Source organism: Buchnera aphidicola (Nipponaphis monzeni) (genome assembly GCF_006741185.1).
In the GTDB taxonomy this organism is placed as follows: Bacteria; Pseudomonadota; Gammaproteobacteria; order Enterobacterales; family Enterobacteriaceae; genus Buchnera_H; species Buchnera_H aphidicola_T.
Genome location: NZ_AP019379.1, coordinates 403,701 through 519,043, shown reverse-complemented (window position 1 = coordinate 519,043; position 115,343 = coordinate 403,701). Strand labels below are relative to the sequence as shown.

At 22.5% G+C, this 115,343-nt stretch carries 94 protein-coding genes, 8 tRNA genes and 2 rRNA genes (2 of these 104 cut by a window edge); 53 read left to right on the top strand and 51 right to left on the bottom strand.

Going from position 1 to position 115,343, the window contains the following annotated elements; genetic code table 11:
- The 24 genes from rplB to rplQ form a co-directional block, all read left to right on the top strand.
- Positions 1 to 504 carry the 3' portion of a 50S ribosomal protein L2 gene (rplB, locus tag BUCNMO_RS02100; RefSeq protein ID WP_158345163.1) on the top strand. 318 nt of this gene lie to the left of the window's left edge, so only the last 504 of its 822 coding nucleotides appear in the window; its start codon lies beyond the left edge, outside the window; its stop codon occupies positions 502 to 504.
- Positions 505 to 524: 20 nt separating this feature from the next.
- A complete protein-coding gene (gene rpsS / locus BUCNMO_RS02095; RefSeq protein ID WP_158345161.1) occupies positions 525 to 803 on the top strand; it encodes a 30S ribosomal protein S19 in 279 nt (92 codons plus the stop codon).
- Between the two features lie 54 nt (positions 804 to 857).
- A complete protein-coding gene (rplV, locus tag BUCNMO_RS02090) occupies positions 858 to 1,190 on the top strand; it encodes a 50S ribosomal protein L22 (protein ID WP_158345159.1) in 333 nt (110 codons plus the stop codon).
- 19 nt (positions 1,191 to 1,209) lie between these two features.
- Positions 1,210 to 1,920 (top strand): 30S ribosomal protein S3, encoded by a 711-nt coding sequence (gene rpsC / locus BUCNMO_RS02085; protein ID WP_158345157.1) that lies wholly within the window; start codon positions 1,210 to 1,212, stop codon positions 1,918 to 1,920.
- Positions 1,921 to 1,926: 6 nt separating this feature from the next.
- Positions 1,927 to 2,340, top strand: coding sequence for a 50S ribosomal protein L16 (rplP, locus tag BUCNMO_RS02080; RefSeq protein WP_158345155.1), 414 nt, complete (start codon positions 1,927 to 1,929; stop codon positions 2,338 to 2,340).
- A 12-nt stretch (positions 2,341 to 2,352) separates the two neighbouring features.
- Positions 2,353 to 2,553 carry a 50S ribosomal protein L29 gene (gene rpmC, locus BUCNMO_RS02075; protein WP_158345153.1) on the top strand — a complete coding sequence of 67 codons (201 nt, stop codon included), beginning with the start codon at positions 2,353 to 2,355 and terminating at the stop codon, positions 2,551 to 2,553.
- A complete protein-coding gene (rpsQ, locus tag BUCNMO_RS02070; RefSeq protein WP_158345151.1) occupies positions 2,547 to 2,807 on the top strand; it encodes a 30S ribosomal protein S17 in 261 nt (86 codons plus the stop codon). The genes rpmC and rpsQ overlap by 7 nt, the downstream gene beginning before the upstream one ends.
- A 36-nt stretch (positions 2,808 to 2,843) precedes the next feature.
- Positions 2,844 to 3,212 carry a 50S ribosomal protein L14 gene (gene rplN / locus BUCNMO_RS02065; protein WP_158345149.1) on the top strand — a complete coding sequence of 123 codons (369 nt, stop codon included), beginning with the start codon at positions 2,844 to 2,846 and terminating at the stop codon, positions 3,210 to 3,212.
- A 13-nt stretch (positions 3,213 to 3,225) separates the two neighbouring features.
- Positions 3,226 to 3,537 (top strand): 50S ribosomal protein L24, encoded by a 312-nt coding sequence (gene rplX / locus BUCNMO_RS02060; RefSeq protein WP_158345147.1) that lies wholly within the window; start codon positions 3,226 to 3,228, stop codon positions 3,535 to 3,537.
- 34 nt (positions 3,538 to 3,571) lie between these two features.
- Positions 3,572 to 4,123, top strand: coding sequence for a 50S ribosomal protein L5 (gene rplE / locus BUCNMO_RS02055; RefSeq protein WP_158345145.1), 552 nt, complete (start codon positions 3,572 to 3,574; stop codon positions 4,121 to 4,123).
- Positions 4,124 to 4,127: 4 nt separating this feature from the next.
- Complete coding sequence (rpsN, locus tag BUCNMO_RS02050; RefSeq protein WP_158345144.1) at positions 4,128 to 4,433, top strand: 30S ribosomal protein S14; 306 nt, start codon at positions 4,128 to 4,130, stop codon at positions 4,431 to 4,433.
- Positions 4,434 to 4,488: 55 nt separating this feature from the next.
- Positions 4,489 to 4,881 (top strand): 30S ribosomal protein S8, encoded by a 393-nt coding sequence (gene rpsH, locus BUCNMO_RS02045; protein ID WP_158345142.1) that lies wholly within the window; start codon positions 4,489 to 4,491, stop codon positions 4,879 to 4,881.
- 16 nt (positions 4,882 to 4,897) lie between these two features.
- Positions 4,898 to 5,434 (top strand): 50S ribosomal protein L6, encoded by a 537-nt coding sequence (gene rplF, locus BUCNMO_RS02040; RefSeq protein WP_158345140.1) that lies wholly within the window; start codon positions 4,898 to 4,900, stop codon positions 5,432 to 5,434.
- A complete protein-coding gene (rplR, locus tag BUCNMO_RS02035) occupies positions 5,434 to 5,802 on the top strand; it encodes a 50S ribosomal protein L18 (protein ID WP_232037636.1) in 369 nt (122 codons plus the stop codon). Before rplF ends, rplR begins: the two co-directional genes overlap by 1 nt.
- 19 nt (positions 5,803 to 5,821) lie before the next feature.
- Positions 5,822 to 6,340 carry a 30S ribosomal protein S5 gene (rpsE, locus tag BUCNMO_RS02030; RefSeq protein ID WP_158345136.1) on the top strand — a complete coding sequence of 173 codons (519 nt, stop codon included), beginning with the start codon at positions 5,822 to 5,824 and terminating at the stop codon, positions 6,338 to 6,340.
- Positions 6,333 to 6,521 carry a 50S ribosomal protein L30 gene (gene rpmD / locus BUCNMO_RS02025; protein ID WP_158345133.1) on the top strand — a complete coding sequence of 63 codons (189 nt, stop codon included), beginning with the start codon at positions 6,333 to 6,335 and terminating at the stop codon, positions 6,519 to 6,521. Before rpsE ends, rpmD begins: the two co-directional genes overlap by 8 nt.
- Positions 6,521 to 6,955 (top strand): 50S ribosomal protein L15, encoded by a 435-nt coding sequence (gene rplO / locus BUCNMO_RS02020; protein ID WP_158345131.1) that lies wholly within the window; start codon positions 6,521 to 6,523, stop codon positions 6,953 to 6,955. Before rpmD ends, rplO begins: the two co-directional genes overlap by 1 nt.
- A gap of 9 nt (positions 6,956 to 6,964) precedes the next feature.
- The gene (gene secY / locus BUCNMO_RS02015) at positions 6,965 to 8,296 is read left to right on the top strand and encodes a preprotein translocase subunit SecY (RefSeq protein WP_158345129.1); all 1,332 of its coding nucleotides are present in this window, start codon (positions 6,965 to 6,967) and stop codon (positions 8,294 to 8,296) included.
- A 42-nt stretch (positions 8,297 to 8,338) separates the two neighbouring features.
- On the top strand, positions 8,339 to 8,455 hold the full coding sequence (gene rpmJ, locus BUCNMO_RS02010; RefSeq protein WP_158345127.1) for a 50S ribosomal protein L36: 117 nt from the start codon (positions 8,339 to 8,341) through the stop codon (positions 8,453 to 8,455).
- A 133-nt stretch (positions 8,456 to 8,588) separates the two neighbouring features.
- Positions 8,589 to 8,945, top strand: coding sequence for a 30S ribosomal protein S13 (gene rpsM, locus BUCNMO_RS02005; protein WP_158345125.1), 357 nt, complete (start codon positions 8,589 to 8,591; stop codon positions 8,943 to 8,945).
- 18 nt (positions 8,946 to 8,963) lie between these two features.
- On the top strand, positions 8,964 to 9,356 hold the full coding sequence (rpsK, locus tag BUCNMO_RS02000; RefSeq protein ID WP_158345123.1) for a 30S ribosomal protein S11: 393 nt from the start codon (positions 8,964 to 8,966) through the stop codon (positions 9,354 to 9,356).
- Between the two features lie 36 nt (positions 9,357 to 9,392).
- A complete protein-coding gene (gene rpsD, locus BUCNMO_RS01995; protein ID WP_158345121.1) occupies positions 9,393 to 10,013 on the top strand; it encodes a 30S ribosomal protein S4 in 621 nt (206 codons plus the stop codon).
- Between the two features lie 24 nt (positions 10,014 to 10,037).
- A complete protein-coding gene (locus BUCNMO_RS01990) occupies positions 10,038 to 11,027 on the top strand; it encodes a DNA-directed RNA polymerase subunit alpha (protein ID WP_158345286.1) in 990 nt (329 codons plus the stop codon).
- Between the two features lie 79 nt (positions 11,028 to 11,106).
- Positions 11,107 to 11,481 (top strand): 50S ribosomal protein L17, encoded by a 375-nt coding sequence (gene rplQ, locus BUCNMO_RS01985; protein ID WP_158345119.1) that lies wholly within the window; start codon positions 11,107 to 11,109, stop codon positions 11,479 to 11,481.
- Between the two features lie 154 nt (positions 11,482 to 11,635).
- On the opposite strand, the gene fmt is transcribed toward rplQ, so the two are convergent.
- Positions 11,636 to 12,592 carry a methionyl-tRNA formyltransferase gene (fmt, locus tag BUCNMO_RS01980; protein ID WP_158345117.1) on the bottom strand — a complete coding sequence of 319 codons (957 nt, stop codon included), beginning with the start codon at positions 12,590 to 12,592 and terminating at the stop codon, positions 11,636 to 11,638.
- Positions 12,593 to 12,620: 28 nt separating this feature from the next.
- Entirely contained in the window at positions 12,621 to 13,070 is a 450-nt protein-coding gene (def, locus tag BUCNMO_RS01975) for a peptide deformylase (RefSeq protein WP_158345115.1), read from the bottom strand.
- Between the two features lie 1,042 nt (positions 13,071 to 14,112).
- Here def and aroE point away from each other — a divergent pair.
- From aroE to cspE, 5 genes are all read left to right on the top strand, one after another.
- Positions 14,113 to 14,925 carry a shikimate dehydrogenase gene (gene aroE, locus BUCNMO_RS01970; protein ID WP_158345113.1) on the top strand — a complete coding sequence of 271 codons (813 nt, stop codon included), beginning with the start codon at positions 14,113 to 14,115 and terminating at the stop codon, positions 14,923 to 14,925.
- A 223-nt stretch (positions 14,926 to 15,148) separates the two neighbouring features.
- Positions 15,149 to 15,221, top strand: a tRNA-Glu gene (locus BUCNMO_RS01965).
- Positions 15,222 to 15,355: 134 nt separating this feature from the next.
- Positions 15,356 to 18,306 (top strand): 23S ribosomal RNA (locus BUCNMO_RS01960).
- Positions 18,307 to 18,397: 91 nt separating this feature from the next.
- Positions 18,398 to 18,513 (top strand): 5S ribosomal RNA (rrf, locus tag BUCNMO_RS01955).
- A 146-nt stretch (positions 18,514 to 18,659) separates the two neighbouring features.
- Positions 18,660 to 18,869 (top strand): transcription antiterminator/RNA stability regulator CspE, encoded by a 210-nt coding sequence (cspE, locus tag BUCNMO_RS01950; RefSeq protein WP_158345111.1) that lies wholly within the window; start codon positions 18,660 to 18,662, stop codon positions 18,867 to 18,869.
- 108 nt (positions 18,870 to 18,977) lie between these two features.
- Here cspE and ybeD read toward each other — a convergent pair whose 3' ends face one another.
- Positions 18,978 to 19,241, bottom strand: a complete 264-nt coding sequence (gene ybeD / locus BUCNMO_RS01945; protein WP_158345109.1) for a DUF493 family protein YbeD — start codon at positions 19,239 to 19,241, stop codon at positions 18,978 to 18,980.
- Between the two features lie 258 nt (positions 19,242 to 19,499).
- Between ybeD and cysS the strand changes: the two genes are divergently transcribed.
- On the top strand, positions 19,500 to 20,918 hold the full coding sequence (gene cysS / locus BUCNMO_RS01940; protein WP_158345107.1) for a cysteine--tRNA ligase: 1,419 nt from the start codon (positions 19,500 to 19,502) through the stop codon (positions 20,916 to 20,918).
- A 61-nt stretch (positions 20,919 to 20,979) separates the two neighbouring features.
- On the opposite strand, the gene folD is transcribed toward cysS, so the two are convergent.
- A complete protein-coding gene (folD, locus tag BUCNMO_RS01935; protein ID WP_158345285.1) occupies positions 20,980 to 21,837 on the bottom strand; it encodes a bifunctional methylenetetrahydrofolate dehydrogenase/methenyltetrahydrofolate cyclohydrolase FolD in 858 nt (285 codons plus the stop codon).
- 157 nt (positions 21,838 to 21,994) lie between these two features.
- Here folD and BUCNMO_RS01930 point away from each other — a divergent pair.
- Positions 21,995 to 22,068 (top strand) — tRNA-Arg (locus BUCNMO_RS01930).
- 24 nt (positions 22,069 to 22,092) lie between these two features.
- On the opposite strand, the gene BUCNMO_RS01925 is transcribed toward BUCNMO_RS01930, so the two are convergent.
- The 7 genes from BUCNMO_RS01925 to clpP form a co-directional block, all read right to left on the bottom strand.
- Positions 22,093 to 22,746: a nucleoside monophosphate kinase gene (locus BUCNMO_RS01925; RefSeq protein WP_158345105.1), complete on the bottom strand. Its 654-nt coding sequence runs from the start codon at positions 22,744 to 22,746 to the stop codon at positions 22,093 to 22,095.
- A 129-nt stretch (positions 22,747 to 22,875) separates the two neighbouring features.
- Positions 22,876 to 24,744 (bottom strand): molecular chaperone HtpG, encoded by a 1,869-nt coding sequence (htpG, locus tag BUCNMO_RS01920; RefSeq protein WP_158345103.1) that lies wholly within the window; start codon positions 24,742 to 24,744, stop codon positions 22,876 to 22,878.
- A gap of 103 nt (positions 24,745 to 24,847) precedes the next feature.
- Entirely contained in the window at positions 24,848 to 25,183 is a 336-nt protein-coding gene (locus tag BUCNMO_RS01915; RefSeq protein ID WP_158345101.1) for a YbaB/EbfC family nucleoid-associated protein, read from the bottom strand.
- Between the two features lie 493 nt (positions 25,184 to 25,676).
- Positions 25,677 to 26,774, bottom strand: coding sequence for a DNA polymerase III subunit gamma/tau (gene dnaX, locus BUCNMO_RS01910; protein ID WP_158345099.1), 1,098 nt, complete (start codon positions 26,772 to 26,774; stop codon positions 25,677 to 25,679).
- A 2,549-nt stretch (positions 26,775 to 29,323) separates the two neighbouring features.
- A complete protein-coding gene (gene lon, locus BUCNMO_RS01905) occupies positions 29,324 to 31,663 on the bottom strand; it encodes an endopeptidase La (protein ID WP_158345097.1) in 2,340 nt (779 codons plus the stop codon).
- A 218-nt stretch (positions 31,664 to 31,881) separates the two neighbouring features.
- Complete coding sequence (gene clpX / locus BUCNMO_RS01900; RefSeq protein WP_419095305.1) at positions 31,882 to 33,129, bottom strand: ATP-dependent Clp protease ATP-binding subunit ClpX; 1,248 nt, start codon at positions 33,127 to 33,129, stop codon at positions 31,882 to 31,884.
- Between the two features lie 69 nt (positions 33,130 to 33,198).
- Complete coding sequence (clpP, locus tag BUCNMO_RS01895) at positions 33,199 to 33,813, bottom strand: ATP-dependent Clp endopeptidase proteolytic subunit ClpP (RefSeq protein WP_158345094.1); 615 nt, start codon at positions 33,811 to 33,813, stop codon at positions 33,199 to 33,201.
- A gap of 2,543 nt (positions 33,814 to 36,356) precedes the next feature.
- Here clpP and cyoA point away from each other — a divergent pair.
- From cyoA to BUCNMO_RS01870, 5 genes are read left to right on the top strand one after another with little or no spacing between them, the layout of a single operon-like run.
- Positions 36,357 to 37,208: a ubiquinol oxidase subunit II gene (cyoA, locus tag BUCNMO_RS01890; protein WP_232037627.1), complete on the top strand. Its 852-nt coding sequence runs from the start codon at positions 36,357 to 36,359 to the stop codon at positions 37,206 to 37,208.
- Positions 37,209 to 37,268: 60 nt separating this feature from the next.
- Positions 37,269 to 39,239 carry a cytochrome o ubiquinol oxidase subunit I gene (cyoB, locus tag BUCNMO_RS01885; RefSeq protein WP_158345092.1) on the top strand — a complete coding sequence of 657 codons (1,971 nt, stop codon included), beginning with the start codon at positions 37,269 to 37,271 and terminating at the stop codon, positions 39,237 to 39,239.
- A 15-nt stretch (positions 39,240 to 39,254) separates the two neighbouring features.
- Complete coding sequence (locus BUCNMO_RS01880; RefSeq protein WP_158345090.1) at positions 39,255 to 39,860, top strand: cytochrome c oxidase subunit 3; 606 nt, start codon at positions 39,255 to 39,257, stop codon at positions 39,858 to 39,860.
- Positions 39,857 to 40,186: a cytochrome C oxidase subunit IV family protein gene (locus tag BUCNMO_RS01875; protein WP_158345088.1), complete on the top strand. Its 330-nt coding sequence runs from the start codon at positions 39,857 to 39,859 to the stop codon at positions 40,184 to 40,186. The genes BUCNMO_RS01880 and BUCNMO_RS01875 overlap by 4 nt, the downstream gene beginning before the upstream one ends.
- 23 nt (positions 40,187 to 40,209) lie before the next feature.
- Positions 40,210 to 41,067 (top strand): protoheme IX farnesyltransferase, encoded by an 858-nt coding sequence (locus tag BUCNMO_RS01870; RefSeq protein WP_158345086.1) that lies wholly within the window; start codon positions 40,210 to 40,212, stop codon positions 41,065 to 41,067.
- A gap of 66 nt (positions 41,068 to 41,133) precedes the next feature.
- On the opposite strand, the gene BUCNMO_RS01865 is transcribed toward BUCNMO_RS01870, so the two are convergent.
- Entirely contained in the window at positions 41,134 to 41,457 is a 324-nt protein-coding gene (locus tag BUCNMO_RS01865) for a TusE/DsrC/DsvC family sulfur relay protein (protein ID WP_158345084.1), read from the bottom strand.
- Positions 41,458 to 41,633: 176 nt separating this feature from the next.
- Here BUCNMO_RS01865 and BUCNMO_RS01860 point away from each other — a divergent pair, with 176 nt between their 5' ends.
- The gene (locus tag BUCNMO_RS01860) at positions 41,634 to 42,824 is read left to right on the top strand and encodes an MFS transporter (RefSeq protein WP_158345082.1); all 1,191 of its coding nucleotides are present in this window, start codon (positions 41,634 to 41,636) and stop codon (positions 42,822 to 42,824) included.
- 514 nt (positions 42,825 to 43,338) lie between these two features.
- Here the strand turns inward: BUCNMO_RS01860 and nusB are convergent.
- The 3 genes from nusB to ribE all read right to left on the bottom strand — a co-directional run bounded on the left by nusB (position 43,339) and on the right by ribE (position 46,042).
- Positions 43,339 to 43,755 (bottom strand): transcription antitermination factor NusB, encoded by a 417-nt coding sequence (nusB, locus tag BUCNMO_RS01855; RefSeq protein ID WP_158345080.1) that lies wholly within the window; start codon positions 43,753 to 43,755, stop codon positions 43,339 to 43,341.
- A gap of 109 nt (positions 43,756 to 43,864) precedes the next feature.
- Positions 43,865 to 44,962, bottom strand: coding sequence for a bifunctional diaminohydroxyphosphoribosylaminopyrimidine deaminase/5-amino-6-(5-phosphoribosylamino)uracil reductase RibD (gene ribD / locus BUCNMO_RS01850; RefSeq protein WP_232037626.1), 1,098 nt, complete (start codon positions 44,960 to 44,962; stop codon positions 43,865 to 43,867).
- Positions 44,963 to 45,574: 612 nt separating this feature from the next.
- A complete protein-coding gene (gene ribE / locus BUCNMO_RS01845) occupies positions 45,575 to 46,042 on the bottom strand; it encodes a 6,7-dimethyl-8-ribityllumazine synthase (protein WP_158345076.1) in 468 nt (155 codons plus the stop codon).
- A gap of 1,429 nt (positions 46,043 to 47,471) precedes the next feature.
- On the opposite strand from ribE, the gene BUCNMO_RS01840 reads away from it, so the two are divergent.
- Positions 47,472 to 47,548, top strand: a tRNA-Met gene (locus BUCNMO_RS01840).
- Positions 47,549 to 47,685: 137 nt separating this feature from the next.
- Complete coding sequence (argA, locus tag BUCNMO_RS01835) at positions 47,686 to 49,014, top strand: amino-acid N-acetyltransferase (RefSeq protein ID WP_158345074.1); 1,329 nt, start codon at positions 47,686 to 47,688, stop codon at positions 49,012 to 49,014.
- 99 nt (positions 49,015 to 49,113) lie between these two features.
- Here argA and recD read toward each other — a convergent pair whose 3' ends face one another.
- The 8 genes from recD to BUCNMO_RS01795 all read right to left on the bottom strand — a co-directional run bounded on the left by recD (position 49,114) and on the right by BUCNMO_RS01795 (position 62,324).
- Positions 49,114 to 50,931: an exodeoxyribonuclease V subunit alpha gene (recD, locus tag BUCNMO_RS01830; protein ID WP_158345073.1), complete on the bottom strand. Its 1,818-nt coding sequence runs from the start codon at positions 50,929 to 50,931 to the stop codon at positions 49,114 to 49,116.
- 14 nt (positions 50,932 to 50,945) lie between these two features.
- The gene (recB, locus tag BUCNMO_RS01825; protein WP_158345071.1) at positions 50,946 to 54,455 is read right to left on the bottom strand and encodes an exodeoxyribonuclease V subunit beta; all 3,510 of its coding nucleotides are present in this window, start codon (positions 54,453 to 54,455) and stop codon (positions 50,946 to 50,948) included.
- A gap of 47 nt (positions 54,456 to 54,502) precedes the next feature.
- A complete protein-coding gene (locus tag BUCNMO_RS02470) occupies positions 54,503 to 55,984 on the bottom strand; it encodes an exodeoxyribonuclease V subunit gamma (protein ID WP_158345069.1) in 1,482 nt (493 codons plus the stop codon).
- Between the two features lie 20 nt (positions 55,985 to 56,004).
- A complete protein-coding gene (locus BUCNMO_RS01815; protein ID WP_158345067.1) occupies positions 56,005 to 57,774 on the bottom strand; it encodes an exodeoxyribonuclease V subunit gamma in 1,770 nt (589 codons plus the stop codon).
- Between the two features lie 133 nt (positions 57,775 to 57,907).
- Positions 57,908 to 58,774: a small-conductance mechanosensitive channel MscS gene (gene mscS, locus BUCNMO_RS01810; RefSeq protein WP_158345065.1), complete on the bottom strand. Its 867-nt coding sequence runs from the start codon at positions 58,772 to 58,774 to the stop codon at positions 57,908 to 57,910.
- 183 nt (positions 58,775 to 58,957) lie between these two features.
- Positions 58,958 to 60,052 carry a class II fructose-bisphosphate aldolase gene (gene fbaA / locus BUCNMO_RS01805; RefSeq protein WP_158345063.1) on the bottom strand — a complete coding sequence of 365 codons (1,095 nt, stop codon included), beginning with the start codon at positions 60,050 to 60,052 and terminating at the stop codon, positions 58,958 to 58,960.
- A gap of 96 nt (positions 60,053 to 60,148) precedes the next feature.
- The gene (locus tag BUCNMO_RS01800) at positions 60,149 to 61,309 is read right to left on the bottom strand and encodes a phosphoglycerate kinase (protein ID WP_158345061.1); all 1,161 of its coding nucleotides are present in this window, start codon (positions 61,307 to 61,309) and stop codon (positions 60,149 to 60,151) included.
- Positions 61,310 to 61,736: 427 nt separating this feature from the next.
- Positions 61,737 to 62,324 (bottom strand): YhgN family NAAT transporter, encoded by a 588-nt coding sequence (locus BUCNMO_RS01795; RefSeq protein WP_158345059.1) that lies wholly within the window; start codon positions 62,322 to 62,324, stop codon positions 61,737 to 61,739.
- A gap of 727 nt (positions 62,325 to 63,051) precedes the next feature.
- Between BUCNMO_RS01795 and asd the strand changes: the two genes are divergently transcribed.
- A complete protein-coding gene (asd, locus tag BUCNMO_RS01790; protein ID WP_158345057.1) occupies positions 63,052 to 64,161 on the top strand; it encodes an aspartate-semialdehyde dehydrogenase in 1,110 nt (369 codons plus the stop codon).
- 31 nt (positions 64,162 to 64,192) lie between these two features.
- Here the strand turns inward: asd and tusA are convergent, their stop codons facing one another.
- The 10 genes from tusA to prfB all read right to left on the bottom strand — a co-directional run bounded on the left by tusA (position 64,193) and on the right by prfB (position 77,446).
- Positions 64,193 to 64,423, bottom strand: a complete 231-nt coding sequence (gene tusA / locus BUCNMO_RS01785; protein ID WP_158345055.1) for a sulfurtransferase TusA — start codon at positions 64,421 to 64,423, stop codon at positions 64,193 to 64,195.
- A 463-nt stretch (positions 64,424 to 64,886) separates the two neighbouring features.
- Entirely contained in the window at positions 64,887 to 65,879 is a 993-nt protein-coding gene (gene holA / locus BUCNMO_RS01780) for a DNA polymerase III subunit delta (protein WP_158345053.1), read from the bottom strand.
- Positions 65,880 to 65,981: 102 nt separating this feature from the next.
- Positions 65,982 to 68,579 carry a leucine--tRNA ligase gene (leuS, locus tag BUCNMO_RS01775; RefSeq protein ID WP_158345051.1) on the bottom strand — a complete coding sequence of 866 codons (2,598 nt, stop codon included), beginning with the start codon at positions 68,577 to 68,579 and terminating at the stop codon, positions 65,982 to 65,984.
- A 247-nt stretch (positions 68,580 to 68,826) separates the two neighbouring features.
- The gene (gene corC, locus BUCNMO_RS01770; protein ID WP_158345049.1) at positions 68,827 to 69,645 is read right to left on the bottom strand and encodes a CNNM family magnesium/cobalt transport protein CorC; all 819 of its coding nucleotides are present in this window, start codon (positions 69,643 to 69,645) and stop codon (positions 68,827 to 68,829) included.
- 107 nt (positions 69,646 to 69,752) lie between these two features.
- Positions 69,753 to 70,202, bottom strand: coding sequence for an rRNA maturation RNase YbeY (ybeY, locus tag BUCNMO_RS01765; protein ID WP_158345047.1), 450 nt, complete (start codon positions 70,200 to 70,202; stop codon positions 69,753 to 69,755).
- Between the two features lie 264 nt (positions 70,203 to 70,466).
- Positions 70,467 to 71,792: a tRNA (N6-isopentenyl adenosine(37)-C2)-methylthiotransferase MiaB gene (gene miaB, locus BUCNMO_RS01760; protein WP_158345045.1), complete on the bottom strand. Its 1,326-nt coding sequence runs from the start codon at positions 71,790 to 71,792 to the stop codon at positions 70,467 to 70,469.
- A gap of 548 nt (positions 71,793 to 72,340) precedes the next feature.
- Positions 72,341 to 73,189, bottom strand: coding sequence for a prolipoprotein diacylglyceryl transferase (gene lgt / locus BUCNMO_RS01755; RefSeq protein ID WP_158345044.1), 849 nt, complete (start codon positions 73,187 to 73,189; stop codon positions 72,341 to 72,343).
- A 196-nt stretch (positions 73,190 to 73,385) separates the two neighbouring features.
- Complete coding sequence (gene lysA / locus BUCNMO_RS01750) at positions 73,386 to 74,639, bottom strand: diaminopimelate decarboxylase (RefSeq protein ID WP_158345042.1); 1,254 nt, start codon at positions 74,637 to 74,639, stop codon at positions 73,386 to 73,388.
- A gap of 176 nt (positions 74,640 to 74,815) precedes the next feature.
- Complete coding sequence (gene lysS, locus BUCNMO_RS01745) at positions 74,816 to 76,342, bottom strand: lysine--tRNA ligase (protein ID WP_158345040.1); 1,527 nt, start codon at positions 76,340 to 76,342, stop codon at positions 74,816 to 74,818.
- Between the two features lie 8 nt (positions 76,343 to 76,350).
- Positions 76,351 to 77,446 (bottom strand): peptide chain release factor 2 gene (gene prfB, locus BUCNMO_RS01740; protein WP_158345038.1). Its coding sequence is split into 2 segments (ribosomal slippage): positions 76,351 to 77,379 and positions 77,381 to 77,446, totalling 1,095 coding nucleotides; the frame shifts between segments, so codons are not numbered across the junction.
- A gap of 534 nt (positions 77,447 to 77,980) precedes the next feature.
- Between prfB and ygfZ the strand changes: the two genes are divergently transcribed.
- Both ygfZ and gmk read left to right on the top strand, forming a co-directional pair.
- On the top strand, positions 77,981 to 78,958 hold the full coding sequence (gene ygfZ / locus BUCNMO_RS01735) for a tRNA-modifying protein YgfZ (RefSeq protein WP_158345036.1): 978 nt from the start codon (positions 77,981 to 77,983) through the stop codon (positions 78,956 to 78,958).
- A gap of 228 nt (positions 78,959 to 79,186) precedes the next feature.
- Positions 79,187 to 79,825: a guanylate kinase gene (gene gmk / locus BUCNMO_RS01730; RefSeq protein ID WP_158345283.1), complete on the top strand. Its 639-nt coding sequence runs from the start codon at positions 79,187 to 79,189 to the stop codon at positions 79,823 to 79,825.
- Positions 79,826 to 79,897: 72 nt separating this feature from the next.
- Here the strand turns inward: gmk and typA are convergent, their stop codons facing one another.
- On the bottom strand, positions 79,898 to 81,721 hold the full coding sequence (typA, locus tag BUCNMO_RS01725; protein WP_158345034.1) for a translational GTPase TypA: 1,824 nt from the start codon (positions 81,719 to 81,721) through the stop codon (positions 79,898 to 79,900).
- Positions 81,722 to 82,158: 437 nt separating this feature from the next.
- On the opposite strand from typA, the gene yihA reads away from it, so the two are divergent.
- On the top strand, positions 82,159 to 82,755 hold the full coding sequence (gene yihA / locus BUCNMO_RS01720) for a ribosome biogenesis GTP-binding protein YihA/YsxC (RefSeq protein WP_158345032.1): 597 nt from the start codon (positions 82,159 to 82,161) through the stop codon (positions 82,753 to 82,755).
- 47 nt (positions 82,756 to 82,802) lie between these two features.
- On the opposite strand, the gene polA is transcribed toward yihA, so the two are convergent.
- The 4 genes from polA to BUCNMO_RS01700 all read right to left on the bottom strand — a co-directional run bounded on the left by polA (position 82,803) and on the right by BUCNMO_RS01700 (position 92,704).
- Positions 82,803 to 85,529, bottom strand: a complete 2,727-nt coding sequence (gene polA / locus BUCNMO_RS01715; RefSeq protein WP_158345030.1) for a DNA polymerase I — start codon at positions 85,527 to 85,529, stop codon at positions 82,803 to 82,805.
- Positions 85,530 to 85,701: 172 nt separating this feature from the next.
- Entirely contained in the window at positions 85,702 to 86,307 is a 606-nt protein-coding gene (locus BUCNMO_RS01710) for a DsbA family protein (protein ID WP_160118324.1), read from the bottom strand.
- A gap of 2,519 nt (positions 86,308 to 88,826) precedes the next feature.
- Complete coding sequence (eno, locus tag BUCNMO_RS01705; protein ID WP_158345026.1) at positions 88,827 to 90,134, bottom strand: phosphopyruvate hydratase; 1,308 nt, start codon at positions 90,132 to 90,134, stop codon at positions 88,827 to 88,829.
- An 884-nt stretch (positions 90,135 to 91,018) separates the two neighbouring features.
- Positions 91,019 to 92,704 carry a glutamine--tRNA ligase/YqeY domain fusion protein gene (locus BUCNMO_RS01700; protein ID WP_158345024.1) on the bottom strand — a complete coding sequence of 562 codons (1,686 nt, stop codon included), beginning with the start codon at positions 92,702 to 92,704 and terminating at the stop codon, positions 91,019 to 91,021.
- A gap of 287 nt (positions 92,705 to 92,991) precedes the next feature.
- Between BUCNMO_RS01700 and BUCNMO_RS01695 the strand changes: the two genes are divergently transcribed.
- From BUCNMO_RS01695 to metK, 5 genes are all read left to right on the top strand, one after another.
- Positions 92,992 to 93,065 (top strand) — tRNA-Met (locus BUCNMO_RS01695).
- Positions 93,066 to 93,110: 45 nt separating this feature from the next.
- A tRNA-Leu gene (locus tag BUCNMO_RS01690) sits at positions 93,111 to 93,192 on the top strand.
- A 207-nt stretch (positions 93,193 to 93,399) separates the two neighbouring features.
- Positions 93,400 to 93,470: transfer RNA gene (locus BUCNMO_RS01685), tRNA-Gln, on the top strand.
- 184 nt (positions 93,471 to 93,654) lie between these two features.
- Positions 93,655 to 94,317 carry a ribose-5-phosphate isomerase RpiA gene (gene rpiA, locus BUCNMO_RS01680; protein ID WP_158345022.1) on the top strand — a complete coding sequence of 221 codons (663 nt, stop codon included), beginning with the start codon at positions 93,655 to 93,657 and terminating at the stop codon, positions 94,315 to 94,317.
- 1,631 nt (positions 94,318 to 95,948) lie between these two features.
- A complete protein-coding gene (metK, locus tag BUCNMO_RS01675) occupies positions 95,949 to 97,106 on the top strand; it encodes a methionine adenosyltransferase (RefSeq protein ID WP_158345020.1) in 1,158 nt (385 codons plus the stop codon).
- A gap of 169 nt (positions 97,107 to 97,275) precedes the next feature.
- On the opposite strand, the gene gshA is transcribed toward metK, so the two are convergent.
- The 5 genes from gshA to alaS all read right to left on the bottom strand — a co-directional run bounded on the left by gshA (position 97,276) and on the right by alaS (position 102,662).
- Complete coding sequence (gshA, locus tag BUCNMO_RS01670) at positions 97,276 to 98,799, bottom strand: glutamate--cysteine ligase (RefSeq protein WP_158345018.1); 1,524 nt, start codon at positions 98,797 to 98,799, stop codon at positions 97,276 to 97,278.
- A gap of 259 nt (positions 98,800 to 99,058) precedes the next feature.
- Positions 99,059 to 99,132: transfer RNA gene (locus tag BUCNMO_RS01665), tRNA-Arg, on the bottom strand.
- Positions 99,133 to 99,160: 28 nt separating this feature from the next.
- A tRNA-Ser gene (locus tag BUCNMO_RS01660) sits at positions 99,161 to 99,247 on the bottom strand.
- Between the two features lie 449 nt (positions 99,248 to 99,696).
- On the bottom strand, positions 99,697 to 99,879 hold the full coding sequence (csrA, locus tag BUCNMO_RS01655; RefSeq protein WP_158345282.1) for a carbon storage regulator CsrA: 183 nt from the start codon (positions 99,877 to 99,879) through the stop codon (positions 99,697 to 99,699).
- A 140-nt stretch (positions 99,880 to 100,019) separates the two neighbouring features.
- Entirely contained in the window at positions 100,020 to 102,662 is a 2,643-nt protein-coding gene (gene alaS / locus BUCNMO_RS01650) for an alanine--tRNA ligase (RefSeq protein ID WP_160118323.1), read from the bottom strand.
- 902 nt (positions 102,663 to 103,564) lie between these two features.
- Between alaS and rluD the strand changes: the two genes are divergently transcribed.
- Both rluD and fis read left to right on the top strand, forming a co-directional pair.
- Positions 103,565 to 104,482, top strand: a complete 918-nt coding sequence (gene rluD, locus BUCNMO_RS01645) for a 23S rRNA pseudouridine(1911/1915/1917) synthase RluD (protein WP_232037625.1) — start codon at positions 103,565 to 103,567, stop codon at positions 104,480 to 104,482.
- Positions 104,483 to 104,954: 472 nt separating this feature from the next.
- On the top strand, positions 104,955 to 105,251 hold the full coding sequence (gene fis / locus BUCNMO_RS01640; protein WP_158345013.1) for a DNA-binding transcriptional regulator Fis: 297 nt from the start codon (positions 104,955 to 104,957) through the stop codon (positions 105,249 to 105,251).
- Positions 105,252 to 105,485: 234 nt separating this feature from the next.
- Here fis and aroQ read toward each other — a convergent pair whose 3' ends face one another.
- Positions 105,486 to 105,941, bottom strand: a complete 456-nt coding sequence (gene aroQ, locus BUCNMO_RS01635) for a type II 3-dehydroquinate dehydratase (protein ID WP_158345012.1) — start codon at positions 105,939 to 105,941, stop codon at positions 105,486 to 105,488.
- A gap of 265 nt (positions 105,942 to 106,206) precedes the next feature.
- On the opposite strand from aroQ, the gene tldD reads away from it, so the two are divergent.
- Positions 106,207 to 107,655 carry a metalloprotease TldD gene (gene tldD / locus BUCNMO_RS01630; RefSeq protein WP_158345010.1) on the top strand — a complete coding sequence of 483 codons (1,449 nt, stop codon included), beginning with the start codon at positions 106,207 to 106,209 and terminating at the stop codon, positions 107,653 to 107,655.
- A 137-nt stretch (positions 107,656 to 107,792) separates the two neighbouring features.
- On the opposite strand, the gene rplS is transcribed toward tldD, so the two are convergent.
- The 6 genes from rplS to BUCNMO_RS01600 all read right to left on the bottom strand — a co-directional run bounded on the left by rplS (position 107,793) and on the right by BUCNMO_RS01600 (position 113,046).
- Positions 107,793 to 108,149 carry a 50S ribosomal protein L19 gene (gene rplS, locus BUCNMO_RS01625; protein WP_158345008.1) on the bottom strand — a complete coding sequence of 119 codons (357 nt, stop codon included), beginning with the start codon at positions 108,147 to 108,149 and terminating at the stop codon, positions 107,793 to 107,795.
- Positions 108,150 to 108,195: 46 nt separating this feature from the next.
- Positions 108,196 to 108,972, bottom strand: coding sequence for a tRNA (guanosine(37)-N1)-methyltransferase TrmD (gene trmD, locus BUCNMO_RS01620; protein ID WP_269472450.1), 777 nt, complete (start codon positions 108,970 to 108,972; stop codon positions 108,196 to 108,198).
- On the bottom strand, positions 108,969 to 109,523 hold the full coding sequence (gene rimM, locus BUCNMO_RS01615) for a ribosome maturation factor RimM (RefSeq protein ID WP_158345006.1): 555 nt from the start codon (positions 109,521 to 109,523) through the stop codon (positions 108,969 to 108,971). Before rimM ends, trmD begins: the two co-directional genes overlap by 4 nt.
- Complete coding sequence (rpsP, locus tag BUCNMO_RS01610; RefSeq protein WP_158345004.1) at positions 109,504 to 109,776, bottom strand: 30S ribosomal protein S16; 273 nt, start codon at positions 109,774 to 109,776, stop codon at positions 109,504 to 109,506. The genes rimM and rpsP overlap by 20 nt, the downstream gene beginning before the upstream one ends.
- Positions 109,777 to 109,910: 134 nt before the next feature.
- Positions 109,911 to 111,230, bottom strand: a complete 1,320-nt coding sequence (ffh, locus tag BUCNMO_RS01605) for a signal recognition particle protein (protein WP_158345002.1) — start codon at positions 111,228 to 111,230, stop codon at positions 109,911 to 109,913.
- 652 nt (positions 111,231 to 111,882) lie between these two features.
- Positions 111,883 to 113,046, bottom strand: coding sequence for a prephenate dehydratase domain-containing protein (locus BUCNMO_RS01600; RefSeq protein WP_158345001.1), 1,164 nt, complete (start codon positions 113,044 to 113,046; stop codon positions 111,883 to 111,885).
- A 419-nt stretch (positions 113,047 to 113,465) separates the two neighbouring features.
- Here BUCNMO_RS01600 and rplM point away from each other — a divergent pair, with 419 nt between their 5' ends.
- Together rplM and rpsI are read left to right on the top strand one after the other, a co-directional pair.
- Positions 113,466 to 113,894: a 50S ribosomal protein L13 gene (gene rplM / locus BUCNMO_RS01595; RefSeq protein ID WP_158344999.1), complete on the top strand. Its 429-nt coding sequence runs from the start codon at positions 113,466 to 113,468 to the stop codon at positions 113,892 to 113,894.
- Between the two features lie 20 nt (positions 113,895 to 113,914).
- Entirely contained in the window at positions 113,915 to 114,307 is a 393-nt protein-coding gene (gene rpsI / locus BUCNMO_RS01590; RefSeq protein WP_158344997.1) for a 30S ribosomal protein S9, read from the top strand.
- A gap of 149 nt (positions 114,308 to 114,456) precedes the next feature.
- Here rpsI and cgtA read toward each other — a convergent pair whose 3' ends face one another.
- Positions 114,457 to 115,343: the 3' portion of an Obg family GTPase CgtA gene (gene cgtA, locus BUCNMO_RS01585; RefSeq protein ID WP_158344995.1), read on the bottom strand. It continues 121 nt past the right edge of the window; the window shows 887 of its 1,008 coding nt (coding positions 122-1,008); its start codon lies beyond the right edge, outside the window; it ends in the stop codon at positions 114,457 to 114,459.

The following is a 115,343-nucleotide window of genomic DNA, read 5'->3' as shown; positions in this document are numbered from 1 at the left end:
CCTAAAGGGATAAATGTAGGAGATAACTTATCTTCAGGAGTTAAATCAGAAATAAAAATAGGTAATGCTATGCCTATGAATAATATACCTATAGGAACTATTATTCATAACGTTGAAATGAAACCAGGAAAAGGTGGACAACTTGCTCGTTCAGCTGGAAGTTACGCGCATCTTTTAGCAAAAGATAATAGTTACGTAACGCTTAGATTACGTTCAGGAGAAACTCGAAGAGTATTATCAAATTGTAGGGCTACTATAGGAGAAGTAGGGAATTCTGAATATATGTTAAAAGTTTTAGGAAAAGCAGGTGCTGCTCGATGGATAGGTATCAGACCTACTGTTAGAGGGACAGCTATGAATCCTGTCGATCATCCTCATGGAGGCGGGGAGGGAAGAAATTTTGGAAAACACCCTGTAACTCCTTGGGGGGTACAAACCAAAGGTAAAAAAACTAGAAAAAATAAAAGAACAAGTAAGTTTATTATACGTCAACGTACTAAATAATTATTAAAAGAGGATCATTTATGCCACGTTCTCTTAAAAAAGGACCTTTTATAGATTTAAGTTTGTTAAACAAAGTGAAAAAAACAATAAAATTAAAAAGTAAGAAACCTTTAAAAACTTGGTCTAGACGTTCAACTATTTTTCCTAATATGATAGGTATAACAATATCTGTTCATAATGGTCGTCAACATATACCTATATTTATTACTGAAGAAATGGTAGGTCATAAATTAGGAGAATTTGCTATTACTAGGACATATAGAGGTCATTCTACTGATAAAAAAATTAAGCAACGTTAGTCTTTAATTAATTAAAATATATAGTAAATTTTGAATTATAACAGGTGGTTATAAATGGAATCTTTTGCTCAATATAAAAAAGCACGTTCTTCTGCTCAAAAAGTTCGATTAGTAGCTAATTTAATTAGAGGTAAAAAAATATCCGTTGCTCAAGATATTTTAAATTTTAGTAATAAAAAAGCATCTATGTTAATAAAAAAAGTGTTAGATTCTGCTATTTCAAATGCTGAGCATAATAAAAATATGGATTTAAGTACTTTAAAAATTACTAAGATTTTTGTAGATGAAGGTCCAAGTATGAAAAGAACAATGCCAAGAGCTAAAGGACGTGCGGATCGTATTTTAAAAAGAAGTAGTCATATTACTGTTATTGTTTCTGATTCTTAAAATTTGGAGATTACTTAATATGGGTCAAAAAGTTCATCCTAACGGCATGCGTTTAGGTATTGTTAAAAATTGGAATTCTATATGGTTTGCTAATAAAAAAGATTTTGCTAGTAATTTATTTAGTGATTTTCAAGTTCGTAAGTTTTTAATGAAAAAATTGTTAAAGGCTTCAGTATCTAAAATATTAATTGAAAGACCAGCTAAGAGCATTAAGGTAACTATTTATACTGCTCGCCCTGGAATAGTTATTGGTAAAAAAGGGGAAGATGTAGAAAAATTGCGAATGTCTATTTTTAAGATTACTGGAGTTCCTACTCAAGTTAATATTTCTGAAGTAAAAAAGCCAGAATTAGATGCTAAATTAGTAGCTAATAATATTAGTTCTCAACTAGAAAGAAGAGTAATGTTTCGTAGAGCTATGAAAAGAGCTGTACAAAATTCTATGCGTCAAGGAGCTAAAGGTATTAAAGTAGAAGTTAGTGGTCGTTTAGGAGGTGCTGAAATAGCACGTAAAGAATGGTATCGTGAAGGAAGAGTTCCATTACATACATTAAGAGCTAATATTGAATATAATGTTTCAGAAGCAAAAACTACTTATGGAATTATAGGAGTTAAAGTTTGGATTTTTAAAGGAGAAATATTAGGAGGTATGAAATCGATAATAACGTTAGAAAAGAAAGTAGTACATGCAAAAAAACAATATCGAAGAATGCGAAAATATAAGGAATAACCATTAATGTTACAGCCGAAACGTACAAAATTTCGTAAAATGCATAAAGGTCGTAATAGAGGTCTTTCTATCGATAGTCATATTGTTTTTGGGTCTTTTGGACTAAGGGCTATTAATAGAGGTAGATTAACAGCTCGTCAAATTGAATCAGCGAGAAGAACGATTACTCGGGCAGTAAAACGACAGGGAAAAATGTGGATACGAATTTTTCCAGATAAACCAATTACACAAAAACCTCTAGAAGTACGTATGGGTAAAGGTAAAGGAAATGTTGAATATTGGGTAGCTTTAATACAACCTGGAAAAATGTTATTTGAAATTGATGGTATTTCAGAACAAGAATCTAAATTTGCTTTTAAACTAGCATCATCAAAGCTTCCTATAAAAACTATTTTTGTTACAAAAAACAGTATTAGATAAAAAGGATTATTAATGAAATTAAATTATTTAAGAAAAAAGAAAAATCAACAACTTAAAATTGAATTATTAGGATTATTAAAGGAACAGTTTAATCTTCGCATTAAAAAAGTTTCTGGAAAACTTAATCAATCCCATTTATTAAATTTGGTAAGAAAAAATATTGCAAGGATTAAAACAATATTAAAAGAAAGTGAGATTTTAAAAAAATGTTAAAAAAAATTAAAATATTAAAGGGTTGCGTCAGTAGTAACAAAATGGACAAGTCAGCGGTAGTATGTGTAGAAAGATTAGTTAAACATAAATTTTATGGTAAGTTTGTTAAACGTACAACTAAATTACATGTTCATGATCAAGATAATAAATGTAACATAGGAGATATCGTAGAAATATCAGAATGTAAACCAATTTCTAAGACTAAATCGTGGATATTATTAAAAATTGTTAAAAAAAATTTAGAATTATTATAATAATATTTTTTTATTTTTGAATGAGGTAACAATTATATGATTCAAGAACAAACAATTTTACATGTAGCTGACAATTCTGGTGCACGCTTAGCCATGTGCATTAAAGTTTTAGGAGGATCAAAGCGGCGTTATGCAAGAATTGGAGATGTTATTAAAATTACTGTTAAAGAAGCTATACCTAGAAGTAAAGTTAAAAAAGGTGATGTTTTAAAAGCAGTAATAGTTCGCACTAAAAAAGGAGTTCGTCGTAGTGATGGTTCGTTAATTAGGTTTGATACTAATTCTTGCGTTATTATTAATAATAATGGAATTCCTGTAGGTAGTCGAATTTTTGGTCCAGTAACTCGAGAACTTAGAACAGATAAATTTATGAAAATTATTTCTTTAGCACCAGAAGTACTTTAACGAGGAAAATATTATGGCTCGTAAAATACGAAAAAATGATTCAGTTGTAGTTATCACAGGGAAATATAAAGGAGAGATAGGTATTGTACAAAACGTTGTATCTGTAGATAAAATCATAGTAAAAAATATTAATGTGGTAAAAAAACATCAGAAATCTATACCAGATAAAAATCAACCTGGAGGAATTATAACAAAAGAATTACCAATACATGTATCTAATGTAAAAATATTAAATAAAAAAACTAATAAACCTGATCGAATAAAGTTTAATTTTTTAGATGGGAAAAAGGTTAGGTTTTATAAATCTAATAATCAAGTAGTATAATATAGTATTATTAAACGAGGATATATTAATTATAATGATTAATTTATATGATTACTATAACAGTACAGTGATTAATCAATTGAAAAAAAAATTTAATTATACTTCTGTAATGCAAGTACCTAATTTTAATAAAATTACTTTAAATATGGGTGTAGGTGCTGCCGTTAGTGATAAAAAAAGTTTACAACATGCAGTTTCAGATTTAACATTAATTTCTGGTCAAAAACCATATGTGACTAAAGTTAAAAAATCTATTGCTAGTTTTAAAATTAGGAAAAATTATCCTATAGGTTGTAAAGTTACTTTAAGAGGAAGAAGAAAATGGGATTTTTTAAAGAAATTAATTGTTATTGTGATCCCTAGAATACGAGATTTTAGGGGTTTTTCTAAAAAATCTTTTGATGGATTTGGAAATTATAGTATTGGCGTACGTGAACAAATTATTTTTCCAGAGATAAATTATGATACGGTGGATCGTATTCGTGGTTTAGATATAACAATCACAACTACTGCAAATTCTGATAAAGAGGCTTTAGCGTTACTTGCAGCTTTTAATTTTCCTTTTCGTAAAAATACACGAGGATAGTACAATGGCAAAAGAATCTATCAAGGCTAGAGAATTAAAGCGTAACATTTTAGTTAAAAAATTTTCTGAAAAACGGAAGAATTTAAAATTAATTATATCTGATATGAAAAGTTCAGAAAAACAAAGATGGGAAGCGGTTTTAAAGTTGCAAACTTTTCCTCGCGATTCAAGTCCTTCTCGTCAAAGAAATAGATGTTTACAGACAGGTCGTCCTCATGCTTTTTTAAGAAAATTTGGATTAAGTAGGATGAAGTTAAGGGAGTCAGCTATGAGAGGTGAAATACCTGGATTAAAAAAATCAAGTTGGTAACATAATTAATTATTGACAATAATAAATGTATAATTGTTTTATTGAGGTTTTAAACATGAGTATGCAAGACCCTATTAGTGATATGTTAACTCGTATTAGAAATAGTCAAATTTCTAATAAAATTATGGTAACTATGCCTTCTTCTAGGTTTAAAATAGCTATTAGTCGTGTCTTAAAAGAAGAAGGGTATATTTTAAATTATAAAATATGTGGTAAGTTAAAACTACAATTAATATTGTATTTAAAATATTTTTCTGGGAAACCAGTTATAGAAAATATTAAAAGAATTAGCCGCCCTAGTTTAAGAGTGTATAAGAAAAGAAATAATTTGCCTAAAGTTATGGCAGGTATGGGTGTTGCTATACTTTCTACTTCTAAGGGAGTTATTACCGATCATCATGCTCGTAAATTATGTATTGGTGGAGAAGTTATTTGTTATGTATCTTAGCCTAAGGTAGGGATAAATGTCTAGAATAGCTAAACGTGTGATTATTGTTCCTATTAATGTTCAAGTTATTTTGTGCAATCAAAAAATTATTATTAAAGGTATTAACGGAGAATTAAGTTATATTGTTAATGATTACGTAAAAATTAATTATTTAAATAATATATTAACATTTAAAGGCCGATCTCAATACATTAGTTCTTGGATGCAAGCTGGGACTGCTCGATCATTAATACAATCTATGATTACTGGGGTGACAGTAGGTTTTTCTAAAAAGCTAATTTTTTCTGGAGTGGGTTATCGTATAACATTAGATTGTAATAATATATTGAATATGTCTTTAGGATTTTCTCATCCGATTATATATAAATTACCTATTGGTATTTTTGCAGAAGTATTGACTCAAACAGAGCTAGTATTAAAAGGTGCTAATAAGCAGTTATTAGGACAAGTTGCTGCAGACATAAGGTCATATCGTAAACCGGAACCGTATAAAGGAAAAGGAATTAGATATGAACATGAATTTATACGTATAAAAGAGGCTAAGAAAAAATAATTATGTTTGTAAAAAATAATAAAAAATCTTCTCGATTACGTAGAGCTTTACGTATTAGACGTCATTTATATAGATTAAATGCTATTCGGTTAGTTATTCATAAAACATCTCGACATATGTATGCTCAAATAGTATCTCCTGATTCTCTTAAAATTATAGCTGTTGCTTCAACTTTAGAAAAAGTTATATCAACTAAAGTGAAATATACTGGTAATAAGATAGCAGCTGGTGTAGTAGGAGAATTTATTGCAAAAAGAGCTGTAAAAAAAGGTGTTAGCAAAATATCTTTTGATCGTTCTGGATTTAAATATCATGGGCGTGTATTAGAGTTAGCTAATGCTGCTCGTAAATTTGGATTAATTTTTTGAGGCATAAAAAAATAATAATATGGCGTATTTTGATAAAAATATAACAGTTGAGTTAAAAGAAAAATTAATATCTGTAAATCGTGTTTCTAAAACTGTTAAAGGGGGAAGAATATTCTCTTTTACAGCTCTTACAGTTGTAGGTAATGGAAAAGGGAAAGTTGGTTTTGGATACGGTAAAGCGCGAGAAGTTCCATCAGCTATTCAGAAAGCTATGGAAAAAGCTCGTCGTAACATGATTCATATTGTATTAAATAATAAAACTTTACAGCATTCTTTAAAAGGAACACATACTGGATCGTCTATTTTTATGAAGCCGGCTTTTGAAGGTACAGGTATTATTGCAGGAGGGGCAATGCGTTCTGTTTTAGAAGTTGCTGGAATTTATAATGTATTAGCTAAAACTTATGGCTCTACGAATCCTATTAATGTAGTTAGAGCCACTATAAATGGATTAAAAAGTATGAGGTCTCCTAAAAATATAGCAAAAAAAAGAAATAAAAATATTCGTGATATTATTGGAAATATGAATAATGGATAAAAAATATGTTCACATTACTCAAATTAAAAGTTCTATAGGTATTTTACCTAAACATAAATTAATTTTAAGTACACTTGGTTTGCGTAAAATAGGACATACAATTCTTAAAAAAGATAATATTGCTAACAGAGGTATGATAAATCATATTTCATATATGTTAAAGGTTAATAAGGCACAATAATGTTATTAAATAATATTCGTCCTAATAAAGGAGCTATCAAAAAATTTAAGAGATTAGGAAGAGGTATAGGTTCTGGTTTTGGAAAAACTTCTGGTAGAGGGCATAAAGGTCAAAAGTCTAGGTCTGGATGTGTTATACATCGTGGTTTCGAAGGAGGTCAGATGCCTTTGCATCGTAGATTACCTAAGTTTGGTTTTCATCCTTATCGTAAAGATGAAACATTTGAAATTAAATTATCAAAAATTTTATCGTTGTCTGATAATATAGTAAATTTGAGTTCTTTAAAATTAAAAAATTTAGTTCCTAAAAGAGCTAAAAAAGTAAAAATAATTTTTGACAAAAATATAAATCGAATTGTAACTATACAAGGATTAAAGTTAACAAAAAATTCATATAGAGCAATAAAAATTGCAGGTGGTACTATTGAGGAATAAATTATAATTATGGTTAAGACAATAGGATTTGGTTTTAAAAAATTGAATATAGAATTTAATATTATTCAAAAAAAAATTTTTTTTGTAGTATTTTCAATTTTAATTTTTAGGATAGGATCATGTATACCTATTCCTGGTATAGATACTACAGTGCTTTCTAAATTTTTTCATAGAAATAATGGCACTATACTTGAAATGTTAAATATGTTTTCAGGTGGAGCATTAAACCGGGCTTCTATATTTTCTTTAGGAATTATGCCTTATATATCTTCATCTATCATTGTGCAATTATTAACATTAATAGTACCTTACTTTTCGGATATTAAAAAAGAAGGTGATTCAGGACAACGTAAATTAAATCGGTATATTAGATATTTAACATTACTATTAGCAACTATTCAATCTATAGGATTTGTAGTTGGATTACCTAATATACCTGGAATAAATCATTTAGTTATAGAAAAAAATTGTTATTTTTATCTGACAGCTATGTTTAGTTTAGTTACTGGTACTATATTTTTAATGTGGTTGGGGGAATTAATAACAGACTATGGTGTTGGAAATGGTATTTCTTTGATTATATTTACTGGCATTATTTCTAGTATTCCAAGTTCTATTTTATACACAATAAATCAATTAAATCAGAGTTGTTTAAGTTTTTTATTTTTTATGATAGTAATATTATTAATATTTGTAATTACATATCTAGTTGTTTTTGTTGAAAAAAGTCAACGTAAAATTACTATTCATTATGGTAAGCAACAAAAAGGTCGTAAATTATATGCAGTACAAAATACTCATTTGCCATTAAAAGTAAATATTGCTGGTGTAATTCCTGCTATATTTGCTTCTAGTGTTGTATTGTTTCCAGCAACTATGTTAACTTGGTTTGGGATAGGAAAACATTGGAGTTTTGCATTAATTATTTCAGAATATTTTCGACCTAATTCTTGTATATATTTATTAGTATACAGTATTTCTATTTTTCTGTTTTGTTTTATTTACACAGGTTTAGTATTTAATGTTAGAGAAACGTCTGACAATTTAAAAAAATCAGGTGCTTTTATTCCAGGTATCAGACCTGGAGAACAAACTTCAAGGTATGTTAGTAAAATAATAATGAGATTAACATTAATAGGTTCTGTTTACATAGTTTTTATTTGTTTAATTCCGGAATTAATGAGAACTTTTTTAAAAGTATCTTTTTATTTTGGAGGTACGTCTTTATTAATTGTTGTTGTTGTAATTATTGATTTTATTAATCATCTTCAAACGTTAGCGTTGTCTAATAGATATAAAAGTATGTTAAAAAAATCTAATTTAAATTTTATAAAAGACTAATTTATTAATTAATATTAACTAAGGTAGTTTAAAGAGCATAAAATGAAAGTAAAGGCTTCCGTAAAAAGATTGTGTAAATCTTGTAAAGTTGTACGTAGAAAAAATGTTATAAAAATAGTATGCAGTATGGATCCTAAGCATAAGCAACGACAGGGTTAATTTACTGTTTTATTTATTTTAATTAGTAATAGGATTGTATGGAATAGTTTTTTAATGCTATAACTTTTGGAGTGTTTTCATTAGTATTTATTAATGATATTATAATTGTATTATTACAAATAGGTGTATTTGAATGATTCGTATTGCAGGTATTAATGTTCCTGATGATAAGTATGCATATATTGCTTTAAATTCTATATATGGTATAGGTAGATCGAGAGCTAAATTTATTTGTTTATCTCTGAAAATTTGTGAAAATATTAAAATTAAACAATTAACTAAAAAGCAAATAGAATTATTGAGAATCAAAATTTCTGAATTTATAGTAGAAGGTGACTTAAGAAGGGAAAAAACGTTACATATAAAACGTTTAATAGACCTTGGCTGTTATAGAGGAATTAGGCATAGAAAAAAATTGCCGGTAAGAGGTCAGAGGACTAAAACTAACGCTAGGACTTGTAAAGGTCCACGCAAACCAATAAAAAAATAATTGGGATTTTTAAAAATTATGGGAAAATTACATATTCGTTCTAAAAAAAAAAATATTAAAAGACAAATTTTAGATGGTATAGCTCATGTACATGCTTCTTTTAACAATACTATTGTTACTATAACGGATCGTCAAGGTAATACGTTAGGATGGGCTACTTCTGGAGGATCAGGTTTTAGAGGATCTCGTAAATCTACTCCTTTTGCAGCTCAAATAGCGGCAGAAAAATGTGCTGAATCTGTTAAAGGATATGGAATAAAAAATTTAGAAGTTATGGTTAAAGGACCTGGTCCAGGTAGAGAGTCTACTATAAGAGCTTTAAATTCTTTCGGTTTTAAAATTACTAATATTACTGATGTTACACCAATTCCACATAATGGATGCCGACCTCCTAAAAAAAGACGGGTATAATTTAAAATATTAAAATTATAAAAAAAGGAAAAATTAATGGCGAAATATTTAGGACCAAAATTGAAGCTTAGTCGTAGAGAAGGTACTGATTTATTTTTAAAATCAGGATTGCAAACTATAGATTCAAAATGTAAGATTTCTAATCCTCCGGGACAGCATGGTTTAAGGAAATTTCGATTATCAGATTATGCTTTGCAACTTAGAGAAAAACAAAAAGTAAAAAGATTATATTCTGTTTTAGAGCGTCAATTTAGGAATTACTATAAAAAAGCAGCTGCCCATAAAGGAAATACTGGAGAAAATTTGTTACAATTATTAGAAAATAGATTAGACAATGTAGTATATCGTATGGGTTTTGGAAGTACTAGATTAGAATCTAGACAATTAGTTAGTCATAAATGTATTATTGTTAATAACAATGTTGTGAATATACCTTCTTATCAAGTTTATGCTAACGATGTTATTTCTATTCATGAACATGCTAAAACACAATCACGTATTAAAGCATCTTTAGAATTATCAGGGCAACGTGAAAAACCAATATGGGTAGAAGTAGATATTCCTTCGATGAAAGGAATTTTTAAACATTCACCAAATAGAGAAGATTTACCTTCTGAAATTAATGAACACTTAATAGTAGAGTTATACTCGAAGTAATATAAATGTTTGAAAGAGGGAAAAATGCAAGGTGCTGTAATAGATCTTTTAAAGCCAAGATTAGTAAATATTAAACAACTTAGTGCTACTCAATCTATAGTTACGTTAGAACCTTTAGAGAGAGGATTTGGACATACTTTAGGAAATTCACTTCGGCGTATATTATTGTCGTCTATTTTAGGATGTGCTGTTACAGAAGTAGAAATTAAAGGAATATTACATGAATACAGTACAAAAGAAGGTATTCAAGAAGATATTTTAGAAATTTTATTAAATTTAAAAGGATTAGCAATAAGGATACATGGAAAAAATGAAGCAATTTTAACGTTAAATAAATCAGTTAAAGGTCCTGTAGTTGCTGCAGATTTGATGCATGATGGAGATGTTGATATTCTACATTTAGATCATCTCATTTGTAATATAACATGTGACAATACTAATATTAATATGAGAATTAAAGTGCAAAGAGGAAGAGGATATGTTTCCGCTGCGTCTAGAACAAGTATAATTAAAGATGAAAATAAAATAGGGATTTTAATGGTAGACGCTTGGTACTCTCCTATAAAACGTATTAGTTATAATGTTGAGGCAGCTAGAGTAGAACAGCGAACGGACTTAGATAAACTTATTATACATGTAGAAACTAATGGTACTATAGATCCAGAAGAATCTATTAGGCAAGCTGCTACTATTTTATCAGAGCAACTTGAAGCATTTGTTGATTTAAAAGACGTACGCACCCCTGAAGTTAAGGAAGAAAAACCAGAATTTGAACCTATATTGTTACGACCAGTGGATGATTTAGAACTTACAGTACGTTCAGCTAATTGTTTGAAAGCAGAATCTATTCATTATATAGGTGATTTAATTCAAAAAACTGAAGTAGAATTACTAAGAACTCCAAATTTAGGTAAAAAGTCTTTAACAGAAATCAAAGACATTTTAGCTAGCCGCAATCTGTCATTGGGTACTAAAATAAAAAATTGGCCTCCTATTAATCTTGTAGAAGAGTAACAATTATATTGTTTAACAGGTTTTAGTAATACCATATTTTAATAAATTATTTTATTGGATTCATTAAAAGGTATAAAATATGCGTCATAAAAAATCGGGTAGACGTTTGAATAGAAATAGTAGTCATCTTAATTCTATGTTAATGAATATGGCTTGCTCTTTATTTAATCATGAACAAATTAAAACTACTTTAGAGAAAGCTAAAGAATTAAGAAGTGTACTAGAGCCTATAATTACTTATTCTAAGGTAGATAGTAATACACGTAGAAGAGCTATTTTTTCTAAAATTCGTAATAATATTATAGTGAATAAACTATTTAAAGATATTGGACCTCATTTTCTTGATCGTCCGGGGGGATATCTTAGAATTTTAAAATGTGGTTATCGTAAAGGAGATCAAGCTAAAATAGCATATGTACAATTAGTTGGTAGGAATGTTAAAAAGCAAATTTAATTAATTATATTAATTTTTTTGATATATTATTTTAAATATATATGTAATTTTTAATTACATTAACTAATAATAGTTATTGTATAAATAACTATTATTATTAATATTATTAATAATAATTTTTTTATTAATTTCTTATATGTTTTAAAGTATATGTTTATGGAATAAACAATTTTTTGTAGGCATTATAAATATCTATTGAATTAATAATTTTCTTTCCAGGCATTTGTATACTTTGTATATTTAAAATATTATGAGAAGTTGCTATTTGCAAACCTTTTTTATTTAATGTAACAATTTTCCCAGGAATATATTTTTTGGTATTTTTCAACACTGAAGCTTTCCAAACTTTGATTTTGTGATTATTAATGATAAAATATGCTGTAGGGTAAGGATTAAAAGCTCTAATTGTTCTATTTAATGTTTCAGCTGGTAAATTCCAATTTAATTGACCCTCTTTTTTTTCAATCTTTTTTGCATATGTAGCATTAGTGTCATTTTGTTTTACTAGAGAGTATTTCCTAGTTATTATTTTAAATAATGTAATAAACATGCATTTAATACCTATTTTATATAATTTTATATATAGGCTACCTTTTGTATCATTATTATTAATTGGGCATTGTAATATATGTATAATATCTCCAGTATCAATGAATTCATTCATAATAAAAGTTGTAATTCCCGTTTTTGTTTCTCCATTTAAAATTGATCTTTCGATAGGAGATGGGCCTCTTAATCGAGGTAGTAATGATGCATGGATGTTAATGCATCCTAAAGGAAACATTGTTAATATATATTTTGGTATTATTAATCCATAGGATACTACTAACATTAAATCAGCATTTAACGTGTAAATTTTTTTTTTAATTTTTGATGATTGTAGTGATTTTGGTGTAATAATTATAATATTTTTTTTTAATGCAAAACTTTTTATTGGAGAAGGACATATTTTATTACCTCTTCCAGAAATGCTGTCAGGTTTTGTTAATATAGCAATTATTTGATGTTTTGAACATAATAATGCATTTAAATGTTGAACAGCAAATTTAGATGTTCCCGCAAATATGATTCTTAAAGATGTTTTATATTTTTTTATAGGTATTAAAGACATCTGATGATCCCTATATTATTGAATGTTTTTATAAATTGGATAAATAATCAATAAATAAAATTCCCTTTAAATGATCTATTTCATGTTGAATACAAACAGATAGTAACGAATTTGCAACTAATTTGATGTTAATACCATTGTAATTTGTAGCACATATGTGTATTTTTTTTGCTCTAGTGATTGTTGCTTTTGTACTAGGTATAGATAAGCATCCTTCTTCAATACGTGCTATTCCTATTTTTTTTTTTATTTTAGGATTAATTAATACTAATGGTTGAATATTTTGAATGTTATTTATTACAATAATTTGTAAATTAATGTTGATTTGGGTGGCTGCTAGTCCAATTCCATTTTTTGAATGCAGAGTTTCAAACATGTCATGAATAACTTTTTTAATATATTTGTTAATTTGAATTACAGGTTTAGCAACTTTACGTAATCTAACATCTGGATATTGTAATATTTTTAGTATAGTCATTTTGTTTTTTTTTAAAAAATAACATTATTATTGACAATTAAATAAATTATATAATTTTTCATAAAATGTTTTGGTGTTAGTTATTAATAATGTATTAAAAATAATAATTTTTTGAATAATATGCAATATTAAAATATATTTTGTGTTATGAGTAATCTAAAATTTTTTTATAAGAATTTTATATTTTTTAGTTATTTTATTTGTTTATAATGTTAACTTTAAACTAATATTTTATTAGTTTGATTTTATAAAGTTATAGTTAATTTTTTTTTAGTGTTAAGTATAAATTTACTACAATATGATTGTTCTTTAATAATTATAAGTTTAACATATTTATGTTATATAAATAATAAAATTTGTGTTTAATTTATATTATTTGTTATGAATGTTTATAAAAACTTATGTTTTTTAGTACTATTTGGAGTATACATAAATAAGTAATTATTTTTAGTTTATTTTTTTAACAGTACATTATAGATATAAATAATTATTTATATATATTGTTATCTATTCAAAAAATATTAAGTATGAGTTTACATTATTATTATATAATATCTATATTTCAATATTTATTATTAATAATAATTGATAATAAATATATAATTATATTATAGGTATATTTTTTATTATTAGTTAATAATAATTAGTTATCAATAACTTGTCGCGTTATGAAGATTAAATATCTATATATTAAGTATTATTCATTATTTAGAATAAGTAAATTGTTAATTAATTGGTTTGTATAAATTATTTATAAATATTTTTAATCATTTTTATGATATATATAGTAATATAACATATGAAATTTATTTAAATATTTTATTGTTATTTGTAGGTAATATTTATTACTTTAATGAAGTAATATTTTTTATGTAATAGTTTTTTAGTACGATTATTATTAATAATATAGAATTAGTATAAAATATTTTTGTTAATATGTTTTATCTTTTAATAAAAGTTATAGTTTCGTTGTTTTTTAAAAATAAAATCTTAATTTTTAAGATGTTTTTATAAAAAAATATTATTTTAGGATGACATAATAATGAACCAGTATGCTGTTTTTGGTAATCCTATTAAACATTCTTTGTCACCTACTATTCATAACTTATTTTCAAAGGAAATGAAAATATATCAAGAGTATATTGCTATATATACTCCTATTCAATCTTTAGAAGATTATTTATCAGTTTTTTTTAAAAATCTTGGTAAAGGAGCTAATATTACATTACCTTTTAAACATAGAGCATATGTATATTCAGATATATTAACAAGTCAAGCTCGACTTTCTGGATCTGTTAATACTTTGAAAAAAATGGATAACAATTTGATTTTAGGTCATAATACTGATGGTTTAGGTTTGTTGTATGATCTTAAAAGATTAAAATTTATTAACCATGCTAGTAATATTCTATTAATTGGTGCAGGAGGAGCAGCTTATGCTGTGATTCCTGAATTGCTTTCATTTGGATGTAGCATTTTTGTGTTTAATCGTACGTTAATTAATGCTGAAAAAATGGTATTAAAATTTAAAAATTTAGGGAATATTTGTTGTATAGATTGGTTAGATAATAATATTCAAGTATTTGATTTAATAATTAACGCTACTTCTAGTAGTATGTATAATATGAAACCAAATATACCAGTTACATGTATTAGTGCACAAACGTTTTGTTACGATATGTATTATTTAATAGATAATATGACTTACTTTTTATTGTGGTGTAAGAAACATGGAGCTACACGTATATCGGATGGTTTAGGAATGTTGGTGAGTCAAGCAGCGTATGCATTTAAATTATGGCATAATAAATTTCCAGAAATTAATCAAATTATATATAAATTGAAAAATGAATAATTTAAATATAATTTTTTAGTATATGTTAAATATTTTAAAGTAAAGAATTGAAATATTAAAAAATTTTTTGATAAATTTTATTAGTGTCTATGTTATTTTTATTATAAATATATATAAATTACTTTATTGCAATAAAAACTTGACTAATATACATTATTCTGTTAATACTATTAGCAGTTAGAATTTATTATAAAAAGTTAATTTTAACATACTAAGTTAATTAGTCCCCTTCGTCTAGAGGTCTAGGACATCGCCCTTTCACGGCGGCAACAGGGGTTCAAATCCCCTAGGGGACAATAAAATTAATTAATCGATTATTTTTAATTTAAAAATTTTTTTAAATTAAAAATAATGCTCTTTAAAAAGTCGGAATAAACAAATTTATATAATATTTTTAAAATATTATAGTTAAAACATCTGTGGGTTGTAAGATTAAGCAAAAAAGCGTATATGACGGATGCCTTGGCAATCAGAGGCGATGAAGGACGTGCTAATCTGCGAAAAGCGTCGGTTAGTTGATATGATGCGTTATATCCGGCGATATCCGAATGGGGAAACCCGATACATAATTTATTGTATCATTTTTAACTGAATAAAATAAGTTAAAAAAGCAAACCAAGAGAACTGAAACATCTAAGTACCTTGAGGAAAAGAAATCAATTGAGATTCCCTAAGTAGTGGCGAGCGAAAGGGGAAAAGCCCAGAGTTGATCAAGTTTCATAAAAAATTTAGTAGAATAATTTGGAAAAATTAGTGATACAAGGTGATAACCCTGTATATTAAAAGTTTTTTTGTTACTAACTCAAAAAGTAGAACGGGACACGAGAAATCTTGTTTGAAGATAGGGGGACCATCCTCTAAGGCTAAATACTCCTGATTGACCGATAGTGAACTAGTACCGTAAGGGAAAGGCGAAAAGAACCCCGGTTAGGGGAGTGAAATAGATCCTGAAATCATATACGTACAAGCAGTAGGAGCTTTTTTTATTTTACGTTAAAAGTGACTGCGTACCTTTTGTATAATGGGTCAGCGACTTGTATTTTGTAGCAAGGTTAACCATAATAGGGGAGCCGTAGGGAAACCGAGTCCTAAATAGGCGATTTTTTTTAGTTGCAGGATACAGACCCGAAACCCGGTGATCTAGCCATGGACAGGTTGAAGGTTGGGTAAAACCAACTGGAGGACCGAACCGACTAATGTTGAAAAATTAGCGGATGATCTGTGGTTAGGGGTGAAAGGCCAATCAAACCGGGAGATAGCTGGTTCTCCCCGAAAGCTATTTAGGTAGCGCCTCGTGAATTGATTTTTGGGGGTAGAGCACTGTTTCGGATAGGGGATCGTATAGGTCTACCAAACCGATGCAAACTCCGAATACCAAAAAATTGTATCACGGGAGACACACAGCGGGTGCTAACGTTCGTTGTGGAAAGGGAAACAACCCAGACCGCCAGCTAAGGTCCCAAAGTTATAATTAAGTGGGAAACGATGTGAGAAGGCTCAAACAGCCAGGATGTTGGCTTAGAAGCAGCCATCATTTAAAGAAAGCGTAATAGCTCACTGGTCAAGTCGGCTTGCGCGGAAGATTTAACGGGGCTAAATTATACACCGAAGCTGCGGCAATTTTAAGTTTATTAAAATTGGGTAGGGGAGCGTTCTGTAAGCCGATGAAGATTTATTGTAAGATAAGTTGGAGGTATCAGAAGTGCGAATGCTGACATGAGTAACGATAAAGCAGGTGAAAAACCTGCTCGCCGAAAAACTAAGGTTTCCTGTCCAACGTTAATCGGGGCAGGGTAAGCCGACACCTAAGGTGAGGCTGAAAAGCGTAATCGATGGACAACAGGTTAATATTCCTGTGCTTAATATTACTGCGAAGGGGGGACGGAGAAGGTTAGATCATCCAAGCGTAGGTAGTCTTGGTTTAAGCGTGTAGGAGTAGATAGTTAGGCAAATCCGATTATCTGTTAATCTAAGGCGTTATGACGAATTACTACGGTAATGAAGTGATTAATACCATACTTCCAAGAAAAGCCTCTAAGCTATAGGTAATGTTAAATCGTACCGAAAACCAACACAGGTAGTTAAGTAGAGTATACTAAGGCGCTTAAGAGAACTCGGGTGAAGGAACTAGGCAAAATAGTGCCGTAACTTCGGGAGAAGGCACGCTAGAATGTAGGTGATAAAAACAAGCTTTTTTGAGCTGAATCTAGTCGAAGATACCAGCTGGCTGCAACTGTTTATTAAAAACACAGCACTGTGCAAACATGAAAGTGGAAGTATACGGTGTGACGCCTGCCCGGTGCCGGAAGGTTAATCGAAAGGGTTAAGAAGTTATTATTATTCTAAAGCTCTGGACTGAAGCCCCGGTAAACGGCGGCCGTAACTATAACGGTCCTAAGGTAGCGAAATTCCTTGTCGGGTAAGTTCCGACCTGCACGAATGGCGTAATGATGGCCAGGCTGTCTCCACCCGAGACTTAGTGAAATTGAAATCGCTGTGAAGATGCAGTGTACCCGCGGCAAGACGGAAAGACCCCGTGAACCTTTACTATAGCTTGACACTGAACACTGATTTTTAATGTGTAGAATAGGTGGGAGGCAAAGAAGTTTAGACGCAAGTTTAAATAGAGCCAACTGTGAAATACCACCCTTTAAAAGTTATTGTTCTAACCTAATGCCGTTATCCGGTATAGAGACAATGTCTGGTGGGTAGTTTGACTGGGGCGGTCTCCTCCCAAAGAGTAACGGAGGAGCACAAAGATTGGCTAATTACGGTCAGACATCGTAAGGTTAGTGTAAAGGCATAAGCCAGTTTAACTGTGAGCGTGATAATGCAAACAGATGCGAAAGCAGGTCTTAGTGATCCGGTGGTTTCCGTATGGAAGGGCCATCGCTCAACAAATAAAAGGTACTCCGGGGATAACAGGCTGATACCGCCCAAGAGTTCATATCGACGGCGGTGTTTGGCACCTCGATGTCGGCTCATCACATCCTGGGGCTGAAGCAGGTCCCAAGGGTATGGCTGTTCGCCATTTAAAGTGGTACGCGAGCTGGGTTTAGAACGTCGTGAGACAGTTCGGTCCCTATCTGCCGTGGGCGTTGGAAGATTGAGGGGATCTGCTTCTAGTACGAGAGGACCGAAGTGGACGTATCACTGGTGTTCGGGTTGTCATGCCAATGGCATTGCCCGGTAGCTACATACGGAAAAGATAAGTGCTGAAAGCATCTAAACACGAAACTTACCCCAAGATAAGTCTTCCCTGAAACTTTTTTATAAAGTTTACTGAAGGGACGTTGAAGACTACGACGTTGATAGGCTAGGTGTGTAAGCGTAGCAATACGTTGAGCTAACTAGTACTAATGACCCAAGAGGCTTAATCTTACAACACCAGAGATGTTTTAATTTGTTTATTATACAGACTAATGATAGACTTTTAAACTTTTTTAAAAATACAAAAATAAAATTTAACCCACCTGACCATCATAGTGTTATGGTACCACCTGATTCCATTTCGAACTCAGAAGTGAAACATTTCAACGCCGAGGGTAGTACGGGGCATCCCCGTGTGAGATTAGGAAAAGGCCAGGTGTGTTAAATTATTTTCTTATAAAAATAACATTTTAATATTTAAAAAATAAATTGGTTTTTTGATTAACTTGTTTACTTTTTATTATAATTTTTTTTTAAAAAAAAATTTTGAATTTAGTACTTATATTCATGTAAAGGTAATGTAGATGTCAAAGATTAAAGGTAATGTTAAGTGGTTTAACGAATCAAAAGGATTTGGGTTTATTACTCCTGAAGATGGAAGTAAAGATGTGTTTGTTCATTTTTCAGCGATTCAAAGTAACGGATTCAAAACTTTAACAGAAGGGCAAAGTGTTGAATTTGAAATTACCGAAGGGGTAAAAGGTCCTTCTGCTGCTAACGTTATCAGTTTGTAGAATTAGTGGTTGTAAAATGTTATAGAGATTTATTTTTTATGTATTTGAGACACTAGAATTGTCTCAAATACATCTGCGCTTGTTTATAAACAAATAACTTTTTTAAATTTAAAATATTATCTTAACCATATTAATTTTGCTAAGTTCATAATATAAATTTTTAATTTGAAATAAATTATTAGCGTGAATAGTAACAGATATAGAAATGTAGTTTCCTTTGTTACTTGATTTTATTTGAGGAGTATAATCTCCAGGTATTTGTAATTGAATTACTTTTATTATGTTGTCTACTAACTCAGGATTTGCAGTTCCTATTATTTTATAAGTAAATGAACAAGGAAATGTAAGCATCGATTTTAATTTTTTTTCCATTTATAATCCTATTTAGCATATCTATAGTTTTTAGATATAATTGTTGTATATATAAAATAATGAGATTGCATTATTATTAATAGTTTTATTATTAATAAAGTATATTAAAGTAATAGGACGATTATACATTATAAAATAATAATATACTAAATATTATTTAATGATTTAATTTTTAGTAATTAGTGTTGGTATATATGTATATTTTTATAGTTTAATAATATGTAAATATTTGTTTAAATTTAAGTATAATAAAAAGTTATGTTAAAAATTTTTAATACTTTATCCAATAAAAAAGAAGTTTTTAAATCAATTCAAACTAAACATGTAAATATATATGTTTGTGGTGTAACTGTATATGCACTTTGTCATATAGGACATGGTCGTACTTTTATTATTTTTGATATGATTATACGCTATTTAAAATTTTTAGGGTACACTATACAATATGTACGAAACATAACTGATATTGATGATAAAATTATTCAACAATTAGTAATTCATAAAAAGGATTTAAAATCTTTTACTAATGACATGATTAAAGCAATGCATATTGACTTTTCTATTTTAAATTTAATTAAACCTACTAACGAACCTTTAACCACAGTGTACATTCCCTTTATTATTCAATTTATTAAAAAATTATTGAAAAATAAATGTGCTTATATAGCTACTAACGGTGATGTATTATTTTCAGTAAAAAGTTTGTCTAGTTATGGAAAATTATCTAATCAAAAAATTAATTTCTTAAAATTAGGAAATAGAAATTTAAAGTTAGAAAAAAAAGATCCTTTAGATTTTATAGTTTGGAAACTTAAAAGCAATAATTTTTTAAAAATATCTTCTGAAATGACAAATGAACTATTTTGGAGTTCACCATGGGGTATAGGAAGACCAGGATGGCATATAGAATGTTCTGCCATTAGTCAATTTTATTTTGGTCATAAACTAGATATCCATGGGGGTGGTAATGATTTATTATTTCCTCATCATGAAAATGAACGATCTCAGTCAATTTGTATAAATAATAAAGAAAATGTAAAATATTGGGTACATGCAGGTTTGTTAGTAATTGATAATGAAAAAATGTCTAAATCGTTAAACAACTGTTTGACTTTAAAGACAGTTTTACAATTATATGATTCAGAAATTGTAAGATATTATTTTTTGTCTACTCATTATAGAAAACCACTACATTTTTATCATGATAGTTTAAAACAATCAGAATGGTCATTAAGAAAAATTTACTTCGCATTAAAAGATATGAATTGTAATGTTTTTTTATCATATAAAAGTTTATCTTTTGAGTTAAGTTTTAAAAAGGCTATGAATGATGATTTTAATACTCCTAAAGCAATTTCTATTTTGTTTATTTTAGTAAAAAAAATAAAATTTCTAAAATTAAAAGATATTAATAAAGCGAATGAATTAGCTGCCAGGTTACGTCAGTTAGGTAATATATTAGGTTTATTATTCCATGAACCAAACACATATTTGTGTAAAAAAAATCAATGTAATACTATACTTTCTATTAATAAAATTAAATTATTAATTCAAATAAGAAATAATGCAAGAAAATTAAAAAATTGGAAAAAAGCTGACGCTTTGCGTAACAAATTATTTAAATTAAGAATAGTTTTAAGGGATTCTAAAAATGTAACGTTATGGGAATATTACTGAAGAAATTAAATATATTTCAACATATAACATAAAATATGTTATCAAATATTTATTTATTTATTTATTTATTATAATTTTTTTCATAAGATTCTAGGGTATTTTGTAGTAACGAAGTAACAGTCATTGGGCCAACTCCTCCAGGTACTGGAGTAATATAAGATGTTCTAGAATATGATGAGCAAAAGTCTACATCTCCAGTAACGTTTCCATTAACCAATTTGTTTATTCCTGCATCTATAACTACTGCTCCTTTTTTTATCCATTTGCTTTTAATAAAATTAGGTTTTCCAATAGCTGTTATTAATAGATCAGCATTTTTTGTATGGTATTTCAAGTTTTTAGTAAATCTATGTGTAATGGTAGTAGTACATCCAGCTAATAACAATTCCATACTCATTGGTCGGCCTACTATATTTGATGCTCCAACTATAACAGCATTTAATCCGTGTGTTTTTATTTTATATTCATTCAATAGTGTCATAATACCTTTAGGAGTACATGCATGCATAGAAGGAATTTTTTGACAAAGTAATCCTGTGTTATATGGATGGAATCCATCAACATCTTTTGATGGTATAACGCTATGTATAATTCTTGCGGTATTAATATGTTTAGGTAAAGGAAGCTGTATTAAAATACCATCAATTGATTTATTAGTGTTTAAATAGTTAATTAATGATAAAATTTTACTTTCAGTAGTATTTTTAGAAAATTTCCAACATTTAGAAATCATTCCAACTTTTTTACATGCTATTTCTTTGTTATCTATATATATTTGAGAAGATAAATTATTTCCAACTAGTATTACAGCTAATCCAGGAGGTCTTTTGCCTTCTTTAATTTTTAGAGCTATTTTTTTAGCTATTTTATTTTGTATTTTTTTAGATATTTTTTTTCCGTCAATAATTTTTTTTAACATCATTGTAATTTACCTTATTTAAATTTTTTTGAGAGTTTTTATAAAAATATATTAACATTTTATTATATATACGTATTTTACAAAAATATACTTGCATATTTTTTAAATATAATGTTATATTTATAATTCATTTGTATTATATTTTAAACAAAAAAACGCACTCTTAGCTCAGTTGGATAGAGCAACGGCCTTCTAAGCCGTGGGTCACAAGTTCGAATCTTGTAGAGTGCAGTAGTTTTTTTAACATTTTTAATGTTAATTATTTTTTTTTAAAACAATATTTATTTCATGATTAATACGTTGGATATTATTATTTCCATTAATTTTAAAATATTTTAAATATTTTTTTTTGGATTGTTTTAAATAATATTTAGTTAATAGTTGAATGTTTGACTTATATTCTTTAAGTCTTAATTGAAGTATTTTATTTGTATCATCTTTTCTAATACTCAAGATTTCACCTGTTATATCATCAAATCCTAATTTCTTTGGAGGGTTGTATACAGTATGGTATATTCTCCCAGAAGGTACGTGAATCATTCTGTTTTTTATACGGTCTTTTAATACGTACGTTGATACTAATAATTCAATTACATATTCTATATGAATTTTTTCTTTTGTTAGCATGTAAGCTTGCTTTAAGTTTCTTGGAAACCCATCTAATAAAAATCCATTTTTACAATCTTTTTTTAAAATTCTTTTTTTTAATAAATCATAAACAATATTATCAGCTACTAACTTACCTTGATTAATTTGTTTTGTGATGTAATTTTGAAAATTTTTATTTTTTTTGAAAGCATTTCTTAATATATCTCCTATCGATATTTTAGTAATATTATATTTTTTAGTAATAAAATTGGATTGAGTACCTTTTCCACTACCTGGAGGTCCTAACATAATAATACGCATACATTTTTAATCTCTGAATTATTTTAATAAGATATATATATTTTTTGTAAGTACAGTACAAAAGTATAAAATATTATTTAGTACAATATTAACTAAAAAACATTTTAAAAAATAAGTTAGTTTTGAGTTTTATATAGATAATAATTTATTAATTCTATTAATAAATTGGTTAGGATCATCTAAAGTACCTTTTTCTACAAATAAAGCTTGTTCAAATATCAATAATATCCAATCTTTAATGTTTTTTTCTTCTACAATTTTACTTATTTTTTGAATTAATGCATGTTCTGGATTTATTTCTAAAATATATTTTATGGAAGGTACAGATTGACCGGCAGCTGAAAATAATTTAGCCATTTGAGTACTCATTTCTTTAGCTTCTGTAACTAGTATAGATGGTGTATGAACTAATTTATAAGTTACTCTAACATCTTTTATTTTATTTCCTAAAATTTTTTTTATTTTTTCTAAAAAAGGTTGCATTTTATTTTGTAAATTTTGTTCATTAATTTGAGGAATAATCAATTTATTAATGAAGTCATCAGGTTTATTGGCAGGGCAAAATTTTTTGTCTTCATATTCATTTAAATAATTCATCATCCATTCATCTATTTTTTCAAAAAGTAGTAATACATCAATATCATTTTTTAAAAATATTTCTAAATGAGGGCTATTTTTAGCTGATTCGTAACTATCAGATGTTATATAATAAATTTTATTTTGGCCTTTTGCCATATTAGTTGTATATTTTTTTAAAGATAAAGTTTGTTCAGAATTATTATGTTTTAATGAAGTAAACAATAATAAATTCATAATAAACTGTCTGTTTTGAGGATCCTCAGCTGGGCCTTCTTTTAAAATAGTGCCAAATTGTTGCCAAAAAACATAATATTTTTTAATATCATTATTAAACAAATTTTGTAGAGTATTTAGCAATTTTTTGGTAATTGTTTGACGAATTTTTTGAATAATTTGATTGTTTTGCAAAATTTCTCTAGAAATGTTTAATGGCAAATCATTAGAATCTACTAAACCTTTTACAAATCTTAAATAGTTAGGTAAAAATTGTTCTGTATCCTCCATGATAAATACTTTATTTATATATAATTTTAATCCATGTTTATGTTCTCTACTCCAAATATTCCAAGGAGTTTTTGAAGGAATAAATAATAATATTATGTACTCTTGATTACCTTCTACTTTATTATGAGTCCATGTTAAAGGTTCTTGAGAATCTTTAGTAAGATGTTTGTAAAAATTAATGTATTCTTGATTGCTAATTTCTGATTTGTTTAAAACCCATAATGCTTGAGCTTTGTTAACCTGTTCCCAGGTGTATTCATTTTGTTTTTTATTAAATTTTTTAATATTTATTGGTACGTTAATGTGATCAGAATATTTATTAATTAATTCTTGAATTTTCCAGTGGTGAATAAACTCTTGTTCTGTTTTTTTGAAGTATAAAATAATATCCGTTCCAAATTCTTTTTTTTCAATTTTCTGAATTGTATAATCTCCTTTTCCATAAGACTCCCACAAAAATCCTTCATTAATTTTCAATTTAGCAGAACGAGTTTGTACTAACACTTTTTTTGAAACAATAAATGATGAATAAAAACCTACTCCAAATTGTCCAATTAATTCATGTTGATGTGAAGAATTGTTTGATTTGAGAGATTGTATAAATTTTTTAGTTCCTGATTTGGCAATAGTTCCTAAATTGTTTATTATTTCGTGTTCTTCCATACCTATTCCATTATCACTAATAGTTAATTTATTTAATTTTTTATCTATAGTGATATTAATGCAATAGTTGGTATTAATTGGATATTTTTTTGGTTCCGAAATAGATAAAAATCTTAATTTGTCTATTGCATCAGATGCATTTGATATTAATTCTCTAATAAATATTTCTTTGTTAGAATATAATGAATGGATCATTAATTTTAGTAATTCTTTTGATTCGGATTGAAAAGAATATGTTTTGCTTGTATTCATGTATTATTCCTTGATTGTTCATTAATTTTTTATGTATGTTTTTATATTGTATAAAATTTATATTTTTATTTAATATAATAGTATTATTGTATAATTACAATAATTAAAAATTAAATGGAAAATTAAATCCAGTAGGTATTTGAGTATTTGTAGATAACATAGACATTCTTTTTTTTTGTTCTTCAGCAATACGTCTAGCAGCATCATTAAATGCAGCAGTTGCTAGGTCTTCTATAATTTCTTTATCGTCTTCTAATAATGTTTGATCTATTTCAACTCGTTTACAATTATGAATTCCATTAATAGTAACTTTTACTAAACCTGCTCCAGATTCTCCAGTCACTTCAATTTTTGCCATTTCTTCTTGTAATTGTGACATTTTATCTTGCATTTGTTGCGCTTGTTGCATAAGATTATTAATTTTATCTTTAGTAAACATTATTTTTTATTCCTGTTAAATATTACGTATCAATTATTTTATTCGGACGATTTGTTTAATAACAGCACTAAATTTTTTTTTAAAAGTTAGAAGATTAATATCTTTTTTTAATATTTTTTGTGTTATGTTAGATAAATTAGTACAAGATGTATTTATATTTTTTTTTATTTGTGACGTTAGACATTTTTTAGGTTCAACATTTTTTGTTTTACATGTTAAAAAAATAAATTGTATTTTTTTTTTAAAATATTGTTTTTTTTATTTATATTTTGGTTATTTTTTAGATTATAACTGATTTTTTTTTGTATTGATAATAATTTTCTTATTTTTATTATTGATTCTATTTTATTCATCTTAAACTCGTTGTAAAAACAATGTTAATATTGTTATTTTCTATGTAAAAAATATTTTATTTAATAAATATATTATTAGTTCAATTATTACTAAAAATATTTATTTTATAATATTTTTAATGTTTTGTTATTAGTTAATATTATGTTAAATACAGTATTTTTAACAATAAAATTTCAACTCCTATTTTATTATTAGGTGATAACGATAAATTTTTTCTACCAATCATTAATATATTGTAATAGGAATGAATTATTTGCATACATGTTTGGTCAGTAAGTTTTTTAATAAGTTGTTTATAAGATATCATATATGCGTTTTTTTCTGGAAAAATGCAAAAAGTTTTTAACACAGCCATATAATGCATTAATCTCATGATTTCTAACAATAAGTTATCCCAATCAATTTCTGTAAATTTTTTAGAATATAAAAATTCAAATATAAATTTTACGTTTTTTTTAAATAACGCTTCAGTTAAATGAAATATTTCATTTTCGTCAATCATTCCAAATATTTGTATAGTTTTTTTATAAGTAATTTTTTCATAACTTACTGATATTGCTTGTTCTAAAATATTTAATGCATCTCTTACACTTCCTTCTGATTTACTTGCAATAAGATGTAATGCAGATTGTTCAAAAAAAATATTTTCAACTGTTAACACGTTTTTTAGATGAGTGTATAATTCTATTTGACTTAAGGGTTGTAAATTTAAAGATAAGCATCTAGATATAATAGTATTAGGTATTTTAAATTTATTAGTTGTTGATAATATAAATTTAACATGTTGAGGAGGTTCTTCAATTAATTTAAGTAAATAATTAAAACTATAATTTGAAAGCATGTGTGCTTCGTCAATCAAATAAATTTTGAATCTTCCTTTAATAGGATAATATTGAATATTTTCTAATATTTCTTTAATATCTTCTATTTTAGTTTTAGAGGCAGCATCTATTTCTATTAAGTCTAAAAAACATCCTTTTTCAATATCTTTACAATTTGCGCACAATAAGCAAGGTTCTTTAGAAATACATTTTTCACAATTTAAACTTTTGGCGATTAATCTAGAAATTGTTGTTTTGCCAACTCCTCGTATACCAGATAATAACCATGCTTGATGTATTCTATTTAAGGATATACTATTACATATTGTTTTTACAATATATTCTTGACCAATAACTTCTTTAAAAGATTTAGGCCTCCATTTTTTAGTTATTATATTATAGTTTGTATTATTCATGATGTTTAATAAACGTATGGGTTACTAGTTACTAGTTTATCATATTTTTTTTACACTTGTTAAGTAACTTAGATAATTTAAAGTATTTAAAATATTGCAAAAAAAAAAATAATAGAGTACAATTATAGTTGTACTTCTGCTAGTCCTTTAATTCTATTATTATTTAAAGAATTGGTCAGGTTTGGGAAAAAGCAGCCAGATTAGATAAAAATAGGTATTACAGTAACATAGCTAGCAGAAGTTTTTTATATATTACTTAATAAGTGTATTTAACAAAAAATGTGTTTTTATTAAAATATTTTTTTTAACAAAATTGTGTATTGCATATTATGTATCAGTACATGTTGTTTTACATACATATTTATAAAATGTGAATATTCAAGTATTTTACTATTTTATATAGCATTTTTTAAAAAAATATGTTTAGTTTTTTAATATATTAATTAATATATACTACTTTTCATATTATAAGTTTAATTATTAATTAACTTAAACGATAAATAAAAACATATTTCTTTATATTTTTTTGAAAAAAGATTATTGATAATAATTGTTTGTTTAAAATGTTTCAATATTTTCTTTTGTGCATAATATATACATTTATTGAATTTTTTAATTAATATTAATTTTTTAACAAATTTTTTATTAAAAAAAAATATATGTATATTTTTATATACATTTTTATTTTTATATAGTTTTATATAAATAATTTTTTTTATTATTAATGATAATTAGTATAAATTTTTTATTCATAAATATATCTAATAATTTAATATTATTTATTTAATTATTTTTTTTAAATGAAAAGAATACAAAAAATTAATTTATCACATATTAATAATGTTATTAGTACTAAATTAAAAAAAGTTTTAAATATGTAATTAAAAGCATAATATTTAATATTACTCATATTCTATATGAGTTTTTTTAAAAAAATTAGATATATTTAAAATGAATATTAAATAACTAAATAATGTTTGTTTAATATAATAATTTTTTTAAATAAAATTTGAAATTAAACTAACATATTGTTATTTTTATAAATTTTTATATACATAAGATATGTTTTATTTAAAATTCTTTTTTATTTCAATCATTTAGTTAATGTTGTAGTTTAATAATATTAACAAACAAAAAATTTATTTTATAACTAATAAAAATAAATAATTAAAAAATTATATATTAAAATTTCGATTAATTTTATATATAAAAATATATAATTATATGATATGTAAATAAATAGAATTGAATTTGTTAATTAGTTATAATTTTCATATACTTAGCAAACAAAATATATTATTCGTTAATATTAAATTTATCATTTAAAATTTGTATAATAATTTTTTATAATTTTAAATACCTTTTTATTAATATTGAAATAAATTATTGTAATAAAAATTTTTAGTATTGCAATATTATATTTAATTACACATAATTTAATTAATTATAGTATTAAATTTTTTATAAATTATTATAATTGAACAATTATTATTTTTTATAATATCGAATTCTTTAATAAAAGATATTACAAAAAAGTATTAATGAATACTATATTTTTTTTATATTTTATAATAATTTATTAATGATTCTTTTCATTTTTCATATTTTTTAGATAGTGTTAGTTTGATCATTTTTATTTTAAAGTAATATGACTAAAATTTTTTACATTAATTAATGATAGTTTTTTTAAAATTCATTTCTATAGTCGTAATATTTTTTTTTAAAATTGATATAATTAATATTTAAAAACATTAATTACATAATTTTTTATTTATATAATAACATATTATTATATGTATAATATACATTTGTAAAAAGATATTTTTTTAAACATTTTATAACTAACTGCATGTTTGTTTAATTTTGTAGTGTTTAAAAAATTATAATAAATAATTTAATTTTTAAAAAAAATTTTATATTTCTTAAGAGTTATATTTTGATTTTTTAAAAATATATCAATATGTTGTTTATTAAATTTTTTTATTAAAAAAGTAGTTTTATAAACAACTTATTTGAGTTTATTATTACTAATTTTAAAATGTAATTTGTTAATATAATTTATTAACATTGTTTTATTAATAATATATACATACAAATTTATAATACATTTATTTAATATAATTTTTATTTTTTAATAATTTAAACATGTTTATAATGATATAATGAACTTTTTTAAAATAATTAATTGTAGATACTGTTTAGATTGTTTTAAATAATTTAATAATTAATAATAATTTATTTTAATAATATAAAAATTTATAATTTAAATATAAATATTAGGTTATACTATTTGATATGAAACAAATAACAAACGTATTTAAAAAAATTTTATGCTTTTCAAAAAAATTTTAAAACGGTTCATTTAAATTAATATAACTATTATTTTGTAAAAAAATTGAAGTATAATTAATTTTTTTAATAAATTGTATATATGAAAATTTATTTATACTAAAAAATAGTAATTTTTCATGTTTAGGCTGGCAATATCACTATTAAATTATGCCAGCCATTAATACATTTAAAATACATTAAATTATATATTTTATTAGTTAACTTAAGTATGGGTTATTAATCAATGCTAAATTAAATACTTCTTTAATATGTTTTAATGGATAAATATCTAATTTTGATACAATATTATTGGGAATTTCTTCTATATTACGTCGATTATCATATGGAATTAATACTTTTTTAATACCCCCTCTGTGCGCTGCTAATAATTTTTCTTTTAAACCTCCTATAGCTAAAATGTGGCCTCTTAATGTAATTTCTCCAGTCATTGCAATATTTGAAAAAACTGGATTATTTGTAAGACAAGAGACAATAGCTGTGCACATTGCAATTCCTGCACTTGGTCCATCTTTTGGGGTTGCTCCTTCCGGTACGTGAATGTGTATGTCATTTTTTTTATAAAAGTCTTCTTTTATACCTAATAATTTAGATTGTGTACGTACAATTGTTAAAGAAGCTTGGATAGATTCTTGCATAATTTTTCCTAGAGATCCTGTATATGTTAACTTTCCTTTACCAGGAACACACGCTACTTCTATGGTTAATAAGTCACCGCCAACTTCAGTCCATGCTAATCCAATAACTTGCCCTATTTGATTATTGTGCTCAGATTTTCCATAATCAAATTTTTGTATTCCAAGATATTTTTTTAAATTTCTTTTTGTAATTTTAATTTTTTTAAGTGTATGATTAGTCATTAATAATTTTACAGATTTACGACAAATTTTTGATAATTCACGTTCTAAATTTCTAACTCCTGCTTCTCTAGTATAGTAACGAATGATATGTATTATTGCATTGTCGTGAATTACAAGTTCTTTATTGTCTAAGGCATTTCTTTTGATTTGTTTTTTTTTCAGATATTTCGTTGCTATATTGAATTTTTCATCTTCTGTATATCCTGATAGTCTTATTATTTCCATTCTATCAAGCAAAGGAGCCGGTATATTCATAGAATTAGCTGTAGCGATAAACATGACGTCAGATAAATCGTAATCTATTTCTAAATAATGATCATTAAAAGCAACGTTTTGTTCAGGGTCAAGTACTTCTAATAAAGCAGATGAAGGATCGACTCTTATATCACAAGACATTTTATCTATTTCATCTAATAAAAATAAGGGGTTTTTCACTCCTATTTTTGCTATTTTTTGAATGATTTTACCAGGCATAGATCCTATATATGTTTTTCTATGGCCCCTAATTTCAGCCTCGTCTCTTATTCCCCCTAAAGCCATTCTAACATATTTTCTTCCTGTAGCTCTTGCAATAGATTTACCTAAAGAAGTTTTTCCAACGCCTGGAGGTCCTATTAAACATAAAATAGGACCTTTAATTTTACTAATTCTATTTTGGACAGCTAGATATTCTAAAATACGCTCTTTAACCTCATTTAACCCAAAATGATCAAAATCAAGTATTTCTTTAGCACTCATCAAATCTTTTTTAATTTTACTACGTTTATACCAAGGTACTTGTATAATCCAGTCAATATAACTTCTTACAACAGTGGCTTCAGCTGACATTGGAGACATCATTTTTAATTTGTGTAATTCTGATTCTGTTTTAGTGCGCGCTTCTTTAGGCATTTTAGCTAGTTTAATTTTTTTTATAATTAGTTCATTTTCGTCAGGTATATCTTCTAAGTCTCCTAATTCTTTTTGAATTGCTTTCATTTGTTCATTTAAATAGTATTCTCTTTGACTTTTTTCCATTTGCTTTTTTACACGATTACGAATTTTATTTTCTATTTGTAATAAATCTATTTCAGATTTCATTAATGTAATTAAACATTCTAATCTTTTATTAGTGTCATAGGTTTCTAATATCAACTGTTTTTCTGGCAATTTTAATGGCATTTGAGCTGCTATTATGTCAGCTAACTTTTCTGGATTTTTAATATTATATAATGATGTTAAAAATTCTTGGGAAATTTTTTTGTTTAGATTAATATATTGTTCAAATTGTTTTAATGTTGTTTTTGTTAAAATTATTTGTTCTTTAGTTTGTAATATTGGGGAGTAAATTAGTTTAATGTGAGCAGTAAAGTATTCCCCAGTATTGTTTAATTTATTAATATGGGCGCGTTGTAACCCTTCTACTAATACTTTTATTGTTCCATCTGGCAATTTCAATATTTGTGAAATAGCAGCAATTGTTCCTATATTAAATAAGTCAGTGTTGTCAGGTTTATCTGTTAAAGCTTCTTTTTGGGCTACTAGCATAATTTTTTTATTATTTTTCATAGAAGCTTCTACGCATTTTATTGATCTTTCTCGTCCTATAAATAATGGAATTACCATGTATGGGTATACTACTACATCTCTTAATGGTAAAACTGGAATAGTTTCTATATATTTAGAATACTCAGGATTCATAGATTTCTCTCTTAATTTAATGTTCCGGGTTAAATGCTGGATACTAAAAAAATAATTTGTGTGAATATACCTATAATAAACTGAGTATGTTGGAATGGGTATAAGATATTTAATATTAAATAATTAATTAAATTAAAAAATGTTCTTTTTTAATTTATGTGTAAAATATGTACTTTATTTCTAAAGACAAATATCTAAATATAAATTATGCTTATTAATTAACTATTTTTTAATACAGGCAAGGTATGATTATTAATTACTGATTCGTTAATTAAGACTTTTTTAATATTTTTGTTAGATGGTAAATCATACATAGTATTTAGTAAAATCGTTTCTATAATTGAACGTAATCCTCTAGCTCCTATTTTTTTTTCTATTGTTTTTTGTGCTATAGCTTTTATGGCATTATTTGAAAATTGTAATTCTACATTTTCTAATTGAAAAAGTTTTTCATATTGTTTAGTTAAAGAGTTCTTAGGATATTTTAAAATTTTTATTAATTCTTTTTCATTTAATGTATGGAAAGGAGTTAAAATAGGTAACCTTCCGACAAATTCTGGAATTAGTCCATATTTAATTAAATCATTAGGTTCTATATTATTTAGTAATCGATTGTTTGAATTGTTAACAGTTGCATTTTTTACTGCAGCATTAAATCCAATGTGAGTACCTTTTTCAAGCCTTTCTGAAATTATTTTATTAATTCCTTCAAAAGTACCGCTACATATAAATAATATTTTTGAAGTGTCTATTTGTATAAATTCTTGATGTGGGTGTTTCCTTCCTCCTTGAGTAGGTACTGAAGCTATTGTTCCTTCAATTAACTTAAGCAGAGCTTGTTGAACACCTTCTCCAGATACATCTCTTGTAATAGACAAGTTGTTAGATTTTTTAGAAATTTTATCTATTTCATCAATATAAATAATTCCTTTTTGTGCCTCGGGTATATTAAAATTACATTTTTGAAGTAATTTTAACAAAATATTTTCTACATCCTCTCCTACATATCCAGATTCTGTTAGAGTAGTTGCATCAGTAATTACGAATGGAACTTTTATAATTTTAGCTAATGTTTTAGCTATTAATGTTTTTCCGCTTCCAGTAGGTCCAATGAGTAAAATATTACTTTTGTCTAATTCTATAGAATTTTTTTTAGAAAAAGAATAATCAATTTTTTTATAGTGATTATATATAGCTACAGACAATATTTTTTTTGGTTGTTCTTGTCCTATGATATAATTGTCTAAATGTTGCTTAATTTCTTGAGGTTTTGGGCAGTCATTATGGTTATTAACTATTTGAGATTGTTTCAATTGATTTTTCATAACATCATTACATAATTTAACACATTTATCACATATGTATACTGTAGGACCAGCTATTAATTTATGTACTTCTTTTTGGTTTTTCCCACAAAAAGAACAATGTAAAAGTATGTTATTATTAATTCGATGATTTGACATTATGCATCCTCTATTTTAATAAATATTCTTTTGTTAAAAAAACTTTTAAATAATAATGACAGTTTATTATATCTATTTTCTAATAATTAAAATTTTATCAATTAATCCATATTTAATTGCTTCATCAGCAGAAAGAAATCGATCACGTTCTGTATCTTTTTCTATTTTTTCAAAAGATTGTTTGGTATGGTAAGCCATTATTTTATTTACTTGATGTTTAACTTTTAGTATTTCATTAGCATGAATAGCAACGTCAGATGCTTGGCCTTGAAAATTTCCAATAGGTTGATGTATCATCATTCTAGAATGTGGTAAGGAAAATCTTTTATTTTTTGCTCCAGATGCCAAAATTAGAGCTCCCATTGAACATGCCTGACCTATACAAATGGTATTTACATCTGATTTAATAAATTGCATTGTATCATAAATAGACATTCCAGAGGTGATAATACCTCCAGGTGAATTTATGTATAAATAAATATCACTATTAGGGTTTTCTGATTCTAAAAACAATAATTGCGCAATAATATTGTTAGAATTTGAATCATTAATAGGACCTGTTAAAAAAATAATTCTTTCTTTAAGTAATCTAGAATATATATCGTAAAAACGTTCAGTTTGTCCTGTTTTTTCAATAACTGTTGGTATAAATAGTTTATTGTAATTAATATATTTGTTTAATAACATTTGATTACCTTTAATAGTAGAATTGTTTTCAATATATTAATATAAACATTATTTATTTAAAATCATTATTTTTTTAATTTTTTTAAAAATAAAAAATTTATTAAACAATTCTAAATATATTAAATATATGTTAGATATACTGTAATAGTAAATATATTTTTAAAACAAAGAAAATGTTTAATTACTAATTAAATAAATGTTATGAATACATTGATATTTTACAACAAATATTACAAATATTTATATTTTTAGAAATTGTAGCTATTTTTTAGAAATATTTGTGTTTGCTGTTTGTACAACTTATTTTAAAACTTATTATTTGTAATTTTATTATTTAAGTATAATTATGTATTTATTACTTGTTAAGTATTTAATTATATTTAATAATAAATCAATTATTTTACAAATTTAATACGTAATTAATTTAATTTGTTAGAATTATTTAAATATATTTTTTTTAAAAAAATATATTTATTATTTATTCTCAAATTTGATGAATGTTTATTTTATATACAAATGTATATTAAATGATTTTCATAAAAATTATACAATATATTTTTTTTATTTTTAAAATAAAAAATCATATATATTTAAATGTAATATATATTTTAGTGTTTAAAAAATTTTTTTAAATAAATAGATTTTTTAAGGTAGTAGAGTAGTTTGATATTTTACATATTTTTTTTAAAATTTGTTTTGTATTTTATTATGTATATCAATTTATTAAGTTTAATTTTTTTATTTACAATAATTTTATATTTTTTATTAATTTTTAATTATTTTACATATAGTTTTTAATTATTTTTATAATCTAATTATTTTTACAGATATATGTCATGTTATATTTATAAGTATATTTCATGAATCATTTATGTATCGTAAAGCATTGCTTTATCTTACTTAAAATAAAACAATGCTTTTATACTAAAATTAATTATTTTAATTACATATATATGAAATGTCTAAATATTTTAAATAAAATTTATGATTAAATTTTTTAGTTTTAATTTGTGCGTAAATATGCTTGCATAACTTTATTATTTATTTTTTAAAAAAAATTATATTGTTTAGATATAAAAATTATCATGATATATAAATATTATTAATTTTCAGTATTAATTATATTTAATATATAAAATTATATATGATATTTATCGCTTGATTTATTATTAAAAAATAATATTTATATATATTATTAACTTTTTATTTAAATATTTTGATCATAATAATATATTTTAAAAATATAGTTGACAATATAATTTTCATAGTGTTTATTTAAAATATAAATGTAGTACATCATATATTACATGATCAGTAAATCATTTTAATGATAATTGTTGTAGTATTGCATAATTTTGTTTACATGTTTTTATTATTAAAGTTATTTTTTGTGAATAATGTTTTTTTTTACAATAATTTAATTACTTATTTTTAAGTTATTTTTATTTAAAAAATAAAAATTTATTATTTAATTAATATTATTCATTATTAGTTAAATGGTTATTTGTTAGCAAAAGTTAGTCAATTTTTTAGATACTAAATTAACTAAAAAATATAGATAAAAAATTCTTATATTATATAAATGAAACATTTATTTGTTTTAAATTTTTCAGATATTTTTATTTAATGATTCTATTCAATTTACTAAAAAATAGATATATACTTAAATTTTTTACGTTAATAAATTTTATTATTATAAGTATAATTACTTACGTAATTTATATATTTTTTAAATAGTTTGTTTATTGGTTTTTATTTATATGAACAACTCTCTAGTGATATGTTTATTTAAAATTATTTATGATCAATAGTAATTTATTCAAGAAAATAACAATTTTTATTTAATTTAATAAAATGTACAAATAATGAATATTATTTGTGTATATACTGTATACAAAATATTTCTATAAATAATCATATTAACAATAATTTAATAGTATAAATTTAAAAAATTGATTAAATTATTTAAAAATAATATATAAATATAATTGTTTGAAACTAATTGTATAAGTAATTAATAAAATATATTATTTTAATGTTTAATATTCATTTTTTAAATAGAGCATAATTTGTTGTTTGTTATAAATTTTTTTATATTTTATTTTCCTTTATGGCGTTAATAAATATTTTTAAAACTTTAAACTATAATTAATTTATATATAAATAATATTATGTTACGTATGTTTGATATATATATTTATTATTTTTTTATTTTTAAAATTTATATAAAAATTATCATTTAGAATAATTATTCTAAATATAATGTAAATTACTGTAAAACACATATTTTTTATATAAATGATTTTAAATAAATTATTTTATTTTAATTTTTTTGTTAAAATAAATAAATTAATAACTAATTATAGTAATTATTTTTAATAAAATTTTTAGTAGTCACGATATATATTCACTTACTTAAGTTATATAGCTTAAATTTTAAATGTATAATTTTACATATATAATTTAATTAGTGTAGATTTATTGTTACTATAATAATAGTTAATTAACAACGTGCATTATACGTGTTATTGAGATTTTAAAAAATGAATTATATGTTTATTAATAGATTTTCAAAAATATTATTTTTAATTAGTATTAGTACTTTACTTAATACTGAAATTTATTCATCTATAATTTCTAAAGGATATATTCGAGAAGAAGAAAATTCATTAATATTTATTGCTTTTATTTTAATGTTGATTATTGTAATACCAGTTATTACGATGACTATCGTATTTTTTTTAAAGTATTCTTCTGATAAAAATCATGTACAATATTCTCCTGATTGGAAACATTCTAAAATTATAGAAATTTTTATTTGGGGTATACCTATTTTAATTATTAGTATTTTAGCATGCATATCTTGGAAATCAACTTACAAGTTAGATCCTAATAAATCAATAAGTTATTTTAATACTAAACCCATCACTATTGATGTAATTGCTTTAGATTGGAAATGGTTGTTTGTTTATCCACAACAAAATATTGCAACTATAAATGAAATTGCTTTTCCTGTCAATACACCAATTAATTTTAGAATTACTTCAAATTCGGTAATGAATTCTTTATTTATTCCTCAATTAGGTAGTCAAATGTATGCTATGCCAGGAATGCAAACTAATTTACATTTAATTGCTAATATATCAGGACATTGTAAAGGAATTTCTGCTAATTTTAGTGGGTTGGGATTTTCAAGAATGAAATTTATAGTTATTGTAAAAAAATCAAGTAAATCTTTTAATAATTGGGTTAAAAAAGTACGTAATTCTCCAACACATTTGAATTCTATGCAAGATTTTCAAAAAATATCAATATCTGAAGAATATTCTACAGTTAAATATTTTTCTAACGTTAAATCTCAATTATTTATTAAGATAATCAATACATTCCATTAATTTAAATTAAGAATTATTTTTTAATTTAAAGTAACTATACAATTTTAAGGAAATTATTGAATGTTTGGAAAATTGACAATGGCAGCTATACCATATCATGAACCTATTATTATGTTTACATATACGATGATAATTATAATTGGATTATTTTTAATAGGTCTAATAACTTACTTTAAAAAATGGAAATATTTTTGGAATAATTGGATTACATCTGTAGATCATAAAAAAATAGCAATTATGTATATGGTTTTAGGTTTTATAATGTTGATACGTGGTTTTATTGATGCGCTTATGATGAGAACACAACAATTCATTGCGTCTTCAAATTTTAATAACGTAAATTTTTTACCAGCTCATCATTATAATCAAATATTTACAGTACACGGGGTTATAATGATTTTTTTTGTTGCTATGCCTTTGATTATTGCTTTAATGAATTTTGTTATACCTCTTCAAATAGGTTCTAGAGATGTTGCTTTTCCTTTTTTGAATAATCTAAGTTTTTGGTTAACTGTAAGTGGAGCTTTATTAATAAACATTTCTTTAGGCGTAGGGGAATTTGCAGAAACTGGATGGTTAGCATATCCTCCTCTTTCAGAGATAAAGTATAGTCCAGGAGTAGGTGTAGATTATTGGATTTGGAGTTTACAAATTTCTGGTATAGGTACTATTTTAACTGGAATTAATTTTTTAGTAACCATTTTAAAAATGCGGTCAGTTGGAATGGAAATGTTTAAAATGACAATTTTTACATGGACTGTTTTTTGTTCTAATATATTAATACTCGCTTCATTTCCGGTATTAACAGCTACCTTAAGTTTGCTTGCATTAGATCGTTATTTAGGATTTCATTTTTTTACAAATGAACTCGGAGGGAATGTAATGATGTATGTTAACTTAATTTGGATTTGGGGCCATCCTGAAGTATATATTTTAATTTTACCTGCATTTGGTGTTTTTTCTGAAATCGTATCAACTTTTTCTAAAAAGTCGTTATTTGGGTACTTCTCTTTAGTATGGGCAACTATAGTAATTACAGTATTATCATTTATTGTATGGCTGCATCATTTTTTTACAATGGGAGCAAGTGCTAATGTAAATGCTTTTTTTGGAATAACTACTATGATTATTGCCATTCCTACAGGTGTTAAAATTTTTAATTGGTTATTTACAATGTATCAAGGACGTATTCGAATACATCCTAGTATGTTATGGACGATAGGATTTTTAATTACTTTTACTATTGGTGGTATGACTGGTGTAATATTATCTTTACCAGCTGCTGATTTTATATTACACAATAGTTTATTTTTAGTTGCTCATTTTCATAATGTAATTATCGGAGGAGTGATTTTTGGATGTTTCGCTGCTATTAATTATTGGTTTCCTAAAATGTTTGGATTTTATTTGAATGAAAAATGGGGATTTAGGACTTTTTGGTGTTGGTTATTTGGTTTTTTTATTTCTTTTATGCCATTATATTTTTTAGGTTTAATGGGTATGACTAGACGTATTAGTCAAAAAATAGATACAGAATTTCATTCTATGCTATTTATTTCATTTTTAGGAGCTCTTTTAATTGCATTAGGTATGGTTTGTCAAATTATACAAATTTACGTTTCTTTTAAAAATAAAAAAAAATATCTAGACGTAACTGGAGATTCTTGGGATGGACGTACTTTAGAATGGTCTACTCAATCCCCTCCACAATTTTATAATTTTGCAATATTGCCTCAAGTAAAAAAAATAGATGATTTTTGGTATCGCAAAAAATCAATGAAACATTATTCGTATAATAATGGAAATTACAAAGGTTTTTACATGCCTAAAAATACTGCGATAGGTTTTTTTATTAGTTTATTAAGTACTTTATTAGGATTTTCTAATGTTTGGCATATTTGGTGGTTATCTATTATTTCATCTATTTTAATAGTATTTTTTTGGATCAAACAAATGTTTAACAAAGATACTAGTTATTTTGTTTCTAAAGAAAAAATTCAAAATATTGAAAATAAACGTTTAAAATATTAAATTCGTAGGTGCAAAATGTTATTTGATAAAACATTTAAAAAAAAAGTATGTATTAAAAATAATCAGCTAATAGATTCAAAAAAAATATTAGGTTTTTGGATATATTTAATGAGTGATTGTATTATTTTCGGTATTTTGTTTGCTACATTTTTTGTTATGAAAAATAGTATTTTTGGAAAATTTATTTCTAGAGACATTTTTAATTTAAACATAATAACAATAGAAACTATTGTATTATTATTAAGTTCTATGTGTTATGGGATGATATCTTATACTAACAAAAATTATTGTAATTATAATTTAAAATTGCTGTTATGTACTTTTTTTTTAGGAGTAATTTTTGTTTGTATAGAACTGAATGAGTTTCATAATTTGTATATAAATAATTTTACACCTAGTACAAATAGTTTTTTTTCAGCTTATTATACTTTATTAAGTACACATTGTATTCATGTTATTATAGGTTTAATATGGATTATAATTACTATTTGTAAATCTTGTTATCCATTAACAAAGGGGATGCGAACAAATTATATTTGTTTGGGTTTATTTTGGCATTTTATTGATATAATTTGGATCTGTATATTTAATTTTGTTTATTTAGTTGGAATTTTTTTATGAACACTCGTATTAAAAATTTTTTTTATAAAAATATTTATTTAAACAATAATCTATTAGGGTTATTAATTTCTATAATATTGACTTACTTATCTTTATATATAATTATAGAACAAATTTTTTTAAAAGATATTCGATTGCTATTTATAACGTTAGTATCTATTATTCAAATAATAGTTCATATTAAATATTTTTTACATATTTCGAATTTTAGTGATTATAATTGGAGTGTTAGTATTTTTGTATTTTCTGCGATAGTGGTTTTAATAATTATTTTAGGATCAATGTGGATAATGAATGATTTAAACCATCATTTAGTCATTATGTAAAATATAAAAACTATAAATTATTTATGAAAAATTATTTTACAATTATTAAACCAGGAATTATTATAGGTAATTTATTATCTTTAGTTAGTACTTTTTTATTATATTCCCATGGACATGTAAATTTTTATAAATTATCGTACACATTAATAAGTGTTTCTCTAATAATTGCTGCCAATTGTATATTAAATAATATTATTGATATAAAGATAGATAAAAAAATGCAAAGAACATGTCATAGAACTTTACCTACAAATAAAATGACTGTGAAACAAGCTTATTATTATGCATTTGTGTTAGGAATTATAGGATTTTTATGTTTGTACAATTTTATTAATTTATATACATGTTTGTTATGTTTTATGGCAACGTTTATATATACTGTAATATATAGTATATATGTTAAAAGAAGTTCTCCTTACGCTGTGTTTGTAGGTAGTATTTCAGGTGCAATTATTCCTTTAATTAGTAAAGCAGCTATATCTAATAAGTTAAATTTTTGTTCTTTTCTCTTGTTTTTAATTTTTGCTATTTGGCAAATTCCTCATTCATATGCTATATTTTTATATAGATCTAAAGATTATCAAAAAATAAAACTTCCGGTATGCCGGTTAATAAATAATTTGTTTGTAATAAAAAGTATAATAGTAGCTGGTATTATATTTTTCGTATGTGTTACTTCAATTTTTTTTGTACATAATTATTTAAGTATAAATGATTTAATGATATTTTATGTTATAGAATTAGTTTGGCTATTGTATTCAATTTATGGATATAAAGTGATTAACCATACTCAGTGGGCTTATAATATATTTATATTATCTTTAATTGTTGTTATTATCTTTGATTTAATGATTTCAATAAAATATAAAACTTACTATTAAAATAGTAAGTTTTATATTTTATTAACATTATTTATTTTTTTATTCTAATCATAATAAATATATACACTAAAAACATGAATTAGATAATGGTATACCAGCAATTTTACTAGCTTGCTGCATAGGTCCTTTAGGAAATAATTTTAAAAAATATATACTAGTATATTTTTTATGATACTTTTTTGAAATTGCTGCAGCTATTATTCGCATAGAGGGTGTTTGATTAAATTTAGAATAAAAGTTTCTTATAAAATATACGATTTCCCAATGATTTTCAGTCATTATTATTAATTCTTTTTTTGCATTTTTTTTGGCTATAGATAAATCCCACTTATTTAAGGATGCTAAATATTTTTTAGAATCTGTTTTAGGATATTTAAATAGTGATGACATTATAATTATTTACAAATATAATAAATGATTTTTTTTAATTATACCATTATTAAAATTATTATTTTAATAATAAAATATTGTTTTTTAGTTAACGTTAAAAAATAAATAAAAATTTATATAATTTAAATTAGTATCTTTTACTACATTTTTTATTAAAATAGGTTTTTTAATTTTCTATGAAAAAATTTAAAAAAAAATATCTTGATTTAAGATTAATAATGATTGTATGTATTATTTTTGCTTTAAGAACAGTAGGTTTGTTTATGGTACCACCTATTTTAAGTATGTATGGAATCTTTATACAAAATTCAAATAAGTTATTAATTGGAGCTTGTATTGGAATTTATAGTTTTTCTCAAGTAATATTTCAAATACCTTTTAGTTATTTATCTGATAAATTTAGTAGGGAAAAAGTAATAATTTTTGGGTTAATTTTATTTTTTATAGGTAGCATAATTGCTGCAAGTACAATGTCTATATGGGGTATTTTTATTGGTAGAATGTTACAAGGTTCAGGTGCTATATCATCTGCTTTAATAACTTTATTACTTGAAACAGTTAAAAAAGATAATCGTCTTGCAGCAATAGTATGTGTAGGTATTACCTTTAGTTGCACATTTGTTATTTCTATAATACTTGCTCCAATAATTGTTAACTTTGTAGGGTTAAATAATTTGTTTTGGATAATGGCTATATTAACAATAATATCTATTGCTATAGTAATAAAATTTATTAAACCAATGTATGTGAAAGATGTTACAAATAATACGTCAATATCTATAATCAATCTTTTTCGTTTATTAAAAAATGTTTTTTTATTAGAATTGTTATTAAATACTTTTTCAATAAGTTATTTATTAACATCTAATTTTTTTATATATCCAGAATATTTAATATTAATGAAAATTACTAAGGAAAATTATTGGATGTTTTATTCAACTATAATTTTTATTGCTTGTATTACAGGAGTACCTATAATATATCACATACGAAATTATAGTAATATACGTAAATTTTACTTGCTATGTATTAGTTTTTTATTGTTATCCTGTATAGGATTGTTAGTAATAAATAATCCAAAAATATTTTTAATAAACATACAAATATTTATTTTTATTTACGTTGTAATGTCAGCATTACTTCCCACTGCTATTAATGAGAAAAGTCCTAAATGTTATAAAGGAAGTTTTATGAGTATTTATAACACTAGTCAATTTTTAGGAACGTTTGTAAGTAGTTTAATAAATGGTTGGTTACTTAATAAGTATAGTCTTGATAGTACTATTTATATGAATATTATTATAATAATATTCTGTATTATTTTTAATATAATTACAAATTTTAGGCATAAAATTATAAATAAATGATTATCTTTTTTATAATTATTTAACAATTTTTATTGTTGCTAAAAATTGACAAATTATATTATAATATAATAATAAAAAATTATTTACATAACATATTTATTTAATAAAAGAGATATTTTTTTAAAACTTTTTTGTATATTTTTTAAATATATAAATAAATCTATGTATAGTTTTATTTATATATTTATACGGTTAATTCACTGAATTTTTATTTAAAAATATTATATAATAATTACAATATAAATATATAATTTAAACTTAATTCGAAAAATTTATTTATTAATGACACATCATATTTATAGTAGTAAATGGCACATATAAATTGTGTTATATATTTTGTTTTTTATTAAAGTAATAATTTAAAAAATTATTGCTTGATATTTGCATATTATTACATATTATTTTTTAATATTATAATTTTTTATATATTAAATATGTTTAAGTTGTTATTTAAATTATTATTATATTAAATATATAATAAAATTATATAAATTTTAATTTTTTATAATAATGTTTATTTAAAAGAACGTATTTTTAATGCAGCTTTGTCTAATACTCCATTAATAAATTTATGACTTTTGTTAGCGCCAAAAGATTTAGCAAGTTCTATACTTTCATTAATAGAAACTTTAGGAGGAATGTCATATCTTTTAGATAATTCATAAAATGCAATTCTTAAAATTGCTTTTTCTATTTGTCCTAATTGTTTTAATGTTCTAGAAATATGAGGTAGCATTAATTTATCTAAATATTGATAATTTTCATGAATACCTTTTATTAATTCTTTGAAATAAATTAAATCAACTCCTTCTATTTTTTGATCTTCTAAAAATTGCATTTCAATATCTTGAATAGAGTTATTAGTCATTTGCCATGAATATAATAATTGTACGGCACATTCTCTAGCCCTTCTTCTAGGGGTTATTTTCATGATTGAGACCTTTTGGTTTAAAAGTAAGAGGTTGTGTTTATTTCTTTAAAAAAAATAGTTTTTTTACTTTTTTCATATTAATTTTTTAGTTTATAAATGTAATTTGTTACTATAAGTATATAGGTTTAATAGTAATACGAATATCAGGTCCTATTTTACGTACATCTGTAAAACTTAATTTTATGAAATTAGGAGGTAATTTTAGTGTTTTCTCTATAATAAATAAAGGTTTAGATGTATGTCCTAATATTTTAGGTGATATATAAATAATAAGTTCATCTATTATTTTTTTTTCAATTAGTAATCCAGATAATGTTGGACCAGCTTCTACCCAAATGTTATTTATTTGATATGTACCTAATAATAAAAATAAATTTTTTAAATCTATTTTCTTGTTCGTAGCTTTTACTATAATTTGTTGAACATTTGCAGGCCATTTGTGACAATCTTTTTTAGTTCTTATTAAGAAAACATTTCCTTGTTGATTAATACAATTATAATTGTTTTTTATTTTGTTTTGACTATCAATAATAATCCGTATTGGTTGTTTAAAAGTATTTTTTATTTCTTTTTGTAACATTACCGTTTTATCTATTTCTTCAAGGCGTACGGTTAAATATGGATTATCATTAAGTATAGTATTACTGCTACTTAAAATTGCTGAACTTTTTGCTCTATAATATTGTACATCTTTACGTGATTGAATAGAAGTAATCCACTTACTATGACCATGTACAGTCGCAGTTCTTCCATCTATAGAAGCTCCTAATTTTAATTGGACAAATGGTAATCCAGTCTCCATTCGCTTAAAAAACCCTTTATTTATTTTTTTTGACTCATTAGCTAAAATGTTAATTTTAACTTGGATATTGCTATTAGCTAAAAAACTGATTGATTTTCCGGAATTTAAAGGATTAGGATCTTGTGTAGCTATAACTATTTTAGTTATACCGGATTTTTTGATTATATTAAAACATGGAGGAGTATGTCCAAAATTAGAACAAGGTTCTAATGTTACGTACATAGTTGATCCTATAGCTTTAGAACCAGCCATATTTAATGCTATAATTTCAGCATGTTCTTTTCCTGTTTGACAATGCCACCCTTGTCCTACTATTTCATTATTATTTACTATGATACAACCTACGTTAGGATTAGGAGCAGTGGTAAATTCTCCTTTTTTCGCTAATTCAATAGCTTTTTTCATATAAAAAGTATCTAACATTGTTTGTGTACTCAATTTTTTATTTTATATATAAAGTAATTTGTCTAGACAATATATTACACAATATTTTTTTAAAAAATTTTTTTTGCTCTCAAAATATAATTAATTAATTTTTTATATTTCAAGTATATAGTTGTATTTATGTTATTTATGAATGAAAATTTATTTTTCAATATTATTTGTATTTTTTGTACATTGATTTTTTTATATAGACTTATTTGCCGTTTAAAATATTGAATGTTGAAAATTTTTTTAAAAGCAAAACATTTTATTTATGTAGAATATTTTTAATTTATTTTTTACACATATTATCTAAATTTTTTAAATGAAAATAGATTATTTTTTATCATTAGTTGTATTCTTTAGTAATTAAATTAAACTTATTTTAAAAATTCATTAAGTTACTTTTAAAGTATTACTTACGTTAGTAAATATACGTTTCAGATATCTTATTTCTAAAAATATATAATTTTAATTTAATTAAAATTTAAGATAAACATAAGATCCAATATAGTTAATTACTAAAATTTAAAAAAAATTGTAATGTTTATAATTTTGTTTCTAAGGCATATGCTTAATTAAAGTTAATAATTGTTATTTAATAATTTTAATTAAATTTAACATTTCTAAAGTTACGTAAGCAATCTCACATCCTTTGTTTCCTTTTTTACCTCCAGATCTTTCAATGGCTTGTTTAATATTATTAGTTGCTAAAACACCTATTATGATAGGAATATTATTTTCTAAACTAATTTTAGGTAATAAATTATAGACGGTATTAATTATACTTTTAAAGTGTATTGTCTCTCCTTGGATAACGCTTCCAATAGTAATTATAGCATCATTTTTTTTTAAAGATGCAATTTTTTGAGTAATTAGTGGTAGTTCTAAAGTTCCTGGAATTTTTATAATAGTAATATTATTGTTTTCTACATGCCCAATTCGTTTCAAAATATCTAATGTTCCTTCAAGTAATTGCTCATTAATAAAATAATTGAATCTAGAAATTATTATTGTAATTTTTGCATCTTTTGCTAATAGCCCAGTTTGAATTATGTTCATATACTTTCTTATTTTAAACATTTTAAATACAATTGTAATTGTTAAAATTATAAAGTTTCTTAGTAAAAACATTTTTATATGAATAATAAAAAATATTATTATATTACATATATAATTATGTCTTTTGTGATGAAAAATTTAATTAGCAATATAATTTTTTAATTGTAACATAAATATATATACTCTTTAAGTATACATTTAATATTTATTTGTTATTTGGTACTTAAATTTTTCCGCAATGATTATATAATCCAACTAAAATTTTAACGTTTTTATCAAATCTTTGTAGTGCACATTAACATGTTATTTTTTAATAGTATCTTCTGTATTTAAAATTGTTAGTGATTTTATTTCACATTTGTGATTTAACTTACTATTAATATTAATTAAAGTTATTTTAGAAAATATAATATTTCTAATTTTTATTATAGTAGAGTTTTTACAATAGTAATTTGAGGTATTAAAGAAATTGAAGTAGATCCTTATATAGAGAATCATGTAAAATAATTTTGAAAAACATAAAAAATTTATTTTTTTTAATAATAGTTGAATTTATTTATATGTTATTTCTCCACTAATTTTCAATTTTTATTGAAACAATCTTTACTCATTTAATAGTTTTTCAATAAAAAATTACTAATTTCTAATATAAGTCCATTTATTTTTTTGAATAATTAAAAAATATAGGTTTTTTTATTAATATTGATATATTCATTTCCCTATACTTTCATAATGAAATTGTTTAATAATGAATTATTATAAGTAATACTATTTTTTAGTACACTAGGACATATTTTTTCTTACTAAAAAATAAATTTTATGTGTTTCTAATTAAAAGTTGGCTATATAAGATATTTAAGATTTCTTTAAGCTGTATGTTTAGTTTTTATAATAGAGGTTAATATATTGTAAGTTTTATGTTATTTGGATAGTAAATACCTATCATTTGTGTATAAGATATATCAAAATTTTTTAATTTTGAAATAAAAATTTTTTTCTGAATTCACTATAGTGTGTTTAAACATTTTTTATTAGAGTTATAATTTTTTTTATGAATATTTTTAATGTTGATTTATTTCTAATATTACACCATATGCATGATTGACTATGTCGTTAACATAAACACTATGAGGACCTTTTAAAATATTTAAAGGTTAATTATATAAGCAATTTTTTAGCAAGATTTGCATAATTATTTAGAAAAGATGTACATTAATATTAATGTACTATTAATTATATATGTCTTAATTCATATTTTTTATTGTTTACTTTTTATTAAATTGATTATAATCATTTATATGATAAAATAAGATTTGCACTACGATAGTATTATATTAATTATTTGTTAAATAATTAATATAAAAAATTTTAAAAAAAAGTATTGATTATTACATATTTAAAATGATATAATGAAAAAAGTAAAAAAAATCGCGGGGTGGAGCAGTTTGGTAGCTCGTCGGGCTCATAACCCGAAGGTCGTTGGTTCAAATCCAACTCCCGCAACCATTTTAAAAAAAATTTAGTACATAAAAATGTGCTATTTTTCCAAATATTGATTTTTTAGTTTATTTAAAAAAATTTAAATTATTAATTTTTTTAAATAAAATTTGAGTCATATTTTTTTTTAAATTTTTGTGGAAAATATGGATAAGTTAGGTATTAAATTAATTCAGAGTTTTCGTCATAGTTCTCCATATATTAACACACATAGAGGTAAAACATTTGTGATTATGTTAAACGGAGAAACTATTGAAAATGTTAATTTTTCTGGAATAATCAACGATATAGGTTTATTACATAGTTTAGGCATTAAATTAATTGTAGTATATGGAATTTACCCTAAGATAGATTCAATTTTGTTAAAGCATAAAATGAAAATTCATTATCATAAATATATTAGAATTACAGATTATGCATCACTGCAACAAATAAAAAAAATTTCTGGAAAATTACAGTTAGATATTACAGCTAAATTATCTATGAGTTTAAGTAATACTCCATTACAAGGATCTCATATTAATGTTGTCAGTGGAAACTTTGTTATTGCCCAACCGCTAGGTGTAAATGATGGAGTAGATTATCTTAATAGCGGGAAAATACGAAAAATTAATAAAAAGTCTATAGAATCTCAATTAAATAATAATAATATAGTACTTATTGGACCAATTGCTGCGTCTGTTACAGGAGAAAGTTTTAATTTAATATCTGAAGAAATAGCAACAGAAGTGGCTATTGCTTTAAAAGTAGAAAAAATAGTTGGTTTTTGTAAAGAGAAAGGGCTTGTTAATACTAATGGAAAGACGATTTCAGAATTATTTCCTAATACAGCAAAACAAATTATTAAACAATTAATGATTAATCAATTTGTGCCTACAAGTCTTGTACGATTTTTAATAGGGGCCATAAAGGCTTGTAATAGTGGAATACCCAGAAGTCATATTATTAGTTATTATGAAGATGGAGCTTTGTTGCAAGAGTTGTTTTCTAGAGATGGCATTGGAACTCAAATGGTAATGAAATCTTCTGAAAACATCCGCATGGCTACTATAAATGACATAGGAGGAATTTTAGAGTTAATTAGACCTTTAGAAAACAAAGGTATTTTAGTTCGTAGATCTAGAGAACAATTAGAAATGGAAATTGATAAATTTATTATCATAGAAAAAGATAATTTAACTATTGGTTGTGCGGCTTTGTATATTTTTCCTAAGGAAAAAATGGGAGAAATGGCTTGCGTTGCTGTTCATCCTGATTACCGTAATTCTTCTAGAGGAGAGTTACTTGTGAACAAAATTAAAATAAAGGCTAAAGAACTGCATTTAAAGAAAATATTTGTACTTACTACTCAAAGTATTCATTGGTTTAGAGAAAAAGGTTTTATTCCAATAAAAATTAATTTTTTGCCAGATAGTAAGAAAAAAATGTATAATTATCAAAGAGGGTCTAAAATGTTGATCATTGACGTAAATTAATAACAATATACTGTTCATTATTAATAGTATTAGTTTTTTTTAAAAAAATACATTAATAATGTTTTAAGTATATTTTTATATATGGTTAATATGTATAAATTAATTGTGGTAAATTGCTAAAACGAAATGTAGATGTATTTGTCGCTTTAATGAATACCTTTTTACTACTATATATAAAAATTTTTTTTTTGCGCGAGTAATAGCTGTATAAATTAATTCTTTGGTACACAATTTAGAATATTTATTAGGTAATATAATAGCTATTGTATTAAATTCTGATCCTTGTGATTTATGTATTGTCATACACCAAGCTGTTTGATAATGTGTTAACAACTGTACAGGAATAATATTAATAGAATTATTTGGTAATAGAAAAAATGCTTTTAAGTGTTGATTAACATCATCTAACATTAAAATTCCTATATCTCCGTTTAATAATTTTAATGCTTTGTTACTTTTTGTAATTAAAATAGGTTTACCAACATATAATGAATTATTTAAATTAATATTATTGTGTATATATTTTTTATGTTGCATATTTAATTCAATATTTTTATTTATTCTATTTGTTCCGAATAATCCTTTATTTACAGCACATAGTATTCTATATTTGTTAAATATATATATTATTTGTTTTAATTCTTTTTTATTATAAATTGCTTGCCAATAATTTTCATAATTATTAGTAAGAGTGTTAATCATATTTTCGTACGAACATATGTTATATATTTCATTATATATCACGTTTTTGTAACTATTATTAAACAATTTTTTATGATTTTTATCATTATTTTTTAAAATCAATTGAGATAGTATCTTAATATGAGGAGCTTGTATAAATCTATAATTTTTTTTTAATATGCAAATGTTATCTTTTAAATTAGAATCAGTAGAACAATTTGATATTGGAACTTCGTAGTTTATAAAATATTTTAGTATTTTTGCTGTTTTTATACTATACTTATTATTTGCATGTTGACAAATATCTTTTAAAATATTACCAGGTTGAATAGAGGGTAATTGATTAAAATCTCCTATTAGAATTAATTTCGAATGTTTAGGTAATTTTTTAATTAGTTGCTCCATAATATAAATGTCAATCATCGAAGACTCATCAATTATAAGTATATCTAAATCTAATAATTCATTATCTTGTAAAATTTTTTCTTGAAATTTCGAATTAATTTTGAGTAATTTATGTAAAGTAATAGTTTTAGAAGGGAATATAAGTTTTTCTTGAGTAGTTATATCTAACCGTTTTAAATTATGTTTTAAAGACTCTGTTAATCTTATTGCTGCTTTACCAGTAGGCGCAGCTAATTTAATTTTAATAAATTTTTCTGATAAACGAATAAAAGATAAAATTATTTTTGAAACAACAGTAGTTTTTCCAGTTCCTGGGCCTCCAATAATAAATGTATTTTTATATAAAATAGATATAGCTACAGCTATTTTTTGTAAATTACAAAATTTTTGATTAAAAATTTTAGTTAGAACTTTTTTTATTTTGTAAGGCGTGTATTTTTTTTCTTGGGTTGGATTTTTGAAGTAATTTGATATAGATTGTTCAGATTTCCAAGTTTTATAAAGATATAAAGAATTTTTAAATAAAACTAATGGAGTTGGATATGAACCGTTCCCAATAATATTTTTATTTAACAAATTTTCAATTTTTTTTGTTTTAATATATTTTAAAAAATGTATAATAAATGTATTATTGTATTTTGAATAAAATAGTTTTTTATTTTCATTTATAGGTAGACAAACATGACCATCTATAATTGCTTGATGTACACATATTATTGCTAATGTAGTTATAGGTTCTTCTTTTTTATTAATAGATAAAGCAAACTGAGCATTAGTTGTATTTATTATATTATTTTTTTTTATATATTTTAATAATTTATTTGTTTTCATAAAATAATTATGAATTATTTAAGTAACGTATCTAATGTTTGAATTAAAGTGTATGAAGGTAATGTAAAAAATATACCGTTATTTTTATGTTTTTGATTAAAAGCTCTTATAAATAAATAGAAAACACCTCCAAAATTTTTTTTAAATGAATATCCATTCATTTTATTTTTTAAATGTCGATGTAAAGATAGACTGTAAATAATATATTGTAAGTCATAATTATTATTTGCAATAATTTTATATATTTTTTGAAATGTATAACAATTATTGTTTTTCCCTATCCAATTTGATTTGTAATCAATTATATAATATTTTTTATTCCAATAAAAAATAACATCTATAAATCCTTTTAGAACTCCTACAACTTTATCATATTTAATATTTGAAGACAACTTAGAAATAGGACTATATAATTTTAATAGTTTATTAATTTTTTCAAAATTAATTTTCTTTTGTAATGGTAGACAAAATTCAAATTCTTTTACATAATTTTGTTTTTCTAAATTTTTTAAAATTAGATGCTTAGTATTTAAAGAAATATTAAATATGCTTTCTATCCATGATTGAATTATATATACCCATTCTTGACTTAAGTTTATTTTGTTCAATTCTTGAGTAATTAATGAGCAATTTGCAGTTTTGTTAAAATCGCAGTTTTTTAAAATTTTGTGTAAAAATTTTCCATATGTTTTACCTCTAGGAAAAGTATGAGTATTTAATAATTTTTTGTTATTTCTATATTTTAATATTTTTTTCTCTTTAAAGTAATGTTCTTTATATAAAGACATATTTTTGGTATTAGACGCTATTTTAGAGAAGCTAATAATAGACCAATTATCTTTTATATTTTTATTTATTGTATGTAACTTAATTTTTGTACTTGATTCATCAATGATAATATTTTTTTTAAATTGTACTATTTTTTCTGATAATATTTTAATATTTTTATTAGTATCAAAAGTATGAAGTTGTTTATTTAATCCTGATTGAGAAAGTTTTTTCCCTTTTTGTATTAAGTATCCGAACCCACTATTATGAATATCTGTAAAAGAATTTTTACATGATCTAGTACCTTTAATTACTGGAGCAATTGCTATACTATTATGTAAAATACTTCTTGTTAGAGCAACATATATTAATCGTATTTCTTCTGACAAATGTTCTTTTTGCGATTTTCTTAAATTTTTTTTTTCATTATATAAATCTAATATAGATGTTAAATTTATTTTGTTATAAAAAATGCATTTTTTAATTTTAGAAAAATTGATTAAGAAAGGAATCCAAACTAAAGGGTATTCTAACCCTTTAGATTTATGTATAGTAGTAATATTAATATTATTAAAGTTATTATAATTTAATGCGTATGAATTTTTAATACCATTCTTAGATTGATTTATTTGATCAGCAAACCACAATAATAAAGTATGTTGATTATTTGTAAATTGTGATTGGTATTCTAAATTATCAGCAATTTTAAAAACATTTTCTAACAACTTTTGACGATTGTATAGATTTGCTGAAAAATTTTTTATTGCAAAATCTATTATAATTTGTTTTATGAGATAAAAGATTCCTTTTTTTTCCCACATATGAAAATAATTTTTAAACATACTAACAAATGACGATAATATATTTATATTGTTATTAATAGCATCAATATCATAAATAGTTTTAGATATTATAGTAGTTAAAAGTGCTTGTTTTATCTGGTTTATGTTATTAAAATTTAATATTGCTTGTAGTATTGTGAATATTTCAATTGTTTCTTTTTGATGATAAATGTCTTCTTTATAAGAATGATAAAATGAAGAAATATTATATTTATTTAATGCAGTAGTAATATAGTTAGATTCTTGTTTATTACGTACTAAAATAGTAATATCTTTAGCTTCTACAAATTTTTTTTTATTTTTTATATAAATAACAGCTCTTTTTTTCTTGCCTAAAGATAACCAATTGTATATGTTATAAGCACATTGATTACTACTCCAGTTTAAATATTCACTCATGCACATTATAGGAGCTTTTTTAAAAAAAATAGATAGTCCAGGTTGTGAGATGTTATCAATTTCAAAACTTATTTTATTACATGTATTTGCATAACTTATATTAAAATTTATATTTTTAAAAATAAAAGGGTTTTTAAATTGACTAAATAAAGTATTAATGCTTTCTATTACTTTGTAAGATGATCTCCAATTGACATTTAAATAGTAAATTGTTTTAAAACGTTGATATATCTTAAAATATGAAAATATGTTTGATCCTCTAAAACTATAAATAGATTGTTTTGGATCTGCTATTAATATTAAAGCTACTTTTTTTTTGTTAAAATACACTGTTTCAAATATTTTATATTGTTGAGTACTAGTATCTTGAAATTCATCAATTAATACTACTGGAAATTTTTTTCTTATAAAATTAGAAAGAAAGTTGTTATTTTTATTTAATGATTGATAAACTATAGATATTAAATCGTTAATTTCTATTTTTTCAGATATTTTTTTTTCATGTTTTATAAAATTTCGAATTGTCGTAATTGATTTATAAAGAAAAAATTCTTTAATAGAAAAGTTATTATTTAAAAAAATAGTAATAGTTTTCAAAAATGAATGTTGAGCTTTGAAGATATTTTTATTAATAAAAATTTTTTTTAACAATAGTAATTCTTTAGGAATAAAAAAACTTTTCGTTTGTTCATGACTCCATGATGTAATTATATTTATCCAGTTATATACTTTTTTTTTAGAATGTGTAATATTATTGAATAGGTATTGTTTAAACGTATTATTTTTAGTAATTATAAAATTCCATTTTTTTTTAAAAGATTTAATTTTATTTATTATATTTTCATAATATTGAATAAGTGTTATTTGCTTAAAACGATACGATTGGTAAATTTTAGTTTTATGAATTAATATTGGTTTAATTTCTTTTAGTAAATCTTTTGGTTCTTTCCAATAAGTATTAATTAATCGTATAATTTCTTCGGGTAGAGTATAGCAATATTTTCTCCAGAAATTAACTGTTGTTGTCAAATATAGTAAATCTTCATTATCTATAATTTTAGGTTTATGAAATAAATTAATATGAAATATATTTTGGTATATGATGTTTTGACAAAATTTATGTATAGTAAAAATAGCAGCGTTTTTTAAATTAGATTCTGCTATTTGTAGAACAGTGATTGCTTGTGGTATATTGCTAATATTTTGAAATAATTTATTTAGGACTTTGTTTACTTGTGGTTTACCTTCACATATATTTTTTAGCGTATGTATGTTTTCTTTGATTCGTATAATTAGTTCATCTTTAGATTTGTTAGTAAAAGTTAATACTAATATTTCTTGTACTGACAAATATTTATTGCTTTGATAATTACATTTAATATTTAATAACAATCTTAAGTAAAAAATTATTATACAAAAAGTTTTGCCAGTCCCTGCTGATGCTTGAATTAATATCTCTCCAGTAATTGGAGAGTTTAATATATCTATTAATGTAGGTTTTTTAAGTTTGTTCATTTTTTAAAATATTCAATATATTTAATGATATACGTATATATACGTCATTAAGTTAAATTTTTTAGAGGTAATTTTATTGTTGTTTGGTTAATTAAAATAGGTAATAACCATTTTTTTGATATATCACACATCTTAGTAATGTTACTTTTAGTTAGTACAGGAATAACTTGTTTTATATAAAAGTTTTCTTTTTCACCTGAAAAATAATCATTTCCATTCCATGTATCAGTAAATTTTTTTATTCCTTTTAAATGTTTTATATTGTTATTTGTAATAATATTGTTTTTTTTATCAAATACAGTTGTTAACCATATTAGACCAGATTTTGTTAGTAATAGAGGATCATTCATTCCTTTTGTATATGCATCTATATAACTATGTAGATAATAATATGCAGATTCTACAGTTAGATTTTCAAATTTTAATATAGATGAATTCAGCCCAATCATTAAACTATTTTTTTTACCACCAGATAAACAATAAAAAAGATGTTTAAACCATAAATCAATAGAATCATTAAAATTTAAAATTTTTGGCCGCCATTCTAACAATCCTATTTTACAAATTTGAGTTAATAATCCATTAATTAAACAATTTTTAATTTGAACGTTTATAGTTTTAGTTTTAGGAAATTTTCTTAAATATAATATTTTTTTTGCTATATCTAACATTTTTTCTTTACAATTATTAAATATTGCGATTCCTATTTCCCCATGTGGAAGTAATCCAGATTTTTCATAATGTTGAAATATATAATTTATACTTTTTTGATAAACTATTGCATTTAAAATATCTTTACATAAATTATAATTATTTATTTTATTTAAAGTGAAATTTTCTACATTGTTATTTTGTAATTCTAAACTTGTTTCAATTATTTTTAATCTATGGCGACAAAAATAACGTATAGGATTTTTCCAAAAAAAAATAAAATGGTTCAAATTAATTTTTTTTGTTTGAATAGATTTAAAAGATTGAAAAGGTTCAAAAATTTTTATTTCGTAAAAATTAACAAATTTTGATAAATAAAAATATGTTTTATTAAAACTTTTATAAGAATTATTATATATAAAATTTTTTATAGAATAGGCATTATTTTCGTGTGTAGTATGTAAGTGTGAAATAACATTTTTAGATTGTTTTTTTAAAGTTAGATGTTCTTCTCCTTTTATATAATAATAAGTAGATATAAATTTAATTAATATTTCTATTGTTAATGGAAATTGATATTTATTAAATAATTTTGTTGCATTATTATTATAACTAATAAATAAATATTTTGTAGCTGTCAACAATACTTGTAAAATTAAATGATGATATTTATCATCTTTACTATTATCAAATAACGTTGGATGTTTTTTAATTAAATCATAAGAATTTACAGAATGAAATTTGTTTTCAATGCAATGATTTAAACCTAAAATATAAATTACTTTAAATGGAACATATTTTAAAACATTCATATTACAAAAAATTGTACATCCTTGAAACAATTGTTGATCAGATATAGATGATTGTAATATGCACATTATTTTTCTTTTTAAAATTTTTATAGAAATTTTTTTTTATAGTTATTTTTAATTCCAGTATTAATAAATGTGTTCCATACATTTTTTATTATTAATGTTTTTTTATTGACTTCAGAGTTATTAATGTGAAAAAAATCATTAATTATTTTTGTACATAGAGGTAACCAATTTTTTAAAAGCTTAGAATGCTGAAGTATTTTTCTCCACTTATTTAATACAGTAATAAATTTAGACAATTTGTTAATTATATTTATATTTAAATTATTAGGAAAATTACAGGATAGTATTGAATTCCATATTACATTTTTATCTTGAATGGCATAACCTAAAAACATTCTGTCAATTCCATATTTCCAGGTATTATATTTATTACAAGGAATAGATATTTCTTTAAGATGTTGGTTACTAATACCCCATTTTATATTAGTGTGCGTAATAAACTGCTCTAATAAAATTAGTTCTTCTTCAGAAAAACAAAATTTTTTGTTGATAAATGGCAATCTTAAGTAAGATAATATTTCATTGGTAGTATATATATTTTCTGATAAAGTAAGTATTTTTTTAAAAAAATTAAATATTGAGTTATTATAGTTTATGTTTTTGTTATGTATTATATATGGTATTTGAAATTTTTTGGTTACCGTATTAAAAATACTATTAATAAATGGAGTGTAATTACTGATATTATTAGACACTACTAATATATCTTTTGGTTTGATAGAATCGTTTTTATTGAGAACGTTAATTAAATTATCGTGTAGTATTTCAATTTCACGTTTAAAGTTATAGCATGCGTGTATACTTATTGAAGTATCGTGTTTACAAAAAAATTTTTTATAATTATTTTGTATCTTATGTTGGCAATATGTTATATCAAATTGAATTTTTCTTAATAAATTTGATTGATAATTTGAATGTGTATATATTGTTTTTTTTATTTGTTGAGAATTTAGAATTAATAATTTAGTATAATCAAATTTACCTAAAAATTTTAAAATAGGATTAAAAAAATTATTGTTGCAAACATTGTGAAATGTTAAAACTTTTTTATTATCATTTTTTAAAAATTTTAAGGTATTAAAAGGTGAATAACATAATAATATTATTTTAAATAAACGACTTAATTTATTTAATAATAACAAGTATGTATAGTTAAGATTATAGATGCTACATATTGTGATCCTAGAGGCGAATAACCACTTACTTTTTAAATAATTTATATTATTCATTGCTAATAGTTTTTCAAATAAATTAGAAAAATTATATTTCAATTTATTTGAATCACAATTTATAATTAATTTCCAAAGTTTACTTTGACATAATTTTGAATGTGAGGTTGTATTATAGTTAATAATATCTTGTTCCCAATTTAATATCCAATTTGGTCTTTGAACCATATATTTTTGAAATAAAATGCTAAAATAGGATGCAAAATGTGATTTTTTAATAGATGATTTTGTAGCATTAAATCCAATTTTATAAAAATTTTCAGTTTCTTGTAATGCCATAATTTTCCAAAATAAAGATACGTTATTATAATATTCATTATTACAATGTGGTAAAATATATTTAAAAATTTTCCATATAAATTCGTGTAAAGTGTAGAATTCAATATTAGAAGATATCCCTGAATAATTAGCTATAAAAATTTTTATCCATTGACTTACTTCTTTATTATCAATAATAAATATTTCTTTTTGTAAAGGATTTTTTGTAGGTGTATTTTGAATAATATTACATGCTTTTTTTATTAAGAATTCAAGTTTATTTGAAATATATGCCTCTATCATAAAACACCTTTTACTAAGAATGAATGTGTATTAAAAATATAGTTCATTATATAAAAAAACTAATTTAATAATAAATTTTATTTAAATATAGTATTTAATATATACAATAAATATATTGTGAATAATACATTTTTTATAACTCTTTGTATAAAAAGTTTTTTTTGTAATTAATATTAACATCTATTTGAGGATAAGGAATATTTATATGATTTTTATCTAAAGATTTTTTAAATTTAGCCATTAAGTCCCAGTATACTGAATTTAAATCATTTGTATTACTCCAGCAACGTGCGATAAAGTTAATAGAATATGGTGCAAGTTCGGTTAATCCTACTGTGATATCACGGTTTTTAAGTACTCTTTCTTCATTTAACATAACATTTTTTAATACTTTAACAACTAAATCTATATCAGAATTATAACTAACACTTATAATAAATTCATTTCTTCTAAAGGGTTCCCTAGAATAATTTACAATATTACTTGAAATAATTTTATTATTAGGAATAACAACTATTTTACCATCTAATGTTTTTAAAGTAGTATAAAAAATATGTATATTTAAAACAGTTCCAGAAACGTTATCTAAATTAACATATTCTCCTGTACGTAATGGTCTTAACGAAACTAGTAAAACTCCAGCTGCGAAATTAGATAATGAACCTTGTAAAGCTAAACCAATAGCCATACCTGCTGCTCCTAGTATAGTTATAACTGAAGTTGTTTGTACTCCGATACATCCGAGTGAAGCAATGATAAAAAATGTAATTGTCGCATATCTAAATAATGCAGATAAAAAATTAGAAATGGTGGAATCAATATTTCTAGTAATTAAAACTTTATTAATTCCTTTAGATATTATCCGTGCAATAAATAATCCTATAACAAAAATAGTAATGGAAGAAATTACATTAATAAAATAACTTAATAATAATTCTTGATTTCTTATAATCCAACTTCCAGCATGGTTAATATCATTAACTACATTTAAATCATGCATGTTGTTTTATTCCTTATGTTAAAAATGATTAACTTTATCCAATACATATTATATATTTAATGTCGTACATATAGTTATTTTGTGTCATTATTCTTAATTTAAGAATAGGTACGGAGAATAAGGTTATTTATTCTCCGTTATACTCAAAGGAGTTTACATATGAATAAAAATTTTTTATGTTATTTATTTTAATGAAGTGTTTAAAGAATTACATGCGTTCAACTCTTTAAATGTTATTTCTAATCTTTTTGATATAGACATTTGAGAAGCTCTCATCCAAACTCTTGGATCATAGTATCTTTTGTTAGGATTTTTTTTTCCTTTTGGGTTACCTAGTTGTTTTTGTAAATAATCTTTATTTTTTTTATAAAATTGTAAAATTCCTTCCCAAGAAGCCCATTGAGTATCAGTATCAATATTCATTTTTACTACCCCGTATTTAATAGATTTTTTAATATCTGTTAAATCAGATCCTGAACCTCCGTGAAACACAAAATTTACTGGATTAAAAGGAAGGTTATGTTTTTGGCTTAAGTAATCTTGAGATTGTTTTAGAATAATAGGTTTTAATTGAACGTTTCCTGTTTGGTATACTCCATGAACATTGCCAAAAGATGCAGCTATAATGAAATAAGGACTAATAGAGTTTAATTTTTCATATGCATAATTCACATCTTCAGGTTTTGTATAAAGAAGTTCTGCATTTATATGAGTGTTGTCAACTCCATCTTCTTCGCCTCCAGTACATCCTAATTCTATTTCTAACATCATATTATAATTTTTTATTTGTTTTAAATATTGGCTACAAATATTTATATTATCTTTAATTTTTTCTTTAGACAAATCTATCATATGAGAAGAAAAAAGTGGTTTTCCTGTATTTTTAAAGTGTTTTTTTCCTACATTTAGTAATTCATCTATCCAAGGTAATAATTCTTTATGGCAATGATCTGTATGTAATATAACTGGAATGTTATAATATTTAGCTACAATATGTACATGTTGCGCCCCAGAAATAGCTCCTATGACAGCTTTTTCATGTTTTTTTTTTGTTTTTATTCCATCTCCAGCCATAAAAGCAGATCCTCCATAAGAAAATTGTATTATAATTGGAGAATTAACTTTAGAAGCTGTTTCTAAAGCAGCATTTATAGAATCTATATTAGTGCAATTTACCGCAGGTATTGCAAAATTATTTTTTTTTGCCACTTTAAATATTTTGTGTATATCTTTAGCTGCAATAACTCCAGGTTGTATATGTTCTGATATTGTAGGCATAAATTAAATTTCCTATTTTAAAAATATGTAAATATTATTTAATATTAAAACAAATAATTTATCTATTGTTGAATACTTTTTAGAATGTTAATTCTTTTATAAAGATCTTTGTTCTAGCAATTTAATTACAGGTAATTGTTTTCCTTCTAAAAATTGTAGAAATGATCCACCTCCAGTTGAAATATAAGAAATTTTATTTTTAATACTGAACATATCTATTACTGATAGAGTGTCTCCTCCGCCCGCTACAGAAAAACCACGACTATTTGCGATACTAGTGGCTATGATTTTAGTACCTATTCTAAAATTTGGAAATTCAAATACTCCTACAGGTCCATTCCATATAATAGTTTTCGCTGTATTAATAATGTTTTTTGCTAGCTTAATAGTTTCATCACCTAAATCCATAATTTCTTCTTGATTATTAATGTTAGAAACTGTTTTTACGTTAGCTAATGATTTGCTAGAAAAAGTATGTCCAACTCTGGAATCTATAGGAATTAGAATGTTATATTTATTTTTTAATTTTTTAGCTAATGGTATAAATTTTTTTTCATATAATGAATTACCAACATTGTTATCAATAGCAATAAAAGTATTAGCTATTCCACCACCTACAATAATTGTATCAGCTATTTTTCCTAAAGAATTTAATAATTTTAATTTTGTAGATATCTTAGAACCTCCTACAATAGCAACAATAGGTTTCATAGGATTTATAAAAATTTGAGATAATATTTTTATCTCGCGCTCTAATAATAGTCCAGCACATACTATTGGAGTAAACTTCATTATTCCATATGTGGACGATTGTTTTCTATGAGCACTGCCAAATGCATCCATCACAAAGATATCACATAGTTTAGAGTAATTTTTAGATAATTTATCACAGTTAATACTTTCACCTATATTAAATCTTACATTTTCTAATAAACATACTTCTCCAGGTTCAATTTTTTTTGAGTCCACATAATTTGAACAAAAATGAACTGAAGTATAAGATAATTTTTTCTTTAAATATTTAAATACTGGCAATAAAGAATATTTTTCAGAATACTCACCTTCTATTGGTCTATTTAAGTGCGACATTATAATAACTTTTGATTTTTGTTGAATTGCATATTGAATTGTTGGTAAAGCAGCTAAAATACGTGCATCAGAAGTAATTTTTTTATTATATATAGGTACATTTAAATCAGTTCTAATAAGTACTTTTTTATTATGTAAGTTTAACTCTTTTATTTTTACGATAGACATTATGTATTTTCCTTAAAAAATTTTAGTTTATTTATTACTGAATAAAAGCATTTATTAATTTTTTATTTTAGAATTATTGTATTCTATTAAATTATAATAATTTTAAAAAATTATTAAACAACGTACTATCAGTAATATAATAAAAATATTAGATTTTATTTAAAATATTAAATAAATGATGTATGAATAGTAGTTATAGTAGCTAATATGTAAATATATTGTATATATAACAATTGTTAGTATAACTTTACATCAAACTAGTAATTAAATAATTAGTTATTATTTCTTAATTTAATATTTTTAAATAAAATTTGTTGACATCGTAATGTACATAATAATGTATGTAATTTGAATATTAAATAAATGTTACAAAATTTTGACAATTTAAGTTAAATATTAAAAAATATGTTATTATTCAATTTTAAAATTAGCTAATAATCCAATGATGAAAACCATCGAGAAGCATTTGTATTGATATCATGATTAATACTAAACCCATTAATTTTTCTAATGCGTTTACACCTTTAGATCCAAATAAATTTAAAAAAATTTCAGAAGAAAGTAAAATTATTAAACTAATAGTCCAAGCTATAAACAAAGAACCTATTAGCAAAAAAATTTTATGTTTATACTGATGTGCTAATAACATTAATGTTGCTAATAAAGAAGGACCTGCTACAAGTGGAATAGCTAAAGGAACTAAAAAAGGTTCATCTTCTGATTCATTAATTGTCTCAGTGTAATCTGGAAAAATCATTTTTATAGCAATTAAAAATAAAATTATACCTCCGGCAATTACGACTGTTTCTGTTTTTAAATTAAGAATAGCAAGTATTCTTTCTCCAGAAAATAAAAATAGTAACATTATAAATAACGAAATGACCATTTCTCGAATTAAAATAATTCTTTGTCTTTTTGGTTGAAAATTTTTTAAAACTGACATAAATATTGGAAGGTTTCCTAGAGGGTCCATTATTAACACTAATAATATAGTAGCCGAGATTATCTCAGTCATCGTAGTCTGTTCCTTGTATGTAATTTTAGTTAAAGTATTTTGACTAGAATATGTTGGAATTAATTATTTTGATAAGTAAGTAATAAATATTAATAAAACATTTATGATGAAAATGTTTACTTATTTGGAGTTAATATTAAAATGTTATTGAGAAATTAATTTAAAAATTTTAATTTTAAAAGTTTTTATGGTAATTGCTATGCTTGTATTTCTTAAATTTGTTAAACTATTTTTTAATTATTGCTTAGTATAATATGTTGTTAATAAATTTAAGATAAAAGGTAACATATTTATTTAAATATTAATTTAAATATCTCATAACAAACTATTTATAAAGAAATTTATTTTTCAAACTATATATTAGAGTATTTTTGTATGATAGTTTAAGTATTGTTTTTCAGTGTAAATCAGTAATTAAACATTTTTTTTAAATTCATTTTTTTATTTTTATAATTACTTGTGAAATTTCTTTATTATTAAAATAATAATAGCTTTAATTAATTTTTTGTATCATAGTATTAGTTAATATTTAATTATGAACAATTTATATTTATATATATAAAAAGTAATTTACAATATAATCATTTGTTATTTATTAAAACTTTAAGTTTTATTGTATACAATAACAGTTAATATGTTTATTTAAAAGATTTTTTAAATTTTTAAAAAATCTTTTAAATAAACATATTTGGTGACATCCGTATTTTAAATAATTGGAAGTGTTAACATGAAAAAAAAAGTAGGTTTTGTTGGATGGAGAGGAATGGTTGGATCAGTACTTTTAAAACGTATGGAGAAAGAAAATGATTTTAATAATATTATTCCTATATTTTTTACTACGTCTCAATTAGGAGGGCTTTCTCCATTAATTAATAATATCTCTTTTGGAAAATTAAAAAACGCATATGATTTTGCAATACTAATGTCTTTAGATATATTAGTCACTTGTCAAGGAGGTGATTATACCAATGTTGTATATTACAAATTAAGAACTATGGGGTGGAAAGGATATTGGATAGATGCAGCATCATCCTTGCGCATGAATAAAGATGCACTTATTGTGTTAGATCCTGTTAACCGTCTATTGATTGATGATAGTATAAGTTGTGGGATAAAAACATTTGTAGGTAGCAATTGTACAGTAAGTTTGATGCTAATGGCTTTAGGTGGATTATTTAAATATAAATTAATTGATTGGATTTCTGTAACTACTTATCAAGCAGCTTCAGGAGCAGGGGCAAGTTATATGAAAGAATTGTTGATGCAAATGAACTCTATTGTTCCCATTTTTGGTAACATTTTACACAATCAAAACATTTCTATTTTAGATATCGAAAAAAAAATTACTAATTTTTTGAATAATTCTGAAATGTTATCTAAAAATTTTAAAGTACCTTTAATTAATAGCTTAATTCCTTGGATAGATATTAAAATGAAAAATGAACAAACAAGAGAAGAATGGAAGGCTGAATCAGAAGTAAATAAAATGCTTAGCACTAATAAAAAAATTTTAATTGACGGTAATTGCGTGAGAATAAGTACGTTGAGATGTCATAGTTTATCATTTACAATTAAATTAAATAAAGATATTAATATACGTGAAATAAATCAAATTTTGTCTGACCACAATAAATGGGTAACAATAATACCTAATAATGAAATTTCAACTATTAATCATTTAACTCCTTTAGCTGTATCGGGTACTTTAAAGATACCTATTGGTCGGATACGAAAACTTAGTATTGGAAAAAAATATTTATCAGCATTTGTTGTAGGTGACCAATTATTATGGGGAGCTTCAGAGCCTATACGTAGAATGTTACAAATATTGTTATAATAAAAAATTTTTGAAAATATTAAAATACTCGTTATTTTTGTAATAGATATCTATAAGGAGTATTACATATATAATACTCTACTAAAATATGATTCATAAAGTAACAAAATATAGGAATATCACGTTTAGTAGATACATCGTTTGATAGCACTAGTAATAATTCTTTACAAGCTATATGTCTAATTTTTTGTCTTAAAAACATGATTGTATCAGGGCATGTAGATTTTCTTAAATCTAAAAAGTTTTTGTAAAATATTTTCATTTTTGGATTTTTTCAATTTTATATATAAATATGTATTTGTTTGTTTATTAATTAATATACACTAACAAATTGTTTATTATTTTTTTTTAATACATCTTTTTATTATTATAAATAATTGTTTATAAAGTAATTAAAATAATATAACATTATTGTTTTTTTAAACATAAAGTGCAAATGTTTATACAAATATTTTTTTAATACAAAAGATATTCTAAAGAATATTATGTACTAATAGTATTTTACTATTATTATACATATTATGTATATTTACTGCCTGCATATACATTATATTTTATACAACTTATGAGTTTATTAAAAATACAGATTTTTTTCATATTCACGAAATAAATTTTTTTAAGAATACTTTATTAAAATAAAGCATTGTACTACAAAAATTAAATATTTTAAAATTTTTTGATTATATTAATATTTGAATATATATTTGAAACGTAAAAAATTATATTTAAAATAGTATAAGAGATAAATCTTCTAATTTATTATCAATTGATATGTTTATATTTTTTTTAATAGAAGTTTCTATTAATAAAATAATATGAATCATTTTGTACAATTGTGTATTAGTACATTTTTTACAAGCATTTATAAATAAACAGTATCTATTTTTATAAACTTTGTTTTTTTGTAGAAAAGCATTAAACGAAATTTTATTTTGCCTTTTCATATTAATTAATATTAATAAGTTATTTGTTAAAGCTTTTATTAACATAAGAGGATGAAATTTGTTTTTAATTAAGTTATTCAAAATTTTTAAAGATTCTTTTTTTTGATTAGATAATATAGCATCAATCCAATTTAATATTGAAAAATTAGTTGAATTATTAATAATTTTTTTTATTTGTAGTGTTGTAACATAAGAATTTGGCCATAACAAACAAATTATATCTATTATTTGTTTTAATTCTAACAAATTATTTAAATAATATTTGCATAATATTAATTTAGCTTGATTTTCTATTGTAATTTTATTACTTTTTATTTTAAAATTAATCCATTTTTTTAGTTGATTGTTATTTAATGAAGAACAATTAACAATGGTTCCTAAAGTGTTAAAATTATTTAATTTATAACTATTATATTGAATGGACCAGCTATAATAATTAATTATAATGATAGTATCAGATGATATTAAATTAAAAATTTTTTTTAAATTGTTAATTAATTGATTATAAACATTATTTTTTTTAATGATGATAATTATTACCTTTTTGTTATTAAATAACAATTTGTTTTTTAAAATAAAAAAAATTTTTAGCCAATCTGATTCTTTTTCTAATATAAAAAAAAATTTTTTTGTATATTCTTTTTTATAAGCAGTTTGTATTATTAATTTTGTGCTTTCTTCTATTAAAATATTTTCTTTCCCTAGTATTAAATAAAACAAATTTAATTGTGTATTTAAATTAGAAATAAGATGTTGATAGTTTATATAAAGCATTTTGTAAAGGACCTTAATATAATAACATTATTTATTAAGCCATTAATTACTCATAGAAATATTATTTATTAATTAAAGATGATTGCATTTAAAAAATGTTTTTTATACAATTACGAAATTAATTAATTTATTTGGTATATAAATTATTCTTTTTATAACATGACTGTTCAGATATTTCGATATTTTAATATTATTTTTTGCAATTAATATTGTTTCATTTTTTGAAATTTGTGATTTAACATCAAAAACATGACGAGTTTTACCGTTAATTTGTACTATAATTGTATAATATTTTTTTTTAACAAATTGTAAATTTGGGATTGGCCATTTTTCATGTTCAGTTATTTTTTTTGTATTTTTTAAATGACTTAATAACACATGACTAAAGTGAGGTGTAAATGGGTACATCATTTTTAATATAGTAAGTAACGATTTTTTTATGATGAAGTAATTTTCAACATCTTTGATATTTACTTTTTTTATTACATTAAAAAATTTAAAGATAGAAGAAATTGCAGTGTTAAAAGATTGATTTTTATTAATAGCATCTGATACTTTTATAATTGTTTTGTTCAATTCATATAAAATATGTTGTTTTTTTGAGTCAATGTATTTAAGTTGTTTTGTATTAGTAATATTAATAGAATTTTTTAAAAAATTAAAAGTCATATTCCACAATTTATTAAGAAATCGATATGTTCCTTTAACTCCATCTTCTTTCCATTCTAATGCAGATTCTGGTGGAGCTGCAAATAATATAAATAATCTTAATGCATCAGCTCCATAGTGTTCTATTATAGTTTTTGGTTCAATTCCATTTTTTTTAGATTTAGACATTTTTATTTTACCAGCGTATAGTACTTTATTTTTACTTTTTTTATCGTATATATAATTAGCTTTTTCTATATGATCATATGAGGTGCATACATTTTCAGGAGAAACCCATATTTTTTTATTATTATTTTTATAATAATATGCATCTGATACTACCATTCCTTGACATATAAGTTTTTTTACAGGTTCATTCGTAGAAACTAAATTAAAGTTTTTTAATATTTTATGAATATATCTAAAATATAATAAATGCATAACAGCATGTTCAATACCTCCAATATAGCAATCAATTGGTAACCAATATTTTGAAGCTTCAGGATCAATCATTCCTGAATTAAAATGAGGATTTGTATATCTTAAATAATACCAAGATGATTCCATAAAAGTATCAAAAGTATCCGTTTCACAAATTAGTTTATTTCCATGAATATTTATAATATTTGTCGGACTATTGTATTTGTAATTAGAATTATATAATTCTTTTATTGGTATATTTTCTGGTAATATTATAGGTAATTTTTCTTCTGGTATTTCAATAAATTGTTTGTTTGTTAATTTAGCAATAGGTATAGGAGTTCCCCAATAACGTTGTCTAGAAACATTCCAGTCTTTTATTTTAAAATAGATCTTTTTTTTTAATTTATTATTTTTTTTTAAATGCTGTATGAGTATTGTATTACCTTGTACATTACTTAATCCATTTAGTAACTTTCCAGAATTAAACAAATTACCCTTTTCTATCATTGGTTGTTTGTTAATATGAGGTTTACTACCATCTAAACAAAGAATAACAGGTTTAATTTTTAATTTTTGAGCTATTGCAAAATTCCAATCATTGACATTATGAGCTGGTACTGAAATGATTGCTCCTGATCCGTAATCTGGAATAACAAAGTTTGCAATCCATATAGGTAAAAGGGTTTTGGTAATTGGGTGAATTGCAAATTTTTTAGTATTTTTACCTTTATTCTTAATATCTTGTATATTTGTTAAATGAGTTAATTGGTAAGTATATTTTTCTATAAATTGTTTAATTTTATTATTTTTTTTAGAAAGTTTTTTAGCAAATAAATGAAATGGTGATATAGAAACAAATGTTGCTCCCATAATACAATCTGGTCTAGTAGTAAATATTAGTATTTTTTGATTGCTATTAAAAACATTTAATTCAAATTCTACTCCTGAAGATTTTCCGATCCAATTTTTTTGCATATCTTTAACTTTTTTGGGCCAATATTTCAATATTTTTAAATCTTCTAGTAGTTGTTCTGCATAATCACTTATTTTTATAAACCATTGAGGAATATTTTTTTTAATAACTTTTGTGTCACATCTCCAACAAGATCCATTAACTACTTGTTCGTTTGCTAGCACTATATTATCTTGGGGGCACCAATTGACAGACGATTTTTTTTTATAGACCATTTTTCTTTTATAAAGTTGAATAAAAAACCATTGTTCCCATCGATAAAATTCTGGTTTACAGGTAATAATTTCTCGTGTCCAATCATAACTTAAACCTAAGGATTTTAATTGTTCTTTCATATATTTTATGTTTTTATATGTCCATTCAGAAGGAGTTATATTATTTTGAATTGCTGCTTCTTCTGCAGGTAATCCAAAAGCATCCCATCCTATAGGATGTAATACATTTTTACCTAACATACGTTGATATCTTGCAATAACATCTCCAATTGTATAATTTCTTACGTGACCCATGTGTAATTTACCAGATGGATAAGGTAGCATTGATAAACAGTAATATTTTTTTTTACTAAAATCTTCTTTCACTTTGAAAGATTTATGTTTATCCCAATGATTTTGAACATAAAGCTCTATTTTTTTATGATGATATGTTTTTTCCATATGTTTCTTAATATTTTGTTATATAATGAGTAATGTAAATTATAAATATATTTAAAAAAAAATTATTTAAACAATGTATAATGTATAAATATTAAACGTACTTAAAGTTAGATTAATATTTAATATGTTTAGCATATGTTAAAATTAAACATTTCTTAAAAAAAGTTTATAATATTTTTTTATAAAAAATTAATTAAAATAGTGATACATTATTAACATAATAACATGAACCTTTAAATTTATTAAATTATTTATTTTGAATAAACATTTGGACTTGTACAATACGTCTACTATCTGTTGCTAATATTTTAAATTTATATTTATTTATAAAAATTGTTTCACCTTTTTTCGGGAGTTTACCAAAAGCTTTCATAATAAAACCTCCGATAGTATCAACTTCTGTATCATTAAAAGATGTATTAAAAAATTCGTTAAATTCTTTTATTTCTGTTAAACCCTTAATTGTAAAAGTGTTTTGATTAGATTCTCGAATATTTAATTCATCAATGTTATCATATTCATCTTCTATTTCACCTACAATTAATTCTAATATATCTTCAATAGTAACCAATCCGGAAACAGCTCCAAATTCATCTATGACCATAGCCATATGATAGCGATTTAAACGAAATTCTTTTAACATACTATGAACATATTTGCTTTCAGGTACTACTATAGCAGGCCTTAAAATATTTTTTATAACAAATGTATTAGATTTATTAAGCATAAACGGTAAAAGGTCTTTTGCCATAAAGATACCTTTAACATAGTTCTTGTTAGTACTCATTACTGGATATCTTGAATGCGCTGATTTAATAATAGTATCTATACATTGATTTATAGAATAATTTAATGCTAAAGTAACCATTTGTGGTCTTGGTATCATAATTTCTTTAATTCTTTTTTTGTTTATATTAATTACACCCTCAAGCATACTTTTAGTGTCTAAATCAATTAATTCATGTTTTTCTAAATTTCTAATTAGAGATAGCAAGTCTTCTTTACTTTTAGGTTCATTATAAAATAATTGATATAACAACATAGAAAAAATTTTTTTTTGTTTCATTTTTAGTGTGTTAATTATTTTTGTAATTAATTAGATAATGATATATATGTATTATTTGCTAAATATATTAACGTTTAATAGTAACAAAATTGTTATATACTTCATATTTAAATAATGTAAGGATTTGAGTATCCTAAAATATTCATATACATAATTTCTAATTGTTCCATTTTTTTTAAATGATAATTATCATAATGATGATATCCAAGGAGATGTAAAGCACTATGAATGGTAATATGTGCCCAATGATGTTCTATTTTTTTGTTTTGTTCATAAGCCTCTTGGTAAATAACATGTGCACAAATTACTATATCTCCTATAAATTTTATGTTGTTTTGTAGTGGTATGTTGTATGGGAATGTTAATACATTGGTATATGTATTTTTTTTTCTATAAATTAAATTTAAACGTTGAATTTCATATTTATTTACAATTCTTATTGTAATAGCATATGTTTTTTTTTTTAAAAAAATAGGAAACATCCATTTTTTAAATTTTTTTTTATTAGGAATTATGTATTTTACAACATTTACTTTTTGTAGATTAATAATAATCATTTTACTTCCAATATAATAATTTTTGATTGATTAATAATTTTAGTTGTAACAAGATATTAACTCAATGAGTTTATATTCTTAAAGTTTTTGTATTTTAATGAATATGTATTAATTATTATTAATATAATATGTTTAACAATAAAAAATGTTTTATTATTAAGCATATTATATTAATAAATTGTTCAATATAATGTTTTTTTAATAAAAAACATATTTATTTAATGAATTTTAAAAACGTTATTTTTAATATAATAACATTATTTTTTAAGAACAAATAACACCTTTAATATAATGATAATTTATTTCTGTTATTTTTAATTTCACTATAGTTCCAATGAGTTTAGGATTTCCTTTAAAATGGACTGTTCTATTATTTTCTGTTCGCCCACATATTTCTAGTATATTTTTTTTTGAAACACCTTCAACTAAAACAGATTGTATACTACCCAACATTCTTCTACTCCATTTAATTGTCTGCTGAGTAATTATGTTTTGTAATTTGTATAGTCTATTTTTTTTTGTCTGTAGTGGTATATCATCAATTAATTTACAAGCTTTTGTTTTTGGTCTAGCAGAATATAAAAAACTAAAACTCATATCAAATTTTATTTCTTTTATTAGATCTAATGTATTTTGAAAATCAGATTCTGTTTCTCCAGGAAACCCTACGATAAAATCTGAAGTAATATGTATATCGGGTTTTACTTTTTTTAATTTATATATTATTTTTTTATATTGATCAATATCGTACCCTCTTTTCATTAATTTAAGAATTTTGTTAGATCCACTTTGTACTGGTAAATGTAATGAATTTGTCAGTTTAAAATTTGTTTTATAAAGTGCAATAATATCATCACTAAAATTAATAGGATTACTTGTTATAAATCGAATTCTTTCAACACCTTTAATATTTGCAATTAGTTTAAGTAATTTAGCAAAACTACAATGATTTATATGATTTTTTTTTTTTATTTTATAAGCATTTACGTTTTGCCCGAGTAAAACAATTTCTTTTACACCTTTTTGTACCGAAAATAATATTTCAGATAAAATATTTTTAACAGGTCTACTTATTTCTTTTCCTCTAGTGTATGGAACGATACAAAATGAACAATATTTACTACAGCCTTCTATAATAGGTATTAATGCAGAAACATTAGGTTTATATATATGATTATGATCGTTATATTTTTTTAATCCAAGAGATTGAACATTAACAATTAATTTTCTAACTTTAGAAGTTTGTTGAATTAATTGAGGTAATTGGTGTAAAGTTTGTGTTCCGAATATTATATCAATGTAAGGAGCTCTTTTGTATAAATTTCCTTTTTCTTGTACAGCTACACAACCACCAACTGCAATAATTATATTAGGATTGTGCATTTTTAATTGTTTCCATCTACCTAATTGATGAAAAAGTTTTTCTTGTGCTTTCTCACGTACTGAACATGTGTTTAAAATTAAAATATCAGCGTTTTTAGAGAATTTTGTTAATTCATACTTATTAGTTTTAATTAGTGTATTTGTAACGATAGATGAATCATATTCATTCATCTGACATCCCCAAGTTTTAATAAATATTTTTTTCATATTTCGCTTAAATTATTGTTTTATTATTATGGTAACAATTTTGTTTTGTTATAGTATTTTTATAAACATATAAATTTTATAACATTAAATTTACCTAAAATAAACAATTCTAAACAAATGAAATCAATATTTTATTGATAATTCAGTAAAATTGATTCAAAAATATTTTTTATTCTTTGTATATAAATATGTAATATATTTTTATGTTGTTTATAATCTTTTGTACTAAAAAATAAATTATTTATATTATATATATAATAAATTACCTTTATTAAGGTAATTTAATTATATCATTTTTTAATTGTTGTAAAAATTAATTGATATCTTATTTTATAAGACGTTTTGTTTTTTATCAAAATATTTTACATAATATATATTTATCATAAGTATGTATATACTATTTTTAAATGTTTATTTAAATGAAATTATAATAATTTTTTTTATTACAATGCATATTATTTTAATTATTGATCTTTATATATTATAAATAATATGTTTATGTTTTATATGAAATATATTGTATTTTTTATTTTTGAAAATATTACAATTTATTTTATAAAATAAATATTTATTATAATAACAATACCAATGATAATCATTGGAATAGATAATATTTGTCCTAAAGTTAAAAAATAAAAAAATCCAATTTGTACATCAGGCTCTCTAAATAGTTCAACAAAACACCTAAACAATCCGTAAACAATCAAAAACATGGCTGATATAAGTCCTTTTTTTTTATTGTTGAAAATTTTTAATAAAAAATATAGTATTATACCTTCTAAAAGTAACTCATACAATTGTGACGGATGTCTAGGTATGGCATGATAGTAATCAAATACAAATTGCCATTGAGGGTATTTAGAAATTAATAATAAATCAGATGTTATAGAAGTAGGAAATAAAATTGAAATAGGAGCATTTAATGTTGCTCTTCCCCATAGTTCACCGTTAATAAAGTTACCTATCCTACCAGTTCCTATTCCAATAGGAATAAATGGTACTATAAAATCAGATATTTGAAAAAAATTTTTTTTAGATTTCTTAGAAAAATATAAAATACTGATAATACCTCCAATTAGTCCTCCATGAAAAGACATGCCTCCTTCCCAGGTTTTAAGTATATTTAAATTATGATGATAATAATATAACAAATTATAAAATACTATGTATCCTATTCTACTACCAATAAGAATTCCAATAGTAATATTATAAAATAAAGTGTTTATTTCATTTTTTTTTAATATAGTATATTTTCTTTTATGAGAAAAAGAATGTATCTTCCAAAAAATGAACATAATACTTAGAAAATATAATAATCCATACCAATAAAAATTTATTTTTCCAATAGAAAAAATAATAGGATTGATTTGGTATACAAATACATATTTATTATTCATTATATTTTAAAAAGTTTTAATGTATATATATATTTTCTTGAAATATTTTATAAAAAAATATGTTGATATTACATAAAAATTTAATTAATTAAATTAATATTATTAATATTTATTTATATAAAAATATATTTAACTTAAATTTAATTATTATTTTTTTTAAAAGAACAATTATTTTTTCAATTAAAAGATTAAATTTCTATGTTTGTTCTAATTTTAGTAAATCTTCTATAGGTTGTTTTTTTCTAATAAGTTGGATTGATTCGTTTTTATCAAGTAAAATTTCTGGAATTAAAGGTCTTGTATTATAATTAGAAGACATAGATGCTCCATATGCTCCTGTATCATGAAAAATTAAGTAATCTCCTATTTTTACTGTAGGAATAACACGTTTTTGTATGTTTCCATTTTCTGATTGTGTAAAAATATCTCCTGATTCACATAAAGGACCTCCAATAATAACTTCAATAGTGTTATTAAAATCTATTTCTCTATGGTCTATAGTTATTATAGAAACATTATGATAACTTCCATACATTACTGGCCTCATTAAATCGTTAAATCCTGCGTCAACTAATACAAATATGTTATTGCCCATTTTTTTGATTACTCTAATTTGTGTAACTAATATTCCTGATTCAGCAACTAAATATCTTCCTGGTTCTATTTCTAATGTTATTTTATGACCTAAATGTTTGGCAATTTTATTTCTAGCTGTATTCCAAATATTAAAATAATGATTTGTATCAATTTTTTTTTCTCCTATTTGATAAGGTATTGATAATCCACCACCGGCGGATATTGAAAATATATCTTTTTTAATTTTCATTACTTCTTTAACCATAGAATGACATACTTTTTTTAAATGTTTATAATCTACTCCTGATCCTATGTGAATATGTAAGCCAAGTAATTTTAAATTATATTTTTTAATAACATGAAGTGCTATTGATGTATCCCAAATTCCATGTTTACTATTTTCTCCACCAGTATTTGTTTTTTTGTTATGACCATGTCCAAATTTAGGATTAATTCGTAACCATATAGGATGACCTGGAGAAAGTATACCTAATTGGTTTAACATGTCTGTAGATCCTGCATTAACTGGAATTTTTAAATTAATAATATTTGACAAGGTTTCATTATCAAACAAATCTGCAGTAAAAATTATATTTTGTGACTGAGGTTGATATCCAGCAAATAAAGCACGTTTTATTTCTCCTAATGACACAGCATCTATTTTAACTCCAGATGCTCTCATAATTTTTAGTATGTTTATGTTAGAACAAGATTTTTGGGCAAATCTGATTATGTCGAATTTTTTTAATTTACTAATTTTTTTTAAAATACATTTTTCACTATATATCCATATAGGAGTACTATAATTCTGAACTATAGTTAATATTTTAGATGTATTAAAGAAATTTTTATGATTATAATGATGAAATAACATGAGAAGCCCACGATAATTATTATATAATTTTAAATGTTTTAGAATAACTTTATTAAGTAATTATTAAAACACATATTTTATTTGTTTTTTAAATTTTGAGCTATGTTGATTTGTAGTTTTTAATAAAAAAATTTACAACATAAAATATTAGAATTGTTGAATTAAAAAATTTGTGTTTACTTTTTTTGTAAATTTGGTTTCAAAGTAGGAAATAAAATTACGTCACGTATACTTTTACTATTAGTAAATAACATCACTAATCTATCAATTCCTATACCCAATCCTGCAGTCGGAGGAAGTCCATATTCCAATGCAGTAATATATTCTTGATCATATGATAAGTTTTGTTGCATATTTGTTTTTTGTTGTGTTTGCTGTTTTAAAAACCTTTTTTTTTGTTCTTCTGAATCATTTAACTCAGAAAATCCATTTGCTATTTCAAGCCCATTGATAAATAATTCAAAACGATCAGTTAAATGTGGATATTCATTATTACTTTTAGCTAAAGGAGATACTTCTACAGGATATTTAGTAATAAAAGTTGGTTGTATTATTTTTTTTTCGGTTGTTTTTTCGAAAATTTTTGTTTGTATTTGACCTATATTCCATTCTTTTTCAACTTCAATTTTTAAAAAATGACATATATTTTTAATTTTTTCAAGATTATTTAAATCATTTAATGATAAATATGAATTATATTTTATGATAGATTCTTTCATTGTTAAACGATGAAATTTTTTATGAATATTAAAAATATTGTTTGCATATTTTATGCAATGGGATTTATTAATTATTTGAGAAATATTTTTAAATAAATCTTCTATAATAAACATCATGTCTTTATAATTCGAATAAGCCATATAAATTTCCATCATAGTAAATTCTGGATTATGATATAAAGACGTTCCTTCATTTCTAAAACATCTATTAATTTCAAAAATTCGTTCAAATCCTCCAATAATTAATTGTTTAAGATATAATTCAGGGGCTATTCTTAAATATAATTTAGTATTTAAAGCGTTATGATAAGTTTCAAAAGGTTTTGCATTAGCACCTCCTGGAATATTATGCATCATAGGTGTTTCTACTTCAAAAAATTTTTTTTGAATTAAAAAATTTCGGATTATAGTAATTATGTTAGATCGAGTTTTAAAAATTTGAAATAATTTAGTGTTTGAAATAAGATCTAAATATCTCCTACGGTAACGTGTTTCTTGATTTAATAAACCATGATATTTATCAGGTAATGGTCTTAAAGATTTTGTTAATAATTGTATTTTTGTACAATATATAGATAATTCTCCAGTTTTAGTTTTAAATAATGTACCAATAACACCTATAATGTCTCCTAAATCCCATTTTTTAAATTCATTTTTATAAAAATTTTGTGTGCATTTTTTTATTGTAATATATAATTGTATAGTTCCATACATATCTTGTAGAGTAGCAAAAGAAGCTTTTCCCATTATTCTACGGGTGATCATTCGTCCGGCAATTTTTATTTCTGTTTTTAATTTAATTAATACTTCATTTGTTAATTTTGTGTATTTTGTTAAAATATCTTGAGAATTACAATTTGTTTTAAAATTATTTGGATAGTTAAAACCTTTTTTTTTAATATTTATCAATTTTTTTTGACGTATTTGTATTTCGTTATTTAGAGAATTTTTTATAGTATGTAGGCTAGATTCTTTACGTAACATGTTTATCCTTATTTTTCGTTTTTCAAATTTGCTTTAATAAATAAATCTAGGTGTCCATTTAAGACAGATTGTACATTCCTTACTTCTAATCCAGTTCTAATGTCTTTTATACGTGAATTGTCTAAAATATAAGACCGTATTTGGTGACCCCATGCAATATTACATTTAGTATTCTCTAACAATTTTTTTTTTAAATTTGTTTTATGCGTAGCTAATTGGTTTAGCTTAATTTTCATTTGTTTTAAAGCTTGTTCTTTATTTTTATGTTGAGAACGACTATTTTGACATTGTGTAACTATATTCGAAGGGATATGTGTAATTCTTACCGCTGATTCCGTACGGTTTACATGCTGCCCTCCAGCTCCTGAAGATCTATAAACATCTGTTCTTAAATCAGATGTTTTAATATATACATTATTTTTTTTAGGTGTATCAGGATACACAAATACTGAAGTAAATGACGTATGTCTTTTATGATCAGAACTGAAAGGATTTTTCCTTACTAATCGATGTATTCCTGTTTCTGTACGCATCCAACCAAATGCATAATTTCCAGACATATATATAGTTGTTGATTTAATACCATTTAGTTCGCCAACAGATTGTTCTATAATTTTTGTTTTAAATTTTTTTTTATCTGCCCATTTTAAATACATTCGAGTTAATATTTTAGTCCAATCTTGGGATTCTATACCTCCAGAACCAGATTTTAAGTCTATATAACAATTTAAATGATCGTTTTTATGAGAAAACATTTTATAAAATTCTATTTTTTTTATTTTTTTATTTATTTGTATTATTTCACATATAGCTTCGTGTAGTAGTTGTGTATCTTTAGGTGAAGATAAGTTTACTAATATTGATATATCATTAATTTCTTGTCTAATAGAATTTAAAGAGTTAATTAATTTATTTAGTTGACACTTTTCTTTAATAAGTTTTTTCACTAAACAAGTGTTTTCTAATATTTCAAAAGATTGTAACAAATTTTTTATTTGCGTTATTCTATTTTTTTTATTAGAATAGTTAAAGATTCCTCCTTAAGCTATTTTCTTTTTGATATAGTTCGCATATTTTATTTTTTAATAAATCAATAGTACACATTATTTATAACTCTGATTATAGTAAATTTAATAAAATAAATTATATAGTATTACAACTGTAATATATATTTATATATTATAAATAATAAAGCATTAATTTTATTAATTAACGATTTAACTTAAACATATTTTACATATTCTATTTAATAACGTACATTAATTTAATAAGCATAATTATAATATAAATAATAAAATTGAAGTGTTTATTTTATGTATTTTGTATATTTTTTAAGGCACTTTAATAATTTTTATAAAGAAATTACGTAATTTTATTTTTTTTGAAATATTAATATAATATTTTTTTAATAATTATATATATGTATTAAATATTTTTATAAAAAACTATTAAAAATTAACAATTATATTATATATTATTTTTTATAAATTTTATAAATTTAATAAATTTTATTTTTTTGTTTATAAGTGTTAATTTAAATATTAAATATATTTAAAAAGCATTTTTAGATATTAATAAAATGTTTCTTCATATAGCAAAATATTAATTTGCTCAAATATATTTTTTAAGGTATGTAATATGAATAATCTTCAAAAATTAAAACATTTTGTTACTAATGTGAAAGAAATTAAAAAAACTATTTTGATAGTACTTGATGAATGGTCTATTGTAAGTGTAGAAGGAAATGATAGTACAAATTATTTACAAGGACAATTTACAAAAAATATAAAGAAATTACATGAATTAAATTATTTTTTTTGTGCACATTGTAACCATGCTGGGAAAGTATTAAGTAATATGATAGTTTTTACAAACTATAATGGATATATTTATATACAAAGAAAAAGTATATGTAATGTAGAAATTTTTGAATTAAAAAAATATGCAATATTTTCTCAAGTTACAATTTATAATAACAATAATTACGTTTTGTTAGGTGTTTTAGGAGGATATATTAATAATTTTTTAAAAAATTGTTTTGAAAAAATACCTAATAAAAGCCATCCAATTGTTAGATTTTCTAATGAAACTTATATATTATTAATTAATGACCCATTTAAGCGTTTTTTGATTATAATGCCTATTAAAAAATTGCAAAAATTTTTTCATAAATTTCAAGGTCAATTTTTATTAAGCACTAATGAACAATGGAAAATCTTTGATATTCAAATAGGTTTACCAATTCTTGATGAGCAAAATATTGCTAAATTTATTCCTTTAGAAATTAATTTAGAAAACTTTAATAGTATTGATTATACAAAAGGTTGTTATCAAGGTCAAGAAATTATAACTCGAACTAAATTTAGAAAAAATATATTAAGAAATATATATTGGTTAATTGGAACCGCTCAAAAATTACCATGTGCTGGTACTTTAATAGAGTCTAATACGTCAATTGGTTGGAGTGTTAAAGGTAAGGTTTTATCAGCAATTTGGATCAATCAAAAAAAAATTTGGATACAATCTGTTTTAAAAAGTCATTTATTAAAAACAGATATTTTTAGAATTTACAATGATATAAATAGTCAATTTTTTATATATAAAATATTTATTTAATAATAATAACATGTCTAGCTTAATTTAAATGTTTTTAAAATATTATTAATAAATAAATAATATTTATGTTTTCTATATTATGAAAAATTTATTTAAATAAAAATTATTAATTTATTTTTTGTATAATTAAGATTTATGAATTATTATGAATTATTATAAATTGCTATTTAAGATTTTTGTAAAATAGTGTAATATGTAGATATTATTTGATTTATTTATAGTATGTTAATGAGTATAGGTGTTTGTTTTATTTTTTCAGCTCCTAGTGGTGCAGGTAAATCTAGCTTAATACAAGCTTTATTACATGAAAAATTTTCATACAAAATTCAATTGTCAGTTTCTTATACAACTAGACAAATTAGGCCTGGAGAAATACATAATGAACATTATTATTTTGTATCTAAACCAAAATTTAAAGAAATGATTAAACAAAAAAAATTTGTAGAATATGCTAAAGTATTTAACCATTATTATGGTACATCTAAAAATTTTATTTTAAAAAGAATTAATTCTGGAATAGATGTTTTTTTAGATATAGATTGGCAAGGAGCAAAACAAATTCGTAAAAAATTTCCTAATTCTAAAAGTATTTTTATACTTCCTCCATCCAAAGCAGAATTGTTAAATAGATTAAAAATACGAGCACAAGATGACTCAAATGTTATTGTTAAACGTATGAAGAATGTAGTATATGAATTAATACATTTTTTTGACTATGACTATTTAGTTATTAATGATAAGTTTAAAAATACTGTTAATGAAATAAAGAAAATAATTAATTGCGAGCAATTTCGTCTACACTATTGTAGAAAAAAATATATTTTATTAATTAAAAATTTAATTAATTGGAAAAATAACACTTGTTAAAAACATATCAATATATTGTATTTTTTTAAAAAAAATTATATTTTTTATATTTAAGAATATAATTTGAAATTATTAGAATTTTTGTTCTATCTTACTATTTTTTTTTCTTTCATTTTCTTTTAAAAACTTTTTTCTTAAACGTAATTTATTTGGGGTAACTTCTATTAGTTCATCATCGTTAATAAATCCTAACGCTTGTTCTAAAGTAATTTTTGTAGGAGGGATTAAAGTAATTGCTTCATCAGACCCAGAAGCTCGCATATTAGAAAGTTTTTTCCCTGTTAAGCAATTAACAGTAAGATCATTGGACCTATTATGTATACCAATAATTTGTCCTTCATATACTTTAGTTCCATGACATATAAATAATTTTCCTCGATTTTGTAAATTAAATAAAGAAAATCCTACTGCATAACCAGATTTATTAGCAATTAATACACCATTTCTACGTTGTCCTATACAATAATTTTGAGCTGTATAATATTTATGAAAAGAAGAATGAAAAATTCCAGTACCAGATGTAATATTCATAAATTCGTTTCTAAAACCTATTAACGCTCTACTTGATAAGATATAATCTATTCTTATTCTATTATTATTGCTATAGTTTGGAACAACATTTTTTAATTCTCCCTTTTTTTCTCCTATTAATTTCATTATTGCTCCTTGGTGTTTTGTTTCTATATCTAACATTACATTTTCAAAAGGTTCTTGTTTACAATTATTTATAATCTTAAATATGACATTTGGTCTTGATAATTCTAATTCAAATCCTTCTCTTCTCATATTTTCTATCAATATAGATAAATGTAGTTCTCCTCTACCTGCAACACAAAATTGATTAGCATCGTTAGTTTCTTCAAATTTTAATGCAACATTTGATATAGCTTCCTTTTTTAAACGCTCTAAAATGTGCCTTGAAGTAATATAATTTCCTTCTTGACCACAAAATGGAGAACTATTGACAGAAAATAATATTTTAACAGTAGGTTTATCTATTTTTAATTTTGGTAATATTTGCAATGTATTTAATTCACAAATAGTATCAGAAATTTGTAAATTATCAATACCTGTAATAGCTATGATATCTCCAGACTTTGCTAATTTAATTTCTTGAAGTTTTAAACCAACATAATGAAATATTTTATTAATTTTACAGTGATACGTTTTGTTTTTTGAATTTATTAAAGTAACTTGTTGATTATTTCTTAAACATCCTTTTTGAATTTTTCCTATTCCTATCAACCCTAAATATTTATCATAGTCTAATTGAGAAATTTGCATTTGAAAATCTTTGTTAATATTATTATATGAATTTGGAATATGCTCTACAATTGTTTTAAATAGTATATTCATATTTTTTTCCATTTTCGAATAATGTAATCCAGCAGTACCTTTTAATGCTGAAGTGTAAATTATTGGAAAATCTAATTGTTCGTCATTTGCGTTTAAATTAACAAATAAATCGAAAATTTGGTCAATAACCCAATTAGGTCTTACGTTAGCTCTATCAATTTTATTAATTATTACTATAGGTTTAAGATTATAATTAAATGATTTTTTTGTAACAAACACGGTTTGAGGCATTGGACCTTCAAAAGCGTCTACAATTAATAAAACTGAATCTACCATAGACAAAATTCGCTCTACTTCCCCTCCAAAATCTGCATGTCCTGGAGTATCGACTATATTAATTTTGTAATTTTTCCAAAAAATTGAAGCATGTTTAGAAGTTATAGTAATTCCTCTTTCTTTTTCTAAGTCGTTAGAATCCATAATACGTTCAGGGTTATCTTCATGTTTTTTAAATACTCCAGATTGTTGTAATAATTTGTCTATTAAAGTTGTTTTACCATGGTCTACGTGTGCTATCACAGCTATGTTTTTAAATTTCATAAATTTTTATGCTTCCTTAGTATTCTTTATTAAAAAAAATAATAATTTTTTATTTAAAATTATTAAGAATTGTTTATTTAAATTTTTATAAAACTGTAAAGCACTAATTTATGACATATTTTTATTAAGTGCAATTATTTATTTAAAAGAATTATGCTTTAATATAAAAATAAAATAAAAAGTTTTTTCATATTGTATAAATTTAAAATAAATTACTAATAACATTATACATTTGTAATATATAAAATATTTAATATACAATTTAAATATAAATTATTGAATTTTACGTAATCTATTAATTATATTAACTATTATTGTTGTAATATAATATAATAAAATTATTTGATCAAATTTTTAAATTCTTTCCTACATCATACTTATTATTAAATATATTAAGTATATTTAAAATGAGATTATAAATTAAGTTAATACTCAATATGTTAAATTATAATAAAATGCAATTTTTAAGCAGTGATATTAATGAAACAGGGCAATATATATATAAAGGTTTAGAAATTGCTTTCTTAGGTTATTCTAATTCAGGTAAGTCAAGTGTAATTAATACTTTAGCACGTAGAAAAAAAAAATTAGCGAATGTTAGTAGACATCCTGGGAGTACACAGACAGTTAATTTTTTTCAAATAGTTCCTGGATATAATTTAGTGGATTTACCTGGATATGGTTATTCTAAAATGTCTAAAAAATTAAAAGAAAAAATCCATAAATCTATTTTTAAATATTTAGATATAAGAGATTGTTTAAAAGGGATTGTTTTAATAATGGATATCAGATTTCCAGTAAGAACATTAGATAAATTAGTATTAAAGATATCTGTTCAAAAAAAATTAAATACTTTAGTTTTGTTAAATAAATCCGATAAATATACTAATTTAGAACAAAAAAAACAATTAAGTATTGTTACAAACCAAATACATACTTATTCAAATAAGTTCGAAATAAAACTATTTTCATCTATTAAAAAAAATGGAATAAAAATGTTACAAAAAATTTTAAATTGTTGGTATAGAAAATAATTGCTTGTAATTTTTCAAAATTATGTGTAAAATAGCAATTTTTTATTTTAGCAAGATGCTTGATACCAGTTGTCTCCAATTCCAAAATTAACTTTTAAAGGAACATTTAATATTGTACTGTTTTCCATAATATGTTTTATCTTATTACGTAATGATTTAATACTTTGAGATTCTATTTCAAATATTAATTCATCATGTACTTGAATAATCATTTTAATAATATGATCTATATTATTTTTTTTAATGTAAGTGTAAATGTTAATCATTGCCTGTTTTATAATGTCTGCTGCGCTTCCTTGCATAGGAGCATTAATAGATGCCCTTTCTGCAGCTTTACGAATAGTAATGTTTTTTGAATAAATATTAGGAATATATATTTTTCTTCCAACTAAAGTGTACACAAATCCGTTTTCTACAGCAAATTTATATGTATATAAAATGTATTGATGTACACCTGTATAGTGTAAAAAATAGTTTTCTATATATTTTGCGGATTCTTTTAAGGAAATGTTTAATTTTTTAGATAAACCAAATGCTGACATTCCATAAATTAATGAAAAATTTATAGTTTTTGCTATTTGACGTTGATCTTTTGTAATTTTTTTATAATCGATATTAAAAATTTCTGATGCTGTTAAACAATGTATATCTTGATTTTTTGAAAAAGCTTCTATTAATTTTTTGTCTTTTGATAAATGTGCCATAATTCTTAATTCTATTTGAGAATAGTCTGCAGATAAAATAGAATATCCTTTCGGTGCTATAAATGCTTTCCTAATATATTTACCTTCTTGTGTGCGTATAGGAATATTCTGTAAATTAGGATTAATTGATGATAAGCGTCCAGTTAATGTAGAAGTTTGTTGGTAAGAGGTATGTATTCTATTTGTTTTTGAATTTTGCATTTGTAACAATTTATCTATATATGTTGATTTTATTTTATGTAAACTGCGATATTTTAATATTAACAAAGGTAGAGGATGTTTTTTAGATAAATCTATAAGCACTTTTTCATTTGTAGATAATTGTCCCTTTTTAGTTTTTGCAGTACTAAGTAATTTCATTTTTTTAAACAATATCGTTTGAGACTGCTTACTAGATGATAAGTTAAACGTTTCTCCTACAATTTCGTAAGCTTTCCGTTGTAGTGTATTTAATTTATATTCAATTATTTTAGAATAACTTTCTAAAATTTTATTATTAATTAAAACACCATTAGATTCTATATATAAAATAATGTAAGTTAATGGTATATCTATATTTTTAAGTATGTTTGTTATAATTTTATTTTGTTTTAATTGATTGTACATATTTAAATGTAAAAGATAAATTTTATGCATTTTTTTTAAAAAAAAATCACTTTTTTTTACAACTATAGAATTTTTTTCTTTGTTGTTTGATTGTATATTTAGCTGAGGGTATATATTTGTATCATATTCTTTTATATATGTTTTATTGTACAAAATATATGATGTTAATAAAATATCATGTATTTCCCCTAATATTTTAATATCAAACTTTTTTAGCATTAATGTATTAAGTTTTAAATTTTGTAAAATTTTTATTTTTAAAGGATCTTCAAATAATGGTTTTAAATGTTTTAGTACAATATTTAAATATATAGTATTTGTTGATTGTTCGTTATGTAAATTAATAGGTACGTAAATTATTTCTTGAGGATTTAAGGCAATTGTAATACTTAAAATATTTGAATTATTTATAAAAATATTGTCTATTTCTATTAAAAATGCAAAAATGTTGAAATTACGAATTTTTAATATCCATTTCATTAAGGTGGGTTCATTAACTATAATTTTATAATTGTTATTATTTTTAGAATATGGTTGATTGTAATTTTTTAATAAATTTTCATCACATAAAAACCATTGATTAAGTTGTAATTTTTCTTTCCATTTGTAAAATTGATAATTATTGAATAATGTTAATAATTTTTTACAATTAGGTTTAGACATTTGTAATTTTTTTTTACTAATATCTATATCTATATTTAAATTAATAGTAACTAATTTTAATGATAAAAAGGCTAATGTTTTATTTTTTTTTAAATTAATAGCAATTTGTTTAGATCCTCTTATATTAGAATTTTTAATTTCTTGTAATTTATCATAGATATTTTTTAAACTACCAAATTGATGTATCAGTAAGGTAGCTGTTTTTTTTCCAATTCCAGGCACTCCTGGTACATTATCAGAAGCATCTCCAGTTAAAGCAAGTAAACTGGTAATAAATTTAGGAGATACCCCGTATTTTTTTTCAATATCATTAGGTCCTAAAATTTTTCCTGAATGAGAATGAATAATTACAACATTAGAGCTAACTAATTGGGACATATCTTTATCATTAGTACTAATTCTTATAATATTATATTTTCTTTTAATAGCTTGGAAGGTTAATGATCCTATTACATCGTCAGCTTCTACTTTTGGATAAATTATTAAAGGAATACCAGAGTATTTTATGATTTTTATTAACGGTTTCATTTGACTTTTTAAATTAAGAGGCATTTCAGGCCTATTTTTTTTATAGTCTTTAAATAATTTTTTTCTAAAATTTTCAGAAAAATCATCAAAAGTTACGATAATTTGATTTGGATTATATTTAATATATAAATATTTAATTTGATTGATTACTCCATAAATCGCATTACATAAATCACCTTTATTATTAGTTAAAGAAGGTAATGCATAAAATGATCTATAAAGGTGTGAATGTCCGTCAATTAGTAATAAAGATTTTTTTCGAAAATTATTCATATTATAATTATTAATTGTTAACAATTTTTTTAGTTAAGTTGTAGTGTTTTATTTTATAAAAAGTGACAATATATGTGTTGTGTTAGAAGATATATTAAAAAATTTAATTGTTTTTTTAATGAACTCTTATATACACTTAAAAAAGTGTTTTTTTATAAACTGAATTTTTTATTTATTTTTTTACTATCTTTAATTCTTTTATATTTAGTAAATAATTTGTTACAACAGTATACGATTTTATAAATTCTAAAATTGATTTCAGATGTATATTATTATTAATAACATATTTCCCATTAATACAAATTGTTGGTATTTCTTTTAACTGAATAAGTTGAGATGTTTGTATTTGTTTTAGTAAAATTTTTTTTATTAAAAGGCTATCCCAAAGTGTATCATACATTTGAGGAGATATATCTGAATATTGTATGAACGTTTTTTTTAAAGTTTTTTTATTATATATAGTGTGTACTTTTTGTATTCCTGAAAATATAGGTAATATAACTTTATTTTCTATATTTAAAGCGATAGCAATAGACCAAGCTTGCGTTATTGATAAATCAAAATTATTATTAAAAATAACATGATAATGTCTAATGTTCATATTATTTAAAGAGTTTTTGTTAAAAATATTATTTTTTTTATTACATATTTCTAACTGATAACAATATGGACAATAAAATGAAAAAAATTCTACCACCTTAGGTATATTTTGTAAAGGTCTTATTAAAAAGTAATCTTTGTTTACTAAAAAGGTTGTGGATGGAACACTGAATGTCAAAAATATTTCTAATAATATAATGTATATTTTTACATATGTAAATATTTTCATTTTTTAAGTTAAATTATCAAAATTTTTAAATTTTAAAGACTTTATTTTTTAAAATTGTTTGTATATTAATTATAATGATACTTTTACATAAGTTATTATTATATTATTATAATAATAAGGTAAATAGATTGTATATGTTATTTTATTATATAAAACATATATATGTTTACATAAATTTTGAATTTATCAACATATAATTTTTTATTTCGATTAATGTATACTAGACATTAATTAAAATGACATTATTTTTTAAAAAAATATTATTGTATATTTGTATATTACATGTTTAATATTTTAATTATATTTTTTTTTATTTAATATACAATTTGTATATAAATATTGTACATATAATTTATCTAGTTATATAAACCTAACGCATAACATTCAATGTTTTAAAAAATAATAAAAAAATTATTTATTATTAATTATTTTTTGTTTTAACACTCATATTTATTAGTAATATTTTCTATTTAAGAAATTAAAAACATATTTTTTTTGAATATTAATATTAATATTATATTTTTAAATAAAATGATGTAACGAAAATTATAAATAATAACAAGATACGCTATTAATGTATTTGTAATTAAATTTTTTAATTTTTTAATTAGAGTTTTAAATATTTTATATTTGTTGTTATGCTGTTATTTTTTTGTTAATAAAATGCTGAAAATATGTTTAATACAAAAATAGATGTAAACATATTATATTGATTAATAATATAACATATCTATACCTAATAGTCATTTAAAATACTTTATAATTAATTAAAATATATAAAATGTTATAGTAAATAAAATATTTTATTTTAAAAAGTAATTGTATAATTATAAATTAGGAGTAATATTTACAATATTTTATCATTAACATTAATTAGTATTAAAAAATTAATTTTTAATAAAAAATTTTTTAGGAAAAATATATGTAATTTAACAATAAATTATATTATTAAATAATGAAATAATTTATAAATTAAAAATTATAAAATTTATTTTTTAAAAAAGTGAATTTTTATTGACATATTTAAACATTTTAAAAAAAACATTTTTAAAAATTAATATATCTTTATTATTATTTAACAATAAGTGTTGAAAGATAATATAAGTAAATGTTATTTAGTGTTTGGAAAAAAGTTGTTAGTATTAATTTTGTTTGCGACTAACATCAGTGTTTATAGTGATAAACATTTTTAATGTTTAATAAATATTATATAATAAGTTATAATATAATATATGCGTATATTTTATATGTTAAATATATAGTTATATATAATATATAGGAAAAAATTTGTTACTAACAGCAATTAATTATTTTATATATTTTATATATACTTTTTTAAAAAAAAATAATAGGATGTAATTTTTTAGGATATTTACTATTATTAATTATTTTAAGAAACATATGAATTAATATGTTAATATTATTTATTTATTGAAGTATGTACAATATTTTTTACTTTAATAAAGTAAATTTATTTATATAAATTTTTTATATGATGTTTATAAATTTTTTTTAATAATTTATAACAATTATATTAACAGTAATATATAAATATATAAATCAAAATATTAATACTCATTAATATTTTATATATAGTAACACAATTTTTATTGTATATTACGAACAAAAATTTTTAATATATATAAATTAATTATAAAATTATAAATTTTTAATGAATTTTTTTTTAGTTTAAAATATGATGTAATATTTTTTAAAAAAAGTGTTTTTATAAAAAAACATTTAAATATTAATTTATATATGTTTGTAAAAAGTAAAACTTTTAAGATATATAAAAAATTATATTTTTTTTATAAATAAAATATTATATTATAATTTGCAAGATACTTTAAAAAAATATAAAAAACAAATATATAAAATATGAAAACATGTATTTTTAAAAAAAAGTTATTATATTTTATTACTAAATAAATATATATGTACGTAATTTTTTATAATTATAAAACAATTATCTTATTAATAACTTATTAAACATTAAATGATTAGTAACATAAATATTTAAAATAAATTTAAAAAATAATTGCAATTACTTATTAATTGAATTATTAGTAATAAGCGAACATTTATATTTTTTTGTGCATATATAATAATATTAATTAATTTTGTTGTGTATTTTTAATATAATGTACATTAACAAAAAATGTAGTATATTTTTTTTATCATATTAACTTAAATAAATAGATAATATTTTTTAAATATAAAAAATATTTTTTTTAAAAAATTTTAATGTTTTATAAACAATTGAGTATAATTTATATTATATAACTTATTATATATTTAATTATCTTTTTATAATAAATAAAGTAAATAATGTTTCTTTTTTTTGGTTTTATAACAAACATTAACTTTGACTAAAAGTAATTAGATGTATACATTACATCTAATTACAACATATAAAAAATGATTTATAAATTAATTTATATAAAATTAATTTATTTTTTTAAAGAAAATTATGAAAAATTATAGTACGATTTTATTTTTTTATTTAAAGGAGCTTTTTCGTTTCCTAAAGATTCTTCAATTCGTATTAATTGATTATATTTTGCAAGGCGATCTGTTCTGGACATAGAACCGGTTTTGATTTGTTCAGAAGATGTACCTACAGAAAGGTCCGCAATAGTAGTATCTTCTGTTTCTCCAGATCTATGAGATATAATAACTGAATAATTTGACAATTGTGCAGTATTGATAACTTTAAGAGTTTCTGTTAACGTTCCAATTTGATTTAATTTAACTAAAATGGCATTAGCTATTTTAGATTTTATACCTTTTTTAAAAATTTTGTTATTAGTTACAAATAAATCATCTCCTACTAATTGTATTTTTTTACCTAATTTTTTTGTTTGATAAATATATCCTTCCCAATCTAGTTCTGATAAACCGTCTTCTATAGACACAATAGAATATTTTTCTGACAATTTTGTTAAATAAGATGTAAATTCTTGATAGTTAAAAACTTTATTTTCATTCATTAAATGATATTTTTTAGTTTTTGAATTGTACAGTTCAGATGCTGCACAGTCTATGGCTAACGTTATATCTGTTCCTAAAGAATAACCTGATCGTTCTATTGCTGTTTTAATTAAATGTATTGCATCTTCATTAGATTTCAAATTAGGAGAATAACCACCTTCATCACCAACAGCAATACTCATACAATTTTCTTTTAAAATTAAACCTAAAGTATAAAATATTTCACATCCAATTTGAATAGCTTCTTTGATAGTCTTTGCTAAGATAGGTTGGATCATAAATTCTTGTATGTCAATATTATTGTTAGAATGTTTTCCTCCATTGATTACATTTATCATAGGTAAAGGCATAGAATATTTTTCGGGAGATCCGTGTAAATAAGAAATATATTGGTACAAAGGAATTTTTTTATACATAGCTGTAGCTTTAGCTACAGCTAAAGATACTGACAAAATAGCATTAGCTCCTAAAAAAGATTTATTTTCAGTACCATCTAAATTAATTAAAATATTATCTATATTGTTTTGGTCTTCAGAGTTTTTATTTTTTATAGAAGGAGCTATATATTTCATTACAGAATTTACAGCTTTAGTAACACCTTTTCCAAAAAAGTAATTTTTATTGCAATCTCTTAGTTCTAAAGCCTCTTTAGATCCAGTAGAGGCACCCGAAGGCACAGAAGCCCTTCCTATAATACCATCTTCTAAATATACTTCAGATTCAATTGTAGGAAAACCTCTAGAATCTATTATTTCTCTAGCTATTGTTTTTATAATTCTAGGCATTATTCAATATCCTTTAATGTATGATAAATAAATGTTTAAATTATATATTCTTAATGTTATTAAACATTACATTGCATAATAATAATAATAATTTTTACTAAATAATTAATATTATTTAAAAAATATTATTTATAATTTATTGCTGACTGTGAATTGAATCATTGTTAAAATATTAATATGGCAGCATACATAGATATATTTATGTTAACTTACTTTACATAACTTTATAGTTAGGATACACATATTTTTAATATGTTCCATGTTAATTTTGTATTAATGTAATTTAATTAATTATATTAACATTTTAAATCTATGAGATTATTTAATAATTAATACATTCATATTAATTACTAATTTTTAAATAATAAAATGTTATATTTTGTAGTTAATAGATTTACTAATGTTAAGTATATAAAAACTTATAATATTATTTATGTAAACTTACAAAATATAGTAAATAATTTTTTTTATTAATAAAGATTGGCATTAATGTATAAAGAAATTGTTATTAGTAATTTATACATATAATGTAATATGTTCGTAAGATTATTTATATTAAATTTTTCAATAATTTATTATTTTAAATAAAATGTTTATGCAATATTAAAACAATAAATTGTTCTAAAAATTATTTTTTTTAATTATCATTACTAATGTTAAATTACTAAAAATAAATATATTTTTATGTTAGTGTTTATTAGTATTAAAAACTAATAAATTTCATAATTATTTATTGTAAATAATATTTAACATATTTTTTAAATATTTTTTATATGTATTTATTATTATTTTGATTAGTTTTGTACAAAATTTTTTTTATTTTAGTATTTATATATATTTATACCAAAGTTATAAATATATAACATTATTTTTTAAACAAATATCTATAAGTGATTTGTTGACAAAATATTTTTTTGTTTATTTTTTTTAAGGGTAACAATTTGATTAAAAGTTAAAAAATTATCTTTTAATATTGAGCAACAAAGATAAAAATACCCTTCTCTTTCAAATTGATAGCGTCTTATTGATAAGTTCATCATAATAGATTTTTCGACAAAGCCTGTTTTGATATTTAAAGTATTAGTATTAATATAATCTAAAAAATTTTTTTTTAGCTCTGGATTTTGAATATAAAATAATTTTTTATAAATTTTAAATTTAGCAGAAATTGTATTTTTAATAGATATCCAATGAATAATACCAACATATTTTTTAATATACAAATTATTTTTTATTGTGTGAGGATCATATGTACATGTAATATATTCAATGTTATTAAATTGATTTTTTTTTATTGCAGTAGCTGTAATGTTGTATCCATAACGTAACTTAACTGTTTTACCTATACTTAATCTTTTATATTCTTTACTTGGGTATTCACAAAAATCAAATTTGTCTATATAAATTTCTTTACTGAATATGATTTTTCTATTTCCCATTTCTGGTTTATTTGGATGGTTTGGAATATTAATAATTTCCATATAACATTCAGGTAAATTTTCTATTATTATTTTTATAGGATTAAGAATGGCCATTATTCTAGGAGATGTTTCATTTAGTTCTTTTCTTATACATGATTCTAAAGTAGATAATTGTATTAAATTATTTTGTTTTGTTACCCCAACTTTTTCACAAAATTTAATAATAGAATCAGGTGTATATCCTTTTTTTCTGAGTCCTGAAATCGTAGGCATTCTAGGATCATTCCATCCATTAACAATTTTTTTATCAACCAACATTTGTAATTTTCTTTTAGATAAAACATTATATTCTAATTTTAATGGAGAAAACTCATATTGATAAGGTCTATTTTTAACATTAATATCTATGTTATTTAATATCCAATTGTATAGATGTTTGTTTTCTTGAAATTCTAATGTGCATAAAGAATGTGTAATATTTTCTAGAGTATCAGCAATACAATGAGCAAAATCATACATAGGATAGATACACCAGTAATTTAGTGTTTGATGATGTTTGCAATATAATATACGATATAACACAGGGTCTCGCATAATAATAAAAGGAGATTCCATGTCTATTTTAGCTCGCAAACATGCATGACCTTCAGGTATTAATCCTTTCTTCATTTGTTTAAAAAGATATAAATTTTCTTTTATGCTACGTGATCGATAAGGACTTTTTTTTCCAGGTTTTTTCAACGTACCTCTATAATCACGAATTTGTTTTTTTGTTAATTGATCAACGTAAGCTAAATTTTTTTTAATTAGTTGAACGGCAAATTTGTATAATAAACTAAAATATTGAGAAGAAAATTTTATATCATCATTCCATACAAAACCTAACCAAAGAATATCTTTTTTAATAGAAGAAATAAATTTGACATTTTCTTTAGTAGGATTTGTGTCATCAAATCTTAGATTACATTTACCTTTATAAAATTTAGCTATACTAAAATTTAGAAATATAGATTTTGCATGGCCTATATGTAGATGTCCGTTAGGTTCTGGAGGAAACCTCGTATGTATTTTTAAATTTTTGTTTTTACTTAAGTCTTGATCAATAATATGATAAATAAAGTTTTTTTTAATTTTTTTCTGAATTTTCATTAAATATTTTTTCTTTTTTATTTAAGTTATATAATATTTTAACAAATTGATATTTTAAATTTGTTTACAATATGATATTATCATAATATAAATTTAAATTTATTTAATAATATATAATATTTTTACAAATTAATTTGTAAATATTTTTTAAATAAATTTTTAATATATGAAATTTATAAATAATACTTATAATATTTAAATTGAACACTATTTAAAATATATTTTTTATAGTAACATATAATTAAAAAAAATTTTTTTTATGAATTGTATTAAAAAATTTTTTATCAGGCTATGTAGCTCAGAAGGTTAGAGCGCAGCACTCATAACGCTGAGGTCATGGGTTCAATTCCCGTCATAGCCAAATAAATTTTTTATAATTGCTAGCAAAAACAATAATCACTATAATACGGGAGTGGCGAAATAGGTAGACGCACTAGATTTAGGTTCTAGCGCCGCAAGGTTTGCGAGTTCAAATCTCGCCTCCCGTATAATGTTATTAAATTTAATTTAAAAAACAAATATAAAAAAATTTTAAACAAATTGCTAACTTTAAATAATAAATTCAATTGACATTAATTTAATAAAGTTATAGTAATATTATTAAAAATTATTAAAAGATATAATTACAATACTAATATTGTCTAGTATTATTGTTTATAAATAAGTTAGTTAATTTGTCAATATAGTTTTAAAAATGGGGCATAGCCAAGCGGCAAGGCACCGGTTTTTGATACCGGCATCCCTGGTTCGAATCCAGGTGCCCCAGGTAATTAAATAAAAACAATTATAAATTTTTTAAATTTAATTAAATTTTTTTAGTATAATTTGTCATAAACTTTTAAATATCAATTGTATGAAACATATAAAAATATTATTTTATATATAAATATAAATCAAAAAACATAACTCAACCAAGTATAAATACTTTAATTTATTTGATTTTTAATCATATGAAGTTAAAAAATCTAAAAACAATTGTAGCTCAAGCAGTTATTGATTATATACCATCTGGTAGTATATTAGGAATAGGTACAGGAACTACTGTTTTAAAATTTATTAAAATACTAAGTAACGTTAAAAATTTAATAAATGGAACAGTATCAAGTTCTAAAATATCTACTTTGTATTTAAAAAAATATGGTATGAAAGTTTTTGATCTAAATAATATAAATCATTTACCATTGTATATTGATGGAGCAGATGCAATTAATAATAACATGGAGATGATTAAAGGAGGAGGCGGGGCTTTAACTGGAGAAAAAATTTTAGCAAACATTGCTGACAAATTTATTTGTATAATTGATCAAACTAAAATAGTTGAAATATTAGGAACTTCTTTCCCATTGCCTGTAGAAGTTATTCCTATGGCTAAATCGTATTTAATGCGAGAATTTATTAAACTAGGAGGAGTTCCTAAATATAGAAAAAATATTATTACAGATAATGGAAATATTATAATAGATATATATAATTTAAAAATATTAGATCCTATTAAAATGGAAAATGTAATAAATTCATTTCCTGGGGTTGTTACAGTAGGTTTATTTGCTTTAAGAAAAGCTGATATTATTTTAATTGGTACTAATCAAGGCGTAAAAATTATAAAAAATTAATTAATTAAAATTAATAATGTACTTTTTGAGTACATAATAATATTGTTTTTATAAATTTTAAATTAATAATTTTAGATATGTATTTAAAGTATTTTTGTAAATAAATGATAAAAATATATATTTTAATATACCATATTTTATGTTAAATATAAATACTATATATAAGCATATATATAATAAAAATTGAATTATATTTACAAAAAAAATTTTTACAATTTTATCGAATGTATTAAGTTGATTAATAATATTAAGATATTATATCTTAATTATATATTAAATATATAAAATATAGTATTATTAATAATAACATTATTTTATTTAAACACATTTTAAAATTAACTGTTAAATGTAAAAATTGTTTTTATATTTTTTAAAATTGTAAATATTTTTGTAATGTTTTATTATTGTTAATAATTTAAAATGATAATGTATTAAAATACATACATTGTATATTATATATACATAAAAATAAAAATATATATTTTTAAGTATAATATGAAATTACGTAAAACAAATGTATCATAACAAATAATTATTTATTTAATAATAAATGAATAAAAATATAGGTAAATTATACTTTATACAAGTATAAAATGGATATCCCTATAAACGAATTTTTTATTATATTTAATATATTAATAACTTTAATGACAAGTACATTTATTATATAATTAATTATATAAATAATAAGGTTAATATTAAATAATTAAATAATTTGTAGTATTTATTATTATTTAATATAATTGATCTGTAAATTCCATATTTTAAAATTTTTAAAAAAATAACTAAAAGTATTTTATAAATATAAAAATATATTTATTAATTTAATAATATACATATTACGGAAGTAATTTAAATAATTAAAAACGTTATCGTTATATGTTTTAAGAATAAAAAAATTATGTTACAATATATTAATTGTTGTTAATTAAAATAATTAAATTAAACTAATTATATTATATAGTTAATAAGAATATTGTTATATGTATCGAAAAAGAATTTATACATTACATATTTTTTAAAAAAATGAATATTTTTATTTAATTACAATCATTATTATTAATTTTTAACGTTAATATGTTTCATAATTTTTTTAAAAGTATAACATAAAACAAATTTTTTTAATAAATTGTTTTTATTTTGATATGTAATTTTTTAATAGTAATAAATATCTATACTATATTTAATTGTTTTAATCATTTTAAAATGTTATTTTAAAACTATTTATTTTTTAAAAAATTACTAATGTACGACATTTTATTAATATATAAAAATATGTTCATATTACATACATTATTAATGTAAAAAATTCAAAAATAAAGTTTATTTTTTATATTAATAGAATATATAATTATTAATAATAATTACACTATAAATGTGTATTTAAGTTTTTTTTAAATAATATAATAAAATTATACCTGTAACGTTAAATACAACTCTAATTTAATTAGACATTTTTTACATATATTGAAATATTTAATTTTATGTGTAGTTTTAGTTAATTATTAAATTAATTAAAACTAATTTATAATTTTATTATAAAAAAAATTTTTTATGAAAAATATTCAGTATATGTGTAATTATATATACTTAGCAATTATATTTATGCATTTTTTGAAAAAGGAAAGTTAATGACACAACATTTTTTTACATCAGAATCAGTATCTGAAGGTCATCCAGATAAAATTGCTGATCAAATTTCTGATGCTATTCTTGACGCTTTTCTTCAAAAAGATCCTTACGCTCATGTAGCATGTGAGACATATATAAAAATGGGGATGGTGCTAATAGGTGGAGAAATTACTAGTAATGCATTAATAGATATTGAAAAAATTGCACGATCTACTATACGAAACATTGGATATTTAGATTCTGAATCAGGATTTAACGCAAATACTTGTGCTATTATAACTGTTTTTGGAAAACAATCTCCTGATATTAATCAGGGCGTACAAAATTATAATCCTGCTAAACAAGGAGCGGGAGATCAAGGTATTATATTTGGATATGCTACTAATGAAACGAATGTTTTTATGCCAGCTCCTATAACGTATGCGCATAAATTAATGAAAAGACAATCCATATTACGAAAAAATAAAACATTAAAATGGCTAAGGCCTGATGCTAAAAGCCAAGTGACTGTCGAATATCAGGATAATAAAATATTAGGAATAGATACAATTGTTTTATCAACACAACATTCAGAAGAAGTTTCTCAAAAAGAAATAAGAGAATCAATTATAGAAGAAATTATAAAACCAGAAATACCAAAAAAATGGTTAACTGCTAAAACTAAGTTATTTATAAATCCTACAGGTAGATTTGTTATAGGAGGACCTATAGGTGATTGTGGTTTAACGGGTAGAAAGATTATTGTAGACACATATGGAGGAATGTCTCGTCATGGAGGTGGAGCTTTTTCTGGAAAAGACCCTTCTAAAGTAGATCGTTCAGCGGCTTATGCTGCTAGATATGTAGTTAAAAATATTGTAGCAGCAGGTTTTGCAGATAAATGTGAAATTCAATTGTCTTATGCTATAGGAGTATCACAACCTATTTCTATTATGGTAGATACTTTTGGTACAAGTAAAATTAAACATACGACATTAATTAATTTAATTAGGAAATGTTTTGATTTAAGTCCTTATGGAATAATTAAGATGTTAGATTTACTTAAACCTATTTATTTTGAAACATCTGTATATGGCCATTTTGGAAGGAATAATTTTTCATGGGAAAAAGTCGATAAAATAGATGAATTAAAAAATCAATTGAATTTTGTAAAATAAATAGACTTATATTATAAAAAGTATTTTTAAGGATATATATCTAAAATTTACGTTAAAAATTAATATATTTAAATTGTTTTTTTTAAAAAAAACAGTTACTACAATAATTATTGTTGTTTAAATGCATATTATTTATAACTGTTTTAATATTGTTAAGTTAATTCATTTTTTACATGTTTTTTGATTCTATTATTTTTTGTAACTTATGAGAATGTAAAAATTCTTTTATAAAAAAAGAACTTTTTAAATATTCGAACGGCTCTTGTAAATGTTTGTTAAAATATTGATTAGATAATTTTAAACCAAAATTTTTAAATCCTTCATACATTATATTGTTTAAAATATTTGCAGAATATGTTAAATGAGGATATCTTAAAAATTGTTGTAATTTAATACATGTGAATGTATATTGACCGTTGTGAAAAAATTTATCAAATATTTCAGATATTTTAAATAAATCTCTTAATATTAATTGTATAATTTTTGTTAGTAATATTTCTTTTTTATTAATTATCACTTGCAAGGAAGAATTTCTTCCTTGTACAGCAACTTTTTCCCAATTATTATGTATGGATCTTAATTCTGAATGATCAATATAAGGAGAATCTAAAATAGTACACCATATTAGAAATAAATCTAAGAATAATATTTGTTGTTTGGTAATACCTATAGATGAAAATGGGTTTACATCTAATGATCTAATTTCTACATATTCAATACCTCTATTTTCTAAAGCAATGATTGGAGATTCATTTAATATAATTTTTCTTTTAGGTCTTATTTGAGAATAAAATTCACTTTCTGTCTGCAATAAATTTGTATTAATTTGTTTAGGATTTTTTTGTACGTCATTAGTGCCAATTTTTACAAATTTTGGATAAGGTGTAGAAGTAGCGTATTTAATTTTTTTAATGTAATTTGATAAACAATTGTATTTTATACATAATTTATTACTTATAGAAGTATTATATCCTAAAGAACTTATACGTAACGAAGTTGCCCAAGGTAAATAAACACATTCTTTTTGTTTTGGAATGGTAATGAAAGAATATTTTTTTTTATTTTTTATCATACATGAAGAAATTACTGGAGAAGCTCCAAAAAAATATGGAATAACCCATCCAAATCTGTAATAATTTCTTATTAATCCAAGATATCCACTTGATATGACATCTTTGCTATTATCTACATGTGTAACATTCGTCCATGCTTTCCAAAAAGACCATGGTAACGAAAAATTGTAGTGGACTCCTGAAATTATATTTGTATAATAACCATATCTATTTTGTAAACCTTTTCTGTATAATGTTTTTTTTTGACCTATTTTAGATGTTCCATAACAAGCGATCCTAATAGGGTTATTATACGTGTTAAGATAAGGTAAACTTAAAGGCCACATAAGTTCTTGATTTAAATTTTTACATGCATAGCGATAAATATCTTTTAGTAACATTAATAACACATCAATATTTTTATTTGCAGGCGTAATAAACTCTAGTAAATTTTCAGAAAAATCTGTTGTAATCCATTTGTGAGTTAAAGGACTTCCCATACTTTTAGGGTGGTTTTTTATTGATTGTTCCCCATTTAAAGTTATACGTAAAGTTTCACGTTCCACTCCTCTCATAATATCTTTAAAAACATTTTTATGAGATTCTATCCATTTTAATTTTTTTGAGAAATTCGGGATCAATGAAGTTTCCTATATAAAATGTATTTAAAACAACTTATTTTTATAAAAATAATGCTATGAATTTGATACTTAAACAAATCTTATTAATTAAGTATTATATTGGTGTAGTTTCTATTTAAAATTTTTTAAAAATATACAAAATGTATTTATTAAATACTGAAAATACATTTTTTATGAATAAATGGTTTTATTAACATATTGTAACATATTTTATTTAAATTAAAAATCATTACTCATTAAAATATAATATTTATTATACTGCATCCGAAAGGATTTGAACCTTCGACCTCTCGGTTCGTAGCCGAGTGCTCTATCCTACTGAGCTACGGATGCAAAATACAATATTTTTTGTATAAATGAATGGTGAGAGAGGGATTCGAACCCTCGATGCAGTTATCTACATACTCCCTTAGCAGAGGAGCGCCTTCAACCACTCGGCCATCTCACCTGTATAGTGTTAATTATTAAGTAAAGGTATTTAACATTTTAATTTGAGTAATTTATTATTTTACGTTATTAAATAAATAAGTCAATAAAATTTAATAATTTGTTATTAATATGTTTTATATATTACAATGAAAAATAAGCATGATTACATTTATTTAATAAATAAAAAATCTTTTTTTTAATAAAGAGGCATATTTAATATGAAAAATTTTTATATGTTTAATAAATATATGAACTGCTATAGTTGACTATTTATATTTTTGAGTAATATTAATATTTATTATTTTTACTGAAACATTTTATGTGTATTTAATATTTCGTATATTTAACATACTTAACTAATTCTTTAAAATAACTTTGTATATTTATATATAATAATAACATTTATTATTAAATTAAATAAAAAACTTCGCCTTGCTAAGTTTTGAAGCAAGACGTAGTATTTACATTTTAATTGTTTTTTTCTTTTTTTTCTGCTTGGATTCGTTCATATATTTCTTCTCTATGAACAGAAATGTTTTTAGGAGCATTAACTCCAATACGTACTTGATTACCTTTAATACCAAGTACTGTTACAGTCACTTCATCTCCGATGACAAGAGTTTCTCCGATGCGACGAGTCAAAATGAGCATCATATATTCCTTTTAACGTTAAATATATAAATTTTTTAGTAAAAAAATTAATTAAAATTGCCATAAAATTGAATATGTTGTAAACCAACATATTATTAATATTATTAAATGTTTTTTATAAAAAATAAAAATTTTTATATTTACAATTTAGATTGTATCCATAGTTTTATTTTTATTAAAAACTTATTTATATTTTTTATAATCCCTTCCCCTCCTCCTTCTGCTTTTTCAACTGTGCCTCCGCCTTTTCCTTGATTATTTTTTATTAATAAATTTACTAATTTAATTGCTTGTATTTTTTTACTTAATTCTTTAGTACAATTTGCAATAATAGAAAAATTTTTGTTATTTGTGCTAATTAATACAATTATTGACAATTTTAATTTATTTTTTAATTCATTGGTTAAATTTCTAATTGATTTGATATCTTTGTCTTTTAACACATATATTAACGCTTTTGTTTTTTTTATAAAAATTATTTTTTTTTGTAATTTATTTAGTAATTTAAAGTTATTTTCTTTTTCTATGGTTAATATTTTATTTTTTAGAGTGTTTGTATGGTTAATTAACATCTGTACATTTTTTTTTAAATGTATTATGTTAGTTTTTAGAAGGGATGCAATAGTATTTAATTGTTGTTCTTGTTCTTGTATTTTCTTCAATGCAAATAAACCTGTATTAGCTTCTACTCTATAAATTCCTGATGATATTTTGTTAAGCTTAGGATTAATTTTAAATAATCCAATTTCTCCGCTATTAAAAGTATGTGTACCTCCACACAATTCATGTGAAAAATTGCTAATTGACACAACTCGTACAGTATTAGTTTCTTTATATTTTTCATAAAATAAACTTATTATTTTTTTTTCTAAGGCTTCGTTTAAAGACATTTCTTGAGTATAAACGGGAATATTTTGCTGTATTTTATAATTTACTAATGTTTCAATTTTATATAACGTTTCTAATAAAATAGGTTGGTTATAAGAAAAATCAAATCTTAAACGAGTATCATCAATAAAAGATCCTTTTTGTACAATATGAGGTCCTAAAATTTTTTTTAATGCAGCATGTAATAAATGTGTAGCTGTATGATTTGATTGAATTAATAATCTTCTATTCAAATTTGCTTTAGATATTAATTTGTCATGGATTAATATTTCCCCTTTAATTAATTTTCCTTCATGATAAATAGTATTTATATATTTTTTTGAATTAATAACTTTGAAGTGAACATCTTGATTATATAATATACCATTATCCCCTACTTGTCCTCCAGACTCTCCATATAATGATGTTTGATCTAGTACTATAATGCCTAATTCTCCACAAATTAATTTATTAGATAATTTTTGATTTTTATAAATAGCTTGTACATTACCAGATATTTCTTTTAACGTATATCCTTTAAATATTGAATGATAATTAGTAACAAAATAATTGTTATCATGTATAATAAAATTATTATGAGATGTACTTCTTTTTTTTTGTTTCTTCATTTCTTTTTTAAAACCAACGATATCTGTTTTAATATTTTTTTCTTGGCAAATATCTTGAACTAAATCAATAGGAAATCCAAATGTATCATGTAAATAAAATATTTTTTTTCCATTAAGTGTTCCATTTTTTATATTTTTTATATTTAATTGCAGTTGTTTTAATCCTTTTTCCAAAGTATTTGAAAAATTGATCTCTTCGGTTTTAATAATATTTTGTATTTTATTTTGGTTAATTTTTAACGTTGTAGCATAATGACCCATTGATTGAATTAAGCTGGGAATTAATTTATATAAAAATGGTTTATTAATATTTAATTTAAGTCCATGTTGGGCTGCTCTGCGAATAATTTTTCTTAATACATAACCTCTTTTTTCATTAGAAGGTAACACATTTTCTAAAATTATGAATGCAGATGATCTAATATGATCAGAAATTATTCGTACTGATTTAATGTTTGGGTTATTAATATTTGTTAAACTTAAAATTTTTTGAATCAAAATTTGAAATAAATCAATTTCGTAATTTGAATTCACTTTTTGTATAACAGAAGCTATACGTTCTAAACCCATGCCTGTATCTACTGACAAATTAGTAAGAGGTATCAGAGATTTATTTTGAATTCGATTAAATTGTATAAAAACGATATTCCAAATTTCAATAAATTCACTAGTAATAATTTCAGATGTAATTAATTTTTTAGTGTCATTAATATTATGATTTGGGTTAAAGAAAATTTCAGTAGACGGTCCACAAGGTCCAGTTTGTCCCATTTGCCAAAAATTATCGCAATCATTTTCAAAATTTTTGGATTTTCCTATTTTTATAATAGCATGTTGGGGAATTTTTATAAGATTTAGCCATAATTTATAAGTTTCATCATCATTATTATGAACTGTTACTATTAATTTGCTTTTATCTAAGTTAAACCATTTAGAACTAGTAAGTAATTCCCATGCATATATAATAGATTTTTTTTTGAAATAGTCTCCGAAACTAAAATTGCCTAACATTTCAAAAAAAGTATGATGGTATGGAGTTTTTCCTACATTGTCTAAATCATTGTGTTTGCCACCAGTTCTTAAACAATTTTGTGACGTTACTATTCTCAATGTATCAGTAGTTGTTTTTCCTAAAAAGATATTTTTAAATTGATTCATACCTGCATTAGTGAATAATAATGTAGAGTCATTAGCAGGAATTAGAGAGCTACCTTGTACAATTTTATGTTTTTTCTGAACAAAAAAATTTAAAAACATATCACGTATTTCATTAGTTGTTTTTTTCATATATTTATGTAACATTTTTAATGTTAAATTTTTAAAAATTAATAAAATTTTTTGTTTTTTTTAAAATATTATTTTAGAATAATATGTTTTAAAATTATATTTTTTTATATATTATTATTATTTAAATTGTTTTTAAAATATATAAAAAAATAGCAACATTTATAAAATATAATTAATTTGAAAATTCATTTTTTTATTTTAATTAATGTAATTTCAACATATATATTATAATATAAATATATTATTAAATGTTAAATAATTGTTTTTATTATTTTAATAATTTATTGATTAATGAATTAATTTCATTATTTTATTATTTTTTTATTCATAAAATATATAAAAAAATTAATAGTTAATTTATTTAAAAATTATTTTTTAAATACATGTTTGATATCTAAAATGTTATTTTAATAATTTTTACAAGGAATATTTATTAGTATTTAAATGTTATTAATTAGTGTATTAAAATATAAAATAATAAATTCAGTAACAACGTTACTGTATTATATATAAATTAAATTTAAATTTATTTAATTTGTTATAATAATATTTGTAAAAACAATATTAAAAATATACAATATTTATTGTTATTTTAATTTAATTAAATATTTAAACATGTGCTAATGATGTTTAAAATATAAATAATTTTTTTAATTATTTAATTATTGAAAATTGTTATTATAAAAACATAGATTCAAAAAAATTATTTAACAAATAAAATTGTTTATTTTGATACTTAAAAAAATATGTTTTTGTGTACTATAAACATAGTACACAAAATAATAATTTTTGTAAGTTTATTAATATATATTTTTAATTTCATAAAATATTTAAATCATAAGTATACATACTAAATATAGTCATCTTTAAATAAATTAAGTAATACATAAATGAAATCAATAATGTTTAAAATAAAATTATTTTTTTTGAAAAGATATAAGATACGATTAGACCAAGCTTTAAAAATTTTATTACCAAAATATTCTAGATCATTATTAAAAATTTGGATTTTAAATAATAGAGTATTTATCGATGGAGTAGTAGTAAATAAACCTAATTTATTTTTTAAAGGAGATACTTTAACTATTTATCCTATAAAAGAAACGATTCCTTGGACACCCGAAAAAATTGATTTAAATATCATTTATGAAGATGAGCATTTGTTAATAATTAATAAACCTTCTGGATTAGTTGTGCATCCAGGTGCTGGAAATTTAAACGGAACATTATTAAATGGGTTACTCTATAGAATACAAGAAAACATTAATATACCTAGAGCAGGTATAATTCATAGATTAGATAAAAATACTACAGGGTTACTAGTAATAGCTAAAAATATAGATTCTTATCAATATTTAATAAAAGAGTTAAAGTACAGAAGAATTATTAGAGAATATTATGCTCTTGTGCGAGGAAATTTACTTTTTGATGATAAAATTTCGAAACCAATTGCTAGGCATCCAGTTAATCGTATTAAAATGACCGTTAATCTCCTAGGCAAAAATGCTGTTACTCATTATAATATAATTAAACAATTTAAAAAATTTACTTATTTAAAAATTCGTTTAGAAACCGGACGAACACATCAAATTCGAGTACATATGGCTTGGATTAATCATCCAATCATAGGAGATCCTATATATTTAGGGAAATATAGTAATAAAGTTTTTGTGACAGACAATAATGTTGTAAAGAATTTTTCTAGACAAGCTTTACATGCTTCTACTATTCAGTTAATTCATCCATTAACTAACAAATTAATGAAATGGAATGTTCCCATACCTAATGATATGCAATGTTTAATTCAGTCTATAATATAATGTAATTACAAAACGTATCCTGATATTTTTTAAAATTGTCATATTATATATTATATATATTTAAAATATTTTTGAAAATTTATTTAAAAACATATGAAAAAATACTTTTGAACTATTTTAACAATTTATAAAATACATAACATAGTGTTTTGTATATAAGGTGTATACAAATTATAGTGTTAAGTTTTAAATTTAAAATACTTAAATTAATATAGTTTTAGTGACAATAATTGATTTCACTGATACAATAAATTTACTTATTTTTTTTAAAATTACTTATATTAATTTTATGTATAAAATACAATATTTAATATAAAAAACATACAAAAATTTTTTATACGGTGTATTAAATTTTAATACAAATAATTAATGTAATAAATATAAAATATTATTATTAAGTGAATAATTTAAAAGATATTTATTTAGCAATAATGCTTTACATTATTTTTTAAAAACATTAAACACATTTTATATGTTTATAAGATATATGAGCAGCAACAGATTATTTGTATTGACCACTAATATAAAAAAACAAATTATTGAACAACCTTTACGAAAATTAGTAAAACAATCAATCAAAAATTATTTATCAGAAATTGAAAACAAAAATATTAATAATTTATACAAAATTTTATTATCAGAAATAGAACAACCATTATTAGATTTAATCATGCAATTTACTAGAGGTAATCAAACGCAAGCTGCTTTAATAATGGGTATTAATAGAGGAACATTGCGTAAAAAATTAAAAATGTATGGTATGAATTAAAAAAATTTTTAATAAACGTCGTTTTTTTGTTTACACTTTTTCTACTTCTTTGAAAAAGTGTAAATAAATTATGAATTTCATTTTTTACATAATATAGAAAAATATAGAAAGTTTAGTTTAAAAAGATGATCTTAATAAAGATCATGATATAAATTATTCAATTGATATTAATTTATTTGATTATTTTTTATGTATATTTCTTTTAGAAAATATTATTTATATTTTATGTAATAATTAGTTATCCACATTTATAAGTCTATTTATTGCTGTTTTTAAAGCCCAAGAATATCCTTCTTCACCTAATCCACAAATGATTCCATTCGAAATATCTGAAAACCAAGAATGTGATCTAAATGTTTCTCTAGAATAAATGTTAGAAATGTGTATTTCTATAAAAGGAATTTTAACAGCTAGTAAGGCATCTCTTAAAGCAATACTAGTATGTGTAAATGCTGCAGGGTTAAATAAAATATAATGTATAATATGTTTTGATTGGTGTACTTTATTAATTAAGCTTGATTCGGAATTAGATTGAAAGTGTTCTAATTCTATTTTATATTTTTTAGCTATTTTAACTAATTGTTGTACAATTTGAGTAAGGTTTTTTTTACCATAAATATCTGATTCCCTTGTTCCTAATAAATTTAAGTTGGGACCATTTAATACAAGTATTTTTATTTTTTTATTCACTATTTACGTCTCTTTAACAAATGTTCATTTGATATATAATGTAAATATATATTTTCAAATTTTTATTTAAATTTCATTTTCAAAACTAGATAAACTAATATGTAGAGCTTTACTGTTTATACAACGTATTTAAACTATACCATAAATTACAGATAAAAATATATCTATGTTCATAATTGTAAATCATTGAATATTTTTTTTTTTTAAATCATAATAACAACTATATATTTTATAAAATATACATTTTTTATATAAGAGAATTTTTATAATGTTAGAATTAGTTACTGATCAATTACTTACTTGCAACAAAATAAATTATAATAATCTTGAAAATGTTTTAAGTCAATTATATCTAAAAAAAATAAATTATGCTGATATTTATTTTCAATCTATTGTTAACGAATCTTGGAAATTAGAAAAAAAGATTGTAAAAGAAGGAAGTTATTTTTTAGATGAAGGTATAGGTGTAAGAGTTATTTCTGGAACTTCTACAGGGTTTTCTTTTTCTGATATTATTACTCTAAATGAGTTAAATAAAAACATAATGATAGTGCAAGACGTTTTTCCTGAATTCAGAAATAAAAATTCAAAAAAGTTGTTTAAAGTAAAAAATAATTTAATATATGAATCTACAAATCCTTTGAATATGTTTAGTCTTCAAGAAAAAATAGATATTTTATTTACTATAGATAAAATAGCTAGGTCATACGATAATAGAGTGACAGAAGTATATGCTACTTTAAATGGAAAATATGAACAAATATTAATTGCGTCCACAGATGGAATTTTAGCAGCTGATGTTCGTCCTTTAGTACAGGTATCAATTAACGTTATAGTAGAACAAAATAGTAAAATAGAAAGTGGACACAGTGGAGGTGGTGGACGAACAGGATATAACTTTTTTACTACAAAAAACAATTTAGGATCTATTTTAATAGAACAAATTACACAAGAAGCTGTTCGAACAGCTTTAGTTAATTTATCGGCAAAAGAAGCTCCTTCAGGTTTATTACCTGTAGTTTTAGGACCAGGGTGGCCTGGTGTTTTACTACACGAAGCTGTTGGACATGGTTTGGAAGGTGATTTTAATAGAAAAGGTACATCTATTTTTAGTAATAAGATAGGTAACAAAGTTGCTTCTAATTTATGTACAGTGGTAGATGATGGTACTATTACTGCTCGAAGAGGCTCTTTAAATATTGATGATGAGGGGACTCCAACACAATATAATGTATTAATTGAAAAAGGCATATTAAAAAGTTATCTTCAAGATAAGTTTAATGCAAATTTAATGAATACAACATCTACTGGAAATGCACGTAGAGAATCTTACAGTCATTTACCCATGCCTCGTATGACAAATACTTATATGCTACCTGGTATAAATAATCCTAAAGAAATTATAGAAAGTGTAGATCGAGGATTATACGCTTCTAATTTTTCAGGAGGGCAAGTGGATATTACTTCTGGAAATTTTGTGTTTTCTACCTCAGAGGCATACTTAATAAAAAATGGAAAGATTACGTATCCAGTTAAAAACGCTATGTTAATTGGTTCAGGGATTGATGTGATGAATAACATTTCTATGGTAGGTAATGATCTATTACTTGACAATGGTATTGGAATTTGTGTAAAAGAAGGACAAAGTATTCCTGTTGGTGTAGGACAGCCTACTATTAAAATAGATTGTTTAACTGTAGGCGGTACTTCTTAAAAAATTTTAGAATAAGTTTTAATATAATTTAAATTTTAAAAATATTTTTTTATCATGCAGTTATAACAATATATAATATTACTGCATGATTTATTGTTTGCCAATAAAGTAATATTAATTATTATAAAAAAATTTAATTATTTCAAATGACATACACGTTCTTTAATTCGAGCTGATTTTCCAGTTAAAGAACGCAAATAATATAATTTAGATTTCCTTACATTTCCGTGCCGTTTAATTAAAATATTTTCTATTATCGGAGAGTGGGTCTGAAATACTCGCTCTATTCCTTCATGATTAGATATTCTTCTAACTACAAATGAAGATCTCAGTCCTTTATTTTTAATAGCGATTACTATTCCTTCAAAAGATTGAATACGTTTTTTTGATCCTTCAATGATCCAAACTTTTACTTCTATAGTATCACCTGACTTAAACTTTGGTAATTTAAGTTTAATTTGTTTTTTTTCAAATGTATTAATTATATTTTTCATAAAAATTCCATATTTTTACATAGTGACGCAAGAAATCTGTTCATTTCTAACATTTTTTTTTAAACGTTTTTAGCATTTTTTTTTGTTCTTCTGTTAGAACAATTTTTTTTAACAAATCAGGTCTTTTTATCCATGTTGCTCTTAATGATTCTTGCTTTTTCCAATTACATATGTCGGAATGGTTACCTGATAATAAAATTTTTGGAACTTGCATGCCGTTAATATTTCTCGGTCTAGTGTACTGAGGATGATCAAGTAATCCATTGTAAAAAGAATCTTCCTGTGCTGATTTTTTGGTACCTAATACTCCAGGTATAAATCTTGACAAAGCATCAATTAATATCATAGCTGGAAGTTCTCCACCACTAACAATATAATCACCTATAGACCATTCTTCATCAATTTCACTGTGAATTAATCGTTCATCAATACCTTTATATCGGCCACAAACTAAAATTAGTTTAGAATACTTAGTTAACTGTATAATATTATTATTATTTAATTTTTTACCTTGAGGTGATAAGTAAAGTACCTTAGCTTGATTTTTAAAAAAAATTTTTGCTTGTTGAATAGCATTGTATAAAGGTATCATGTTCATTATCATTCCATATCCTCCTCCATAAGGTTTATCATCAACTTTTTTGTGTTTATTAAAACAATAATCACGAGGATTCCAATAATGAATATTAATTATTTTTTTCTTGATAGCTTTTCCAGTTACTCCATAATTAGTAATTGATTGAAACATTTCTGGAAAGATACTTATAACGCTAATATGAAGTGTAGGATACTGAACGTTTTTATATGAGTTAAAATTTTTCAAAGAAAATTTTCCAAATTAACTTGAATAATTTTTTTATAAATATCTACTTTTTTTATAAAAGTGTTAATAATAAAAGGTATAAGTATTTCTTTTTGCTTAAATTGATATTGGTTTATATTTTTAATTATTAATATATCGTTAGATGGAGTGGAAATTATTTTATTTACGTATCCTAGTATTGAGCGATCATAATTTATAACACAACAATTTTGAATATCTTTCCAATAATATTGATTTTTTTTTAACTTAGGTAATGTTTGCATATCAATTAAAATTTTACATTTAGCAAAACGTTCTGCTTCAGATCTGTTTGTAACATTACTTATTTTAATTAAAAAATTTTTTTTATATGTTTTCCAATTTTTTACATGAATTACAAATTTATTATTATTTATAATATGGTACCAAGGAAAATAATTAAAAATGTTTAATTTTATTGTAGTATAAGAATATAATTTTAACCATCCTAGTATACCGTAAGGGTTAGTTATAATACCTACTAATAACATTTTTTGATTAATATTTTTGTTACTATTTTTTATTAAGTTCATTAGTATTGTTTGTTTTTTTATTCTTTTTTATTAGAAATAATATTCTACTAGAAATAATTGCTCCTTTTTTAACCCAGTAATCAATTTTAGCGTGATTAATTTCTAAATATTTTGTGTGCTTAGAAACTATAGGATTAAAAAAACCAATTTTTTCCAAAAATCTCCCATTTCTTGGAAATCTGCTATCTGTTGCTACTATTTGATAAAAAGGTTTTTTTTTGGTTCCATGTCTAGCTAGTCTAATTTTTACCATAATATTTGTTTATATTTTATTAATTATTAGTTGTATTATAAATATAAATGTAAAAAAGTAAAATTGTTTTTTTAATTTATATATATAATTAAGGTTATTTTTAATAATATTTGTGATTGTTAATATAAATATTTTCAAAAAAATAAATTTTTAATAGATTGAGATAAACCAATTTTTTTTACTTTTTCAACCATTTTTTTAACAATATCGAATTGTTTAAGCAATTTATTAACACTTTGAACATTAAGTCCAGATCCTAAAGCTATTCTATGTTTTCTAGAATTTTTAATAATATTTGGATTTTTTTTTTCGATTTTAGTCATTGAATTTATGATAGCAACGAAATTATTTAGTTCTTTATCATTAATAGTATTTGATAATTGACTTATTGTTTTATTAATAGGTAATTTTTTTATTAAATAAGCTAACCCTCCTGTATTTCGTACTTGATTAACGTAAATTAAAAAATCATTCAAATCGAATTTTTTTTTCAAATTATTAATTTTTTGTTTAGGTAGAATTATTTTATTTTCTATTTCTTTTATTAAAGAAAATATATCTTCCATACCTAAAATTCTATTTGCGATTTTTTGTGAATTAAATATTTCAATTGCATCTAATTTTTCACCATTTCCTACAAATTTAATAGGTTTTTGAGTTAATTCTTTAATAGATAAAGCAACTCCTCCTTTAGTATCACTATCCATTTTTGTTAAAATAATTCCAGTGATATTAACAAGTGTACTAAATCTTTCTGCAATATTAGTAACATCTTGTCCAAGCATTGAATCAACAACTAATAACGTTTCTGTAGGATTAATAGTTTTATAAATATCTTGTAATTCCAGCATCATTTTTTGATCTGTATGTAATCGCCCCGATGTATCTATTAATACAACATCATATGATTTTTTTATCGCATATTTAATGGAATTAATAGCAATTTCTTTAGGATCATTGTTTTCTTTAAATAAAAAAAAGTCAATTTGTGTTTGTAATGATAACAATTCTAATTGTTTAACAGCTGCAAAACGATAAGTATCTGTAGTAACATTTAATACTTTTTTTTTATATTGTTTATGTAGTAATTGCCCAATTTTACCAATGCTAGTAGTTTTACCCATGCCTTGTAATCCGACAATTAAATATATTGAAGGAGGTTTTTTAGAAAATTTTAAAGTATTATCGTCATTTCCTAATTTTTGAATTAATTCGTGTTTAATAATTTTGATAAACTCTTGACCCGGAGTTAAACTAGTGTTAAATTTTTTTCCTAACGATTTTTTTTTAACATTATGTATAAATTTTTTTACAACTGACAATGCAACATCTGCTTCTAAAAGAGACTTTCTAATTTCTCTTAAAGTAACTTTAATATTTTTTTCAGTAATTATTCCTTTATTAGAAATTTTTTCTAAAATTTCAGAAAATCGTTTTTTTAACAAATTAAACATTTTTTAACTCTCTTTAATAAATGTATTATTTAATTGCTTACTAAATATCAAAAGATAAATATTCCTTATATAAAATATATAACCTATATATAATAAAATTTTGTAAAATGATTACTAATATTAATAATACTACATATAAATTAAATAATTTTAATTAATTTAATAATCTATATTAATGAAATATATTTTTATATTAAAAAAATTTGTTATTTATTAATAATAAAAAATATTTTTTTATTGTGTATTTATTTAATAAAAAAATAACATTCATTATTTTTAATAAATTTAAAATTATATTTATAACAATTATTAATTAATTAGAATATTTATAACATATTATTTGACAACAAAATTTAATATTATTAATTAACGCGAATGAATAAAAATATATTATTTTTTAAGATATTAATAAATAATTTTTTTAATATTTTATAATTAAATAAATATAAACCTCATGTACTTAGTATATCTTGTAAATATTTTTTAATAAATACAATTAATAATATTCTATGTTGATAGAAAACATCATTTAATTATTATTAAATAATAATGTATATTTAAGTCTATTTAATTTAAAATTAAGCAATATCATTAAAACTTTGTCTCTTTTAAGATAATGTTTTAATTTTATTTAATTTATTAAATACGATATTTATATACATAAGTTATTATTTAAAGGATAAGATCCTAGAATTTTTATTAAATTTTTTAAAGAAAAAATTATTTCTGTAATTTTCTGAATAGGGTATAGTTTTATATTATAAATAACATCAATAAATAATATTTTATCCCATAATAAATCATCTAATAATGATGGTCGAATATTAATTTGAGATATTACGATATTTTTTTTTATAAATATATTAAGAACATCGTTTAAAATATGATATTGATTTTTTATTAAAATAATAAAAGTAGTTTTATAATGTATATTAACATCATTTATATAATTATTTTGTTTAGATAAAACAATAAATCTAGTAATATTATTTTTTTTATTAGAAATATTATTTTTTAAAACTTTTAAATTATATAATTTCGATCCTTCTAAACTACCTAATGCTGCGCTATCGTTTTTGTTAATAAAAAGTATTTTTTCCATGGCTGCAGTAGTACTATTTGTAATCTTTAATTTCCAGTGACGAAATTGGCTAATAAAATTGCTACATTGTATTAACGGTTGTATATGAGTATAAAGATATTTTATCTCATTTAAATTTTTAGTATGAACATTTGTTAACAAACAGTGTTTAATAGGTACATATATTTCATCCACAATAAATAAATTATTTTTTTGTAGCAAATCAAATACTTCATCAATGTATCCACTACACGTATTTTCAACAGGTAAAATACCATAATTTGTTAAGTTCTCATTAACCATTGCTACAACTTTTTGAAAACTACACGTTGGAATTTTAATTATGTCTTTTGAAATTTGATGAGAATATTTTAAAGTAGCTAAATAAGAATAAGAACCTTTAGGTCCTAAATAAGAAACTTTTTTTATATCAGTAACTTTTTTATCATTTGGAAATGGAAAAAATTTTTTTTGAATTTGAATTGAATGGTAAATAATCATATTAAATATATTTACAATATATTCTTGCTCAAGATTATATTGTATCCCTATTTTTTTTAGATTTGTTATTAATTGATTTTCACGATTTATATCTTTTATAGGATAATTGTGTAAAATTTTTTCTATTGCTATTTCTTTAGATATTTTTTTTCTTTGACTAAGTAAATATACTATTTGTTCATCTATAGAACTAATTTTATCGCGTAATGTTAATAAATTATTTATTGTTTTCATAAAGATTTCTCTATCTATTATTTAAATTACAAATATTTTTAATTAATTTATAAAAATTTTTAGTCTATTATAATAATTAAATTCATATAAATATACTTTTATATTATAAACTATTTATATAGTGACTTTTTTAAAAAAAGTAAATGGATATTTATTTATATAAATATTTTTTGTAAAATTTAAAAAAAATTAAATAAAAAACTAATAATATTGTTTAAAACCAAAAATTATTTTTTATTAAATTTTTGAAAAAATTAAATATATTTAATAACTTAATTGTTAAATATAGTACACTGGTTCGATGTATAGTTAAAATTATTAAAATATAAATATATATTATTAATAGGAAAATATTATTTTTTTTATAAATAATATTTACGTAAATTACGTTGTAATATATATGTTAAGGATATAAATATATGAAAACTTTTTCTGCTAAAAATAATTCTGTAAAAATTAATTGGTACTATATTAATGCGTCAGGAAAAATTTTAGGTAGATTAGCTACACAAATATCAAAATATCTTAAAGGTAAACATAAACCTGAATATACTCCACATGTAGATGTTGGTGACTATATTATAGTTTTAAACGCAAATAAAATTGTCGTAACAGGTAAAAAGAAAAATAATAAGATATATTTTCATCATACAGGGTACATAGGAGGTATTAAAAAAGTTAGTTTTCAAGAAATGTTAACAAAATGTCCTGAAGAAATAATAAAACATGCAGTTAAAGGGATGCTACCTAAAAATTCATTAGGACGTAAGATGTTTCAAAAATTAAAAATATATTCAGGCGATCAACACAAACATACAGCTCAACAACCACAATTGCTGATTGTATAACAAATAGAGATAATAAAATAATGTTTAATTCGAAAAATTATGGTACTGGTCGTCGTAAAAGTTCTTCTGCTAGAGTATTTTTTAAATTAGGTAATGGTAATATTTTAGTAAATAAACGTTCTTTAGAAAATTATTTTGGTAGAAAAACTGCATGTATGGTTGTTAAACAACCTTTAGAATTAGTAGATGTTGTTGAAAAATTTGATTTTTATATAACAGTTAAAGGAGGAGGTATTTCAGGTCAATCAGGAGCTATTCGTCAAGGTATTACGAAGGCATTAATAAAATATGATAATAATTGGCGTACTATATTTAGAGAGTCTGGTTTTGTTACAAGAGATTCACGTAAAGTAGAGCGTAAAAAAGTAGGATTAAGAAAGTCCAGAAAACGTCCTCAATTTTCTAAACGTTAATATGTTTCGTAATATTTATAAAATGAACCCGATATATATATCTATTATTCGGGTTTTATAAAATTTTTTAAAATTTTAATTTTTGTATTATTCACTTTAATATTCATACTATAAAATACAATTTATATGTTCATAATATGAACTATTAATTAAAAAGATTTTAATGATTGTGATATTTTGTAACACAAAGTATTTAAACCTTTTTTTTGTAGTGCGGAAATAAAATGACATTGAAATTTATTTTCGTACATTTCATTAATTTTTTTAGCGATACTATCAATTTTGTCTTGATCAACTAAATCAATTTTGTTAAAAATCAACCATTTAGGTTTATCATATAATTTCTTACTGTATTGTTTTAATTCGTTAATAATTATTTGAATATTTCGTATTAAATTTAAATTATCATTTGAACTTATATCTATAATATGAAGTAATATTTTACATCTTTCTAAATGTTTTAACATTTGTAAACCTAAACCTAATCCTTTAGATGCTCCTTTAATAATTCCTGGAATATCAGCTATAACAAAGCGATTATTATGATTAAGATTTACTACTGCTAATGAAGGAAACAATGTTGTAAAAGGATAGTTCCCTATTTTTGGTTTAGCATTTGAAATATTTTTTATAAAAGTAGATTTTCCAGAATTAGGTAAACCTAATGTCCCTACTTCTGCTAAAAGTATTAATTCTAATTTAATTTCACGTATTTCGCCTATAGTACCTAAAGTTCTTTTTCTAGGAGTTCTATTAGTGGATGTTTTGAATCTATAATTTCCTATTCCATGCCACCCTCCCTTTGCAATTAATAATGTTTGATTATCATTTGTCATATCTTTTATTAATTTTTGATTGGTATTATCACTTATTTTAGTGCCTACAGGCACTAAAATAAAAGTATCATTACCTTTTTTTCCAGAACACTTTTTATTTTTTCCATCTTGCCCGTTACAAGCTGTAAAATTATTTTTAAATGTATATTTTGCTAAAGTATTAACGTTTTTACTAGTTTTTAGCCAAATGTTTCCCCCAT

Bases quoted from the DNA above. Each gene is read 5' to 3' on its own strand.
- rpsS (WP_158345161.1), top strand. From the start codon at position 525: ATGCCACGTTCTCTTAAAAAAGGACCTTTTATAGATTTAAGTTTGTTA.
- rplV (WP_158345159.1), top strand. From the start codon at position 858: ATGGAATCTTTTGCTCAATATAAAAAAGCACGTTCTTCTGCTCAAAAA.
- rpsC (WP_158345157.1), top strand. From the start codon at position 1,210: ATGGGTCAAAAAGTTCATCCTAACGGCATGCGTTTAGGTATTGTTAAA.
- rplP (WP_158345155.1), top strand. From the start codon at position 1,927: ATGTTACAGCCGAAACGTACAAAATTTCGTAAAATGCATAAAGGTCGT.
- rpmC (WP_158345153.1), top strand. From the start codon at position 2,353: ATGAAATTAAATTATTTAAGAAAAAAGAAAAATCAACAACTTAAAATT.
- rpsQ (WP_158345151.1), top strand. From the start codon at position 2,547: ATGTTAAAAAAAATTAAAATATTAAAGGGTTGCGTCAGTAGTAACAAA.
- rplN (WP_158345149.1), top strand. From the start codon at position 2,844: ATGATTCAAGAACAAACAATTTTACATGTAGCTGACAATTCTGGTGCA.
- rplX (WP_158345147.1), top strand. From the start codon at position 3,226: ATGGCTCGTAAAATACGAAAAAATGATTCAGTTGTAGTTATCACAGGG.
- rplE (WP_158345145.1), top strand. From the start codon at position 3,572: ATGATTAATTTATATGATTACTATAACAGTACAGTGATTAATCAATTG.
- rpsN (WP_158345144.1), top strand. From the start codon at position 4,128: ATGGCAAAAGAATCTATCAAGGCTAGAGAATTAAAGCGTAACATTTTA.
- rpsH (WP_158345142.1), top strand. From the start codon at position 4,489: ATGAGTATGCAAGACCCTATTAGTGATATGTTAACTCGTATTAGAAAT.
- rplF (WP_158345140.1), top strand. From the start codon at position 4,898: ATGTCTAGAATAGCTAAACGTGTGATTATTGTTCCTATTAATGTTCAA.
- rpsE (WP_158345136.1), top strand. From the start codon at position 5,822: ATGGCGTATTTTGATAAAAATATAACAGTTGAGTTAAAAGAAAAATTA.
- rpmD (WP_158345133.1), top strand. From the start codon at position 6,333: ATGGATAAAAAATATGTTCACATTACTCAAATTAAAAGTTCTATAGGT.
- rplO (WP_158345131.1), top strand. From the start codon at position 6,521: ATGTTATTAAATAATATTCGTCCTAATAAAGGAGCTATCAAAAAATTT.
- secY (WP_158345129.1), top strand. From the start codon at position 6,965: ATGGTTAAGACAATAGGATTTGGTTTTAAAAAATTGAATATAGAATTT.
- rpmJ (WP_158345127.1), top strand. From the start codon at position 8,339: ATGAAAGTAAAGGCTTCCGTAAAAAGATTGTGTAAATCTTGTAAAGTT.
- rpsM (WP_158345125.1), top strand. From the start codon at position 8,589: ATGATTCGTATTGCAGGTATTAATGTTCCTGATGATAAGTATGCATAT.
- rpsK (WP_158345123.1), top strand. From the start codon at position 8,964: ATGGGAAAATTACATATTCGTTCTAAAAAAAAAAATATTAAAAGACAA.
- rpsD (WP_158345121.1), top strand. From the start codon at position 9,393: ATGGCGAAATATTTAGGACCAAAATTGAAGCTTAGTCGTAGAGAAGGT.
- BUCNMO_RS01990 (WP_158345286.1), top strand. From the start codon at position 10,038: ATGCAAGGTGCTGTAATAGATCTTTTAAAGCCAAGATTAGTAAATATT.
- rplQ (WP_158345119.1), top strand. From the start codon at position 11,107: ATGCGTCATAAAAAATCGGGTAGACGTTTGAATAGAAATAGTAGTCAT.
- fmt (WP_158345117.1), bottom strand. From the start codon at position 12,592: ATGTCTTTAATACCTATAAAAAAATATAAAACATCTTTAAGAATCATA.
- def (WP_158345115.1), bottom strand. From the start codon at position 13,070: ATGACTATACTAAAAATATTACAATATCCAGATGTTAGATTACGTAAA.
- aroE (WP_158345113.1), top strand. From the start codon at position 14,113: ATGAACCAGTATGCTGTTTTTGGTAATCCTATTAAACATTCTTTGTCA.
- cspE (WP_158345111.1), top strand. From the start codon at position 18,660: ATGTCAAAGATTAAAGGTAATGTTAAGTGGTTTAACGAATCAAAAGGA.
- ybeD (WP_158345109.1), bottom strand. From the start codon at position 19,241: ATGGAAAAAAAATTAAAATCGATGCTTACATTTCCTTGTTCATTTACT.
- cysS (WP_158345107.1), top strand. From the start codon at position 19,500: ATGTTAAAAATTTTTAATACTTTATCCAATAAAAAAGAAGTTTTTAAA.
- folD (WP_158345285.1), bottom strand. From the start codon at position 21,837: ATGTTAAAAAAAATTATTGACGGAAAAAAAATATCTAAAAAAATACAA.
- BUCNMO_RS01925 (WP_158345105.1), bottom strand. From the start codon at position 22,746: ATGCGTATTATTATGTTAGGACCTCCAGGTAGTGGAAAAGGTACTCAA.
- htpG (WP_158345103.1), bottom strand. From the start codon at position 24,744: ATGAATACAAGCAAAACATATTCTTTTCAATCCGAATCAAAAGAATTA.
- BUCNMO_RS01915 (WP_158345101.1), bottom strand. From the start codon at position 25,183: ATGTTTACTAAAGATAAAATTAATAATCTTATGCAACAAGCGCAACAA.
- dnaX (WP_158345099.1), bottom strand. From the start codon at position 26,774: ATGAATAATACAAACTATAATATAATAACTAAAAAATGGAGGCCTAAA.
- lon (WP_158345097.1), bottom strand. From the start codon at position 31,663: ATGAATCCTGAGTATTCTAAATATATAGAAACTATTCCAGTTTTACCA.
- clpP (WP_158345094.1), bottom strand. From the start codon at position 33,813: ATGTTATTAAACAAATATATTAATTACAATAAACTATTTATACCAACA.
- cyoA (WP_232037627.1), top strand. From the start codon at position 36,357: ATGAATTATATGTTTATTAATAGATTTTCAAAAATATTATTTTTAATT.
- cyoB (WP_158345092.1), top strand. From the start codon at position 37,269: ATGTTTGGAAAATTGACAATGGCAGCTATACCATATCATGAACCTATT.
- BUCNMO_RS01880 (WP_158345090.1), top strand. From the start codon at position 39,255: ATGTTATTTGATAAAACATTTAAAAAAAAAGTATGTATTAAAAATAAT.
- BUCNMO_RS01875 (WP_158345088.1), top strand. From the start codon at position 39,857: ATGAACACTCGTATTAAAAATTTTTTTTATAAAAATATTTATTTAAAC.
- BUCNMO_RS01870 (WP_158345086.1), top strand. From the start codon at position 40,210: ATGAAAAATTATTTTACAATTATTAAACCAGGAATTATTATAGGTAAT.
- BUCNMO_RS01865 (WP_158345084.1), bottom strand. From the start codon at position 41,457: ATGTCATCACTATTTAAATATCCTAAAACAGATTCTAAAAAATATTTA.
- BUCNMO_RS01860 (WP_158345082.1), top strand. From the start codon at position 41,634: ATGAAAAAATTTAAAAAAAAATATCTTGATTTAAGATTAATAATGATT.
- nusB (WP_158345080.1), bottom strand. From the start codon at position 43,755: ATGAAAATAACCCCTAGAAGAAGGGCTAGAGAATGTGCCGTACAATTA.
- ribD (WP_232037626.1), bottom strand. From the start codon at position 44,962: ATGAAAAAAGCTATTGAATTAGCGAAAAAAGGAGAATTTACCACTGCT.
- ribE (WP_158345076.1), bottom strand. From the start codon at position 46,042: ATGAACATAATTCAAACTGGGCTATTAGCAAAAGATGCAAAAATTACA.
- argA (WP_158345074.1), top strand. From the start codon at position 47,686: ATGGATAAGTTAGGTATTAAATTAATTCAGAGTTTTCGTCATAGTTCT.
- recD (WP_158345073.1), bottom strand. From the start codon at position 50,931: ATGAAAACAAATAAATTATTAAAATATATAAAAAAAAATAATATAATA.
- recB (WP_158345071.1), bottom strand. From the start codon at position 54,455: ATGAACAAACTTAAAAAACCTACATTAATAGATATATTAAACTCTCCA.
- BUCNMO_RS02470 (WP_158345069.1), bottom strand. From the start codon at position 55,984: ATGTGCATATTACAATCATCTATATCTGATCAACAATTGTTTCAAGGA.
- BUCNMO_RS01815 (WP_158345067.1), bottom strand. From the start codon at position 57,774: ATGATAGAGGCATATATTTCAAATAAACTTGAATTCTTAATAAAAAAA.
- mscS (WP_158345065.1), bottom strand. From the start codon at position 58,774: ATGCATGATTTAAATGTAGTTAATGATATTAACCATGCTGGAAGTTGG.
- fbaA (WP_158345063.1), bottom strand. From the start codon at position 60,052: ATGCCTACAATATCAGAACATATACAACCTGGAGTTATTGCAGCTAAA.
- BUCNMO_RS01800 (WP_158345061.1), bottom strand. From the start codon at position 61,309: ATGTCTATCGTAAAAATAAAAGAGTTAAACTTACATAATAAAAAAGTA.
- BUCNMO_RS01795 (WP_158345059.1), bottom strand. From the start codon at position 62,324: ATGACTGAGATAATCTCGGCTACTATATTATTAGTGTTAATAATGGAC.
- asd (WP_158345057.1), top strand. From the start codon at position 63,052: ATGAAAAAAAAAGTAGGTTTTGTTGGATGGAGAGGAATGGTTGGATCA.
- tusA (WP_158345055.1), bottom strand. From the start codon at position 64,423: ATGAAAATATTTTACAAAAACTTTTTAGATTTAAGAAAATCTACATGC.
- holA (WP_158345053.1), bottom strand. From the start codon at position 65,879: ATGCTTTATATAAACTATCAACATCTTATTTCTAATTTAAATACACAA.
- leuS (WP_158345051.1), bottom strand. From the start codon at position 68,579: ATGGAAAAAACATATCATCATAAAAAAATAGAGCTTTATGTTCAAAAT.
- corC (WP_158345049.1), bottom strand. From the start codon at position 69,645: ATGAAACAAAAAAAAATTTTTTCTATGTTGTTATATCAATTATTTTAT.
- ybeY (WP_158345047.1), bottom strand. From the start codon at position 70,202: ATGATTATTATTAATCTACAAAAAGTAAATGTTGTAAAATACATAATT.
- miaB (WP_158345045.1), bottom strand. From the start codon at position 71,792: ATGAAAAAAATATTTATTAAAACTTGGGGATGTCAGATGAATGAATAT.
- lgt (WP_158345044.1), bottom strand. From the start codon at position 73,189: ATGAATAATAAATATGTATTTGTATACCAAATCAATCCTATTATTTTT.
- lysA (WP_158345042.1), bottom strand. From the start codon at position 74,639: ATGTTATTTCATCATTATAATCATAAAAATTTCTTTAATACATCTAAA.
- lysS (WP_158345040.1), bottom strand. From the start codon at position 76,342: ATGTTACGTAAAGAATCTAGCCTACATACTATAAAAAATTCTCTAAAT.
- ygfZ (WP_158345036.1), top strand. From the start codon at position 77,981: ATGAATAATCTTCAAAAATTAAAACATTTTGTTACTAATGTGAAAGAA.
- gmk (WP_158345283.1), top strand. From the start codon at position 79,187: ATGAGTATAGGTGTTTGTTTTATTTTTTCAGCTCCTAGTGGTGCAGGT.
- typA (WP_158345034.1), bottom strand. From the start codon at position 81,721: ATGAAATTTAAAAACATAGCTGTGATAGCACACGTAGACCATGGTAAA.
- yihA (WP_158345032.1), top strand. From the start codon at position 82,159: ATGTTAAATTATAATAAAATGCAATTTTTAAGCAGTGATATTAATGAA.
- polA (WP_158345030.1), bottom strand. From the start codon at position 85,529: ATGAATAATTTTCGAAAAAAATCTTTATTACTAATTGACGGACATTCA.
- eno (WP_158345026.1), bottom strand. From the start codon at position 90,134: ATGCCTAGAATTATAAAAACAATAGCTAGAGAAATAATAGATTCTAGA.
- BUCNMO_RS01700 (WP_158345024.1), bottom strand. From the start codon at position 92,704: ATGAAAATTCAGAAAAAAATTAAAAAAAACTTTATTTATCATATTATT.
- rpiA (WP_158345022.1), top strand. From the start codon at position 93,655: ATGAAGTTAAAAAATCTAAAAACAATTGTAGCTCAAGCAGTTATTGAT.
- metK (WP_158345020.1), top strand. From the start codon at position 95,949: ATGACACAACATTTTTTTACATCAGAATCAGTATCTGAAGGTCATCCA.
- csrA (WP_158345282.1), bottom strand. From the start codon at position 99,879: ATGCTCATTTTGACTCGTCGCATCGGAGAAACTCTTGTCATCGGAGAT.
- alaS (WP_160118323.1), bottom strand. From the start codon at position 102,662: ATGAAAAAAACAACTAATGAAATACGTGATATGTTTTTAAATTTTTTT.
- rluD (WP_232037625.1), top strand. From the start codon at position 103,565: ATGTTTAAAATAAAATTATTTTTTTTGAAAAGATATAAGATACGATTA.
- fis (WP_158345013.1), top strand. From the start codon at position 104,955: ATGTTTATAAGATATATGAGCAGCAACAGATTATTTGTATTGACCACT.
- rplS (WP_158345008.1), bottom strand. From the start codon at position 108,149: ATGAAAAATATAATTAATACATTTGAAAAAAAACAAATTAAACTTAAA.
- rimM (WP_158345006.1), bottom strand. From the start codon at position 109,523: ATGAACTTAATAAAAAATAGTAACAAAAATATTAATCAAAAAATGTTA.
- rpsP (WP_158345004.1), bottom strand. From the start codon at position 109,776: ATGGTAAAAATTAGACTAGCTAGACATGGAACCAAAAAAAAACCTTTT.
- ffh (WP_158345002.1), bottom strand. From the start codon at position 111,230: ATGTTTAATTTGTTAAAAAAACGATTTTCTGAAATTTTAGAAAAAATT.
- BUCNMO_RS01600 (WP_158345001.1), bottom strand. From the start codon at position 113,046: ATGAAAACAATAAATAATTTATTAACATTACGCGATAAAATTAGTTCT.
- rplM (WP_158344999.1), top strand. From the start codon at position 113,466: ATGAAAACTTTTTCTGCTAAAAATAATTCTGTAAAAATTAATTGGTAC.
- rpsI (WP_158344997.1), top strand. From the start codon at position 113,915: ATGTTTAATTCGAAAAATTATGGTACTGGTCGTCGTAAAAGTTCTTCT.